Origin of the sequence: Klebsiella sp. 10, assembly GCF_018223925.1 — a bacterium.
GTDB classification, from domain to species: domain Bacteria; phylum Pseudomonadota; class Gammaproteobacteria; order Enterobacterales; family Enterobacteriaceae; genus Klebsiella; species Klebsiella pneumoniae.
This window is the reverse complement of sequence record NZ_JAGRRB010000014.1, coordinates 55,678-156,617: the sequence shown is the minus strand read 5'-3', so window position 1 is coordinate 156,617 and position 100,940 is coordinate 55,678. Positions and strand designations below refer to the sequence as shown.

Here is a 100,940-nt window from a genome sequence, read left to right as displayed (position 1 = left end):
TCAAATCCGGCCCCCGCAACCAATCAAATTTGACAAAGTGAAGCAGTACGGTGACGCGGGGTGGAGCAGCCTGGTAGCTCGTCGGGCTCATAACCCGAAGGTCGTCGGTTCAAATCCGGCCCCCGCAACCAACATTACAAACACCCTCAAGGGTGTTTTTTTGTTTCTGCCGCCGGCAAAACCTCTGCCGAAAACGGGAACGGCCATTGCCGCCCCCATCTCCTGCTTACCCCTTCGGTAACACAATATTGCTTGCCGCCAGCATGCCCATGCGATGGTACATCGCGCAGGCCGCCTCGACGATCGGCATCGCCAGCGCCGCGCCGCTGCCTTCTCCCAGACGCATGCCCATATTGAGATACGGTTCGAGGCCCAGGTGCGCCAACGCGATACGCGCCCCCTTCTCCGCCGAATAGTGGGACGGGATCAGATACGGTTTCACCTCCGGCGCTATCTGACACGCCGCCAGCGCCGCCGCGTAGGAGAGAAAGCCATCCAGCACCACCGGCAGCCCACAGGACGCCGCCCCCAGCATGACACCGGTCATCCCCAGCAGATCGAAACCACCGACTTTGCTCAGCACATCGAGGCCATCATTCGGGTCGGGCTGATTGACGGCGATAGCCCGCCGCACCACCTCCACCTTGTTGCCAACCTTCGCCAGCGGCAGATTGGCGCCAATCCCGACCACCTCCTGCGCATCGCTGCCGGTCAGGACGCTGACGATCGCTGCCGCCGGCGTGGTATTGGCCATCCCCAGTTCGCCGACGCCAAACAGGGTAACGCCCTCCTGGGCCAGCGCGCGGGTGTAGCGCATCACCTCCAGCAACAGCTCCTGCCCCTGCTCACGGCTCATCGCCGGACCGCGGGCAATATTGCCGCAGCCCCGCGCCACCCGCATATTCACCACGCCGGGGAGCGGTTCGCTATCGATACCGACATCAATTACATGCACTTTCGCCCCGGCCTGGGCGGCGAGCACGCAGACGCCGGTGGTGCCGCGGGTCATATTTGCCGCCTGGATGGCGGTGACCGCCTTCGGCGAAATCGCCACCCCTTCGTCCCACACTCCATGGTCGGCGCACATCACCAGCAAGGCCTTTTTCGCCACCTGCGGCTGGCCGCCCAGGCCGGGCATTCCCGCCAGCTGCACCGCCAGCGCCTCCAGACGCCCGAGGCTGCCGGGGGGCTTGAGTAAGCCGTCGATGTGTTGCTGTGCCCGCGCCATGGCGTCGGCGTCCGGCGCGGGGATCGCCCGCAGAACCGTGTTTAAATTTTGCATACAGAATCCCTGCCAGGGCTGGCCCGGTCAGCCAGCGATTGAGTTATTTGATTTTGACGCCGATGCCGGAAACCACCAGCCAGACCGCATCCGCCGCGGCCGCCAGGCGCTGATTGACCCGCCCGGCAATATCGCGAAAATGCCGCGCCAGGCGGTTCTCCGGCACAATACCCATCCCCACCTCGTTGGTCACCAGCACGACGTGCGCCGGACAGCGCTGACAGGCGGCAATCAGCACGCCAATTTCGTCATCAATAGCCCGTTCCATGGCGGCGTAATCCCAGCCGTCGGGGTCGCTGTCGCCGCCGAGCGCGAACAGCAGGTTGGTGACCATGGTGGTGATGCATTCCAGCAAAATCGCCTCCGCTGGGGCGATAGCCGGGGTGATCAGTTCATCAAGCTGCTGCCAGCGCTCGGCGGTGCGCCAGTGGGAGGGCCTGCCGTCGCGATGATGCTGGATCCTTGCGGCCATCTCGTCGTCAAAGATTTGCGAGGTGGCGATATATAACACCTGCGGCGCATCGGCAATCAGCGCCTCGGCATGGCGACTTTTGCCGCTGCGCGCGCCGCCGGTAACCAGAGTCAGCATAGGGGCTCCTGATGTTGGCGCATGATGGCGTAAATTTTATCGATGGCGATATGTTCGCGCATGGCCTCGGCCAGCCGATCAAACTGGCGGGTTTTATAGCGGGCATACTCCAGGGCGCTGTCCAGCGGCGCCAGCCCTTTGCGCTGGCGCAGGCCGTTGAGCAGCGCCCGGGTAAAGGCATCGCTGTCGAACAGGCCATGGAGATAGGTGCCGAACGCCAGGCCGTCGTCGCTTATCGCCCCGTCGTCTACTGCCTGCCCCGCTTTATGCAGTTGCAGCAGGGGCGGGCAGCCTGCCTCGCGGCGCGTCTCGCCCATATGAATTTCGTAGCCACTGACGCGCAGCCCCGCCGCGTCGGCTAACCAATCCGGGAGCGCAGACCCCAGGGTCGCCTGCACCTGGGTGGTGGTTTTGTGCTGGGCGAAGTGGGTCACGGTCTTCAGCACCCCCAGCCCGGGCTGGGCGCCAAGGCCAGACTCCACCTCATCGATAATGGTTTCGCCCAGCATCTGATAGCCGCCGCAGATCCCCAGCAGCGGCACCTTGCGCTGCCGGGCCTGCTCGACCGCGTGCGCCATGCCGCTCTCGCGCAGCCAGCACAGATCGCCGAGGGTATTTTTACTGCCCGGGAGAATGACCAGGTCGGCGTCGGCCAGCGCCTGCGGATCGCGGACATAGCGCACCCGGACGTCTGGCTGCGCCGCCAGGGCGTTAAAGTCGGTAAAATTGGCAATATGCGGCAGGTGAACCACGGCGATGTCGATATCGCGCCGGTCGGTGCGATGGTATTTCCCGGCCTGCAGCGCGACGCCGTCCTCATCCTCGAGATCCACGTCAAGCCATGGCATAACGCCCAGCACCGGCACCCCGGTCAACGCCTCGATTTGCTCTATCCCGGAGCGCAGGAGCGCCACATCGCCGCGGAATTTATTGATGATCACCCCTTTCACCCGCGTCCGCTCCTGAGGCTGCAGCAGCGCCAGCGTGCCGTAAATCGCGGCAAACACCCCGCCGCGGTCGATATCGGCCACCAGGATCACCGGGCATTGCGCCATCTCGGCCATGCCCATATTGACGATATCGCGGTCGCGCAGGTTAATCTCCGCCGGACTGCCGGCGCCTTCCAGCACCAGCGCCTCATACTCTCCGGCCAGGCTCTGGTAGACCGCGAGGATCTGCTCGCGCAGGCGCGGCTTGTACTGGTGATAGCTCACCGCATCCATGCTGGTCGCCACCTGCCCCATCAGCACCACCTGCGCCTGACGGTCGCTGGTGGGCTTGAGCAAAATCGGATTCATGCGGACATCCGGCGCGATCCCGGCCGCTTCGGCCTGGAAAATCTGCGCCCGGCCCATCTCTTTGCCATCCGGCGTAATGCCGGAGTTCAGCGCCATATTCTGTGATTTAAACGGCGCGGTACGCAGCCCATCCTGATGAAAAATGCGGCACAATCCCGCCACCAGCACGCTTTTCCCAACGTCGGAAGCCGTGCCCTGCAACATCACTGCCAGCGTCATGACGCCTCCTTTATCGCGCCTATCGCGTTGTTGTGCATCCGCTGAAAAAACTCCGCCTCGGTTTTACACAGCGGCAGCCCCAGTTCGCTATGAAGTTTCACCAGCCACGGCTGCGTCAATCCCGCCCTGTCCATCGTCTCCGCGCAGGCAAATACCTCGCCGGGATCCCCCGCGGCCAGTACTTCGCCGTGACGCAGCACGTAAACGGCGTCGCTCACCTCATAGATCAGATCGATATCGTGGCTGGAGATCACCACCCGCCGCCCCTGCCCGACAATGCGGCGGATGATGGCGATCATCTGCGCCCGCCCGCGTGGATCGAGGCCCGCGGTGGGCTCGTCAAGCAGCAGGTAGCGCGCCTGCAGCACCAGCGCCCCGGCGATTGCCACCCGTTTTTTCTGCCCATGGCTGAGGCACTGGATCGGCTGCTGGCGAAACCCCTGGGCATCGACGAGGGTCAACGCCTCATCCACCCGGCGGGCGATCTCCTCTTCCGCCACCCCGAGGTTACGCAGACTAAAAGCGATATCGCTGTCGATATCGGTATAGAATATTTGCTGGTCCGGATCCTGAAATACCGTCGCCACCTGCTGGCGCAGCGCCAGCAGACCGCGCTTGCTGTAATTCAGCGCCTCTCCCTGCCACAGCACCGCCCCCTGCTGCGGGCGCAGCAGGCCGCTCAGGTTCATAAACAGCGTCGACTTTCCGCAGCCGTTGGCCCCCACCAGGCCGGTCACCGCATGGCGGGAAAAATCCAGCGTCAGCCCTTTAAGTACCGGCTCATCCTGATAGCGAAACCAGAGATCGGTTGTGGCAAGCATACTTATCCTTAGAGGTGAAAATCACCCTGGTACAATTTGATATCCAGCGCCGTGCTCATCTGCTGATAGCGCAGGAGGACGCGGGTGAACAGCAGTCCCACCAGCATCGCCAGCGAGCGATAGCCCTGCGGCACGCTACCATAGCCAAAACGCAGGGTTTGCGCGCGGTGAATCGCCATCGCCTCGTCCAACAGAATAAAAATGAAGCGCCAGGTCAGCAGGATCTGCTCCGTCAACAGCCGCGGTACGCGACCGCGCTTGAGCAAGATAATCAACTGTGGGAAAGGCAGATTAAGCACCAGCCAGAGCGTGGCCGCCATCGCTGCCAGGCTGCGCCAGAAGGTCTCCCCGGCCACGGCCAGCCCCGGAGCGGAAATCCCTATCGAGAAAGCGCCCAACCGAAAGCTCGCTAACAGCATCTGCGGGTCGCGGCTGACGCTGAACAGAATGGTCAGCACGCCGACCAGCAAAAAGCCAAAGGGTAGCGCCATCCAGCGGCACCAGCGCCAGAATGAGACCCGCAGCAGCCAGCAGGTCAGCGCGGCGGTCAGCGCCAGCGTCAGCGCCTGGCCCCACGCCGGCAGCGTAAAGGCCAGCGCCATCAGCAGTAGCCAGAGCAGAAACTTACGCTCTGGCGCCACCTGCAACCAGCGGCTCTGGTAGCTGAGTCGGTCAAACCCGGTCATCACGGCGCTGTCTGCCCCTCGCATATCCGAGAATGTAAAAAATCACCGCCGCGCCCAGCGAGCCCTGCAGGGTAAACAGCAGGCTCTCAATCTCGCCGCTCGCCGGTTCATATAGCGGCTGGAACCAGGGTTGATAATCCGGCGCCACCACCTGGATCTGGCTCTCCGCTTCGCCGTCCGAGCCGCCAAACTCGCCGCCGTGGTTAATAAAAAATGGCAGGATCATCAGGGCGGCCACCATCGCCAACAGGATCAGGGGTTTTTTCATATTAATGTCCCTCCGCGGCGATCAGCCGCCGTTTGGTTAGCTGATCGTAGATCATCACGGTGAGCAAGCCTTCCGCGATGGCGATCGGGATCTGCGTCAGGCAGAAGATGCCCATAAACTTGGCGATCGATCCACCTGCCCCGGTTGCCGGATCGGGAAAGGCCACCCCGAGCTGGACGGAGGTGACAAAGTAGGTCATCAGATCCGCCAGCATGGCGCAGAGAAAGACCCCGACATCGCGACGGATCCCCGCCCGACAGGCCAGCTTCCACACCAGATAGCCGACCATCGGGCCGATCACCGCCATCGACATCCCGTTGGCGCCAAGGGTGGTCAGGCCGCCATGCGCCAGCAGCAGCGCCTGGAACAGCAGAACGATCGCCCCCAGCACCGCCACCACGCCCGGCCCGAAGAGGATCACCGCCAGACCGACGCCGGTCGGATGCGAGCAGCTGCCGGTCACCGACGGGATCTTCAGCGCCGAAAGAACAAAAATAAACGCCCCGCAGAGGGCCAGCAGCACCTTCTGATTGCTCTCTTCCTGAACGATACGCCGCAGGCGCACCAGGCCGTACCACAGGCAGGGTAAAAACAGCAGCCACCACGCCAGCGCCCACATCGGCGGCAAAAAGCCCTCCATGATATGCATGGCGAACGCCTCCTGCGGGACGATGATCAGCAGAACAGCGGCCGCCAGCCCCCCATACGAAAGCTGCTTCAGCGATTTCACCTGATTCATTACGCCTCCTCCCACTGTTTGTTAACCAGAATGGTCGAGAAATAGGGCAGCGGCTGGTCATCGCTGACCTCGCGCAGACGGCGCCAGCACTGCTCGCCCGGCAGGGTGGCCTCTGACATCATCAGCGCCGCATCCAGCAGCCCCGCCTGCGCCAGCAGCGCCTTAATGCGGGCGAAGCGGCCGTAGACTTTCATCAGCACCAGACTGTCATGCTGGCGCAGCGCCGCGGCAATGTCCGCTTCCGGCGCGGTGCAGGAGATGACCGCCAGCGACTGCTGCTCCATGGCCAGCGGGGTTTTCGCCCGTGCGGCAATGGCGGCGAAGGAGGTAACGCCAGGGACAATCTCCAGCCACTCCGGGCAGCCAATCCGCTGCAGCAGAAAGACCCAGGTGCTGAACAACATGGCGTCGCCGAGGGTGATAAACCCGACCTGCCTGCCCGCCGCCACCTCCTGGGCCAGCGCCGCGGCAACGTCGTTCCACACCGCCTCTTTTTCCGCACTGTCGGCGCTCATCGGAAAATGGCAGCAGCGGACCTCCGTGTGTGCGCCCAGGTACTCGCGTACGATGGAGAGCGCCAGGCTGTCGCCGCCTTTGCGGCCGGCTGGCGCATACAGCACATCCAGCTGGCCGAGGATCCGCGCCGCACGCACGGTGATCAGATCGGCCGCCCCCGGCCCGCTGCTCAGGGCGTATAGTTTGCCGCTCATGCTGCTTTCTCCATCGTGTCGTTCAGCGCCTGCTGCAGATGGGCGACAAACATCGCCCGCACCGCCGGATTCTCCCCTAACCCGTTAAGCCATGGCGTGGCGGGGATACCGGCGGCATTGAAGCGGGTTTTCCACGAATCGTCTTCGTCGGAGGCCATATCATTAATGGCATGATCGCCGGCCACCAGCATCAGCGGCATCAGATGCACGCCGGTCACGCCCTGGCGGGAGAGTTCGTTAATGACGATGTCCACTTCGGGATAGCTTTCCACCGCCCCCACCCGCGCCGGAAAACCCTGCACCGCCATCATATGATCCAGACAGGCGTAGGCCGCGAAGGCGTGGTGGCTGGCGCCGTGCCCCATAAACACCACTCGCTCCGTCGCCGCCAGCGGCGGCATCTGCTGGCGCAGGGCCTGCATCAGCTGCACATAATCGCCATGACCGCTCAACAGCGGCGCGCCCAGCGTCAGACGCTGAAAGCGCGGGCGCATGCTCTGCACTTCGCGAACGATCTTCTCGTACTCGTCGCCGTTGATAATGTGCAGGGACTGGATAGCCACATCCTGGTATCCCTGCTCGGCCAGCTTTTGCAGAGCCTGCAGCGGAGTATCGATATGAATACCATCGCGCTGCTGCAGTTTGCGAATAATCATCCCCGAGGTGAAGGCGCGGAACAGCGTGCGGTCCGGGCAGCTGGCGGCCAGATCGCGCTCGCAGGCGGCGATGTTCTTCTCGCGGGTGTCGTGATAGCTGGTGCCAAAGCTCACCACCAGAAGTGCTTTTTTCATATCCTCTTCCTCAAGTCGCCGACAGCCAGCGCGTCAGCCGCGCAGTGAAATCGGCCTGGCTTTGCAGTAGTTCATCGCCCGTCACCAGCGGCGCCGGACGGGTAATGACGATGCAGGGGATCCCCGCATCAAGACAGGGTTGTACTTTTTCCTGATAGCCTCCTTCCGCCCCCGAGGCTTTCGTCACCACAACATCGGCCCGGCACTGGCGATAAAAGGCGGCGTTAAATTCGGCGCTGAACGGCCCGCAGAGGGCGAAGATCTCCCCGACGCCAAACCCCAGATCGCTACAGTGCTGAACCACCTCCGGCACCGGCAGCACCCGGGCGAGCAGCGTTTTCTCCGCCAGTCCCGCCCGCCAGGCCGCCAGATCTTTGCTGCCGGTGGTCAGCAGGATCCGCTCGCCGAGGCGACGAGCCACCGCGCAGGCCTCGTTCAGATCGCCGACCACGTGAAGTAGCGGATGGCGCAGATCGCTCAGCTGCTCCGGCCTTTGATAGCGGCTGAGCAGAACCCCGACGCTATCGCAGGCGCGCACAATATTCTGGCTGACCACCTCGGCGTAGGGGTGAGAGGCATCGATCACCCAGCGGGTGCGCTGCGCTCTGAGCCACTCCGCCATCTGCTGCCACTCCATACGCCCGCAGCGTATCTGCCCGCGGATATCGCCGGCCAGCCGCTCGCCGGTAGGGGTCGCCACCGACAGGGTGTAGCGCACGTCGGCGGCGTCCAGCTGCTGGCAGATCGCCCGCGCATCGCTGGTGCCCCCGATAACCAGCACGTCGCCGTGATTCACAGCGCGTAGCCTCGCGGGGTGATCATCAGGCCGTTGTCGATGTAAGTCGCTTTGTTGCCAACGATCACCAGACTGGTCATATCCACAGGGGAAAAATCCATCTCCCCGAGGGTGGTCAGCCATTTCTCCTGCTTTTTGCGTCCGGCGGATTTGACTACGCCGACCGGCGTATCTGCGCTTTTACTGGCCGCCAGCAGCGCAAAGGCGCGCGCCAGATGTCCTTCGCGGCCGCGGCTGCGGGGGTTGTAGAAACAGATAACGAAGTCCGCTTCCCCGGCGGCGACTATGCGTTTTTCAATCACCGGCCAGGGCGTCAGCAGATCGCTAAGGCTGATATGGCAGAAATCATGCATCAGCGGCGCGCCGAGCAGCGAGGCGGCGGCGATACTGGCCGTCATCCCTGGGATCAGACGGACCTCAATGTCCAGCTGCTGCTTATTAACCAGCTCCAGCACCAGCCCCGCCATGCCGTAGATGCCGGCGTCGCCGCTGCTGATCAGCGCAACGTTGTGCCCGGCCTGCGCCAGCTCGATGGCCGCCTGGCAGCGCTCAATCTCTTTGCACATGCCGGTTTTGATCACCTGCTTGTCGCCGGTAAAGGCTTTTACCAGGTGGGTGTAGGTCTTGTAGCCCACCACGATCTCTGCCGCCTGCAGGGCCTCCACGGCTTCCATGGTCATCATCGCCTGCGAGCCAGGGCCAATTCCGATTACGCTTAACATCAGTGTGTTACTCCCAAAGTAATGGTCACGCCCTGCTCACGCAGGGTTTCGCCGGACAGGTTTCCCTGACTCAGCAGCCAGGCCACCGGGCCGGAGACGCTGCCGACGCCGACCGTCTCCCGGACAAAAGACGAGGCCGGAAAGCGGTGCTCGTGCTCGCGCAGCGCCTCGGCGCTGAAGGTTTCGAACGGCACCCGGCAGCGGTGAGCCAGCTGGCGCAACCCCGGCTCGTTTGCCTTCAGGCTCACGCTGCCGATCGCTTTCAGCGCCAGCGGGTCAAGACGCTGAGCGGCAAGCTGGCGATCCAGCAACGTACTGAGCAGCGCGCAGGGGGTGTCGCGCCGACAGCCGATCCCCGCCACCACCCGCTGGGGCACCAGCTTCCAGTGAGGCACCGGCAGCGGCGGCAGCGACCGGCGCAGGGTGACGCAGATCAGCGCGTCGAGCGCCGGCAAGCGCGCCAGGTCGCTTACCGGGATAAACCCGCGCCGGTCGCAGCGGCTTAGCGCCCCGGTGAATTCGCCGTCGCACCACAGCCCCACCCGCTTACCGCTCACCAGCATCTGGTTAACGGTTTTCACCGCCGCGCGAAAATCGGTCATCCGGGCGTTCAGCTGGAAGGCCAGCGTGTCGAGGGCGGCCAGCTCGTTGACGTCGGTGGCGGTGGTGATCACCGGGTCGGCGTCGAGCATCCCGGCGAGATAGCGGGTCAGCGCATTGGCCCCCCCGGCATGGCCGGAGAGCAAGCTGATGACGTGCCGGGCGCGCTCATCAATCACCACCACCGCCGGGTCGCTGAGCTTGTCATTCACCAGCGGGGCCAGCACCCGCACGGCAATCCCGGTGGCGCCGATAAAAATCAGCGCCGAGAAGCTGCTGAACGCCTCGCGGGCAGCGCTGGCAAAGCCGCCGTTGAAGGGGATAAACCCCTCTTCCTGCAGCGCTTCGCTGGTGTAACAGGTAAGCGGCAGCATGGCCGCCAGCCGTTTTGCCAGCCGCACGCCGCCGGGCGTCAGGCAAAACAGGGCAATGGATTCAGGCTTTACGGTATTCATGGCTAAAATCCGCTGCGTACAGTTTTGAGTAGTGATACTCATCGCCGAGGAAGGGGCCGACCAGGATCAGCGCCGTTTTGCGGATCCCGGCGTCGCGTACTTTGTCGCCGATGTCCGCGAGGGTACCGCGGACGGTCTGGCTTTCCGGCCAGGTGGCCTTGTAGATCACCGCGACCGGGGTGGTCGCGGGGTAGCCGCCCTCCACCAGCCGCTCCGCCACCCGGTGAATACGTTGCACCGACAGGTAAATCGCCATCGAGGTTTGATGGCTGGCAAAGGCTTCCAGCTGTTCGCGCGCGGGAACCGGCGTGCGCCCTTCCAGACGGGTAATAATCAGACTCTGCGAGACTTCGGGTACCGTGTACTCCACCCCCAGCTCCGCCGCCGCGCCGAGGAAAGCGCTGACGCCCGGCACCACCTGCCAGCGGATCCCGCGGCGGGTCAGCTCTTCGCCCTGCTCGCGCACCGAGCCATATAGCGAGACGTCGCCCGTCTGCAGACGCACCACCGTTTTTCCCGCCTTCACCCCCGCCTCCATCAGGTCGAGGATCTGCTCCAGATGCAGCGCGGCGCTGTCGTGGCACTCCGCCTGTGGCGGACAGTAGGCCAGTAGCTCGGTGTTGATCAGCGACCCGGCGTAGATCACTACCTGCGCCTGCTGTAGCAGACGGTAGCCTTTGAGAGTAATCAGTTCGCGATCGCCTGGACCGGCGCCGACGAACCACACGCAATGGGGATCAAAAGTCTCAGCCATGGTTTTCTTCCTTCTGACAGGCGATGACAAAAACGGGATTATGGGGTTTGAAGTAGTGGCCGCTGCCCAGGGTAGCCAGGGTGGAGACCGCCAGCTGCTGGCAGTCCACCTCGTGGATGCCGCTCTGCCGCAGGTGCGCCAGAGCGCTATGAAGGTTTTCCTGCAAAATAAAAGTCATCACCAGCCGGCCGCCGGGATGCAGCTGCGCCAGCGACCAGTCGATCAGCGCCGTCAGGTGGCCGCCGCTGCCCCCCATAAAGATCGCGTCGGCTTTGTCGGCGACCGCCAGCGGCGCAACGCCCGCCACGATAGCGATGTTGTTGCAGCCAAAGCGCTGCCGGTTCTCCGCCAGCAGGCGCAGCGCGTCGGCCTGACGCTCAATCGCCGTCACCCGCAGCGCCGGGTTCTGTAGAGCAGCCTCAATGCTGACGCTGCCGGTGCCCGCGCCGATATCAATCAGATGGCGCGCCCGGTGCAGCTCCAGCTTCGCCAGCGCCAGCGCGCGCACGGCCTCTTTGGTCATCGGCACCTGGGCGCCGCGCAAAAACAGCTCATCTTTCATCGAGGATCACCACCGCATTCATCTCATATTCGTCCTCCACGGCGCTGACCGGCAGCCAGTGGATCCGCTCGTTTTCCATCGCCAGGTTCTCGCCTATCACCATCCAGCGATGGCCTTTGCCGCGGGCCATCAGCTGGGCGGCTATCTCCCGCGGTCCGCAGCGGCCGTCGGTCACCATGGCGACTTTCCGGTGGGCGGCCAGAGCATCGAAGCTCACCGCCCGGCCATGGCTGCTGGTCAGCCACATATCGTTCATGTCGATGCCCGCCCGGGCGCAGAGGTACTGCACCGCGCTGATGCCGGGGATCACCTGCACTCGTTCCCGGCCAAAATGGGCAATCAGTCGGGTGCCAATGCCATAGAACAGCGGGTCGCCAGAGGCCAGCACCACGACGCGGCGACCGGTACGGGCCTCAATCCACGCCAGCAGCGCCGGCATATCGGCCCCCAGCGCGAAGCGCTCGCCGGCGAAGTCGGGAAACTGCTGGAGATGGCGGCTGCCGCCCACCAGCGCCTCAGCGGCGGCGATTGCCTCGCGCGCGGCCGGGATCAGCCACTGCAGCCCCGCCGGGCCCATTCCCACGACCGTCAACATGTCAGCTCCCGGGCAATTGCCGCCAGCGGACGGCTGCTGCCCAGTACCTGGTTATCAAAAGAAAACAGAACCGCGTCGCAGGTGGGCGGTTGCTGAGTGAAGCGCAGCATCTCAAGAACACGCTGGCAGATTCGCTCAGCCAGATGGTTATAGAGGCGCTGGAATCCCCAGGCGTCGATATGCTCCATTGCCGCTTCGGTAGTGTCGCACTCGCTGACCAGCTTCAGCAGCGGCAGCGGCGCGCCAAGCAGCGCCAGATGAGCGACGAGAGTTTCCATCCGCGCATCGGCGATATGGCTGTGGGTATGAAAGATCCCGGCGGCGATTTTGATCAGTTTGCCGGGATGGCCAATGAGCACAATCTGGCGGAAACCGAGCCGAACCGCCTCTTCAATCATGTAGCCGACGAAGTTGCTCATGGTGACCACCATCTGCGGGTCGATGCCCATCTGCTCGCGGACAAAGCGCTCACCGTGGTTGCCCGGCACCAGCACCACGCGCTCCAGCCCGGCGGCGCGTTTTATCTCCAGCTCGAGGGAGAGCGAGCGCTTCCAGCTCTCTTCCGACATCGGGGTAACGATCCCCGTGGTGCCGATAATCGAGATGCCGCCGAGGATCCCCAGCCGGGCGTTATAGGTTTTTTGCGCGCGAAGCGCGCCTTCCGGGGCAAAAATCTCCACCTGCGCGCCGCGGGTAGGACCTATCGCTTCGCGCACGGCGGTCTCGATGGTGTGCCGCGGAGTGCGGTTTATCGCCGGGCTGCCTGTCGGCAGGCCGATCCCTTTGCGGGTCACCGTGCCGATACCCTCCCCGCCCTGCAGGCTAATCTCTCCGCTGTCATTGAGGGTGACCCGGGCAAAAATCAGCATGCCGTGGGTGGCGTCGACATCATCGCCGCCGTCTTTACGGATCGCGGCGACCGCCTGCTGCCCTTCGACGTGCGGGGACTCAACGTTCAGGCACAGGGTGACGCCGGAGGGGGTGACGATCGAGACCTGATGAATCAGATGCTGGCGCATCACCATCAGCGCCGCCACTTTTGCCGCCGCTGTGGCGCAGGAGCCGGTGGTGTAGCCCTTGCGCAGCGCTTTGCCGTGATGCCACACCGGGGCGTCAAAGGTCTGATCGCTCATTGCGCCTCCCGTAGGTGGTAAAGCAGAGCGTTCACAATCGCTGCCGCCACGTTGCTTCCCCCTTTGCGGCCGAGCGCGGCGATGGCCGGCAGGCCGCTCTCGCTGAGCGCCGCTTTCGACTCCGCCGCGCCGACGAACCCGACCGGCACCCCCACCACGCCGCCGATGGCGGTCTCGCGATGTTCCAGCAGGCGAAACAGCGCGGTTGGCGCATTGCCGAAGACGAACACTTTCTCCCCGGGCTCCTGCACCGCAATATCCACCGCCGCCATCGAGCGGGTCATCCCCCGGCTTTGCGCCTCGCGCACCACCCGCGGGTCGCTGATATAGCAGCGGCATTCGCCGCCAAAGCGGGCCAGCAGGGTTTTGTTGATCCCGGACAGCGCCATGGTGGTATCGGTATACAGCGTGCAGGGCCGGCTCAAGGCCTCACTCAGCGCGATCAGGGCATCCGGAGAAAACCACAGAATATCCAGCCAGTCGAAGTCAGCGGTGGTGTGGATCACCCGCTTGATAATCGCCTCGTGCAGCGGGCTGGCGAAACGGTAGTCCGGTCGCGTTTCGGCGATGATCTCGCTGATGATGTCGAAGCTTTTCGCCTCGATCGCCTGCGGTTGTTGGATGTACTGCATCAGGTTCTCCTCAGGCCGCGCCGACCAGCCAGTAGCGCACGCCGATAAACAGCGCCAGCGCCAGGCTTGACGCCACCCACATTAATCGAATGGTTCGGGAAATATCGTCCACCGCGATGTCGCGGACGGCGTCGCCTATCCAGGGCTTTTCAACGCGCTGGCCGAAGTAATCGTTCGGGCCGCCAAGGCGGATCCCCAGCGCGCCGGCGACGGTCGCTTCCGGCCAGGCGCAGTTAGGACTGCTGTGCTGATAGCGATCGCGCCAGCCCGTACGCAGCGCCCGAGCGCCATCTTCCCGGCATAGCACCGCGGCAAGGCTGAGCAGCAGCCAGCTCAGCCGGGCGGGAAGGAAGTTGGCTACATCATCAAGACGAGCGCTGACCATGCCGATCGCCCGGTATTTTTCGTGTTTATAGCCGACCATGGAATCGAGGGTGTTGACCGCTTTATAGGCCATGGCCAGCGGCGCGCCGCCGAGGAGCAGGAAAAAGAGCGGCGCGATAATGCCATCCACCGTGTTCTCCGCCACGGTCTCCACCACCGCACGGTTGATCTGCGCTGGCTGGAGCTGAGAGGTATCGCGCCCGACAATCCAGGAGAGCTTATGCCGGCTTTCGGCGAGATCTCCGGCCTGCAGCGGCCGGGCCACCGCCATCGCCGACTGTGCCAGACAGCGTCCCGCCAGCGCGGTGAAGATCATCCACACTTCCACCAGCCATCCAAGCCAGGGGTGGATCCCGTGCGCCAGCGCCAGTACGCCCCAGGCCACGCCCCATGTCAGGCCGATAACCACCAGCCACATCACCCCGCCGCCGATGCGCAGCGCCCGGTCGCTATGGCAGATGCGTCGCACTACACGCTGGCTGACGGCGATCAGGCGACCTATCCAGCGCACCGGATGCGGCCAGTGCGGCGGATCGCCAATGACGACATCAAGTATCCAGGCTACACACCAGGCGAGAAGGGTCATAGCGCCCTCCTTGCTGCCCGCAACCAGTGGTTGAGCATGGTGGGACGCTGGGCAAAATGGACATGGAGATAGCTGGCAAAGGCGCTGCCGGACTGCCATCCTCCCTGCCACTGCTGGAGCGTCTTACCGTCTCGCTGTTTACGGCAGGCCAGTACGGCGGGGGTGGCGGGAGAAAAATCGGAGTAATGAAATTCATGGCCGCGCAGCCACTCGCCAGGGGCTGCCAGCAGCGTCTGCTGCTGCGCCTGCGCTTCGCAGTAGCCGAACCGGGTCAGACGCGTCCCCATTCGGCTGTGTCCGGGAATAATATCCGCCATCGTGTAGCGCTCGCCGCTGGTGACTTCCAGGGTCGTGCCCAGGTACATCAGGCCGCCGCACTCGGCGTAGATCGCCACCCCGCGCCGGTGCGCCGCGCGAAGCTGTGTCAGCATCTCGTGGTTAGCGGATAGCCCGGCCGCATGCAGCTCCGGATAGCCGCCGCCGAGCCAGATCATCTGGCAGGCCGGCAGCTGGCGATCGCGTAGTGGGCTAAAGCGCACCATCTTCACGCCGCAGCGCGCCAGCAGCGCCAGGTTATCGGGGTAATAAAAATTGAAGGCCTCATCGTCGGCGAGGGCCAGCGTCAGTCCTTCGCCGGCATCGGCGGCAAGCTGTTCTCCCCACTCGCCGATCGGCATGGCGGCCAGTTCGCTGAGGGCCAGCAGCCGGTCTATGTCGAGAGTGCGCCCCAGCAGGCTGGCAAAATCCCGCCATGCCTGCTGATTGACCACCGACTCGCGGGCGGTCACCAGTCCCAGATGTCGTTCAGGCAGCGCCACGCCTTCCACGCGCGGCACATAGCCGAGCACTGGCACCTGACAGTAGCGCTCAATGGCGCTTTTCAGCAGCTGGAAGTGCGCGTCGCTGTTGACCCGATTGACGATAACGCCAGCGATGTCGAGAGCCGGATCAAAATGTTGAAAACCCATCACCGTGGCGGCGATGGAGGTCGACACCGCTTTGCCATCCACCAGCAAAATCACCGGGCAGCCAAGCTGCTTAGCCATTGCCGCGCTGCTGCAGTAGTTGGGGTCGGTGCCGTAGCCGTCATACAGGCCCATCACCCCTTCGATAACCGCGATATCGGCCTGCTGTAGCTGTTCGGTAAACAGCGCGTTGAGTATCGGGGCGGGAAGCATAAAGCTGTCGAGATTGCGGGAAGCGATGCCGCTGATGGCGGTGTGCCAGGCGGTATCCAGGTAGTCAGGCCCGACTTTACAGGGTTGCACCCGCATACCGCGTTGTTGGAGCAAGCTGAGCAGGCCGAGCGTAACGGTGGTTTTGCCACAACCGCTGCCGGTACCCGCAAGAATGAACGCACGCCTGGTTGCCATACCCTGTCCTGTTCTGGCGGTCAGGGTATAGCTACGCGCATGCCTGGTCCTGCGACCACGCACCGCTAAGCCACCCACTTCCCACCGAAGTTGTTGGTCAGTTACCGGCAGGCAGGTCTTCTGGCTTAGCCTCGTTCTCGCCCGCCCTTCCCAATCTTTCGATCAGTGGTTTTTGCGGGGTCGTCAGCATCACAGCAGCGGGGGCTGCGGGGGATTTACACCCCCTTCCCTGACACCAAACTGGTGTCGAACCTGTCGGTTTGTTTCGCCGATGCGCCCTGCATCGACGGGTATTACTTTATGTTTTCTTTTACCGTTTCATCACTCGTCACAATGACGTCAGTGAAGGAAAGCGGTGTTGTGATAATCAGCTGTCTCGTATTAACGGACACTCTATCTCATCACAAAAATAAAAACTGGTGTAGTTTATCCCTCGAATATCACTATTTTGTTGCGCTATGACAATTTATTGCTCTACTGTCGTTTTTTTCATTTTATATTGATGAAGATACTCGGGGATATCAAAAATCGGCAATAGCAAAATATTGTCATTTAAAAAGACTCAGTTTGTGATCCGGCATTAATTTGCTGACGAAATGCCTGCGGCGTTACCTGATAGGTCTGGCGAAACACTTTGCAAAAATAGCTGGTTTGCGAAAAACCTAAATTCCGCGCGATGCTGGCGATGCTCCAGTCGCTGTGGCATAGCAGCTCTTTTGCGCTCGCCATCCGCTGCTGATTGACCCAGGCGTTAAAACCGATCCCCTGATACTTTTTAAACAGTTTGCTGAAGTAGTACGGGCTGAGATAGACATGCGCCGCCACATCCTCCAGACGCAGCTCATCGGAGAGATGCGCGTCGATATAGCGCAGCGCCTTCTTCATTTTGCCATCGTGCGGCGAGGGCGCCCGGCTGGCCTGCGCCGGGTCGTTCTGCGACGGGTTATCTTTGATAACCACAAAGTTGAGCTGTTTTTTCAGGCAATTCTCGACGATCAGCTTCAGCAGATCCGCCGAAGCGATAACCCGCGAATAGTCCATCTCCGGCACATCGCGAAACGCCTGGACCAGCGCCGGATCGTCCTGCCAGCGGTCATCGACGTTCAAGATATCAACCAGTTCAACATCATTGCTCAGACGCACCTGCCCGCACAGCACGAAACCGACCAGGTGGCCGGCGATCACCAGCGGGATGGAAAAATCGGTTAACCCCGCATGACAGCGGTAGATACACAGCTGGTCTTTTTTCGAGGCTTCCAGCCCGCCGCAGCGGTCGCTCATGCGACAGCGTCCGCTGTGCTCCGGGTGCTGACGCATCAGCTGGCAAAACGGCGTGAAATTAAACAATTCAGAAATCTCATCACCGTGAATATTGACGACCACAACCGCCAGACTGGTGGCTTGCGCAAAATCCTGTGCGATTTTATTGATGAGTTCTGAGTTTAGGGTACTCGCAGAAATCATGATAAAACCCCTCAGTTAATTTTTTGTTATAAATAAAACATATTTTTCATATTTACCTTTTTTAGCATCAGATCCCATCGACGATAAAAAAGTGCATTGACAATAACAAAAGTCTCCCAACCCGGGGAGACTTTTTGAGCGGTTCGTGATATCGGTTCATGAAATTAGCCTGGCTATTTCACAGATACATTCCCCTTATGACGCTAACGCGTATTTTCTTCCTCCACGCAGGTATGACAGGGCAGATTATTGGCGATAAGAAAACGATAAATTGCGGCGCCGAGGCAGGCCCCTAACAACGGTGCGATAATGGGCACGATAAAATAGGGAATATCTCTTCCCCCGGTCATGGCGATATTGCCCCACCCGGCGAACCAGGTGAACAATTTCGGGCCAAAATCGCGTGCCGGATTCATCGCGAAGCCGGTAAGCGGCCCGGTCGAGGCGCCGATCACCGCCACCAGAATGCCAATCAACAGCGGCGCCAGTGGGCCCTTGGGTACGCCGTTGCCATCATCGGTGAGCGCCATGATCATCCCCATCAGCATCGAGGTGATCACCACCTCCACCAGCGCCGCATGCCAGATGCTGAGCTCAGGCGCCGGGTAGGTGCTGAATATACTGGCCAGCTGCAGGCTTTCCAGGCTGCCGCGCACCATATGATGCACCGTTTCAAATTGCGTAAACAGGGTGCTGTAAAGTATCCAGGCCAGCACGGCGCCGCCAAACGCGCCGGCGACCTGAGCCACGATATAGGGCACCACTTTTCTGCCCGGGAAGCAGGCAAACAGCCACAGGGCGACGGTGACCGCGGGGTTCAGATGTCCCCCCGAAATGCCGGCCGTCAGGTACACCGCCAGAGAAATACCTAGTCCCCAGATAATACAGATCTCCCACAGCCCCAGGCTGGCGCCGGTCAGTTTCAGGGCGCTCAGGCAGCAGATACCAAAAAACAGAAACAGCCCGGTGCCTAAAAACTCGGCGATACATTGCGCGCGTAAAGAACCATTCATTGTGACACCTCGTGACGAAGTTCGTGTCCAGGCCAGCCAACCATCCGCTGGCTCGTTGGGTACGGCGAGGCCCACTATAGAAACCGGCAGCGGCAAAGTGTTGGCATCCTGCGGAAATCGGGCGGCGTAAAGTCGCCGAAGAAGAATAATTTATTGCTATTTGTTCGCGAATCCATGCAGCAATGGCGGGCGTTCAGGGGGTATTTTAATTTCCAACTAAATGATAAAAAATTGCGAAAGCGCAGTGCTTATTTTCCAACAAATATCACATCACACAAAATATCGCATAGCAAAAACAATTTAAAAAATCACCTCTTAAAATGTAAATACGGAGCGTGAATTGCAATATAATCACATTTATACAAAAAATAAAATCAAATAAAAACAATGATATAAAATAAAATAAATCTATTTTATACTATATAAAAACCACTATTTTTTCGCTCTCCACCATCAACTCAGCCATTCTTTTTCGCCGCTCCGCCATATAGTTCCCTCACTGGCACATATCCTGCGAGGTCTTTATGCAACAAGAAGCATTAGGAATGGTAGAAACCAAAGGCTTAACCGCAGCCATAGAGGCCGCTGACGCAATGGTTAAGTCGGCCAACGTTTTATTAGTTGGCTATGAAAGGATCGGTTCAGGCCTGGTGACCGTCATCGTGCGTGGCGACGTGGGGGCAGTTAAAGCCGCCACCGACGCCGGTGCCGCCGCAGCCCGCCACGTGGGCGAAGTGAAAGCCGTACACGTCATTCCCCGCCCCCATACCGATGTTGAAAAAATCTTACCGAAGGGGAATAGCCAATGAGCAGCAATGAGCTGGTTGAACAGATCATGGCGCAAGTCATAGCCCGTGTGGCGACGCCAGAGCAGCAGGCGCTTCCCGATACCCCCCATCCCACAGGAGAGACGGCTATGGCAGAGAAAAGCTGCAGCTTAACGGAATTTGTCGGGACCGCCATTGGCGACACCCTCGGGCTGGTCATCGCCAACGTGGATGCCGCGTTGCTGGAGGCGATGAAGCTCGAAAAACGCTATCGCTCTATCGGCATCCTCGGCGCCCGCACCGGCGCCGGGCCGCACATCATGGCCGCCGATGAAGCGGTCAAAGCCACCAACACCGAAGTGGTCAGCATTGAGCTTCCTCGCGACACCAAAGGCGGCGCCGGCCATGGCTCGCTGATTGTGCTGGGCGGGAATGATGTTTCCGACGTCAAACGCGGGATTGAGGTCGCGCTGAAAGAGCTGGACCGTACCTTCGGCGATGTCTACGGCAACGAAGCGGGTCATATTGAGCTGCAGTATACCGCGCGCGCCAGTTATGCCCTGGAAAAAGCGTTCGGCGCCCCACTGGGCCGCGCCTGCGGCATTATCGTCGGCGCCCCGGCGTCCGTTGGCGTGCTGATGGCCGATACCGCGCTGAAATCAGCCAACGTCGAGGTGGTGGCTTACAGCTCACCGGCCCACGGCACCAGTTTCAGCAACGAAGCCATTCTGGTGATTTCCGGCGACTCCGGCGCGGTGCGCCAGGCGGTGATCTCCGCCCGGGAGATCGGCAAAACCGTACTGGCGACGCTGGGCGCCGAACCGAAAAACGATCGCCCCTCCTACATTTAATATCCGCGAGGCTGATTCATGAGATCGAAAAGATTTGAAGCACTGGCGAAACGCCCTGTGAATCAGGATGGTTTCGTTAAGGAGTGGATTGAAGAGGGCTTTATCGCGATGGAAAGTCCTAACGATCCCAAACCTTCTATCCGCATCGTCAACGGCGCGGTGACCGAACTCGACGGTAAACCGGTTGAGCAGTTCGACCTGATTGACCACTTTATCGCGCGCTACGGCATTAATCTCGCCCGGGCCGAAGAAGTGATGGCCATGGATTCGGTTAAGCTCGCCAACATGCTCTGCGACCCGAACGTTAAACGCAGCGACATCGTGCCGCTCACTACCGCGATGACCCCGGCGAAAATCGTGGAAGTGGTGTCGCATATGAACGTGGTCGAGATGATGATGGCGATGCAAAAAATGCGCGCCCGCCGCACGCCGTCCCAGCAGGCGCATGTCACTAATATCAAAGATAATCCGGTACAGATTGCCGCCGACGCCGCTGAAGGCGCATGGCGCGGCTTTGACGAACAGGAGACCACCGTCGCCGTGGCGCGCTACGCGCCGTTCAACGCCATCGCCCTGCTGGTGGGTTCACAGGTTGGCCGCCCCGGCGTCCTCACCCAGTGTTCGCTGGAAGAAGCCACCGAGCTGAAACTGGGCATGCTGGGCCACACCTGCTATGCCGAAACCATTTCGGTATACGGTACGGAACCGGTGTTTACCGATGGCGATGACACCCCGTGGTCGAAAGGCTTCCTCGCCTCCTCCTACGCCTCGCGCGGCCTGAAAATGCGCTTTACCTCCGGTTCCGGTTCTGAAGTACAGATGGGCTATGCCGAAGGCAAATCGATGCTTTATCTCGAAGCGCGCTGCATCTACATCACCAAAGCCGCCGGGGTGCAAGGCCTGCAGAATGGCTCCGTCAGCTGTATCGGCGTACCGTCCGCCGTGCCGTCCGGGATCCGCGCCGTACTGGCGGAAAACCTGATCTGCTCAGCGCTGGATCTGGAGTGCGCCTCCAGCAACGATCAAACCTTTACCCACTCGGATATGCGGCGTACCGCGCGTCTGCTGATGCAGTTCCTGCCAGGCACTGACTTCATCTCCTCCGGTTACTCGGCGGTGCCGAACTACGACAACATGTTCGCCGGTTCCAACGAAGATGCCGAAGACTTCGATGACTACAACGTGATCCAGCGCGACCTGAAGGTCGATGGCGGCCTGCGGCCGGTGCGTGAAGAGGACGTGATCGCCATTCGCAACAAAGCCGCCCGCGCGCTGCAGGCGGTATTTGCCGGCATGGGTTTGCCGCCTATTACGGATGAAGAGGTAGAAGCCGCCACCTACGCCCACGGTTCAAAAGATATGCCTGAGCGCAATATCGTCGAGGACATCAAGTTTGCCCAGGAGATCATCAACAAGAACCGCAACGGCCTGGAGTTGGTGAAAGCCCTGGCGAAAGGCGGCTTCCCCGATGTCGCCCAGGACATGCTTAATATTCAGAAAGCCAAGCTCACCGGCGACTACCTGCATACCTCCGCCATCATTGTTGGCGAGGGCCAGGTGCTCTCGGCCGTGAATGACGTGAACGATTATGCCGGTCCGGCAACAGGCTACCGCCTGCAAGGCGAGCGCTGGGAAGAGATTAAAAATATCCCGGGCGCGCTCGATCCCAATGAACTTGGCTAAGGGGTGAAAAATGGAAATTAACGAAACGCTGCTGCGCCAGATTATCGAAGAGGTGCTGTCGGAGATGAAATCAGGCGCAGATAAGCCGGTCTCCTTTAGCGCGCCTGCGGCTTCTGTCGCCTCTGCCGCGCCGGTCGCCGTTGCGCCTGTGTCCGGCGACAGCTTCCTGACGGAAATCGGCGAAGCCAAACCCGGCACGCAGCAGGATGAAGTCATTATTGCCGTCGGGCCAGCGTTTGGTCTGGCGCAAACCGCCAATATCGTCGGCATTCCGCATAAAAATATTCTGCGCGAAGTGATCGCCGGCATTGAGGAAGAAGGCATCAAAGCCCGGGTGATCCGCTGCTTTAAGTCTTCTGACGTCGCCTTCGTGGCAGTGGAAGGCAACCGCCTGAGCGGCTCCGGCATCTCGATCGGTATTCAGTCGAAAGGCACCACCGTCATCCACCAGCGCGGCCTGCCGCCGCTTTCCAATCTGGAACTCTTCCCGCAGGCGCCGCTGCTAACGCTGGAAACCTACCGTCAGATTGGCAAAAACGCCGCGCGCTACGCCAAACGCGAGTCGCCGCAGCCGGTGCCGACGCTTAACGATCAGATGGCTCGTCCCAAATACCAGGCGAAGTCGGCCATTTTGCACATTAAAGAGACCAAATACGTGGTGACGGGCAAAAACCCGCAGGAACTGCGCGTGGCGCTTTAACAAAGGATATCCCGATGAATACCGACGCAATTGAATCCATGGTACGCGACGTGCTGAGCCGGATGAACAGCCTACAGGACGGGGTAACGCCCGCGCCAGCCGCGCCGACAAACGACACCGTTCGCCAGCCAAAAGTTAGCGACTACCCGTTAGCGACCCGCCATCCGGAGTGGGTCAAAACCGCTACCAATAAAACGCTCGATGACCTGACGCTGGAGAACGTATTAAGCGATCGCGTTACGGCGCAGGACATGCGCATCACTCCGGAAACGCTGCGTATGCAGGCGGCGATCGCCCAGGATGCCGGACGCGATCGGCTGGCGATGAACTTTGAGCGGGCCGCAGAGCTCACCGCGGTTCCCGACGACCGAATCCTTGAGATCTACAACGCCCTGCGCCCATACCGTTCCACCCAGGCGGAGCTACTGGCGATCGCTGATGACCTCGAGCATCGCTACCAGGCACGACTCTGTGCCGCCTTTGTTCGGGAAGCGGCCGGGCTGTACATCGAGCGTAAGAAGCTGAAAGGCGACGATTAACAGGGGGTAAGCATGCGCTATATCGCTGGCATTGATATTGGCAACTCCTCGACAGAAGTCGCCCTGGCGACGGTCGATGACGCAGGTGTGCTGAACATTCGCCACAGCGCGTTGGCTGAAACCACGGGTATAAAAGGCACATTACGAAATGTGTTCGGTATCCAGGAGGCGCTAACGCAGGCGGCAAAAGCGGCCGGCATTCAGCTCAGCGATATTTCGCTTATTCGCATTAACGAAGCCACGCCGGTCATTGGCGATGTGGCGATGGAAACCATCACGGAAACCATCATCACCGAGTCCACCATGATCGGCCATAACCCGAAGACACCCGGCGGCGTCGGACTGGGGGTCGGCATCACCATCACACCAGAGGCGCTGCTGTCCTGCTCCGCGGACACTCCCTATATTCTGGTGGTCTCCTCGGCCTTTGACTTTGCCGATGTCGCCGCGATGGTCAATGCGGCAACGGCAGCGGGCTATCAGATAACCGGCATTATTTTGCAGCAGGATGACGGCGTGCTGGTCAATAACCGGCTACAGCAACCGCTACCGGTGATCGACGAAGTTCAGCATATCGACCGGATTCCACTTGGCATGCTGGCGGCCGTCGAGGTCGCTTTACCCGGTAAGATCATCGAAACGCTCTCCAACCCTTACGGTATTGCGACCGTTTTCGATCTCAACGCCGAGGAGACCAAAAATATCGTGCCAATGGCACGGGCGCTGATTGGCAACCGCTCGGCCGTGGTGGTGAAAACCCCCTCCGGCGACGTCAAGGCCCGCGCTATTCCGGCAGGTAATCTGTTGCTCATCGCTCAGGGGCGCAGCGTACAGGTTGATGTGGCCGCCGGGGCGGAAGCCATCATGAAAGCGGTTGACGGCTGCGGCAAACTGGACAACGTCGCGGGAGAAGCGGGCACCAATATCGGCGGCATGCTAGAGCACGTGCGCCAGACCATGGCGGAGCTTACCAATAAGCCAGCTCAGGAGATCCGCATTCAGGATCTGCTGGCCGTTGATACGGCGGTGCCAGTCAGCGTGACCGGCGGTCTTGCGGGGGAGTTCTCGCTGGAGCAGGCGGTGGGTATCGCCTCGATGGTCAAGTCGGATCGCCTGCAGATGGCCCTCATCGCCCGTGAAATTGAGCACAAACTGCAGATTGCGGTTCAGGTGGGCGGCGCCGAAGCGGAGGCGGCCATTCTTGGGGCGCTCACCACTCCCGGCACCACGCGCCCGCTGGCGATCCTCGATCTGGGCGCCGGGTCGACCGACGCCTCCATTATCAATGCGCAGGGAGAGATCAGCGCCACTCACCTGGCCGGCGCCGGCGATATGGTCACGATGATCATCGCCCGCGAGCTGGGGCTTGAGGACCGCTACCTGGCGGAAGAGATCAAAAAATATCCGCTGGCAAAAGTCGAAAGCCTGTTTCATCTGCGTCATGAAGACGGCAGCGTCCAGTTTTTTCCGTCGGCCTTACCACCGACGGTATTTGCCCGCGTCTGCGTGGTGAAACCGGATGAACTGGTTCCCCTGCCCGGCGATCTGCCGCTGGAGAAAGTGCGCGCCATTCGCCGTAGCGCCAAATCACGCGTCTTTGTCACCAACTCCCTGCGAGCGTTACGCCAGGTGAGCCCTACCGGCAACATTCGCGACATCCCGTTCGTGGTGCTGGTGGGCGGCTCGTCCCTCGATTTCGAGATCCCCCAGCTGGTCACCGACGCGCTGGCGCACTACCGGCTGGTTGCCGGGCGCGGCAACATCCGCGGCTGTGAAGGCCCACGCAATGCGGTCGCCAGCGGATTACTCCTTTCCTGGCAAAAAGGAGGCACACATGGAGAGTAGCGTAGTCGCCCCCGCCATCGTCATTGCCGTCACTGACGAATGCAGCGAACAGTGGCGCGATGTCCTGCTGGGCATTGAAGAGGAAGGCATTCCTTTTGTTCTGCAGCCGCAGACCGGCGGCGATCTTGTTCATCACGCCTGGCAGGCGGCGCAGCGTTCGCCGCTGCAGGTAGGCATCGCCTGCGACCGGGAACGGCTCATCGTGCACTACAAAAATTTACCCGCATCAACTCCGCTGTTTTCGCTGATGTATCACCAGAACAGGCTGGCCCGGCGAAACACTGGCAACAATGCGGCTCGTCTCGTCAAAGGGATCCCATTTCGGGATCGCCATGCTTAATCCACAGGAGAACGCAGTATGAATAACGCACTAGGACTGGTTGAAACGAAAGGCCTGGTTGGCGCCATTGAAGCCGCTGATGCAATGGTGAAATCCGCCAACGTGCAGTTGATTGGTTACGAAAAAATTGGCTCCGGGCTGATTACCGTGATGGTCCGCGGAGACGTCGGCGCGGTCAAAGCCGCCGTTGACGCCGGCAGCGCGGCGGCCAGCGTGGTCGGCGAGGTCAAGTCCAGCCATGTGATCCCGCGCCCGCATAGCGATGTTGAGGCCATTCTGCCGAAATCCGTCTGACCCTCAAAAAAGGAGCACCGCGTGAAGCAATCACTGGGATTACTTGAGGTCAGCGGTCTGGCCCTGGCCATCACCTGCGCCGACGCTATGGCGAAAGCGGCCGCCATCACGCTGCTCGCCCTGGAAAAGACCAACGGTTCCGGCTGGATGGTGGTGAAGATCGCCGGTGATGTGGCCTCTGTCCAGGCGGCGGTGATGACCGGGGCCGAACTCGCCGAACGGCAGCAGGGGCTGGTAGCGCAGAAGGTTATCGCCAGGCCCGGGGAAGGCCTGCTGCCGGCCCGCGTCCAGGCGCCTTCACCAGCGCCTGACGTCGCCGTGACGGAGGAGAACACGGCCCTCACAGACGCCCCCTCCCACTCTACGGAGCGGGTGACCTGCAACCTGTGCCTGGACCCACACTGCCCACGACAAAAAGGCGATCCCCGCTCGCAGTGCCTGCACGCCGGTAAACGAGGTGACGCGTAATGGATAAACAACAGCTGGCTTCGACAGTCAACAAAGTGCTGGATGAGATGCGCCAGCGTCCCATTCCAATCGGTATCTCCAGTCGCCATATCCATTTAGCGGCGGCTGACTATGCCAGGCTTTTTCCCGCGCAGCCCATCCAGCCGAAAAAAGCGCTGCTGCAGCCGGGACAATATGCTGCAGAGCAGACGGTGACCCTGGTTGGCCCCAAAGGGCGATTAAACAACGTGCGCCTGCTCGGCCCTTTGCGCCAGACCAGCCAGGTGGAAATCTCACGCACCGACGCCCGCATCCTCGGTATCGCCGCGCCGCTGCGCATGTCCGGCAATCTGCAGGGCACGCCGGGGATCCGCCTGATAAGCCCCTTTGCCGAACTGGAGTTGAGCGGCGGGACGATTGTTGCCCAGCGACATATTCATATGTCGCCACTTGATGCGTTGATCCTGCGCGTCTCCCATGGCGATAGCGTCGCGGTGGCGATCGAAGGCAGCGACAGGCGGCTTATCTTCGACAACGTGGCGGTCCGCGTTGCCCCGGATATGCGTCTTGAGATGCACATCGATACTGACGAGGCCAATGCGGCAGGCGCTGACGCTGCGCAAGCCTGGGCAACGCTGGTGACGAAGCCATGAACCACGCGATGCTGCAGCGTATCGTCGAAGAGGTCGCCGCCCGTCTGCGCCATCGCGCCCTCAGCACGGCCACGCTCAGCGTGGCCCAACTCGGCGAAGCGGATATCCGCAACCTGCTGTGCCAGCACGCTTCGCTGCGCATCGTGCAGGTGGATTTACCGCTGCTGGAGCAGCTTGCCGGCCAGCGTGCGCTGGCGGCAGCCGGTTGCGCACTGCATGAGGCGATGGCCTGGGGCGTTCGGGTACAGCTAACGCTGCTTCCCGCCCTGCTCCCCGCGCTGGCGGTAAAAAAACTCGCCCGCTTGCCGCTGACGTTCAGCGATCCGCTTGGCCAGCCCGTCAGGCTTCACGCCGCGTCGGTGCTCACCTATGCCGACGTAGCCCGTTTCAGTGGCGGCTATCTGGTGCTGCGCCGCTGCCCCATTATCACCGCCCTCGCCCGCGAAGCGGCCGTCGCGCGGCATGTTCAATTGATTAAGCAGGAGTGAACTATGCATCTGGCACGCGTGACCGGCGCCGTCGTCTCGACGCAAAAATCGCCCTCTCTGAACGGCAAAAAACTGCTGCTGGTGCGCCGGGTAAGCGCGGACGACGATCGTCCGATTCTCCCCACGAGCGGCGATGAAGTGGCGGTAGATTCGGTTGGCGCTGGCGTCGGCGAGCTGGTGCTGCTCTGCAGCGGCTCGAGCGCACGCCACGTTTTCAGCGGCCCGAATGAGGCCATCGATCTTGCCGTCGTGGGCATTGTTGACTCACTTTCACGCTAAGGGGGCGCCTGTGGCTATCTATACCCGAACCGGCGATGCCGGCAGTACATCACTCTTTACCGGCCAGCGGGTCAGCAAGACGCATCCGCGCGTCGAAGCCTACGGCACCCTGGATGAACTGAACGCCATGCTGAGCCTGTGCGTCTGCGCCGTCGCTGAAGAGGAACAGCGCACCCTGCTCGAAGCCCTGCAGCAGCACATTTTTTGGTTCAGCGCGGAGCTCGCCAGCGACAGCGAACAGCCATCACCGGGTAAGCGCTATATCAGCAGCGAAGAGATTGCCCTGCTGGAGCAGACCATCGATCGCGAGATGGCCCGCGTGCCGGCGCTGCACCAGTTTGTATTGCCCGGACGCTGTGAAGCCGCCAGCCGTCTGCACCTGGCCCGCACCGTTGCCAGACGGGCGGAGCGCCGGCTGGTCGAGCTGGCGGCAGAGGTTACTATCCGTCAGATACTGCTGCGTTATCTGAACCGCTTATCTGACTGCCTGTATGCCCTGGCGCGCAGCGAGGATCATGCCGCTCACCAGCGCCGCCTTGTGACGGAGATCGCGGCCCGCTATCTGGCCGCCAGCGGGTCGCCTGCGCCCGACGCGCCCAAAGCCCAGGCCGGGTCGCTCTCCTTTCACGAGCTGCATCAGCTCATCCGTCAGGCCATTGAACACGCCCGCCAGCTGCAGGTGCCGGTGGTGATCAGCATCGTTGACGCACACGGCACCGAAACCGTGACCTGGCGAATGCCCGATGCGCTGCTGGTCAGCAGCGAGCTGGCGCCGAAAAAAGCCTGGACCGCCGTCGCCATGAAAACCGCCACCCACGAGCTCGCGACGACCGTACAGCCAGGCGCTGCGCTGTACGGTCTGGAGAGCCATCTGCAGGGCAAAGTCGTCACCTTTGGCGGCGGATATCCGCTGTGGCGCGATGGCCAGCTAATAGCCGGCCTCGGCATTAGCGGCGGCAGCGTCGAGCAGGATATGGCTATTGCACAGGCTGCCATGGCGGCCATTAACGTGAGAACTCATCAATGAATACAGCAGAACTGGAAACCCTTATCCGCACCATCCTCAGTGAAAAGCTCGCGCCGACGCCCCCTGCCCCTCAGCAAGAGCAGGGCATTTTCTGCGATGTCGGCTGCGCCATCGACGCCGCTCATCAGGCTTTTCTCCGCTATCAGCAGTGTCCGCTAAAAACCCGCAGCGCCATTATCAGCGCCCTGCGGGAGACGCTGGCCCCCGAGCTGGCGACGCTGGCGGAAGAGAGCGCCACGGAAACCGGCATGGGCAACAAAGAAGATAAATATCTGAAAAATAAAGCCGCTCTTGAAAACACGCCGGGCATAGAGGATCTCACTACCAGCGCCCTCACCGGCGATGGCGGGATGGTGCTGTTTGAGTACTCGCCGTTCGGGGTTATTGGCGCCGTGGCGCCCAGCACCAACCCAACGGAAACCATTATCAACAACAGTATCAGCATGCTGGCGGCGGGTAACAGCGTCTATTTCAGCCCCCATCCCGGCGCGAAAAAGGTCTCGTTGAAGCTTATCGCCAGGATCGAAGAGATCGCCTACCGCTGCAGCGGGATCCGTAACCTGGTGGTGACCGTTGCCGAGCCGACCTTTGAAGCCACCCAGCAAATGATGTCCCACCCGCTGATTGCCGTTCTGGCTATCACCGGTGGCCCTGGCATTGTGGCGATGGGCATGAAAAGCGGTAAAAAAGTGATCGGCGCTGGCGCCGGCAATCCGCCGTGCATCGTTGATGAAACCGCCGATCTCGTCAAAGCCGCCGAAGATATCATCAGCGGCGCCGCCTTCGATTACAACCTGCCCTGTATCGCCGAAAAAAGCCTGATCGTCGTCGCCTCCGTCGCTGACCGCCTGATCCAGCAGATGCAGGATTTTGACGCGCTGCTGTTGAGCCGACAGGAGGCCGATACCCTGCGTGCCGTCTGCCTGCCCGACGGCGCGGCGAATAAAAAACTGGTCGGTAAAAGCCCGGCTGCGCTGTTGGCGGCGGCGGGTCTCGCCGTTCCGCCTCGCCCCCCTCGCCTGCTGATAGCCGAGGTGGAGGCGAACGACCCCTGGGTGACCTGCGAGCAGCTGATGCCGGTGCTGCCGATCGTCAGGGTCGCCGACTTTGACAGCGCCCTGGCGCTGGCCCTGCGCGTTGAGGAGGGTCTGCACCACACCGCCATTATGCACTCGCAGAATGTCTCGCGGCTCAATCTGGCGGCACGCACCCTGCAGACCTCCATTTTTGTCAAAAATGGCCCGTCTTACGCGGGAATCGGCGTCGGCGGCGAAGGGTTTACCACCTTCACCATCGCCACGCCAACCGGAGAAGGCACCACCTCCGCGCGGACGTTCGCCCGCCTGCGGCGCTGCGTGTTGACCAACGGTTTTTCCATTCGCTAACCGGGGGCGCCATGCATACCTTTTCTCTGCAAACGCGCCTCTACAGCGGCCCGGGCAGCCTGGCCGCGCTGCAGCGCTTTAGCCATCAGCACATCTGGATCGTCTGCGACGGCTTCCTGGCGCGCTCGCCGCTGCTTGACCGACTGCGCGCCGCGCTGCCCGCCAGCAACCGCGTCAGCGTGTTCAGCGATATTACACCGGATCCGACCATTCACACCGTGGCGAAAGGGATAGCGCAGATGCAGGCCCTGCGTCCGCAGGTGGTGATCGGCTTCGGCGGCGGCTCGGCGATGGATGCCGCCAAGGCTATCGTCTGGTTCAGCCAGCAGGGCGGTCTGCCTGTCGACACCTGCGTGGCGATCCCCACCACCAGCGGTACCGGTTCGGAAGTGACCAGCGCCTGCGTCATCAGCGACCCGGAAAAAGGGATCAAGTACCCGCTGTTCCATGAGGCGCTCTGTCCCGACATGGCGATCATCGACCCGACGCTGGTGGTTAGCGTACCGCCCACCATCACAGCCCATACCGGGCTGGACGCGCTGACCCACGCCCTGGAGGCATGGGTCTCGCCGCAGGCCACCGATTTTACCGATGCGCTGGCGGAAAAGGCCGCCAGGCTGGTGTTTCGCGCCCTGCCCGTTGCGATTCGTCAGGGCGACTGCATTGCGACCCGCAGCAAAATGCACAATGCATCAACCCTCGCCGGTATGGCCTTTAGCCAGGCTGGCCTTGGGCTCAATCATGCGATCGCCCATCAGCTTGGCGGCCAGTTTCACCTCCCCCATGGCCTGGCCAATGCGCTGCTGCTGACCGCGGTGATCCGCTTCAACGCCGGCGAGCCGCGAGCGGCTAAGCGCTATGCACGCCTGGCCAGGGCCTGCCGCTTCTGCCCGCCCGCAGCTGGCGAACAGGAGGCTTTCCAGGCGCTGCTTACCGCGGTGGAAACGCTGAAACAGCAGTGCGCCATTCCCACCCTCAAGGGCGCGCTGCAGGAAAAGTATCCCCTTTTCTTATCGCGAATTCCCGCCATGGTGCCGGCCGCGCTGGCCGACGCCACCCTGCGCACCAACCCGCGTCCGGTCGATGGCGCGGCCATCGCGCAACTGCTGGAGAGCCTGCAATGAGTGAAGCGATAGTGCCACTATCAAGCATTGATGCAGCGGAGATCCGCGAACGCGTTCGGGCCGCTGGCGTCGTAGGAGCCGGTGGCGCAGGCTTTCCGACCCACATCAAACTGCAGGCCCGGGTGGACACCGTGCTGGTGAACGCCGCCGAATGCGAACCGATGCTGAAGGTTGACCAACAGCTGATGGCTCAGCAGGCTGACCGACTGATTCGCGGCCTGGGTTACGCGATGACCGCCACTGGCGCCCGGGAAGGGATCATTGCCCTGAAGGCGAAATATGCTCCGGCGATTGCGGCATTAACCCCACGACTCCCGGAATGGGCCCGGCTGCATATTCTGCCTGACGTCTATCCGGCCGGGGATGAGGTGCTCACTATCTGGCTGGCGACGGGACGCCGCGTACCACCTGCCGCGCTGCCGGTCAGCGTCGGCGTGGTGGTCAATAACGTGCAGACGGTGCTCAATATCGCCAGAGCCGTGGAACAGGGCTATCCGGTAACTCGCCGGACGTTGACCGTCAATGGCGCCGTCGCCCTTCCACTGACGCTGGCCGTACCACTGGGTATATCGCTGCGCGAGGTGCTGGATCTGGCCGGCGGCGCGACGGTTGACGATCCGGGGTTTATCAACGGCGGTCCGATGATGGGCTCGCTTATTACCTCCCTCGAGACACCGGTCACCAAAACCACCGGCGGCCTGCTGGTGCTCCCGGGCAACCATCCTTTGATCCAGCGACGGCGGCAGGATGAACGAACGCTGCTCGCCATCGCCCGCACCGTCTGTGAACAGTGCCGTTTATGCACAGATTTATGCCCCCGGCACCTGATCGGCCATGAGCTTTCCCCTCATCTGCTGGTGCGGGCGGTGAACTATCGCCAGGCGGCCACCCCGTCGCTGCTGCTCAGCGCCCTGACCTGTTCGGAGTGCAACGTTTGCGAGAGCGTCGCCTGCCCGGTGGGTATTTCCCCCATGCGCATCAACCGTCTGCTGAAACGTGAGCTGAGGGCGAAAAACCTGCGCTACGACGGACCGCTGCGTCCGGCGGACGAGATGGCGAAGCACCGCCTGGTGCCGGTCAAGCGGCTCATCAGCAAACTGGGACTTGATCCCTGGTATCAGGAAGCGCCGCTGACGGCGGTGGAACCGGAGGTGGCCTGCGTCACCCTGCCCCTGCGCCAGCATATCGGCATCAGCGCCGTGCCCTGCGTCGCGCCGGGAGAGCGGGTAACGCGCGGCCAGGTGCTGGCGGATATCCCCGCCGACGCCCTCGGCGCGCCGGTGCACGCCAGTATTGACGGCCTGGTCTCCGCCATCACGGAGCAGGCCATTACGCTTGTAAGAGGTTAATCATGACCCAGGCTATCGGAATTTTAGAACTGACCAGCATCGCCAGGGGGATGGAGCTGGGCGACGTCATGCTGAAAAGCGCGAACGTACAGCTCCTGCTCTGCAGAACCCTTTGCCCCGGGAAATTCCTGCTGATGCTCGGCGGCGACGTCGGCGCCGTGCAGCAGGCAATCGCCGCCGGCACCGCGCGCGCCGGGGAGATGCTGGTGGACAGCCTGGTGCTGGCCAACATTCACCCCAGCGTACTACCGGCGATCAGCGGTCTCAACGTGGTCGGGCAGCGGCAGGCGGCGGGGATCGTCGAAACCTGGAGCGTGGCGGCGTGCATCAGCGCCGCCGACCGCGCGGTGAAAGCGGCCAACGTCACCCTGGTGCGGGTCCATATGGCGTTTGGTATCGGCGGCAAATGCTACATGGTGGTGGCGGGTGATATCGCCGATGTCGACAACGCCGTCACGGTGGCCAGCGACAGCGCAGGCGAGAAAGGATTACTGGTTCACCGGGCAGTGATCCCGCGACCGCACGATGCGCTGTGGCAACAGCTGATGGAGGGATAATGGAACCGCAAACCCCTACCGAACGCATGATCCAGGAGTATGTCCCGGGCAAACAGGTTACTCTGGCGCATCTCATTGCCAATCCTGGCAAAGATCTGTTCAAAAAGCTGGGTCTGCCGGACGCGGTCTCCGCCATCGGCATTCTTACCATTACCCCCAGTGAAGCATCGATTATCGCCTGCGACATCGCTACCAAGTCCGGCGCGGTGGAGATCGGTTTTCTCGATCGCTTCACCGGCGCGGTGGTGTTGACCGGCGATGTCTCCGCCGTGGAGTACGCGCTCAGGCAGGTCACCCGCACCCTCGGTGAGCTGATGCGCTTCACCGCCTGCCCAATTACCCGGACCTGAGCCCATGAAACGCCTGATGCTAATCGGACCCAGCCAGTGCGGTAAAACCTCGCTGACCCAGGTATTGCGTGGCGAAACCCTGCGCTATCAGAAAACCCAGGCCATCGTCTGGACGCCGGCCGCCATCGATACCCCCGGGGAATATCTGGAAAACCGCTGCCTGTACAGCGCGCTGTTAACCAGCGCCTGCGAGGCCGATGTCATCGCGCTGGTACTAAATGCCGATGCGCCCTGGTCACCTTTTTCTCCGGGGTTTACCGCCCCGATGAACCGCCCGGTCATCGGGGTGATCACTAAAGCCGATTTGGCCGCCCCGCCCCGTCTGCAACAGGTCCGGACATGGCTCGAGACGGCGGGCGCCGGACATATCTTTATCACCAGCGCGTTAACCGGCGACGGGCTTGATGATCTGTTCGCCTGCCTGAATGCAGAGGAATATCAATGACCTATAAAATCATGGCGATTAACGCCGGCAGCTCTTCCCTGAAGTTTCAGCTGCTTAACATGCCGCAGGGGGCGTTGCTCTGTCAGGGGTTGATCGAACGTATCGGCCTGCCCGAGGCCCGCTTCACGCTGAAAACGTCGGCACAGAAATGGCAGGAGACGCTGCCCATCGCCGATCACCATGAGGCAGTGACCCTGCTGCTGGAGGCGCTGACCGGCCGCGGGATCCTGAGCAGCCTGCAGGAGATCGACGGCGTTGGCCACCGCGTCGCCCACGGCGGCGAACGCTTCAAAGACGCCGCGCTGGTCTGCGACGATACCCTGCGGGAGATCGAGCGCCTGGCGGAGCTGGCGCCGTTGCATAACCCGGTCAATGCGCTGGGCATACGTCTCTTTCGCCAGCTGTTACCCGCGGTACCGGCGGTGGCGGTTTTTGATACCGCCTTTCACCAGACCCTGGCGCCGGAGGCCTGGCTCTATCCCCTCCCCTGGCGCTATTACGCCGAGCTTGGCATTCGCCGCTACGGTTTTCACGGTACCAGCCATCACTATGTCAGCAGCGCGCTGGCGGAAAAGCTGGGCGTACCGCTGAGCGCCCTGCGGGTAGTAAGCTGCCATCTGGGCAATGGCTGTAGCGTCTGCGCCATCAAAGGCGGGCAATCGGTGAATACCTCAATGGGCTTTACCCCGCAGTCCGGGGTGATGATGGGCACCCGCAGCGGCGATATCGACCCGTCGATTCTTCCCTGGCTGGTGGAGAAAGAAGGGAAATCCGCCCAGCAGCTCAGCCAGTTGCTGAATAATGAATCCGGGCTGCTTGGCGTCTCCGGCGTGTCCTCTGATTACCGCGACGTCGAACAGGCAGCTGACGCCGGCAACGAACGGGCGGCTCTGGCGCTGTCGCTGTTTGCCGAACGCATTCGCGCGACTATCGGCAGCTATATCATGCAGATGGGAGGTCTGGACGCGCTGATCTTTACCGGCGGCATAGGCGAGAATTCCGCCCGGGCGCGGGCGACGATCTGCCGCAATTTGCATTTTCTCGGCCTCGCGCTGGACGACGAGAAAAACCAGCGGAGCGCGACCTTTATTCAGGCGGATAATGCGCTGGTCAAAGTGGCGGTGATCAACACCAATGAAGAGCTTATGATTGCCCGCGACGTCATGCGTCTTGCATTGCCGCAGGCGCGCGAGCTGGCGGTGTCGGCATAAACGACGCGCCTCCTCTTGCGGAGAATCATGGTAACCGGCGGGTCGCCATGCCACTATGCGCCCTGGCGAAGGTAAGCGGAAAGGTGAAAACGTGGCTGTTGCACAATGTCCCGCCTCGTGCGGAGAACTTATCCAGGGCTGGATCCTCGGCAGCGAAAAGCTGGTCTCCTGTCCGGTGGACTGGTACAGCACCGTCGAGGTCGAGACCGGGGTACCGCGAAAAGACGAGCGGCCGCTGTCGCGGGCGATGGTCGACCAGCTGCTGGCCCACTGGGGCTACCCCCCAGCGCTGAGCCAGCAGATCCGCATCACCCTGCACTCAACGATCCCGGTGGCCAAAGGGATGGCCAGCAGCACCGCCGATATCGCTGCCACCGCCGTCGCCACCGCCCATCATCTGGGCCATCTACTGGATGAACCGACGCTGGCGCGCCTGTGCGTCGCGCTGGAGCCTACCGACAGCACCCTGTTTCGCCAGCTGACGCTGTTCGACCATAATACCGCCGCCACGCAAATCGCCTGTCCCCCTCCGCCGGCGCTCGACCTGTTAGTGCTGGAGAGCCCGCTGACGCTGCGCACCACCGACTATCACCAGCTGCCGCGCGAGCCGGGCCTGTTGGCAAACGCCTCCCGGCTGCAGCTGGCGTGGGAGAAAGTACAGCAGGCCTGCCACTGCGGCAACCCGCAGCTGCTGGGCGAAGCAGCAACCATCAGCGCCATTGCCAGCCAGCAGCTGTTGCCTAAGCCGGGGTTTGACGCGCTGCTGGACCTGGTGGAAAGCGCAGGGCTCTATGGTCTCAACGTGGCGCACAGCGGCAGCGTCGTCGGCCTGCTGCTGGACCGCCGTCGGCATGACGTCGAATTTCTGCAATGGCGGCTGGCAGACAGCGACATCGCCGCCCACTGGCCGCAGCAGCATCTGTTGGCGATGGTGCCCGGGGGCGTCATCCTGCAGTAGGCCTCAGGCCAGCACCCGGCGCAACGCCACCAGCAGCTGGTCGTTTTCCTCGGCGCTGCGGATCGCCACCCGGAAATAGCGGCTATCCAGCCCCGGGTAGTTGGCGCAGCTGCGGATCAGCACATGCTGGCGCAGCAGGGCATATTGCAGGTCAAAATCGGGTCTGTCGCAGCGCAAGAACAGGTAGTTAGCACGCCCGGGCCATACGGTCAGCCCGGCCATCTCCTGCAGCTGCGCATAGAAACGCGCTCCCTCCTCCTGCAGCCACTGCCAGGTGGCCCGCTGATACGCCCGATCCTGGAGAATAATTTCCCCGGCCAGGGCGGCATAGGCGTTGATGGACCACGGCATTTGTCGCGCGCGCAGTCGGGCCACCGCCTGGGCATCAGCGTTCAGCAGGTAGCCGAGACGCAGCCCCGGAATGGCATAAAATTTGGTCAGCGATCGCAAAACCCAGACGTGCGGATGCTGCGCCAGCAGAGGAATAAACCCCGGCTGGTCGGGGATAAAGTCGAGGAAGGCCTCATCGAGGATCAGGCTGATGTTCAGCGCCCGGCAGCGCTGCGCAATGGCTTCCAGCAGGCCCCGCTCCGGCAGCAGGCCGGTGGGGTTGTTCGGGGTGCAGAGAAACAGGCAGTCCAGCGCCGGAGTCAGGGCATCGAGGATCGCGTCGGTCAGCTGCCAGCCATCGCGCTCCCGCAGGGCATACTCCACCACCTCACAGTCCACCGTCTGCAGCGCCCGCCGGTACTCCGCAAAACCGGGAATGACGATCATCGCCCGCCGCGGCTTAAGGCCGTGGACGAGGGTGAAGATCGATTCAGTTTCGCCGTTGCCGGCGAGGATATGCGCCGCCGGCAACTGATGGTGGGCAGCCAGCGCCTGATGCAGCTGTTGATACTCGACGTCAGGGTAGCGTTCGGCGCAGCCTGGGTTGTCAACGATCGCCTGCCTGAGCGAGGCAGGCATCCCCAGCGGATTGATGTTGGCGCTAAAATCCAGCAGCTCGCCGGGGGCTATGCCCAGCAGGGCGGCGGCCTCGCGGATATTGCCGCCATGGGCGCTTTTCAGTAAGGCCATGTCCCTTTCCTGTGTGGTTATCCGCGGCGGGCCAGCGTCGCGCCGTCGGCGAAGTAGGCTTTAATCCCGGCGAGGATCGACTCGGCCACCTCCTGCTGGAATTTGGCCGTTTTCAGTTTCCGCTCTTCTTCCACGTTACTGATAAACGCCGTCTCCACCAGAATGGAGGGGATATCAGGCGCCTTCAGTACCGCAAAGCCCGCCTGCTCTACCCGATTCTTGTGCAAATTATTGATATTGCCCATTTTCTCCAGCACCGCCTTTCCGAATTTGAGGCTGTCGGCGATGGTGAGGGACTGCACCATATCGAACATGGTGTGGTCGACATAGCGGTCGCCGCTCTTGCTGACCCCACCGATCAGATCCGAGGCGTTCTGCGTCTGGGCGAGATATTTTGCCGCGGTACTGGTGGCCCCCTTGGTGGAGAGGGCAAACACCGAAGAGCCGCTGGGCTGGCGGCTGGTAAAGGCGTCGGCGTGAATCGACACGAACAGGTCGGCGCGCTGCTTCTGCGCCTTGGCGACACGCACTTTCAACGGGATAAACACGTCTTCGTTGCGGGTCATATAGGCCTTCATATTGCCTTCTTTGTCGATCAGCGCCCGCAGGCGACGGGCGATCTGTAGCACCACATCTTTCTCGCGGGTGCGATACTTCCCCACGGCGCCGGAGTCTTCGCCGCCGTGCCCGGGATCGAGCATGATGACAATCGGCCGGTCGCGCCCGGCTTTGCCCGGCTGCGGCCCGCTTTGCGCCGGCGGCACCTGCCGCTCCAGATCGCCTTTGTTGTAATCCTCGAGCAGCGCCAGCAGCGGATCCTGAACATCGGTAGCGTTGGCGGGGTAGAGATCCATCACCAGACGCTCTTTAAAGCCGGCCACCGGCGCGAGGGCAAACAGCTGCGGCTTAACGTTCTGCTTGAGTTCGAAGACCATGCGCACGGTTTGCGGATCAAACTGGCCCACCCGGGCGGACTTAATAAAGGGATCGTCAGCGCGGATCTGGCCGCCCATGCCCTTCAGTACCGAGTTCAGGTTAACCCCCTCCAGATCGACCACTACCCGTTCCGGATTACTGAGGGCAAACTGCCGGTATTTCAGCACATGATTCGATTCCACCGTGACGCGGGTGTAGGTCGATGCTGGCCAGACGCGAACAGCGACCACCCGCGCGGCGGCGGCCAGCCCAACAGGGCTCACGCTCATTAACCACATGGCGCCCGCCCCCTGCAATAAACGGCGACGGCTTAATCCAGAGTTGTTTCCCGACATGCCACTCCCAAGCAATAAAAACGCATTTATACCCAAAACAAACAGATTGACCAGAAACTTTAACGAAAGGCATATAACCTGTCATCTATAAAAGGGTAAACATTCATTGACACCCTGCGCCGGGTCACATGTTTTTCGCGGCTTAGCCTCAAATTGGGGCTTGCGTTTAACGGCAAAACAGAATAAAAATACAATAATTACGAATAATCATGCATTGAGGGTTTGTCATGGTGAAGGAACGTCGCACTGAACTGGTAGAAGGATTCCGCCATTCTGTTCCCTATATTAATGCCCATCGGGGAAAAACGTTTGTCATCATGCTGGGCGGCGAAGCCATTGAGCATGAAAATTTCTCAAATATTGTCAATGACATAGGATTATTGCATAGCCTGGGCATTCGCCTGGTGGTGGTCTATGGCGCCCGCCCGCAGATTGACGCTAACCTCGCCGAGCATCATCACGAGCCGGTCTATCACAAGCAGACGCGAGTGACTGACGCCAAAACGCTGGAGCTGGTTAAGCAGGCGGCGGGGATGCTGCAGCTGGAGATCACCGCCCGTCTGTCGATGAGCCTCAACAACACCCCGCTGCAGGGGGCCCATATCAACGTCGTCAGCGGCAACTTTATCATTGCCCAGCCGCTGGGCGTCGATGACGGCGTCGATTATTGCCACAGCGGACGCATTCGCCGCATTGACGAAGAGGCGATTCATCGTCAGCTCGACAGCGGCGCCATTGTCCTGATGGGGCCGGTCGCGGTGTCGGTCACCGGCGAGAGCTTTAACCTGACTTCGGAAGAGATCGCTACCCAGCTGGCCATCAAGCTGAAGGCGGAGAAAATGATCGGCTTCTGTTCGTCGCAAGGGGTTTACAACCAGGCCGGGGAAATTGTCTCCGAACTGTTCCCTAATGAGGCGCAAGCCCGCGTCGAAGAGCTGGAAGCAGACGAAGACTATAACTCCGGCACCGTGCGCTTCCTGCGCGGGGCGGTGAAGGCCTGCCGCAGCGGCGTACGGCGCTGCCACCTGATCAGCTATCAGGAAAATGGCGCGCTGCTGCAGGAGCTGTTTTCACGCGACGGCATCGGCACCCAGATCGTCATGGAGAGCGCGGAGCAGATCCGTCGGGCGACCATCAATGATATCGGCGGTATTCTTGAGCTGATAAGCCCGCTCGAGCAGCAGGGCATTCTGGTACGCCGTTCCCGCGAACAGCTGGAGATGGAGATCGACAAATTCACCATTATTCAGCGCGATAACACCACCATCGCCTGCGCCGCCCTCTATCCTTTCCCGGAAGAGAAGATCGGCGAAATGGCCTGCGTGGCGGTGCATCCGGATTACCGGAGCTCGTCGCGGGGAGAGGTGCTGCTGGAGCGTATTGCCGCTCAGGCCAGGCAGATGGGACTGAGCAAGCTGTTCGTGTTAACCACCCGCAGCATCCACTGGTTCCAGGAGCGCGGCTTCACGCCGGTGGATATCGACCTGCTGCCGGAGAGTAAAAAGCAGATGTATAACTATCAGCGCCGGTCGAAGGTGCTGATGGCCGACCTCGCTTAAGCCCTTCTCCTCTCTATCTAACGGCCCGGGATAGCGCGACGCTTATCGCTTTATCCCCGGCCGGTCTCCCACCCCTCTTCCCGCCAGCCTGGCGTACGCACGCGGGCGAAATTCCTGGTTTCCGCGCAGGCCATTTTTTTCTCGCTGGCTCACCGATATGCTATTGGCTGTCGACAGGACGTCGACTGGCGCCGCGGCCGCCACCCGCCCTGTAAGGATCGCTTAAAGAATGGAACCCAAACCGAACTGGCTGGTCAGACATATTAATCTCATCACCACCGCGGTCGCCCTCTATCCGTGGTTGCTGATGATACTGCTCCTCTGGGATAACCAGCGCCATCATCAGCATGGCTATGCCGCGCTCGGCGCCGCCATCGCGATATTATTTCTGCTGGCCCTGACGTCCGGCATGAATCTTCTCATCTCCTCGCTGGTGATTTTTTGTGCCCGCTGTTCCACCCCACCGCTGACCGGCGGCGCAGCAGTCCGCTTTTTCGCGATGAACTCGATCTCGGCGCTCTGGCTTTTCCCTCTGTTCTTTAGTTACTGATTTTTCCGCCAGCCCGGGCGACGGCTGCAGCATTTTCCATCGCCCGGACCCGGCGTCTCAGGGGGTTTCGCGCCCGGCGAAAATCTCCGCCAGGCCGCTGCGCCGTTCGGTGCGCGTCACAATGGCCTGGGAGAGCACCTGCTCGTCGGCATAGAGCGACAACCGCCGTTTCGCGCGGGTGATCGCCGTATAGACCAGTTCGCGGGTCACCAGCGGGACGCTGCGCGCCGGCAGGATCAGCGCCGCGTGTTCGAACTCCGAGCCCTGCGATTTATGCACGGTCATCGCCCAGGCGGTATCATGCTCCGGCAGACGGCTCGGCTGCACCGACTTGATGGCGCCGTCGGGCATCAGGAACCACACCCGCAGCTCGCCGTTGCGCTCCAGGGCGATGCCGATATCGCCGTTAAACAGCCCCAGCGCGCTGTCGTTGCGCGATATCATGATCGGTCGGCCATCATACCAGCGAGAGTGGCGCGGCAGGGCGATCGCCCGCTGGCGATTGAGCCGCTGCTCCAGCCGCTCATTGACGCCGCTCACGCCGTACGGCCCCTCGCGCAGCGCGCACAGCAGCTGGAATTCACTGAAAGCGGCCAGCATGGCCTGCGGTTCGGCCCGCTCGCGGCGCAGCTGCAGGTAGCGCTCATAGCCCTGCTGAGCCGCGCCGAGCATGGCTTCGTACTCTTCGGTCGTGCTGAGGGGATGAAGCGCGATATCGTCAAACGGCTGGCGCAGCGTGGCCTTCACCTCCGCGCGCGCGCCAGCGTTCACCGCCCGCGCCAGGCTCCCGATGCCGGAGTGACTGCCGAAGCGATAGCTCTTTTGCAGCAGGCACAAACTGTCTCTCAGCGCGCCCGCGATAGCTCCCTCGCCCGCCGGCACCGGCGAACCGGTCAGCCGGGTCAGCTCCTGCGCCCGCGCGGCGGTATAGCCCGAACTCGCCCAGGCGCAGATATCCCCCAGCACCGCCCCCGCTTCTACGGAGGCCAGCTGGTCGCGATCGCCGAGGAATATCACCCGCCCGTGGGCCGGCAGCGCGTCGATAAGCCGCGACATCATCGGCAGGTCGATCATCGAGGCTTCATCCACCACCAGCACGTCCAGATGCAGCGGGTTGCCGGCGTGATAGCGCATCCGCTGGCTGCCTGGCTGGGCGCCCAGCAGACGATGCAGCGTGCTGGCCTCGGTGGGAATCAACGCTTTCTGCGCGTCGGTCAGCGGCAATTTTCTCAGCGCCGCGCCCAGCGATTCGGTCAGACGCGCCGCCGCTTTCCCGGTTGGCGCCGCCAGGCGAACACGACAGCGCGGGCTGTCTTCGATCTGGATCAGCGCCGCCAGAAGCTTCGCCACGGTGGTGGTCTTCCCGGTCCCGGGACCGCCGGAGATCACTGAGATGCGGCGGGTCAGCGCCACCGCCGCGGCCACTTTTTGCCAGTCGGTTTCGCCGGTGGCAGGGAACAGGGCATTCAGGGTTGACGCCAGCCGGGCCTCATCCATCTCCAGCACCCGGTTGGCTTCATTGAAGAAGCGGGCGACGGTCAGCTCGTTGCGCCACATCCGGTTGAGATAGAGCCGGTCGCCGCACAAAATCATCGGCGCCGGAGCATCGCCGCAGCTCACCGCCGACGAAGCGAGCAGCAGTGGGGGCCAGTCCTCCGGCGCGCCGGCTTCGGCCAGCAGCCGATCGCGGATCTCCCCGGCTTTACCGCTCAGCGCCTCGTCGCCGCTCAACCGCGAGAGCGGCAGACAGACGTGCCCCTCGCCGGCATCCCGGCTCAGCAAGGCCGCCGCCAGCTTGACCGCCGGCGGGTCGTTTTGCGCCACCATCAGGGCAAACTGGACGTCCAGCGGCCGCAGCAGACGCTGCTCCACCGCCGCCAGCAGTAGTTGTTCGAAAGTCATGAGGCCTCCTCCTGAGTTTCTCCGGCAAAAAGCTGATCCAGACCGTCAATCAGCGGTCGCACCGGCCGGGTGGTGAAGATCCCCTGCCCCCCCTCCTGCCCGTCCATGCCGCGCAGGAAAAGATAAATCACGCCGCCGAAATGGCGGTCATAGTCATAATCGGCCAGCCGGTGGCGCAGATAGCGGTGCAGCGCCAGGCTATACAGCTGATACTGTAGATCGTAGCGGTGGGCACGCATCGCCTGCTCCATCGCCGGCCGGGTGTAGGCCTCGCGATCTTCCCCCAGCCAGTTGGATTTGTAATCCAGCAGGTAATAACGGCCTTCGTGACGGAAGACCAGATCGATAAAGCCCTTCAGCATGCCGCGCACCTGGCGGAAATCCAGCGGCGGCGTGTCGGCAGAGAGGGGATCGTACTGGCGGATAAGCGCGTCAAGGCGCTCCGCCGTCAGCAGCTGGGCGATGGGCAGGTAAAATGCCATCTCCACCTGTTTATCCCGCGCCGCAAGCTGATTGAGCGCGATATCCGGCCCCGGCAGGCGGGTCTTCAGCACGCCCCCCAGCCAGTCGGTCAGCACCGGCGCCCACTGCGCGTCAAACCCGCTCAGCTGCAGCTTCTCCGCCATCCACCCTTCCGGCACCGGCTGGGTGAAGTCCAGCTCCTCAAACAGGCTGTGCAGGAAGGTCCCCGGCGCGGCGCCGCGCGGGAACTGGTGCGGAGTCAGCTGCGGCTCTTCCACGACTTCGCCGACGCCGGCGGCATCAACATCCAGACGCGGCAGCAAATCCTGCCCGCCGCTGAAACCATGCTGCTGCAGTCCGGAGTAACTGGTCACCCGCCAGTCGTCGGCGATGCGGCGCTGCAGCTCGCGCGCCGACAATCGCGGGATGGTCGCCGCGGGCGCCTGCCACGGGGTGAGATCCAGTTCGCCCGGAATCTGTAATGCAATATCGCCATGACAGAAGTCTGCCAGCCGCGCAGCCAGCCCGGCGGCGTCCATGGCTTCGCCCGCCTGCAGCAGCCGCCCCAGCGCGCTGAGGTGGAAATCGCTGTTGCCGGATTTCCGGCTGCTGAGCGGCGCCACGCCGAGGCTGCAGTGCCAGACCGCGCGGGTCAGGGCCACGTACAGCAGGCGCAGATCTTCCGCCAGTCGTTCCGCCTCCGCCAGCTCGAGGCTGGCCTCATCCTGGCCCAAATCCAGCACCGCCGCGAACGTCTCGCGATCGTGGTAAAACGCCTGGTCCTGTTTACGAAACCGGGCGATAAACGGCAGCCAGACCAGGGGGTATTCCAGCCCTTTTGACTTGTGAATAGTGACAATTTGCACCAGGTGCTTATCGCTTTCGAGACGCATCTGCTGGCTGGCGGCGTTGCTGTCCGGCTCGGCAATATGCTGCGCCAGCCAGCGCACCAGGGCATGCTCGCTTTCCAGCTGGCTGGCCGCCTCCTGCAGCAGTTCGCTGATGTGCAGAATGTCGGTTAAGCGCCGCTCGCCGCCGCGGGTCGCCAGCAGGTTCTCGGCGATATGCCGGGCCGTCATCAGCGCCCGCAGCATCGGCATCACTCCGCGCTGCCGCCAAATCTGGCGGTATTCGCTAAACTCTTCCACCAGCGCGTCCCACGCCTGCTCATCCTGGTTCAGGTTTTCAATATCCAGCGCGGTCAGGCCAAACATCGACGTCGCCAGCGCGCTGCGCAGGGTATTTTCCCGCTCCGGGGCCAGCACCGCCTGCAATAGCCAGAGCAGCTCCTGGGCCTCCAGCGTCTCAAAAACGCTGTCGCGGTTAGAGAGGTAGACTGAGGGAATGCCCAGCGTCTGCAGCGCTTCACGCACCTGCGCCGCCTCCAGCCGGTTGCGCACCAGCACGGTAATATCCGAAGCCTGTACCGGGCGCGAGGTTTCCCCGCGCCACAGCAGCGCGCGCCCCTGCTGACCGGCGCTCAGCCAGTCGCGGATCTGCGTGGCGCAGAGCTGCGCCATAAAGGTCTGATAATCGCCAGACCCGACAGTGTCGCCGGGCATCAGCCAGACGTTCATCGCCGGTACGTCCGCCGCGTCAACGGTAAAGCGCAGCCCCTTGTTCTTCGCCGCCGCCTTCACCGGCAGGAACGGGATCTCGTGGAACATGAAGGGGTTATCGCTGAGGCTGAACAGCCGATTGACGCTGCCCACCATGCCCGGCGAGGAGCGCCAGTTGGTATCGAGGGTGTAGTGCGCGGCAACGTCGCCGCGCGCTTTCATATAGGTAAAGATATCGGCGCCGCGAAAGGCGTAGATGGCCTGCTTCGGATCGCCGATCAGCAGCAGAGCCGTCTCCGGCTGCCGGCGCCAGATGCGGCGAAAAATCCGGTACTGCTGAGGGTCGGTGTCCTGAAATTCATCGATCATCGCCACCGGAAAACGCTGGCGAATGGCGCTGGCCAGCGTCTCGCCGCTGTCGCCGCGCAGCGCCTCGTCAAGCCGGCTGAGCATATCGTCAAACCCCAGCTCGCCGCGGCGGCGCTTTTCGCGGGCGACCGCATCGCGGATCTCGACCATCGCTCTCGCCAGCACCAGATCGGTGAGCGTCAGCGAGGAGGCCAGCAACGACTCTACGGCGCTAAACAGGGGATGCACCGGCGGTTCGCCACCGGCTTTGGTGCGCTCGAGCAGAAACGACTGGGCAAATTTCTCCAGCGCGTCAGGCAGCTGGTAGCTTAACGTCTCTTCCTGCGCCCAGGCGTTCACTTTCTCCATCCACTTGCCCTGGTTGCCGCGATTAAACTTCCGCCGGTCAAGGCCGGAATTTTCCAGCACGCCTTCGATCTCGCCCACCTGCTCGCGCCACTGCTGCTTGAGCGAGTCAATGCGGGCGATGATCTGCTGATGGCGTTCGGCCAGCGTCTCGTTAGGGGCTGGCGGCGACTTAAGCTGCGGCGCTTCGCCCTGCAGCCAGCGGTCAAGGGACTTCAGCAGATCGCGCGGCCCTTTCCAGACGTCGTGGATCACCGCCGCGATATCGCGGGTCAGGGGATAGCAGTGGCGGCGCCAGAAATCGGCGCAGGCCTGATAGCGCAGGCGGGATTCATCCTCGATCAGCTGTTGCTCGAACAGCATGCCCGACTCGAAGGCGTTAAGGCTCAGCATCCGTTGGCAAAAGCCGTGGATGGTGAATACCGCCGCCTCGTCCATCTGCCGTTCAGCCAGCAGCAGCGTCTTCGCGGCGTCGTCTTTATCGGCGATCTCCGCCAACAACGCGCTGTAGAGCGGATTGTCGGATTCGCCGCGCAGGCAGGCGATGCGCAGTTCGTGGATGTTGCTGCGGATACGGCCGCGCAGCTCTTCGGTCGCCGCCTCGGTAAAGGTCACCACCAGCAGTTCTTCAACGCTGATGGCGCGGGGATAGGCGGCCTCACCGCCCAGCCCCAACAGCAGCCGCAGATACAGCGCGGCGATGGTAAAGGTTTTTCCGGTGCCCGCAGAGGCTTCTATCAGGCGCTCGCCGATCAGGGGCAAGCGCAGGGGATCCAAAGACTCAGCGGTGTCGGTCATTCATTCTCTCGCATCAGGGGTAAGGATTGCTGCAATGCGCTGACGTTTTCCCACACTTTGCCGCCTTTCGGCTGGGCATAGTCCGCTTTGCCATTCTGGCTACCGGAAATCTGGGACAAGATCGTCATGCCCTGCGGATCCACCACCGTCTGATGGAAGAAGTCGGCAAGTTTTTGCGGCGTCAGCAGTTTAATCTGAGCCACTACTTTATCACGTGAATCAAAACGCATATTACCGCGATCGAAATCTTTGCTCAGTTTCGAGGCTTCATCGCCCAGCGTCTGCGGCGCCTGCAGCATCTGGCTTATCACCGCCTGCTGGAGCTGAGCAAACTCTTCCGGCTTCATCGCCCGCAGCTTCGCCTCCGCGGTGGGGAAAAAGGCCTGGAACCGCTGCCAGAGGAAGGCCGGCTGCTTATCGCTACTCTGCAGCAGGAAGCCCATGCCCCACTGGCGCCCCACGTTCATCGGGAAGGCAAAGACCGCGTAGCCGAGCTGCTCTTCAGTACGCAGCTGGTTGTAGAACCACGGCTGAATGATCTGCCCCAGCAGGGTGCTGGCGGCGGTGCTGCTGAACTCATCCACGTTGGGCGGCGCAAACACCGCGGCCAGCGCGGAGTCGGTGCTATTGCCCGCTTTGTTGAAGATCGCCAGCTGCTGCCGGTTCACCACCACGTCTTTATTACGGCACCATTCGTTGCCGTCAGCGCCCAGCTGCTGCTGGATCTGGCGGGCCAGGGTCGTGGCGGCATCGGCGGTCATATTGCCTATCACCATCAGTTCAGGACGCCCCCTGGTTTTCAGGTTGGCGCGGTAGTCGAGCACCTCTTTAAGGGTAATGGAGGGCAGCAGCGCCCGGCGCACTTCGCGCTGGAAGTACGGCACCTGCGAGACCATCTGGATCGGCATTATCGCCTGATCGTAGGCTTTGCCTTTCTCGGCGGAATCCATCATCTGCGCATACCAGGATTTGGCCTGCTCCAGCTGCTCCTCAGTCGGCGTATAGCTGAAGTATCCCTGCAGCAGATCGCTGAACAGCGCCGGAAGATGCTGGGTATAGCCGTTGGCATTGACCATTAATCCGTTATTAGCGCCGGTAGAGAACGAAATGCCGCCGACCGCCGCCTGGTTACTGAGCTGGTCGAGGGCGATGCCGGCGAGATAATCGTTGAGGGCAAACATCACCTGCCGGCGAGCGCTGTCCATCGCCTGGGGATTACGCAGCACCAGGGAGATGTCCGCCTTCGGCTCGCTGGCAAAATACTGGCTCGGGGCATACACCACCCGCAGCGTCGGTTCATCAAGGATCAGCTGCGGATGCGGCCAGGCTTTATCGCTTTTGATAAGGGTGAAGTCATCCGGAATATAGGGGTTGAGCGCCGGCAGCTGCAGCTGGATGGCCTGCGATTTGTGCTGCCAGTCAGCGAACGTCTGCTCGCTAATCTTATCCACCTGATACGGCGCATCGACAAAGTAAGCCGTCTTGTTATGCGGCTCCTGGGGGCTGATATACCAGATGCGGGCGTTCTGCGGGGTCATCATCGCCAGCCGGTCTTTGATCGCCTGCGGGTCGTACTGGTCGGCAATGTTGACTACGTCCAGCGCATGCTCGACCGGCACCCGGATCATGGTGTCCGCCAGCCATTCCACGTAGTCCATGTCGCGGTTGATCGACGGATAGCGGAAATCCAGCGCCAGCACATGCGCCAGTTCGTCGAAATAGCGTTTGTCGATGCCCTGAGTACGCAGGAGGTCGAGGTAGCTGAAAATGGCCGCCGTCACTTCATCGCGGTGCGCCAGGCCTTTGTCGGTGAGGGTGGCTGAGATCGCCAGTACGCCGCTGTTGCCGTTTACCACCGGATCGGAATCGGCGCGGATACCTTCCGCCAGGCCCTGTTTTTGCAACCAGTCAGAGAGCGTGCCCGGGCTGCGGTTGCCGATAAGATAGGTGACCAGCTCATCGGTTTTGCTGCGGAAGCGATCGCTGTTGTTGTCGATGCGAAACTCGACGCGCAGCACTTTACGCGGCATCGCCGGCACATAGTGAATAATGATGCCTTTTTGCGCATCCGTGACCACCGGGACGGTAATTTCCGGCCTGCTGATCTGACGATTCGGCACGCGGCCAAAGGTGTCCGCAGCCATGCGCGCCAGCGCCGGCAACGGCTTGTTGCTGTAGATCACCGCTTTCATCAGATTGGCGGAGTACCAGCTATCGCGGAAGGTGTGCAGCGCATCAAGCACCGGGCTGCCGGGCTTATCGCTGAGCGTCTCGAGGTTGCCACCGGAGAAGTGGGCCGCCGGGTGAGCCGGGTTGATGGTCTCCGCGCTGACCTGGGCCATGCGCATCCCGTCTCGCGTCCGGGCCATCGTCAGCTCGGCGTTGACCGCGTTACGTTCGCGGTCGGCATATTTTTTATCCAGCAGCGGCGCGGCGATGGCGTCGGCCAGGCGATCTACGGCCCCGTCCAGCGCATCATTTTCCACTTCAAGATAAAACGCGGTGCGGTAGGGCGCGGTACTGGCGTTATGGCTGCCGCCGTGCAGCTTAAGAAACTCTGCAAGGCTGTCAGGCTGGGGATATTTTTGCGACCCCATCAGCGTCATATGTTCCAGAAAATGCGCCAGCCCCTGATGATCTGCCGGATCCTGCAGGGATCCCACCGGCACCACCAGCGCCGACAGCGATTTCACCGCCTGCGGATCGGAAACCAGCAGCACGACCATGTCGTTATCAAGGCGGATCGCCTGATACTGACGCGTATCTTTTTCGCTTTTGCGGATCGTCTCCTGAATCGGCTGCCATCCGGTGTCGGCCTGACTAAACGGCGCCCAGAGGGCGGCCAGCACAACAAAAACCTTGAACCATAAACTGCGGGGCATTCACGAACCTCATCATTAACAAACTTGCGCTGCACAGCGTGCAGCCTTTTATGTCCATCAGTCCGTGATACGTTGCGCATATTAAATGAACCGTCATTCACTGCGCAATTTTTATACTATTTAAATTTGTGTGGACCGATGGTAACGATATAGCGGTAACAGATAACGCTGCGTCTGGGCAATGATTTCTTCGTAATGCGCCGGCTCCAGCGAACGCCACAGGCGTTGATACCAGATATCGGCGCCCTCCCCGCTGACCACCATGTTCCCTTCGTAGGTCTGCAGGAATTTGCTCCGCGCTTTCTGCTGCGTCTCTTCGTCCATTAAGATGACATCCTTTTCGGCGTCGTAACAGGCTTTCAGCCAGGCGCCACCGCTTTCCGGCAGCAGCAGCAGCGGCTGCGACATCCCCAGCAAATAGCCATCCACCAGCTCGTTAAGGTACGCCTGCGCCTCGGCGGGCGCCAGCGCCGGAAAGCGCCACTCTCCCTCTTTCCGCACAAACAGCCGGCTCTCGCCGGTGCCGCCGCTGGAGCAGTAGACAAGGTGTTCCAGCCAAAGTTGCATCCCCTGGGAGACGCTCAGCAGCGAAGGCCGCCAGCGCAGCAGACCGTCCGGCTGCACCTGCTGCAGCCAGCCGGTCAGGTTCACGCCGCCGCACTGCAGATCGATCTCCATGCTCTGCGCCTGCTGGCGCTCGGCCATCACCCGCTCGGCCAGCGCCTGCATCTCCAGGCGCTGCGTCTCCCAGACCAGCTCGCCAAAGGCGCCATACGGCAGCTCGCCGGCGGCGCGAAAGCGGCGGAACATAGCCGAGACGTCCTGCTCCTCAATAAGCGTATTGAGCAGTTGCTGATTCAGTTGATAACGGCTCAGCCCTTCAAGAGTGAACGGCTCGTCGTCTGGAATATCGTCCTCTTCGGCGCGGAAATTGACCCGCAAACGCTGCTGAAAGAACGCGCGTACCGGGTGCTGCCAGAAGCGCAGAAGCTGATCGAACGGCAGGCTGTCAATCGGCGGCGCGGTGAGCGGCTGTATAAAATCGCTATGCGCCTCTCCCTGCTGGCCGGCGGCCGCCAGCCATTCACGAGCGTAGCTCTTGTTCTCGTCTTCCTGGAAATTGGCAACGTCGAACGGCATGCGCGTATGCAGATGGGTGATATGGGCTTTAACCCGCGCTTCGCTGGCGTCGCAGTCAAGCTCTTCGTCACCGGCGAGACAGTGGCTCTGGCCGATATAATCCACCAGCTCCTGCACCAGCACCGAAGGAAAACGCTCGCTGTTGTCCTGGATCGAACGGCCGATATAGCTGATATACAGCGTCTGCTCGGCGGACATCAGCGCTTCGAGGAACAGATAGCGGTCATCATCGCGCCGGCTGCGGTCGCCGCGCTGCGGCTTCTGGCTCATTAAATCAAAGCCCAGCGGCGGTAGCGTGCGCGGATAAACCCCGTCATTCATCCCCAGCAGGCACACCACCTTAAAGGGGATCGAACGCATCGGCATCAGGGTACAGATATTGACCGGGCCGGCAAGAAAGCGCTGGCTGATCCGCTGCTGATCGAGGCGCTGGGCCAGCTCATCGCGCAGCAGCGTCAGCGGCACCTGCTCGCCATACTGCGCCTCCAGACCGCTATCAATAACCGCCAGCCACTGCTGCTCAATCAGCGCCAGCGCCGCTTCGGTCTCACTGTCCGGCAGGAAAAAGTCATTCAGCAGATCGCGACAGACCGGCAGCCACTCCGCCAGCGGCCGCTGCTGGGCCAGGCCGCGTCGCCACAGATTAAGCTGCATCAGCAGCGACGCGAGGTTGCCCACCAGCTCGGCGATCAAACCGCTGGATTCGTCATACGGCAGCACCGACTGCCATTCTCCCTCGCGGCTGTCCATCGCGTAGCCCAACAGCATGCGGGTGAGGCCGAACCGCCAGGTATGCTGCCCGGTCGCCGGCAGGTCCAGCTCACGGACGTTGTCGTCATCCATTCCCCAGCGGACGCCGGACTCGTTCACCCACTGGCGCAGGTAGCGCAGCCCTTCTTCCGTGATATTAAAGCGCGCCGCCAGCACCGGGACGTCCAGCAGCGCCAGCACATCTTCACTGGCGAAGCGGCTGTCCGGCAGTGAGAGCAGCGTAATAAACGCCTGCAGCACCGGGTGCGACTCTCGGGCGCGACGGTCGGAGATCGCCCACGGCAGCCAGCGATCGCCGCTGGCGGCGCCAAACACCGCCTGTATATAGGGGCTGTAGCTGTCGATATCCGCCACCATGACGATGATATCCCGCGGCGTGAGCGTCGGATCCGCCTCCAGCATCGCCAGTAGCCTATCGTGCAGAACCTCCACTTCGCGCTGCGGACTGTGGCAGACGTGAATGCTCAGACTGCGGTCATCCAGCGTCAGCGGACGTTTGTCGCGACTGTGGGCGAATGCCTCTGCGCTCTGCCCGGCCACCGCCGCGTTGCGTAGTTCAAGGATATCCGACTGCAGGTTATGCAACAGGTTATCGGGGGCGATGTCGACAAAAGCGTCCAGCTCCTCATAGCGCTCCAGCCCCGCCAACAGGTAGATATAGTCGCGCCCCAGTTTCCCCCAGGAGGCGAGCAACGGGTTGCCGACATCCTGTTCCCCGGCGTCATTAAACAACCCCGGCGCCTGCTCGGTGTCGCGAAACAGGGGGAGCGCGCGCGCCTCGCGGTGATGGCGCCGCTGCCGCGACAGCAGCTTCGCCAGGAACGCCGGATCCTTAATGTCTCCCCAGTAGTAGCGGCAGGGGTTGGTAAACAATACGTAGACATCGACATGCTTACCCAGCGCCTGCAGGGCCTGAAGATAGACCGGCGGCAGCGCGGAAATCCCGCAGATGAAGACGCGCGACGGCAGCCCGGCGGGCGGTTCGTCCGCTTTTTCCAGGGTACTGATAAAGCGCTGGTAGAGATTGGCGCGGTGCCACTGCGGCTGCCCCAGCTCGGCGGTGTAGCTCACCAGCGCCTGCCACAGCGGCGCCTGCCACTGCTGGGCATCGCCGAGACCTTCCACCCGCTGGCCGGCCTCCCAGCGCATCAGCCACTCCGGGCGATAGACGAGGTACTGGTCATAGAGGTCCGCCACCCGGGCGGCCAGCTGAAACAGCTTGCGCTTGTCGCCGTCATCGCTCAGATACTGGCGCAGCAGGATAAAATCGTCTTCCTCCAGGTGCTGCGGCAGGAGGGTCATCAGCTTCCAGCTCATGCTCTGCTTGCTGAAGGCGCTTTCGCCCGGAATATCTTTCAGGACGCGCACGAACATATCCCAGATAAAGCTCGCCGGCAGCGGGAACTCGATATTGGCGGCAATCCCGAAGCGCGCGGCCAGGGTCATCTGCAGCCACTGCGCCATGCCGGTACTCTGCACCAGCACCATTTCGGCCTGAAAAGGGTCATCCAGCCGCTGGCGCTCGACGATAAACTCCATCAACGCCTCGAGAACATCCAGCCGGTTTGAGTGGTATACCCTTAACATAATTGCTCCTGACTACTGGCTGACCGGGCAATGCAGCCGGGTCATCTGCACCCGCTTTGCAACGGGTCTACTGATCGTTACCGTGATGCTGACACATCTTTGCCTCGATGTCTGCATACGGCTTACCTGCCCGCGTGCCGGCGACGGCGGCGCGGAGAGCTGGCTATAGCGCCACGCGTCGCGCCACAGTTGACGGGTCTGGTTCAACTGGACAATTCCTTGCGCCATTCCGCGCTGATAGCCGCCCAGCGCGGTGACCGTCAGCACCATCAGCGCCATCGCCAGCACGGTCTCCGGCAGGCTAAACCCCCGCTGACGCTTCAGGGCATTTGACATAAGCTCGCCTCCCTGAGCGGGCAAAAATCGCTCCAGCCGTGGGCGGAGAAACGCACCTGCCCGCCGCGCACCTCGCCGGACTGCCAGACCTGCACCTCGCCGCTGGCGCTGCTGAGCACCAGTGAACCGTCGCCGAAGATACGCAGACAGGCGCGCCAGCCCTGCGGCGCCTGCTCCCGGCAGGCCAGCGCCACCTGCGCCGACCAGACCTGCTGTTTTCCCCACTGCAGCGCGGAATGGGCTATCGCCGTATCGCGGATCGCTTGCGTTTCGCTGGCGGTTTGCGCCAGCAGCGCCCGCTGCTGCAGGTTAAGCCCCTCGAGTAACAGGCTGCCGAGGGTCAGCAACAGGAGCACCATCAGCAGCGACGACATTCCACGCTGGCGGATCACAGGTTATACCCCGTCACCCGCTGCTCAACCTCGCTCGTCAGGCCCGTCTGTTGCGCGGAGCGCGCCGCCAGCGTCACGCTCAGCTCCGGCGCGAAGCCCGGGGGTGACCTGACGTTGTACCGAGAAGCGCGTCACCACGATGGCGGCCGGGTTGGTGATTTTCTCCCATCCACCGCCGCGGCAGTCGCTGGCCCCGCGCAGGGTCTCCAGCGCGCCGTCGCGCAGGCGAAAGCCGGTGCTCTCCGCCGCTGCCGCGGGGGAGTTTTCCCATCTCCCGTTGCTGTTCGCATCCCAGCGCACAATCAGACACTCGCCGCCAGCGGCTAGCTCCAGCCCGGCTCCGCCGCACGCTCCCCGGCAGTACCCGGCGCGCTGCAGATGTTTTCCCACGGCATGCACGCGCTGCCACAGCTCGTTCTCCAGGGCCAGCTGTTCGCCCTGGCGCAGAATATGACGCTGCAGGGCAGGCAGAAAGCGGCAGGCCCCCATCAGCAGCAGCGAGCCGATGGCCATGGCGATAAGCGCCTCCGCCAGGGAAAATCCGCGGCGGCTCACTGACACCCTCCTGCGCTGTCGCTGCGGCATAAACGAATCCGCCCCCAGTGTGAGATCACAATGCTCCAGCTGCCGGCCGCGCTCTGCAGCCGCAGATTACCCGCCCAGGCGGTGCTGCGCAGACCATAAAACCCCAGACCAGGCGTAACGCCAGCCAGCGTGATCCCCGGCCAGCGCGGGCGCAGCGTGAAGGATGTCCCCGAGGCGCAGTCAGGCCCCTCCCCCTCCGCGCTCAGGCACCAGCCCACTTCGTCCTGGCCGACGCGAAGCACGCGATCCCGGTTGTAGGCGTTGGCGTCATCGCGCAGAAAGAGCAGAAAATCCCGCACCTGGACGGCGGTTTGCCACAGTCGTTGCTGCTGCTGCCAGCGCTGCCAGCCGTACAGGCCGCCGACGCTGAGGATCATCATCAGTGTCAGCGTTACCAGGGTTTCCATCAGGGTGTAGCCATGTTCTCTGTTCATGGCGTCGAGTATGCCGCGGCGATTAGCCCTGGCGCGACGACGGAAAATAGCTTTCCCGGCCAGATACGCAAAAAAGCTTTGCATACTCGACAGAAGGACATTTTTTTGCGAACGTCTACCCAACTTCGCCCACCGCAACCACCTGTGGCCTGGGGGGCAGGTGAAAACAACCTTCTCCCGGTGGTAACGGAAAGCGCTCCCATCGGGTGGTGCGAAGGGCATAAAAAAACCGGCGCCATCGGGCGCCGGTTGGTTATCTCTGCTGGGGATTAAATCGCCACCGGCGCTTTAATGCCCGGGTGCGGATCGTAACCTTCAATCTCGAAGTCTTCAAAGCGGTAGTCGAAGATCGACGCCGGCTTGCGTTTGATGACCAGCTTCGGCAGCGGACGCGGTTCGCGGCTTAGCTGCAGGTTGGTCTGCTCAAGATGGTTGCTGTACAGATGGGTGTCTCCGCCGGTCCAGACGAAATCACCGACCTGCAGATCGCACTGCTGCGCCACCATATGCACCAGCAGCGCATAGCTGGCGATATTGAACGGCAGGCCGAGGAACACATCGCAGGAACGCTGATACAGCTGGCAGGAGAGCTTGCCGTCGGCGACGTAGAACTGGAAGAAGGCGTGGCACGGCGCCAGCGCCATTTTATCCAGCTCGCCGACGTTCCATGCCGAGACGATGATCCGGCGGGAGTCCGGGTCGTTTTTCAGTTGGTTCATCACCGTGCTGATCTGGTCGATATGACGACCGTCCGGCGCAGGCCAGGAACGCCACTGTTTGCCGTAGACCGGCCCCAGGTCGCCATTCTCATCCGCCCACTCGTCCCAGATGGTGACGTTGTTCTCGTGCAGATAGGCGATGTTGGTGTCGCCCTGCAGGAACCACAGCAGTTCATGGATGATGGAGCGTAAATGACAGCGCTTGGTGGTCACCAGCGGGAAGCCTTCCTGCAGGTTAAAACGCATCTGATGGCCGAAAATGGAGATCGTGCCAGTGCCGGTGCGGTCATTTTTTGGCGTGCCCTCGGTGAGCACTTTCTGCATCAAATCAAGATACTGTTTCATGGTTCCTCAAGAATTCTGTGGCTGCGGACGGTGGCGGTAAGCCCAAACCATCATAATGATACCCGCAAGCACCATCGGGATCGAAAGAATCTGCCCCATGCTGATGTACTGCACCCAGCCGCCGGTGAACTGGGCGTCGGGCTGGCGGAAGAATTCCACGATGATGCGGAACAGGCCGTAGCCAATCAGGAACAGACCGGAAACGGAGCCGGTCGGGCGCGGTTTACGGATAAACAGGTTGAGGATCAGGAACAGTACCACGCCTTCCAGCGCCAGCTCGTACAGCTGCGACGCGTGACGCGGCAGCGCGCCGTAGGCATCGAACAGCGATTGCCATTCCGGATGCGTCGGCAGCAGCGCCAGGTCTTCGGCACGGGAGCCCGGGAAAATCATCGTGTAGTGGAAGCTCGGGTCTACGCGGCCCCACAGCTCGCCGTTGATAAAGTTGCCCAGACGCCCGGCGCCAAGACCAAACGGGATCAGCGGCGCGATAAAATCGGAGACCTGGAAGAAGGTGCGTTTGGTGCGTCTGGCGAAGATAATCATCACCAGGATCACGCCGATCAGGCCGCCGTGGAACGACATGCCGCCGTCCCAGACGCGGAACAGATACAGCGGATCGGCAAGAAATACCGGCAGGTTGTAAAACAGCACGTAGCCGATACGGCCGCCCAGGAAGACGCCGAGGAAGCCCGCGTAGAGCAGGTTTTCCACTTCATTTTTCGTCCAGCCGCTGCCCGGACGATTCGCCCGACGGGTGGCCAGCCACATCGCAAAGACAAAGCCCACCAGGTACATCAAACCGTACCAGTGGAGGGAGACCGGGCCTAGAGAAAAAATGACCGGATCGAACTCCGGAAAATGCAGGTAGCCACTATTCATCTGTCACCATAAAGACTTGTTATTCCGCCGAAAGTGGACAGCGGTGATGATCCATGCCCGAACAAAACGGGCACGCCGAAGGAGGCGAATCATAGCATAAGCCACAAGAGCGATCCGCGCCGAACGTGTAAAAGATATGTATACGGATGCTAACAGAATGCCGTTTTCCCGGCGGTACCCTATTTTGCCGGAGGGGGCGAGCAGAGGATCCCCGGGTTACGGCTTACGCCTCACCCGGGCTGGCGCTACCGCCCGCCGCGGATCAGGCCGCCGAGACCGCGACGCTCCATAAAGGCCGCCACCTGATGGCGCACCTCGGCGGTCATCTGCGCATCGAGGCTGCGACGCGACAGCTCCTGCGCCTCTTCGATATCAATGCGGCGCAGCAGATACTTCACCCTCGCCACCGAGCGGCCGTTCATCGACAGATGGCGGTAACCGAGGCCGATAAGGATCGTCACGCACATCGGGTCGCCCGCCATCTCGCCGCACAGGCGCAGATCGATGCCAAAGCGCTCCGCGTCATGGGCGATCATCGCCAGCGCCCGCAATACCGCAGGATGCAGGCTGTCATACATGCTGGCGACCCGGGTATTGTTGCGGTCGACGGCCAGCAGGTACTGGGTCAGGTCGTTCGTCCCTACCGAGATAAAATCGATCCGGCTGGCCAGCTGCGGCAGCATAAAGACCATCGACGGGACCTCCAGCATCACCCCCAGGCGCGGACGTGGGATGGCGTAGCCGATCATCTCTTCCACTTCCCGGCTGGCGCGATCGATCAGCCGACGGGCCTCATCCACTTCCTCCAGACTGGTCACCATCGGCAGCAAAATGCTGAGGTTGCCGGTGGCGGCGTTGGCGCGCAGCATCGCCCGCACCTGGATCAAAAAGATCTCCGGCTGATCGAGGGTGATGCGGATCCCGCGCCAGCCGAGGCACGGGTTCTCTTCGCTGATCGGCATATACGGCAGCTGTTTATCCGCGCCGATGTCCAGGGTACGCAGGGTCACCGGTTTGCTGTTAAACATCTGCAGCATGCCCTGATACTGGGCGACCTGCTCCTCTTCTGAGGGGAAGCCGCTCTGCAGCATAAAGGGAATTTCGGTGCGGTAGAGGCCAATGCCGTCAACAAAGCTGCCGAGCTTCTCTTCGTGCTCCGGGCTTAAGCCGGCGTTGAGCATGACTTTCACCCGCTCGCCGCTTTTCAGCTCCGACGCGCGCTGGAGATCGTCCTCCGCCAGGCGGCTGAGTTCGTTCTCTTCGCTGATAAGGCGCTGATACTCCTGCAACAGGACAGGTTCAGGATCCACCAGCAGTTCACCGCGATAGCCATCGACAATCAGCGTATGGCCATGCAGCAGCGAGGGCTGAATATCGGCGCCCATCACCGTTGGGATGCCGAGGGCCCGCACCATAATAGCGGCATGGGAGTTGGCGGCGCCATCGCGCACCACCACGCCGGCCAGGCGATCCTGCGGCACTTCGGCGAGGGTGGTGGCCGACAGCTCGTCCGCCACGAGGATAATGCGCGCCGGCCAGGTGTTGGGCCCCTGAATACTGTCGTCGAGATGGAACAGCAGACGCTGGCCCAGGGTACGCAGATCGCCGGCCCGCTCTTTCAAATAGCCGTCGCTCAGCGCGGCAAACTGTTCGGCGAACTTCTCAATGATCCTTTTGACGGCCCACTCGGCGACGGCGCCTTTGTCAACTTCGGCAAACAGCTCGCGACGCAGGCGGGCGTCAGAGAGCAGGTGCGAGTAGAGATCGAAGATCGCCGCCGTCTCTTTTTGCGCCCCGGCAGCGTAGCGTTTGCTGTAGCGACGAAACTCGTTGGCCGCCTCTTCCAGCGCACCGGTCAGGCGTTCGCGTTCCGAGGCGGTGTCCAGCGTCGAGGCTTCATACACCTGCTCCATCAGCGGCAGGCTGACGTCCATCCAGCCCTCGGCGATCGCCACCCCGGAAGAGGCCGGCAGAGCGCGAATGCGCGTTTGACGATACTGGCCGAACAGGGCGTTCAGCTGGGACTGGGAGAGGATCGCCGCCATCTGGGTGGCGAGGGTGACGAGGAAAGACTCTTCGCTTTCATCAAACTGACGCAGCTCGCGCTGCTGGACCACCAGCACGCCCAGCAGCTGGCGGCGCTGAATGATCGGCACGCCAAGGAAGGCGCGGAAGCGGTCCTCTTTGACGGCGGGGATATATTTGAAGCTGGGGTGTTTTTGCGCATCGGCGAGGTTGATGGGTTCCGCCAGGCGGCCAACCAGCCCCACCAGGCCTTCATCGAACGCCAGCGCAACGGTGCGCCCGCGAGGTTTTTTTAACCCGCGGGTGGCCATCAGGTAATAGCAGCGTCGGTCATTGTCAGCCAGGTAAACCGAGCAGACTTCCGTCTCCATCGCCTGGCAGACATCCGTCACCAGAATATCCAGCGCCTCGTTTAAACGCGGCGCGCTCGCGACCTTCTCGACTATTTCTCGCAACCGAGTGAGCATAATGTGCGTGGCTTAACCTCTTTTACGTCGATAAGCAGGCGCGTTTTGCGGCTTAGGTGCGCTCTCCGCCAGCGACATGGTCACGCTGGCGAACTCTTTCATCACCCGGCGGTAGACGTCGCGCTTAAACGACACCACCTGGCGAACCGGGTACCAGTAACTCACCCAGCGCCAACCATCAAATTCAGGTGTACTGCTGGTTTGCATATTGATGTCCGCATCATTGCCGATCAACTGCAAAAGAAACCACTTTTGTTTCTGGCCGATACAAACCGGCTTTGTGTCCCAACGCACCAAACGTTTAGGCAACTTGTAACGCAGCCAGTTACGGGTTGAGGCCAGGATCCGCACATCTTTACGGCTTAACCCGACCTCTTCAAACAATTCCCGATACATCGCCTGCTCTGCGGATTCTCCTGGATTAATGCCCCCTTGCGGGAACTGCCACGAGTGCTGACCATAGCGCCGGGCCCACATCACCTGGCCCTGACGATTACAGATTACAATACCGACATTTGGGCGGTAGCCATCGTCATCAATCACCGGACTACCTCAAGATAAGCTTCAATGTGAATGATTGTTTCACACTCGCCGGAAACGGTAAACCACTCTGTTCGCACACTGAGAACGGATAACATTTGAATAACTCACAGTAATTGCCAGAGTTATAAACAATGAAAGCGCGTGACAGCCGATTTTATTCACTTTTTCTGTGGATAGAGTTGTGAAGAAGTACGGAATTAACCCGGAAAAACCCAGAGTAATCCGAACATCGCATCGCTAGCATCTGAAAATAATAGTATCATATTCATAAAGTTAGAATATATTCCTTTCACCCATTACAGCATAACGTGACGATCATCACACATGCGATCCGCCGACTGATGAAAGATCGAGCAATGTCGATTTTATCCACAGATTACGCGCAGGCCACCGGCAGATTTTCTCTAAAAATTCGATTTTCGTCGCACGTCAAGGCTGTAAATCGAACCAGTAGTGAGTCTTTTCCCCAGTTATCCCACTTTTCTGTGGATAACATGGTGTAAGATCCTGTTTATTGTCAGTGACCAGTTCTGGAAAACCCGTTTACACCGTTTTCATAAGCCGCATGATGAGTTTAAAAAGCCATATAAATCATGAGATTGGTATAGTTACTCAGAAAACGGTAAACTCTATCCACAACGCGCAAAATTAGCGCTCACTTTTTAACCAAAGGTATTGCCCTATGCCCGCTATCGCTCCGCTCGCCTCACCGCCGCAAAGTCAGGAACAGCTGCTGGCCCAGGCCCGCCAGCTGGCCGGCTATTCGCTGGGCGAGCTGGCGGCGCTGGCGGGGATCCCCATTCCGCGCGATCTGAAGCGCGATAAAGGCTGGACGGGCATTCTGCTGGAGCTGTGGCTGGGCGCCAGCGCAGGCAGTAAACCCGAGCAGGATTTCGCCGCGCTGGGGGTCGAGCTCAAAACGATCCCCATCGACAGCCGGGGACGCCCGCTGGAGACCACTTTCGTCTGCGTCGCCCCGTTAACCGGCAATAGCGGCGTCACCTGGGAGAGCAGCCATGTACGGCATAAGCTGCAGCGCGTCCTGTGGATCCCGGTGGAGGGTGAACGCACCATCCCGCTGGCGGCGCGGCGCGTCGGCGCACCGCTGCTGTGGAGCCCGGACGAAGACGAGGAGCGCCAGCTGCGCATGGACTGGGAAGAGCTGATGGATCTCATTGTTCTCGGTGAGGTCGAGCGCATTACCGCCCGCCACGGCGAGGTACTGCAGTTAAGACCGAAAGCCGCCAACAGCAAGGCGCTGACCGAAGCCATCGGCGCCCGCGGGGAGACAATCCTCACGCTGCCGCGCGGTTTCTATCTGAAAAAGAATTTTACCGCCGCTCTGCTTGCCCGCCATTTCTTGTTACAACACGATTAATTTTTTGTTCTGCGTTGGGGGTTGCATATAATTGCTGCTTTCTATTTTGCAGGACTTTGAACAATGTTATTTGCATGGATAACCGATCCTAACGCCTGGCTGGCGCTGGGCACATTGACGTTGCTGGAGATCGTGCTCGGGATCGACAATATTATTTTCCTCTCTCTGGTCGTGGCTAAGCTCCCCACCGCCCAGCGCGCCCATGCGCGCCGGATCGGTTTGATGGGCGCGATGGTCATGCGTCTGGCGCTGCTGGCCTCAATCGCCTGGGTCGTTAAGCTTACCAACCCGCTCTTTACCGTTTTCGGTCAGGAGATCTCGTTTCGCGATCTGATCTTGCTGCTCGGCGGGCTGTTCCTTATCTGGAAAGCCAGTAAAGAGATCCATGAATCTATCGAAGGTGAAGAGGAGGGGCTGAAGACCAACGTCCACTCCTTCCTCGGCGCCATCGTGCAGATCATGCTGCTGGATATCATCTTTAGCCTCGATTCAGTGATCACCGCCGTCGGCCTGTCGGATCATCTGTTCATCATGATGGCGGCGGTGGTGATCGCGGTGGGGGTGATGATGTTCGCCGCGCGACCCATCGGCGATTTTGTTGACCGTCATCCTTCGGTGAAAATGCTGGCGCTGTCGTTTCTGATCCTCGTCGGCTTTACCCTGATGCTGGAAAGCTTCGACGTCCATGTGCCGAAGGGATACATCTATTTCGCCATGTTCTTCTCTATCGCGGTGGAGAGCCTTAACCTGCTGCGTAATAAGAAAAACCCGCTGTAAACCACAAAATTGCAGCCTGGTCACAGGCTGCAACCCTTTTTCAGACTTTACTGCTTTTTATGTCTCACAAATCAGGCTATTAATAGACGGGTATGGGGTGCAGCTACTGAAGAGGTGTTGACGATGAAGAAATGGGCAGTATTGATTTCCGCCGTAGGACTGGCGTTCTCGGTTTCCGGTTGCAGCAGCGATTACGTCATGGCGACCAAAGATGGGCGAATGATCCTGACCGACGGTAAACCTACCGTGGATGACGATACCGGTTTAATCAGTTACGAAGATCAGCAGGGTAATAAAATGCAGATCAATCGTGACGACGTTTCGCAAATCATTAAGCGTTAATCTTTCCCTGTCGGCCCCAGCTTCTGTTGACGCTGCGCTTACCGACCACCAGTCTTTTGAGAAGAGTCGGGATATACCAGGACGCCGCGGGTTTCACCCACCGCCCCTCCTCGTCACCCGGCTTTTTTGATTTTTTACTTCCTCTTTTTCTCACCCTCTGCCATGTTGATACTCCTTTGTCGGGGAATGCCTGACCTTATAAATAAAAAGGAAGCTGGCTATGCAGTATCACCGTATCCCACACAGTTCTCTTGAAATCAGCACCCTCGGGCTGGGAACCATGACTTTTGGCGAACAGAATAGCGAGGCCGATGCCCACCAGCAGCTCGATTACGCGGTTGCCAACGGCATCAACCTGATCGATGTCGCTGAAATGTACCCGGTCCCGCCGCGCCCGGAAACCCAGGGGCTGACTGAAACCTACGTCGGCAACTGGCTGGCGAAACGCGGCAATCGCGAAAAGCTGGTGCTCGCCTCGAAAGTCAGCGGGCCCGCGCGCAATAACGACAGCAGCATTCGGCCCAATCACGTCCTGGACCGCAAAAATATCCGCGAGGCGCTGCACGCCAGCCTGAAGCGGCTGCAGACCGATTATCTCGATTTATATCAGGTTCACTGGCCGCAGCGGCCAACCAACTGCTTTGGCAAGCTGGGCTATACCTGGGCCGACGCCGCGCCCGCCGTGACGCTGCTGGATACCCTCGAAGCGCTGACCGAGTTCCAGCGCGCCGGGAAGATCCGCTACATCGGCGTGTCGAACGAAACCGCCTTCGGCGTGATGCGTTATCTGCACCTGGCGGATAAGCACGACCTCCCGCGGATCGTGACGATTCAGAATCCTTACAGCCTGCTGAACCGCAGCTTTGAAGTCGGCCTCGCGGAAGTGAGTCAGTTCGAAGGCGTGGAGCTGCTGGCCTACTCCTGCCTGGCTTTCGGCACACTGACCGGCAAGTATCTCAACGGTGCGAAGCCGGCGGGGGCGCGCAATACGCTGTTCAGCCGCTTTACGCGCTACAGCAGCGAGCAGTCGCAGAAAGCGGTAGCGGCCTATGTGGATATCGCCAAACGCCACGGCCTCGATCCGGCGCAAATGGCGCTGGCCTTTGTGCGTCGGCAGCCGTTTGTCGCCAGCACCCTGCTGGGGGCGACGACCATGACGCAGTTGCAGGCCAACGTGGAAAGTTTGCAGCTTGAGCTGAGCGAAGAGGTATTAGCGGAGATTGAGGCGGTGCATCAGGTTTATACCTACCCGGCGCCGTAAGAAAGCAAAGCCCCGGGTAAGGCGTATACGCCTTACCCGGGCTACCGAAGAGCAGATATTGGCGACCCCATCGCCCAGTCAAGCGCAGCGCAAGCCGGGAGGTTATTTACGCCGCCCCCAGACCCACAGCGCGGCGATGGCCACGGCGAATACCGCGCCAAAGCCTATCCCCACGGCGACCGGTGGAACGCCCACGCTCACCGCCAGGGAATAGAGCCCCAGCATCAGCAGCATCGCCACGTTCTCACCGAGGTTCTGTACTGCAATGGCGTTACCTGCCCCGACCGAATGTTTCCCACGCTCCTGCAGCAGCGCGTTCAGCGGTACGATAAAGAACCCGCCGAACACCCCGAGCAGCAGCAGCAGACCGAACGCCGGCAGCAGCGACTGCTGCACCGCAAAGGCTATCACCGCGATACCGATCAAAATCCCGGCCGGCATACAGCGCGACACCGTCTCCAGGGTCACCAGCTTCGCCGCCGCCCCGGCACCCAGCACAATCCCCACCGCCACCATCGCATTAAGATAGGTGGGCATGGCGTTGCTGGTAATGCCCAGCGCCTCCGGCACCCAGATCACCAGCAGGAAACGCAAGGTCACGCCAGCGCCCCAGAACAGGCTGGTGCCCATCAGCGAAAAGCGGGTTTCGCCGTTGCGCCACAGCGTCCGGCAGGCGCTGAAGAAGCTGTGCGTCATTGGCTTAAAACGCCACGACTGCCCCGGACGCGCCGCCGGCAGCCTGGGTATCCACAGGTTAGCCACTACCGCCCCGCCGTAGACCAGCGCGCAGACGATCAGCGCCGCCAGCACGTACCAGTCGGCGAGGATCCCGCCGGCCATGGAGCCCAGCAGGATCGCCGCGATGGTCGAGGACTCCATCAGTCCGTTAGCCTTCACTAACTTATCGCCGGTGGTGAGTTCGCCGAGAATGCCATACTTGGCCGGCGAATAGGCGGCGGCGCCAATCCCCACCAGCGTATAGCCGATAAACGGATTGACGCCGAAGCAGATGCAGCCGGCGCCGAGCAGTTTCAGGCTGTTGGCCACCATCATCACCCGGCCTTTGGCAAAGCTATCGGCGAACTGGCCGACAAAGGGGGCAAAGAGGATGTAAGCGCCCACAAACAACATCTGCAGGACCGGCTGGCTCCACTCCGGATAATAGAGCTGCTTCATCAGCGCCAGGGTGGCGAAGAGAAGCGCATTGTCGCCGAAGGCCGACAGGAACTGGGCGCAGATCACCGCCACCATCCCTTTCGAGTACAGCGAAGGGTTAGTATGTACTGACTCACTCATGGGTTGTTTCCGCCTCGTCGACCATATTTTTCAGGGTGACATAGTCTGGCTTGCCGCTGCCGAGCACCGGTAGCTGTTTCAGCCAGCGTATATCTCGCGGCACCGCCAGCTCCGGTACGCCGTGCTGGCGAGCGTAGCGCAGCAGGGCTTCACGAGTCAGTTCATTATCGGTGGTAAACAGCACCAGCGCCTCGCCTTTGCTGGCGTCCTGTTTAATCGCCGTGGCGTGCATTTTGTCCGGCGACGCGCCGAGGGCCACCTGCTCCACCATCTCGAGGGAGATCATCTCGCCGGCGATTTTGGCGAAGCGCTTCGCGCGGCCCTGAATGCGGACATAGCCCTGCTCGTCGAAGGTAACGATATCCCCGGTGTCATACCAGCCCGCTTCCATCTCGCCGTGCTGGTTTTCCGCCGCAGGCGCTTCCAGCACGCCGGGGTTTTCCACCCGCAGGTAGCCTTTCATGATGTTCGGCCCTTTCAGCTGCAGCCGCCCCCCTTGATCAATGCCTGGCATCGCCAGCAGGCGGGCGTCCATCCCCGGCAGGATGCGGCCCACGGTGCCGACCTTCGCCGCCATCGGCACGTTAATCGAGACCACCGGCGCGCACTCGGTCACGCCATAGCCTTCGAGAATGCGCAGGCCGAATTTATCCTGCCACAGCTGTTTGGTGCTCTCCTGCAGCTTCTCCGCCCCGGCGACCACGTAGCGCAGGCGGTAGAAATCGTACGGATTGGCGAAACGGGCATAGTTGGCGAGGAAGGTCGAAGTGCCGAACAGCACCGTACAGTTGCGATCGTAGACCAGCTCCGGCACCACGCGATAGTGCAGCGGGCTGGGATAGAGAAACACTTCCGCCCCGGTAAGCAGCGGCGTCAGCAGGCCGACGGTGAGGCCAAAAGAGTGGAACAGCGGCAGCGCCGACATAAAGCGGTCATTGGCGGTAAAATCGGCGATAGTTTTGATCTGCTCGACGTTGGACAGCAGACTCTTATGGCTGTGCACCACCCCTTTCGGATTGCCCTCTGAACCGGAGGTGAAGAGGATCATCGCCGCGTCTTCCGGCTGCTGCTTAACCTGCGCCAGACGCGGCGCCAGCAGATGAGCAAAAATCCACAGTTTGTCAGCGAGGGTGATATCGCCTTTAAGATCTTCCAGGAATACCCAGCGCACCTGGGTCAGTTGCTCCGGCAGGTGCCAGAGTTTGCCTTTATCGAGGAAGGTGCGCGAGGTGAAAATGGTGTTGAGCTCCGCGGCGGCTATCGCGCTGCTGAGCCCTTTCACCCCGGCGGTATAGTTCATCATCGCCGGAATACGCCCGCGGGCGATAGCGCCGAAAATCACCGCCGCGCTGATGCCGGCGTTAGGCAGCATCAGGCCGATCTTCTCGCCCGGCTGGCTGTATTTTTCCAGAATGCGGGCGACAAACAGGGTTTTGGTCAGCAGCTTGCGATAGGTATCCGGCTGGAAGTTGATATCCTCCACGCAGGGTTTGCGCGCGCCGAAGCGGTCCTGCGCCGCCAGCAGCGACTCATACAGGGTTTCCCGCGGGCGCACCGCCATCCGGGCTTCCATCATGATCTGATGCAGCATCTCCCCGGCGATTTTGCGCCGGTCGCGGGCGCGCGGCGCCTCGGGCATCGGCAGATGGGTGGGCGGCAGGAGATGCAGCTGAATACGCGGGAACAGGCGACGTTTCACCAGCCCCTTCAGCCGGCTGAAGGGTGTCAGTTCGGCGCCTTCAATACGCAGCGGCACAATGGTCGCCTGCGATTTGGCGGCGACAAAGGCGGCGCCGTCATAAATTTTCATCAGCGAGCCGCTGACCGAAATTCGCCCTTCCGGGAAAATAACCACCGGCCGCCCCTGCTCAATCAGGCGCACCAGATGTTTGATCGACATCGGCTTGGTCGGGTCCAGCGGCACAAAATCGATAATCGGCGTCAGCGCGCGCATAAACCAGCGCTGGCTGATTGAGGTATAGACCGCAAAAACCGGTCGGACCGGCAAAAACAGCGCCAGCAGAATGCCGTCGAGGAAAGAGACGTGGTTCGGGGTGATTAAGACCTTTTGCTGGTATAAAGCCTGCGTGTCGCCGGTCAGTCTGACCCGGTATAACCCCTTGAACAGCAGTCTGAAAAATCCCAAAAGCATAACAACTCCATGTGACCGGTTGATGAGTCAAAGCAGGTTACACGAGAAGGCATGGGAAAGCAGTGCAGCGGGGGGATTTTCGGAATAAAAAAAACCTGCGCATCCGCGCAGGTCGGTGTAAGACGTTCAGTACGAAGAGCGTACCTGAGAAACTCACCTATCAATACCTCTGGGATCTCGATTGTCACGTTTTTTGGCCGTAACGGGCCAGCGGGAAAACGCAAGGGAGTGAGCCTAAGTGCAACGAGGTATTACGATTTTCGCTATCTGTAACAACGCCGATAGCGGCAAAAAAAAACCTGCGCATCTGCGCAGGCTGGTGTAAGTAAAGTGGTCAACGTGACGTTGACTCCACCTATCAATACCTCTGGGATAGCCAGAATATCAACCGGATCCGCTAACAAACCAGCGAACATTCGCAACAGCGCATCGCAAAGTGTAAGCAAAGGTTTGTATTTCCCTGCGCCGGTTTCAATTACCGATCGCGTCAATGTAAACAGGTCACCGATAAGCCCGCGCTGAATCACATTTGCGCCATTCCTTCGCCGCCGCGCCTTGAATCTGCCGCTCTTTCCCGTAACATAGCAGTATGTAAACGCTTACCCTAGAAAAGGCATGGTATGGCGACTATTAAGGATGTAGCCCGACTCGCAGGAGTCTCCGTCGCTACCGTCTCCCGCGTCATCAACAACTCTCCCAAAGCCAGCGAAGCCTCGCGTCAGTCCGTGGGCGCGGCGATGGAAACCCTGAACTATCACCCCAACGCGAACGCCCGGGCGCTGGCCCAGCAGTCAACGGAAACCGTCGGTCTGGTGGTGGGCGATGTCTCCGACCCCTTCTTCGGCGCGATGGTCAAAGCCGTCGAACAGGTGGCCTACCGCACCGGCAATTTTTTGCTGATTGGCAATGGCTACCACAACGTGCAGAAGGAGCGCCAGGCGATAGAGCAGCTGATCCGCCATCGCTGCGCGGCGTTGGTGGTGCACGCCAAAATGATCCCCGATGAGGAACTCGCCGGGCTGATGAAACAGATCCCGGGTATGGTGCTGATCAACCGCATCCTGCCCGGATATGAAACCCGCTGCGTGGCGCTGGACGACCGCTACGGCGCCTGGCTGGCGACCCGCCATTTGATCCAGCAGGGGCACACGCGTATCGGCTATCTGTGCTCAAACCATGATATCTCCGATGCGGAAGATCGGCTGCAGGGGTACTACGCGGCGCTGGAGGAGAGCGGCCTGCCGTGCAACGACCGGCTGGTCACGTTTGCCGAGCCGGATGAAAGCGGCGGCGAACAGGCGATGACCGAACTGCTTGGCCGCGGCCGCCACTTTAGCGCCGTCGCCTGCTATAACGACTCGATGGCCGCCGGCGCGATGGGGGTGCTGAATGACAATGGCATCGACGTTCCGCGGGAGATTTCGCTGATTGGCTTCGACGATGTCCTGATTTCGCGCTATGTCCGCCCGCGGTTGACTACCGTCCGCTATCCGATCGTCACGATGGCGACCCAGGCGGCCGAGCTGGCTTTAGCCCTGGCGGAGCAGCGGCCGGCGCCGGAGATCACCCATCTGTTCAGCCCGACGCTGGTCCGTCGTCACTCGGTGGTCGCCCCGCAGGAAGGCGATAAGTCATAGCGATAGAGGTGCACGGCGGTGGCCGGGTAATCCAGCCCCTCGCCGATGTAGCGCCAGCCGAAGCGTTCATAGAAATCCCGGCAGGCGGAGTAGAGATAGAGCTCCCGAAAGCCCGCGCGGCGGGCATAATCGATCACATGCCGCTGCAGTTTTCCGGCCAGCCCCTGACCGCGGGCGGCGGGCGCGACGTACAGCGCCGCCAGCCAGGGAAACAGATCCTGGCGGCTGATCAAATCGCAGCGCCAGAGGCCAATCGTGCCGAGCAACTGCTCGCCTTCCACGGCAATAAAGGTCAACGGCAGCGCCTCCGCCGTCTGGCTATGCTGCACGATGCTGGCGAAGAATTGCCGCGGCAGCGTCTCGCCGCCAAAGGCCTGCCACAGCCAGTCGGTCACCTGCGGGGCATACTGCGGCGCAGCGTACAGCGGCAGGATCGTCATACCAGCTTCCCCTGAAAAATCGGCACTGAGTCGAACAGATAGCCGTCAAAGTCGGGGGCGTCCTCATCGGACAGCTCCAGCAGGCTGTTTTTGACGTTTTCCAGATGCTGCCACATCGCCTGCCAGGCGCCCATTACATCGCGACGCCGCAGCGCGGCGAGCAGGGTCTGCCGGTCGCCGAGCCATTTCAGCCGCCAGGCGCGGCTGGCAATATGCACATTGAACTGCTGCCACAGCGGGCTGCTGTCCATCTGCAGCCAGATCCGCTCTACCGTCGCCAACAGCATCTGGTTCTGCGTCGCCCCGGCGAGCACCAGATGGAACAGACGAGCGTTATCCTGCGCGGTGTCGTTGAGAGCGATTGCCCGCTGCTCCTGTTCAATAATCCGCTTCAGATTGTCGATATCGGCGCGGGTGGCCATTTTCGCGGCAAAGGCGGCGATGTTGCTCTCCAGCAGCTGGCGCGCCTGGAGAATTTCAAACGGGCCGACGTCGCTGCTGAGCAGCTGCTCCTCTTCGCTGTCGTTCTCGTGGGGAATGCGCATGACATATACCCCGGATCCCTGACGAATATCCACCGTCCCCTGCAGCTCCAGCATCAGCAGCGCTTCGCGCACGATGGTCCGGCTGACGCCATAGGTTTCGGCAATATGGCGTTCCGGCGGCAAACGCGACCCGACCGGGTAGCGCCCCTGCGCGATCTGGGCGCGCAGGTCATCACCAATCTCCTGATAGGGCTTCTTTTCCGGCGGAACTATCGCTTTTTCCACAAAATCACCTGTGCGTTACATGCCTGCGAGTCAAATACGCCGCTATCTTAGCAAATATTGCCCCCGGCTAGCGGTATTCATCATCGATATCCAGCACCAGTTCACGCCGTTCGCCCAGTTGACGAAACCAGTGCGCCGAGGCTTTGGGTCGCCGGGCGCGATGGTTTTGCAGATCGATTTCGATAAGCCCGTAGCGGTTTTTAAAGGCGTTCATCGGCGATACGTTGTCGGTAAACGCCCACAGCATATAGCCCTGGCAGTTGGCCCCTGCCTCGCGGGCGCGCAGGGTGTGCCACAGATGTTCGCTGATAAAACGAATGCGGTAGCTGTCATCGATGACGCCTTCGCGGTTACGGAACTGGCCTTCGTTTTCCACCCCCATCCCGCTCTCCGCCACGAACCACGGGATGTTGCGATAGTCATTTTTTATCCGCATCGCCATATCAAAGATGATTTGCGGGTAGATTTCCCAGCCGCGAGAGGCGTTCATCCGCCGGCCGGGCAGCTCAAACGGCTCATAATACCAGGCCGGATGGAACGGGGTATGCGGATGCCAGGCCCGCGACGGGGCTTTGACCCGGTGCGGGTAGTAAAGATTAATCCCCAGCTCATCGACGGTGTGCTCGCGGATAACCGCCAGATCCTCCTCGCTGGTCTCCCACGTCACCTGATGCTGCTCAAGCAGCGCGAGAAGCTCCGGCGGCCAGACGCCGTGCACCAGCGGGTCGAGGAACATGCGGTTGTAGAACAGATCGTAGATCTCCGCCGCGCGCAGGTCATGGGGGGCGCGTGAGCGTGGGTAGGTCACCTCCGGATTGAGGATGCAGCCGACGGTCCCGGGATAGCCGAGCTCGCGAAACCGCTTCACGACGCTGGCGGTCGCCAGCACCTTATGATAGTTCCACTGCATCCAGGTGCTGGTGTTCTGCTCATAGGGCCAGCGCAGAGCATCCAGATAGACCCGGGTCTGCACCACAATTGGCTCATTAAAGGTAAACCAGCGCGTCACCTTCGGGTGGTAGCGGGCAAACACCTTCTCCGCGTAGCGCACAAACAGCTCAACCACCGTTTTCGACCCCCAGCCGCCATACTTTTCCAGCAGATAGCCGGGCAATTCATAATGCTCAAGGCAGATCATCGGCGTGATGCCGTTGGCCAGCAGCGCATCGAACAGCTGGTCGTAATAGGCCGCATACTCCTCATCCACCGTGACGTTTTCGTAGTCGGTCAGAAAGCGCGACCAGTTGATTGAGGTGCGGTAGTGGGTCAGCCCGGCCAGCTTCATCAGCTGCACATCTTCCTGAAAGCGGTTGATAAAATCGGTGGCCACCGCCGGGCCATAGCCGTTATGCCAGACGTGGCGATCGTTTTTGTACCAGAGATCGGGCCAGGAGTCCTGCCCTGGTTTTTTCCCGCTCCAGCCTTCGGTCTGCCAGGCGGAAGCCGCCGCGCCAAGGATAAAATCATCGGGAATGGTCATCCGTACGGTAGTCATAGGCTCCTCAGACAGGGTTGGCGGTTTGTTGATTGTCTACCTGACGCTGCGCGGCATCGGCACGGCGGGAGGCGATTTTGACGAAAGGCAGATAGATAAGCACCGCGACGACGATGCAGATAAGCTGGGTCACCACCGCCCCCATCGAGCCGGCGGTGGAGAGCCAGGCGTTGATCAGCGGCGGCGTGGTCCAGGGGACCATCACCACCGCCTTGCCGGCGAAGCCGGTCAGGGTGGCGAAATAGCCGATGCTGCCGGTCACCAGCGGGGTGATGATAAACGGGATGGCGAGGATCGGGTTAAGCATGATCGGCATCCCGAAGATCACCGGCTCGTTAATATTGAACAGCCCCGGGCCTATCGACAGCTTGGCGATCTCTTTCATCTCTTTGCGCCTGGTGGCGATCATCACCGCAATCAGCAGGCCGATGGTCAGCCCCGAGCCGCCGATGCTCATGTAGACATCCCAGAAGGGCATCGTGATGATGTTCGGTACCTCTTTCCCCTGCTCAAAAGCGCTCATATTGACGGTGATCGCTCCCAGCAGCAGCGGCTCGCGGATCGGCTTGATCATCTGGTTGCCGTGAATGCCGATCACCCAGAACAGCTGGGCGACGAACATCAGCAGCAGGATCCCCGGCAGGCTCTGCACCACCCGCTCCAGCGGCTGCTGCACCACCTGGTAGACCGCATCGTAGAGATACATTCCCGTCAGCTGGTGAAAGAGAAAACCAAAGGTGGCGATCGCGGTGGTGGTGATGATCGCCGGGATCAGCGCGGAAAAAGAGGCAGAGACGTTCGGCGGCACGGTATCCGGCATTTTGATCTTCAGTCCCTTGCGCCCCTCCAGCCAGCAGTAAATCTCCACTGACAGAATGGCGATGAACATCCCAAGGAACAGACTGCGGGTATCGGAAAACTGGCGCAGCAGGACATCTTTCACCACGTGCATCTGGCCATCGACCATCATCTCCACCGTGGTCGGCGTGACGCAGATAAAGCAGATCACCGCCAACAGGCCGGGAAACAGGCTTTTGATGCCGTTGATCCGCCCCAGCTCAATACCGATCAGAAACACGGCGCCGATATTGAGGAAGTTGAGCGTAGCGTAGTTTAGCGCGCTGGTGATCGGCTTCAGCGCCGCAAGAAAGGAGAGCGAGGAAAAGCTGGCGAGCCCATTCTTCGGATCCAGCACCATATTGGAGATCAGCACCGAAAAGGCCCCGACGATGATCACCGGCATCAGGGTAATAAACGCCGATTTGATCGCCATAATGTAGCGATAGCTGTTGAATGTCGTCGCGAAACGCCCCAGCGCGCCGATCAGTTTGTCCTGTAATGCCATAAAAGAGTACCTCAGAGTAAAGGGCTTATTGCGGCCAGGTGAACAGCCAGAGACTTTTGGCATACCAAAACATAGTCGCCAGGCAAAAATAGTTCTGTGACAGCGCTCGCAACGCGCACAGTGGTATCCCAAATATCCGATAAAATCGACATTGGCATACCAGAGTCTGTCGGCTCGTCAGTTCCTGCCAAAAGCGTGATCGCGATGGTTTTTCCGCCCCGCCCCGTCGATATGTCCCTTTTCGGTCTGTGATAAACTGCGCTTTACCACGTGAAATCAGGAATCGATGAATGGCTACAATGCTGGATGTCTCAATTCGCGCAGGCGTCTCGAAAGCGACGGTTTCCCGCGTGTTGAACGGCACAGGTCAGGTGAAAGAGAGCACCCGCCAACAGGTCTTTAAAGCGATGGAAGAGCTGGGCTACCGGCCCAATTTCCTTGCCCGCTCGCTGGCCAATCAGACCAGCAATAGTATCGGGCTGGTCGTCTCCACCTTTGACGGCTTCTACTTTGGCCGTCTGCTGCAGCAGGCGTCACGCCAGACCGAAGCCTGGGGAAAGCAGCTTATCGTCACCGACGGCCATGATACGCCGGAGCGCGAAGAGGAAGCGGTGCAGATGCTCGCCGACCGGCAGTGCGATGCGATCATCCTCTATACCCGGCACATGAGCGAGAAGGCGATCATGTCGCTGATTAACTCGATCGCCATGCCGCTGGTGGTGATTAACCGCGATGTGGCGCAGGCCCGCGAACGCTGCGTGTTCTTCGAACAGCAGGAAGCCGCCTTCCAGGCCGTGGAGTATCTGATTACCCAGGGCCACCGCGATATCGCCTGCATCACCGTCCCGATGCATACCCCTACCGGCCAGGCTCGCCTGCAGGGCTACCGCAACGCGCTGATAAAACATGGTATTGAGTGGGATCCGAGCCGGGTGAAGTATGGGGACTCGACGATGACTCGCGGCTACGAACTGTGCCGGGAACTGCTGGACGAGAAAGCCCGCTTCAGCGCGCTGTTTTCCTGTAACGATGATATGGCGCTGGGGGCGTCAAAGGCGCTGCATCAGGCGGGGCTGCGTATTCCACAGGATGTGTCGCTGTTTGGCTTCGACGATGCGCCAAGCGCGAAATGGCTGGAGCCGGGGCTGTCGACGGTTTATCTGCCGATCGACAACATGATCACTACGGCTATCGACCAGGCGATCAAGCTTGCCAATCAGCAGCCGATAGAAACGATCCCGCCGTTTACCGGCACGCTGGTGCTTCGCGAGTCGGTGACGACGGGACCTTTTTTTAAATAAGCTCTAAGGCCAGCAGCTCCTGGATGGTCTGGCGACGGCGGATCAGCCGCGCCTTACCGCCATCAAACAGCACCTCCGGCAGCAGCGGACGGCTGTTATAGTTGGACGACATCGAAGCCCCGTAGGCGCCGGTGTCATGGAGCACCAGATAATCCCCAGGCGCCACCGCCGGCAGCAGGCGGGTCTCGACTTTGCCCCCCTCCTGCTGGGTAAAGACATCCCCGGATTCGCACAGCGGCCCGGCCACCACGGTTTCGACCTGCGGCGCGGCGCTGAGATCCCGGCCATCCCCCGCCAGAGCGGTGATATGGTGATAGCTACCGTACATTGCCGGGCGCATCAGGTCGTTAAAGCCGGCGTCAATCAGCACGAAGTGACGGCTGCCCATCTCTTTCACACTGCGCACCTGCGACACCAGCACGCCGGACTCGGCCACCAGGAAGCGTCCTGGCTCAATCTCCAGTTTCACCGGGTGCCCCAGATGGGCCGCGATCTGCTCCCGGGCGCGGTTCCACAGGCCATAATAGTGGGCGGTGTCGATGGCCTCTTCACCTTCGCGGTAAGGAATCGACAGACCGCCGCCGGCGGAGATGGCCTGCAGATCCTGGCCAAAGTCGACGACCTGGCGCACCATCGCGCCGCACACCTGCTCCAGGTGACCATAGTCAACGCCAGAGCCGATATGCATATGGATCCCGACCAGCTGCAGCTGATAGCGACGCATCACTTCCAGCGCCGCCGGCAGGTGGCTGTACCAGATGCCATGCTTGCTATTCTCACCGCCGGTATTGGTTTTCTGGCTGTGGCCGTGGCCAAAGCCCGGGTTGACGCGCAGCCAGACGCGATGGCCCGGCGACACCTCGCCCAGCTGGCTCAGCATGTCGATCGAGCCGGCGTTCACCGGGATCTGTAACGCCTTCACCCGATCGAGGGTGGCGTCGTCGATCAGATCGGCGGTAAAGACGATATCCTCTGGATTCTGCTGCGGATCGTAGCCTGCCGCCAGCGCCCGCTCGATCTCCCCCAGCGACACCGAGTCCACCTTCACCCCCTGCTCACGCATCAGACGCAGAATATGAATGTTAGAGCAGGCTTTTTGCGCAAAACGCACCACGTCGAACTGGCTGAGCTGGGCAATCTGGCGGCGAATAATCTGCGCATCATAGACCCAGACCGGACAGCCAAATTCCGCGGGCAGGCGCAGCAGGTTGTCTGCGGTCAGGTCAGTATCGGTGGCGTAAAGCGAGTGTGGCATAAGAACTCCGGTGCAGTGCGTGTGTTGGTCGCTGTTTTTTTTCGATTACGCCACAGTGGCGGACGAATAAAAAATATCGTTTTATCGCGACTCTATGCAAAAATGATATGGTTCCAGCCGAGCCTCACGGAGACCGCATGCCAGCCGTCAATTTGCGTCATATCGAAATCTTTCACGCGGTGATGACCACCGGCAACCTGACCGAAGCGGCGCGGATGCTGCACACCTCGCAACCCACCGTCAGTCGCGAGCTGGCGCGCTTTGAGAAGGTGCTCGGCCTGCAGCTGTTTGAGCGGACCCGTGGTCGCCTGCAGCCGACGGTGCAGGGCCTGCGTTTGTTTGAGGAGGTTCAGCGCTCCTGGTATGGCCTGGACCGTATCGTCAGCGCCGCCGAGAGCCTGCGCGAGTTCCGCCAGGGCGAGCTGTCGATCGCCTGTCTGCCGGTGTTTTCCCAGTCCTTTCTGCCGCTGCTGTTGCCGCCGTTTCTCGCTCGCTACCCGGAGGTCAGCCTGCAGATCGTCCCCCAGGAGTCGCCGCTGCTGGAGGAGTGGCTCTCCGCCCAGCGCCATGACCTTGGCCTGACGGAGACCCTGCATACCCCCGCGGGCACCGAACGCACCCCGCTGCTGACGCTGAATGAAGTCTGCGTGCTGCCCGCCGGCCATCCGCTGGCGGCGCAGGCGACGCTGACCCCCGCCGATTTTCAGGGCGAAAACTACATCAGCCTGTCGCGCACCGACAGCTATCGCCAGCTGCTCGACGCCCTGTTCCTTGAGCATCAGGTTAAACGGCGGATGGTGGTCGAAACCCACAGCGCGGCCTCGATCTGCGCCATGGTGCGCGCCGGCGCCGGGATCTCGGTGGTGAATCCGTTAACCGCCCTGGACTATGCCGATAGCGGCGTGGTGGTGCGCCGCTTCAGCGTCGAGGTGCCGTTTACCGTCAGCCTGATCCGCCCTCTCCACCGCCCGCGCTCGGCGCTGGTCGACGCCTTTGTTGCCCACCTGCAGCAGAGTCTGCCGCAGATCCTCACGCCGCTGGCGTCGGTCCTGCAGAGAGCATAAAGTTGACCGCGTCTTCCGCGTGGATCGCCGCGGTGTCAAAGACCGGCAGCGGGCTGAGCTCGGCAGGCACCAGCAGGCCAATCTCCGTACAGCCGAAAATAACCCCTTCCGCCCCCTGCTCCGCCAGGGCGGCGATTGTCTGCAGATAATAATCCCGCGACGCCTCGCTGAAAGTGCCGAGACAAAGTTCGTCGAAGATGATCTGATTGATCTGCGCCCGATCGTCAGCCTCAGGGATCAGCGTCTCGATGGCAAACTGCTCCTGCAGACGACCGCGGTAAAAGGTCTGCTCCATGGTATAGCGGGTGCCCAGCAGCGCGACCCGGCGCTGACCTTTGGCGGCAATCGCCCGTCCGGTGGCATCGGCAATATGCAGGAAGGGAACCTGGCAGCGGGCGGCGATGGCATCTGCGACTTTATGCATGGTGTTGGTGCACAGGACAATGCCTTCGGCCCCCGCCTGCTGCAGCCCGACCGCGGCCTCAGCAAGGATCTCCCCGGCGCGATCCCAGTCGCCGGCGGACTGGCAGGCTTCGATGTCGTGAAAATCGACGCTGTGCAGCACCAGGCTGGCAGAGTGCAGGCCGCCCAGTCGCGCCTTAACGCCCTCATTGATCAACCGATAATAGGGGATCGTGGACTCCCAGCTCATGCCGCCTAACAGGCCAATGGTTTTCATCTTCTGCTCCTTATGTCGTTTCTGCCAGTGAAGCAAACTTGTGATCAACTTTCCACTTCTCTGGCCGCGTATTTCTTTTTCATGAAGAGTGGGATAAGTTAAATGAAACAATGTTTCACTTTAACAACAGGATCGCCAGATGTTTATTTTTCATAAAGACACCATCCTTGAAGACCTCGGCAATGGCGTAACCCGCCGCATTCTGGCCCACGACGGCAAAATGATGGCCGTGGAGGTGAATTTTGCCGCCGGCGCCGTCGGCCCGATGCATAACCATCCTCACGAACAGCTCACCTATGTGCTTTCCGGCGAGTTCGAGTTCACCATCGGCGAGGAGACGCGCGTCGTCAGCGCCGGCGATACGTTGTATAAGCGGCCGGGGATTATGCACGGCTGCGTCTGCCTGCAGCCCGGCACGCTGCTCGATACCTTTACTCCCATTCGCGAAGATTTTCTTGAAGGCTAATCCATAACGGGGGCGATCGCCGTCCCCGGTTACTGCCCGGCGCCCTTCAATAAAAACATGCGGCCACAATCATTATCCTGGTAATTATATTTCCCGCTCAGTTAAGCCTAATTTTTCATTCCTTTCAGGCGCCCTTTACGGCCAAAATGCTTACCACCTCACCTTTTTGAAACATCGTTTCGACTTTGATCACATTTCCATCCTGATCTGCATGACGCAGAAACAAATCGCAATAAAATGAAATTAAAACGGTGTTTTATAAAAAAAGTTCAGCATAAAAAAAGGGGCTGACAGCCCTTACCTGCTAGACCAGTTAAAGAATAACCCATTAATTAACAAGGACATGTTAAGCAGAGGAAGCGTTCAGACATTTTTGCGTTGTCAGGCGTAAAAGGCCGACAGCGCGGCGTCACCGGATCCGTATTACAACTCGTAAGCCAGGTAGGTATGTATGAATGAAAACAAGCTGCTGGGATTGGCATGGATATCGCCCTATATCATCGGGCTGATCGTCTTTACCGCTTTTCCCTTTGTTTCATCTTTCTTTCTCAGTTTTACCGAGTACGACTTGATGAGCCCGCCGGTATTTAACGGCATCGAAAACTATCGTTATATGTTGACCGAGGATAGCCTGTTCTGGAAATCGATGGGGGTGACCTTTGCCTACGTCTTTTTAACCATCCCCTTAAAACTGGCTTTCGCCCTCGGCATTGCTTTTGTGCTCAATTTCAAACTGCGCGGCATCGGCTTTTTCCGCACCGCCTACTACATTCCGTCGATCCTCGGCAGCTCGGTGGCGATTGCCGTGCTGTGGCGCGCCCTGTTCGCCATTGACGGCCTGCTGAACAGTTTTCTCGCCGTCTTTGGCATCGATGCCATCAACTGGCTGGGGGAACCCTCCCTGGCGCTGATGTCGGTCACCCTGCTGCGCGTCTGGCAGTTTGGCTCCGCGATGGTCATCTTCCTCGCCGCGCTGCAGAACGTTCCGCAGTCGCAGTATGAGGCGGCAATGATTGACGGCGCCTCAAAGTGGCAGATGTTCATGAAGGTCACCGTGCCGCTGATCACCCCGGTGATTTTCTTCAACTTTATTATGCAGACCACCCAGGCGTTCCAGGAGTTTACCGGCCCGTACGTGATAACCGGCGGCGGTCCGACCTATTACACCTACCTGTTCTCACTCTATATCTACGATACCGCCTTTAAGTACTTCGACATGGGCTATGGCGCCGCGCTGGCATGGGTGCTGTTCCTCGTCGTGGCGGTCTTTGCGTCGATCGCCTTTAAGTCATCGAAATACTGGGTCTTCTACTCCGCCGATAAGGGAGGCAAAAATGGCTGATATTCAACAGATGGCGCCGGTGATGAGCGACGCCGATCGTGAGGTCGCCCGTACGCTGCGCCGGGAAAAGGTGAGCCGGGTGGTGCGCTACGTCGTGCTGATATTCGTCGGCCTGCTGATGCTCTACCCGCTGGCGTGGATGTTCTCCGCCTCGTTCAAGCCGAACCATGAGATCTTCACCACCCTCGGGCTGTGGCCTGCCCACGCCACCTGGGACGGGTTTATCAACGGCTGGAAGACCGGCACCGAATACCATTTCGGCCACTATATGCTGAACACCTTTAAGTATGTGATCCCGAAAGTGGTGTTAACGATCATTTCCTCCACCATCGTGGCGTACGGCTTCGCACGCTTTGAGATCCCGTGGAAGAAGTTCTGGTTCGCAACGCTTATCACCACCATGTTGCTGCCGAGCACCGTCCTGCTGATCCCGCAGTACCTGATGTTCCGCGAAATGGGGATGCTGAACAGCTATCTGCCGCTGTACTTGCCGCTGGCCTTCGCCACCCAGGGATTCTTCGTCTTCATGCTGATCCAGTTTCTGCGCGGCGTGCCGCGCGATATGGAAGAGGCGGCGCAGATCGACGGCTGCAACTCCATCCAGGTGCTGTGGTATGTGGTGGTGCCGATCCTCAAGCCGGCCATTATCTCGGTGGCGCTGTTCCAGTTTATGTGGTCGATGAACGACTTTATCGGTCCGCTGATCTACGTCTACAGCGTCGATAAGTATCCCATCGCGCTGGCGCTAAAAATGTCTATCGACGTCACGGAAGGCGCGCCGTGGAACGAAATTCTGGCAATGGCGAGCATCTCCATTCTGCCGTCCATCATTGTCTTCTTCCTGGCTCAACGCTACTTCGTGCAGGGCGTGACCAGCAGCGGAATCAAAGGTTAAGAGGGAAATATCATGGCTGAAGTGATTTTCAACAAACTGGAAAAAGTCTACTCCAACGGGTTTAAAGCGGTGCATGGTATCGACCTGAAGATTGCCGATGGCGAATTTATGGTGATCGTCGGCCCCTCCGGCTGCGCCAAATCGACCACCCTGCGCATGCTGGCGGGCCTGGAGACCATCAGCGGCGGCGAGGTGCGGATTGGGGACAAAATCGTCAACAACCTGGCGCCTAAATCCCGTGGCATCGCGATGGTGTTCCAGAACTACGCCCTCTATCCGCATATGACGGTGCGCGAAAACCTCGCCTTTGGCCTCAAACTAAGCAAGCTGCCGAAGGCGCAAATCGACAGACAGGTGGAAGAAGCGGCGAAAATTCTCGAACTGGAAGAACTGCTCGATCGCCTGCCGCGCCAGCTCTCCGGCGGCCAGGCGCAGCGCGTGGCGGTGGGCCGGGCGATCGTCAAAAAACCGGACGTCTTCCTGTTCGACGAACCGCTCTCCAACCTTGACGCCAAGCTGCGCGCCTCGATGCGGATTCGCATTTCCGATCTGCATAAGCAGTTGAAAAAATCTGGCAAACCGGCGACCACCGTCTACGTCACCCACGATCAGACGGAAGCGATGACCATGGGCGACCGCATCTGCGTGATGAAGCTCGGCCACATTATGCAGGTTGATACCCCGGACAATCTCTACCACCAGCCGAAAAATATGTTTGTCGCCGGGTTTATCGGCGCGCCGGAGATGAATATTCGTCCCAGCCAGCTGGTTGAGCACGGTGGTCGCCTGCATTTGACGCTGGGCGATCAGCGGCTGCCGCTCAACGATCGGCTGCAAAGCAAAGTTGAAACCCATAAGAATCAGCAGGTGTTCTTTGGCGTGCGCCCGGAGTTTGTCTCTCTCTCCGATGAACCGTTTGCCGAAGGTTCCTGCGCGGGTGAAATGGTACGCGTAGAAAACATGGGACATGAATTCTTTGTTTATCTCAGGGTTGCTGATTATGAGCTGACCGCCCGCGTACCGTCGGACGATGCGAAGCCGATGATTGCCAAGGGACTGAATCGAAAAGTCTATTTCACCTTTGATCTCAACAAGTGTCACATCTTTGACGCCAAAACCGAACAGAACCTCTCTCTGTGAACCCTGGAGCATAACAATGAAAAACGTGCTGATAAGCGCCACCCTCTCCGCCACCCTGGGCCTTAGCGCCTTCTCTTCGCTAGCGCAGGATGTCGACCTGCGTATGTCCTGGTGGGGGGGCAACGGCCGCCATCAGGTCACCCTCAAGGCGCTGGAGGAATTCCACAAACAAAACCCAGACATCAACGTCAAAGCAGAATACACCGGCTGGGACGGCCATCTTTCACGCCTGACCACCCAGATTGCCGGCGGTACCGAGCCTGACGTGATGCAGACCAACTGGAACTGGCTGCCGATCTTTTCGAAAAATGGCGATGGCTTTTACGATCTGAATACCCTGAAAGACGAGATCGACCTCAGCCAGTTCGACGCCAAAGAACTGCAGTCCACCACGGTCAACGGCAAGCTTAACGGTATTCCAATTTCCGTCACCGCCCGCGTCTTCTACTTTAACGACGAAGCATGGAAAAAGGCGGGCATCCCCTTCCCGAAAACCTGGGATGAACTCATGGCGGCGGGAAAAACTTTCGAAAGCAAGCTCGGGAAACAGTACTACCCGGTGGTGCTCGAACACCAGGACGTGCTGGCCCTGCTCAACTCTTATATGGTGCAAAAATACAATCAGCCGGCCATCGATGAGAAAGGGCGAAAATTCTCCTACAGCAAAGCGCAGTGGGCGGATTTCTTCGGTATGTATAAGAAGCTTATCGACAGCCATGTGATGCCGGACACCCGCTACTATGCCTCCTTCGGCAAGAGCAACATGTACGAAATGAAGCCGTGGATCCAGGGCGAATGGGGCGGGACCTACATGTGGAACTCCACCATCAACAAATATTCCGATAACCTGAAGCCGCCGGCGAAGCTGGTGCTGGGGGAATACCCGATGCTGCCGGGCGCCACCGATGCCGGACTGTTCTTCAAGCCCGCGCAAATGTTATCGATTGGCAAATCGACGAAAAACCCGCAGGCGGCGGCGAAAGTGATTAACTTCCTGCTGAACAGCAAAGAAGGGGTGGATATTCTTGGACTGGAGCGCGGCGTGCCGCTGAGTAAAGCGGCGGTCACCTACCTGACCGAGGATGGGGTAATCAAAGCCGACGATCCGGCGGTGTCCGGCCTGAAGCTGGCGCAATCCCTGCCCACCGCTCTGCCGGTCTCCCCGTACTTCGACGATCCGCAGATCGTCGCCCAGTTCGGCACCACCCTGCAGTACATCGACTACGGTAAAAAGTCGGTGGAAGAAGCGGCCGAGGACTTCCAGCGCCAGACCGACCGCATTCTGCGCCGCGCGATGCGCTAACCTGCCCGTCGGAAACCTCCCGCGGCGCAAGCCGCGGGAGGGTCTGCCAGACGGCCCTGTCAGAAGAAATATTTAAAGCGCACCCGGGCGCCGTAGCGTTCATCGGGATTCCCGCTCTTCGCTGCCGTGGAATCGAGCCACGAGGCATAGGCGCCAAGGTAAATATTGAAGTTCGGCATCGCCATGATATTCGGCAACTGCCAGGAGGTGTGCAGGGTATGGATGTCATAGCGCCCCGGCGCCAGGATAGCGCAATCGCCATCGCATTCGCTGGTCACCCCGGCCATATTGAACTGGTCGATTTTATTGTGCGCATAGATATAGCCCAGCTCCACGCGATGCCAAAGGGCGTTGATCCCGGCGCTGAAGTCGGTTTCGTCCGCCGCGTCCAGCAGGGCGGTACTCAGATTGACCACCGCCCCATCCTGCGGATCGCTTTTCAGGGTGTTCCAGCTCATGGTCAGCCCGTAGCCGGTGCGGTTTGACTGGTCGACCCAGCGTCCGCTCTGGCTCTGATAGCCGTAAGCATTGTTGACGAGATTGCTCTCTATCGCCGCGGCCGCCGACCAGGCGCCGGACTGCCATGCCGCCACCGGCCGCACGTACACCACATTTTTGCGGTTTTCCAGCGCGTTACCATGATAGTTCTGATCGACAAACAGCGAACTGCCGTCCTCCACCAGGGTGTTAACTTCGAAATACCAGTTATCCACCGTTTTGCTAAACAGAAGGTTACCGCCGCTGCTGCTGCGCCCGCGCCCCTCTTTCATCATGTAAATATAGCCATAGCCATCGGAATAGAGATCGTTGGCGGTATTACCTGAATATTCAATAAAAGTATCCTGATTCAGCGGGAACATATCCCATGCTTCAAAGCGGCCTATTTTTATTTTCCAGTCATCCTGCTGGCCGAAGAAAAATACCGCATCATCAAGATTCATTTTGCCATCCATATCCGCCAGAGGCTGCACGCTGAATCCGGCATATTGCCCGTCGGCGCCATTCCGTCTGCCATCGAAACCCAGCAGAATACGACCGTTAATATCCCAGCGCTCTTTATCGCCGGGCGCCCAGCTTTTATTCGCGCTAGTTTTGACCGACGTCAGGCTGCCGGTGCGACTGGCGCCATCGAGGTTAAATTCGACGTCGCCATAAAATTTTAATTCGCCATTGTCATTTAGCTGCAAACGCGGCGAAGCAGGCGCCGCGCGGGCGACCGTCGCGGCCTGCTGCTGGCCTTTCAGCGTCTTAATTTCCGCCTCTGCGCTGGCGGCGCGCGCCTCCGTCGCCTTTAGCCGCTGCTCCATTTGCGCCAGTCGCTCCTCCAGCGATAACGGCGCCTGCGCCATAACGGATGGCAGATACAGAGACGTCAGAAAACACCCGACCCAGATTTTATTCATCGGTAAACCCTTTTATTATGGAATGAACTGAATTTTTTATTAATGGGTAACGCACGACGATGCAGGCAATAATAACCCGCCCATCGTCAAAGACGGGTTATTAACGACAACAGCCTTATTATTATTCGAGCTGCCAGGCGCCGGCTTCGGTTAATGCCGCCGCGCCGCTCCAGGCAAATAACGCTAATTCACGGCGGGGAGCCTGCGGATAGATACGGCTGCTCAGGCAGGCTTCGCCGTCATTGACAAAAACCTCCACCGAAGAGCTATCGAAAAATATTCGCAGGTTGAGATCCGCCCCGGCGGTCAACGGCACGCTGCGCGTCCCGCACAGGCCATACTGCGGATAATGCCGCTCCAGCACCAGACGCTGCTGTTGGGCATCCACGTAGATGCGTAGGCCATCGCCAAAGCGCAGACCATACTGCTCGGCGCTGCTGCGGGCGCAGTCCCAGCGCAGATTCACCTCCATCGCCTCGCAGTTGTCGACCATCGTCGTCTGCTGGTTGTTCAGGGTGCTGACCGGCCACGGGAACCAGGCGCCGCGCAGGCTCTCCACTTCTTTCGCCGGGCGCATCTGCAGGCGGTCATCCGCACTCAGGCTCAGCTCGCGCGGCAGGGAGAGCATGCCCGCCCAGCCGTCCTGCTGCTCCGGCAGCGGCGATTCCCACATATCCAGCCAGCCAATTACGATCCGCCGGCCATCGGGGGTGGCGAAGCTTTGCGGGGCATAGAAATCGTGGCCGTTATCCATCTCCCGGAATTCGCCATGGCGAATAAAACGCTGGCCTGGCTGCCACTCGCCGATCAGATAGCCGCTCTGGAACAGATTACGGTTGCTGAACCCCGCGGCCTGCATCCCCTGTGGGGAAAACATCAGAACGCGTTTGCCGTTGAGGGTGAAGAAGTCCGGGCACTCCCACATATAGCCCATGGTGCTTTCCGCTTCATCCAGCACCCCCGCGTCCTGCCACTGGCGCAGATCGGCTGAACGGTACAGCCGCACCTGGCCGGTATCGCCTTCGCGCGCGCCGACGATCATGTACCAGCTATCTCCCTCACGCCAGACCTTCGGGTCACGGAAGTGGTGCATACCCGGCGGGGTGTCGACCACCATCCCCTGGCGCTCAAAGTGGATCCCGTCGCGGCTGGTGGCCAGACACTGCACCTGATACAGATTGGCTTCGTCGCCAGGATCGCCGTGGAACTTATGCCCGGTGTAAATCAGCGCCAGGGTATCGCCATCGACCACCGCCGAGCCGGAGAAGCAGCCGTCTTTATCCTCCGGGCCCTCCGGCGCCAGGGCTACCGGCAAATGCTCCCAGTGCACCAGATCCTTACTGCGCGCGTGCCCCCAGTGCATCGGTCCCCACTGGGTGGAGTACGGGTGATGTTGATAAAAGGCATGGTACCAGCCGTCGAACCACACCAGACCGTTTGGGTCGTTGATCCACCCGGCGCGGGCCGCCAGGTGATAGTGCGGATACCAGCGCAGATTCAGCGCCTGGCGTTGTGTCTGGAGTACCTGTTCAGCCCGGGAGATTGTGTAAGTCATCATTTTCACTCTTTTTGATTCAGATAGCGGTAGGTTGCGACACCAGCGGATCGGCGGAGGATTTGCCGGAGCGCAACAAGAAGATGGAAATAAAGGTGGTGCAGAACACCAGCAGGCCCATGATCAGGTAGGACTGGGCGAAGCCATATTTTTCATAGCTGTAGCCCGCCAGCGGCGACAATACGCTGGCGATAATCGAGCTGGTGCAGGCGAAGCCCACCAGATAGAGGGTGGAGGAGAGACGTTTATCGAAGTTGAGGCTGTTGTACTTAAAGATAGCCACCAGCAGTATCGGCAACTCCACCGCGTGCAGCAGTTTGGTGATGGAGATCAGCAGCGGCCCCTCCACCAGACCGGAGGCCACCATGCGCATCGCCATCACCATGCCGGCGAAAATCAGACCGTTTTTGGCGCCGATGCGGTTCACCAGCCACGGCGCGCAGAACATGCCGGCCGCCTCGAGGAACACCTGGAAGGAGTTGAGGTAGCCATACATCTCATTGCCTTCCTGCAGGGTCGCGAACTGCGATGAGAAATAGACCGGGAACTGCTGGTCATAGACGCCGTAAATGCAGGTGCCGATGACGAAGAAGACCAGCGCCCAAAAGCGCGGCAGCGTCAGCAGGCGCAGCGCATCTTCGAGGGTCACCTTACCGCCCGATACCGCCTCCTGCATCGCATGCGGCGCCGAGGAGACCCGCAGCCGCGCCAACAGGATAAAGAACACCAGCCCGGAACAGCTGGCGACGAGGAAGTTTAGCTGCGGATTGATGTTAAACAGCAGGCCGGCGAAGAAGGTGGCCACCGCCCAGCCCAGCGAGCCCCACATCCGCGCCCTGCCGAATTCAAACTGGCTCTGACGCGCCACCCTCTCGGTGTAAGATTCCAGCACGCCGATGCCGCCGTTAAAGGTCAAACCGATATAGATCCCGCCAAAAATGCTGCCCAACAGGACGTTGATTTTCAGCAGGTGGCCGAACAGCAGATACGCCGGACCAGAGAGGATCAGCAGCGCGGTGATATACCAGAGCAGATGTTTGCGCAGCCCCAGCTTGTCCTGGATAAATCCATAGCAAACTTGCGCAAACAGCGCGGAAACCGACAGTACGGCATAGATAATACCGGTATCGCCTGCCTTCAGCCCAACCTCCTGGTGAAGCCAGATAGAGAGCAAGGAGCCGGATGACGACCAGGTCACGAAAAAGAAAAACAGTAAGGCACTGAGCAACGGGTAGCTGTGTGAGTGAGGCGCTTTCATCATGACATTCTCGTGTTAGAGGAATGCAATTATGGTAACGTTAACAAAAAACAAAACGCAGGTGGATTCGCTGCGATATATGATGTTAATCACAAAAGTTAACGTTAACATAATGAAGATGCGATCGCGATCAAAAATCAACCGCAACATAGCTCACGACGGCGATAGCAGAAAATCGTTTCACTCTTTTACATCAGCGACTTAGTTGTATAGCCTGTACTCTGCGGCAATGGCGGAGGAAAAAATGGCGTCCCTGAAAGATGTAGCAAAACTGGCGAATGTATCTCTGATGACCGTCTCACGGGCGCTGAACACCCCGGAGCGGCTGAAGCCTGAGACACTGGCCCGCGTGCAGGCCGCCATCGCCGAAACCAACTACGTCCCCGACCTGTCGGCGAAGAAGATCCGCGGGGCGCGCGCAACCCCCAGCACCATCGGCGTGCTGGCGCTGGATACCGTCACCACGCCCTTTTCGGTGGAGATCACCTTATCGATCGAAGAGACGGCCCGCGCCCACGGCTGGAATAGCTTTGTGGTCAATATGTTTTCTGACGATCGTCCGGAAGCGGTGGTCGACCTGCTCCTCTCCCACCGTCCGGACGGCATTATCTTTACCACCATGGGCCTGCGCCAGGTACCGCTGCCGGAGAAACTGCTGACTCTGCCCTGCGTGCTGGCCAACTGCGAAAGCCTCAGCCAGCCGGTGGCCAGCTATATCCCGGACGATGAACAGGGGCAGTACGACGCGGTGAAAGCCCTGCTTGCCGCTGGCTATCGTCGTCCGCTGTGCCTGCACTTACCCGCCAGCCAGCCGGCGACGATCCGCCGCCGCCGGGGGCTGGAGCGCGCCTGCCGGGAGGCCGGTATCGAACCGGACCATCTGAGCCATTCGTATATGGGCCAGGGCGATGAGCATTACCACGATATCCCGGCGGTGGTGCTGGCGCATATCCGCGAGGGTAAACCTGGCTTTGACTCAGTGATCTGCGGCAACGATCGCATCGCGTTTATGGTCTATCAGACGCTGCTGGGCCAGGGGTTACGCATTCCACAGGACGTGGCGGTAGTGGGATACGATAACATGGTGGGCATTGGCGATCTGTTTCTACCGCCGCTCTCCACAGTGCAACTGCCGCATTATGACATCGGGCGCCTGAGCGCCCTGCATATCATTCACGGCGACAACCATCGGGAGACGCGCAAAGTCGCCAGCCCGTGGTTGCCGCGCGCCTCACATTAACGATTACCGATGTTGCGCAGCCTCTCGCCCGCCATCAGGTTGCGCTCAATGTGCTCGAGGGTGACATTCTTGGTTTCCGGGATCAGCCAGAAGGTGATGCCGATAAAGGCCACGTTGAGCGCCGTGTAGAGCCAGAAGGTGCCGGCGGCGCCAATTGCGTCAAGCAGCGTCAGGAAAGTGGCGCCGATGATCATATTCGACACCCAGTTGGTGGTGGTCGAGCAGGTGATACCGAAGTCGCGGCATTTTAGCGGCTGGATCTCGGAGCAGAGGATCCAAACCACCGGCGCCGCGCTCATCGCATACCCGGCAATACACATCATGGTCATGCCGACGGAGAGCCAGGAGAGGCCGCTGGATGCGGTGCCATTGTCGAACTGCATCAGGCAGTAGCCCAGCACCAGAGTGCCCAGCGCCATCACGCTAAAGCCGATTTTCAGCGCTGGCTTGCGGCCCGCTTTATCCACTGTGAACACCGCAATAAAGGTGGCAAACATAAAGGTCAGGCCCACCACCAGGGTGGCGATCATCTGCTGTTCAGTAGTGGTAAAGCCCGCCATTTTAAAGATACGCGGCGCATAGTACATGATGATGTTCATGCCGGTGAACTGCTGCATCGCCTGCAGCAGCATGCCCAGGAACACCGCCCGGCGCACGTTACGATTGACCTTAAACAACGCCCAACCGCCCTGCTTCAGCTTGAGGCTCTCACGGATCTCGTTAAGCTCGTCGCGCGCCTTTTCCGAGGTATCGCGCAGCATCCGCAGCACTTCTTCCGCTTCGATATGGCGTCCCTTCTCCGCCAGCCAGCGCGGGCTGTTCGGCAAAAAGACGACCAGAATGATCAGGATCACCGCCGGCAGCGCCAGCACGCCCAGCATGGCGCGCCAGTTACCGCTGTAGCTAAAGGCGGTATCGGAAAGAAACGCCAGCACAATGCCAAGGGTGACCATCAGCTGATACATACTGATCATTTTCCCGCGCACGTTCTCGCTGGCCATCTCGGAGAGGTACAGCGGCGCGGTATAAGAGGCAATCCCGACTGCCACGCCCAGCACCACGCGGGCCACCAGCAGCACCTCCACGCTGGCGGCAAAAGCGGATCCGATAGAGCCGGCCACAAAGAGTACGGCCCCCGCCATCAGGCTGTATTTACGGCCAAGGCGGAAAGACAGCCAGCCGTTAAACAGCGCGCCTATCGCCGCCCCCAACATCATGCTGCTAACCACCCACTCCTGAAGCTGGCTGGATAAGGTGAAATGGTCGGTTATAAAGGGCAACGCTCCGGATATCACGCCGATATCCAGGCCAAAGAGCAAGCCAGCCACCGCCGCGGCGATGGAAACAAACCAGTTCATCCGCCGAGTATCACGTTGCGTCCGCGGCGATAATGTAGAGTCGTTACTGATTGAAGTCATTTTTTTCCTGCCACACAGAGTAAGACATAAGACGAAAGTACGTGACTGGTGGATGAATGGGTCAGGCAGGATAAGCCAAAGATATGGACTATATTGCTGGCAGGATGGGTTTTGTGATGGACATTAAACTTTCAAAGTAACAAAAAATGCGTTTCCAATAGTTAATAACCCTGTTTATACAGAGCGGTAACATTATAACCGTGTTCCGGAGTATGGACGATCCGCACTTTTGCATATGGACAATAATTGCTCAGATGGCCGGAGCGATACGACAGACCCCGGCCATCGCGGACGGTTAGCGCGCCAGCCAGCCGCCGTCCACCGCCACCGTGTAGCCATTGATGTAATCGGAGGCTGAGGAGGCAAGGAACACGACTGGCCCCATCAGATCGGCCGGTAGCCCCCAGCGCCCGGCGGGAATGCGATCGAGGATTTCGCTGCTACGCTGCTCGTCGGCGCGCAGCTGCTGGGTGTTGTTGGTCGCCATATACCCCGGGGCGATGGCGTTGACGTTGATGTTGTGTTTGGCCCACTCGTTGGCCAGCAGGCGGGTGACGCCCATCACCGCGCTTTTGGATGCGGTATACGACGGCACGCGGATCCCCCCCTGGAACGACAGCATGGAGGCGATGTTAATGATCTTCCCGCCGCTGCCCTGGGCGATAAAGTGTTTCGCCGCCGCCTGGGACATAAAAAATACGCTCTTGATGTTGAGGTTCATCACGTCGTCCCAGTCTTTTTCGCTGAACGCCAGCGCGTCCTCTCGGCGAATCAGGCCGGCATTGTTGACCAGAATATCAATATGGCCGAACTCCGCCACCGCCCGCTCCAGAAGCTGAGGAATACCGTCGATCTGGCGCAGGTCGGCGGTCAGGCTGAGAAAACGGCGTCCCAGCGCGGTTACCCGCTCGATAGTCTCCACCGGTTCGACGATATTGATACCGACAATATCGCAGCCCGCTTCCGCCAGCCCGAGGGCCATCCCCTGACCTAAACCGGTATCGCATCCGCTCACGACGGCCACTTTTCCCTGCAGGGAGAATGCATCAAGAATCATATTATGTTCCTTAGTCGTTCAGAGCCTGCTGTTTGCAGGCAAGGTTCTCTCGGCCCGGTCCGCGCCGGCGGCGCGACTGAGCGTGGGGCGAACTCTCGGGCATAGCCCACCATAATGAAAATAAAACAGAGTTCCGTTTTGCTGATGGGTGCCATCTTAGCCCCGCCCCCAGCCATTTTCAATATTATTTAAAACGATGTTTCATTTTTTATGATGGCGATTACAAAAAAAGAAAAAGCGAAGGAGCCTCCCGGCACGCGCCAGGCCGGAAAAGGTTTTGAAAAGATGAAGATTCTACCGATTGTCTGCAGAGGTGCCGAAGCGAAGCCAGCAGCCCGCTGAAAACGCGGGAATTACGCTGAACTGCGTGAGCCATCACAAATAATGAAACAATGTTTTGATAAATTAATACCTGTCTTTTAAAACATATCACTCAGCGACACGCCTCTGGTCCAGCGGCATCGCAGGAAAGAAAGGAGCACTACATGGCTAAAGGCATGCGGGTCAAACTGAATTATCACGTCAGCCACGATCCGGATACCGGGGCGGAAGTCACCCGCTTAACCCCCCCGGAGGTCACCTGTCATCGCAACTACTTCTATCAGAAGTGCTTTTTTAACGATGGCAGCCATTTACTGTTCGCCGGCGAGTTTGACGGCCACTGGAACTACTATCTGCTGAATATCGCCAGCGCCGAGGCCGTCCAGCTAACCGAAGGCGCCGGGGATAACACCTTCGGCGGCTTCCTCTCCCCGGACGATAAGTCGCTTTATTACGTGAAAAATGACCGTATCCTGCTGGAAGTCAACCTGACCACCCTCGCCGAGCGCGAAGTTTATCGCGTTAGCGATGACTGGGTAGGGTATGGCACCTGGGTGGCAAACAGCGATTGCAGCAAACTGGTGGGCATTGAGATTGCCAAAAGCGACTGGACGCCACTCAACGACTGGCAGATTTTCCATGATTTCTTCCATAAAGGACCGCACTGCCGCCTGCTGCGCGTCGACCTGCGCAGCGGTGCGAGCCAGGTGATCCATGAGGAAAAAATCTGGCTGGGACACCCGATCTATCGCCCCTTCGACGACCATACCGTCGCCTTCTGCCATGAAGGGCCGCACGATCTGGTGGACGCCCGCATGTGGCTGGTCAACGAGGATGGCAGCCATGTTCGCAAAGTCAAAGCGCATGCTCCAGGCGAAAGCTGTACTCATGAATTTTGGGTGCCGGACGGTTCGGCGCTGATCTACGTCTCCTATCTGAAAGGCCAGCAGGGGCGGACGATCTATCGCTTTGATCCCGAAAGCGGCGTCAACGAGGCCCTGATGACGATGCCGGCCTGCTCGCATCTGATGAGCAATTTCGATGGCACGCTGCTGGTAGGCGATGGCTCAGGTACACCGGTGGATGTCAAGGATACCGGCGGCTACTCCATTGATAACGATCCCTGGCTGTATGTCTTTAACGTGGCGGAAAAGCGCTACTTCCGCGTCGCGCGCCATGATACCTCGTGGGCGACGGTGGCCAACAGCCGCCAGGTAACGCACCCGCACCCCTCATTTACCCCGGACGATAGCGCCATTCTGTTCAGCTCCGATAAAGACGGTAAACCGGCCATCTATATCGCGAAATTACCCGCGCACCCGTCAATGCTGAGCGCCTGATCCACGCCACACTTCTTTCTGTAACTGGCCTTGCCCTCCTTCATGGAGGGCTTTTTTTGTCCCTTCTCTTTCCCCCATAAAAAAACCCCGGCTGACGGCGCCGGGGAAAACAAACGATGAGGGATGAATGGTCGGTCAGAACGAGTAGGCCACCCCAACGCGGAAGCGGGTCTGGCGATCGCTGCGGTCATTGACCCCGACGTTGCCAATTTCGCCATACGGCGACCAGTTATTATCCAGCTTATAGGCCACCTTCACGTTATATTCCTGCGAGTAGGGTTTATTGTCGTTGCGGCTGACCCCTTCCGAGCTGCGGGCATAGACATAGTTCAGCTCTGTACGCCAGTCGCCGAGGACAAATCCGGCCCACGCGTCGCCGCGGTTAACTTTGTCATCATCTTTGCCGGCGTTGTTCGGATAGCGGGTGTATTCATAGCGATAGCGAGCGGCGACATAGAAGCCGTTGTCGAAACTGTACTGCGCGTGCAGGTGCGGCTTGTAGATGGAGCGGCTGTCGTTGCTCTCAATGGTAAACCCGGGGGTGAGGAACAAGTTCGACGTCGCTTTCCAGCGCCAGCTGATGGTGTCTTCATGACCATTGCCCACCACGTCCGAATAGGGTTGCGAACCGTTGTCGCCGCCTGAGCGCCATTTGGCCTCGACGGTAAAGCCTAAGCCGTTGGCAAAGCGGTGAGAAACGGAGACGCGGTCAGCATTACTTTTATCACTCTTTCCGCCATCAATAAATTCATGACGTAAATCTATCGTTACCGCGGTTGCTGCAAAAGACATACCGCAGAGGGCGGCGAGAACCAGAGAGCGTTTTAACATAGGGTACCCTTACAATAAATAAAATGACATTTCGTTTTTATGAAACATCATTTTATTTTTTAGGCACCATAGTTTTAGTGACCAGGATCGTAGTTATTTGTTTCAAAAAAGGTGGCACAACAAGACGTGACGAAGCTCAATAATTTCGCCGGGGAGAGTGAAAGAGGGAGGGGAAAAAATAAGGGTTCGGCAAAGCACGGCGCATAAAAAAGGCCTCCCGCAGGAGGCCATGGAAATCGAGGTATAGCGCTATGCGCGTTCTACCGCCAGCGCCACGCCCTGACCGCCGCCAATGCACAGCGTCGCCAGACCTTTGCGGGCATCGCGCTTGATCATTTCATGCACCAGCGACACCAGAATCCGGCAGCCGGAGGCGCCGATGGGGTGGCCGAGGGCGATCGCGCCGCCGTTGACGTTGACCCGGCGCTCATCCCACTCCAGTACCCGGCCAACCGAGATCGCCTGAGCGGCAAAGGCCTCATTGGCTTCGATCAGATCGACGTCGTCCAGCCGCCAGCCGGCCCGCTCCAGACAGCGACGGGTGGCATGCACCGGGGCAATGCCCATCAGCGCCGGATCGACGCCGACGCTGGCGAAGGCGCGGATCCGCGCAAGGATCGGCAGCCCCAGCTCCAGCGCTTTAGCCTCGCTCATCATCATTACCGCCGCCGCGCCGTCATTGATGCTTGAGGCGTTGCCGGCGGTCACCGATCCAAGGCGATCGAAGGTGGGCTGCAGGCTGGCCAGCCCTTCCGCGCTGGCATCCACCCGCGGTTGTTCATCGGTATCCACGGTGCGCGCCGCGCCGTTATGCTCGGTGACAACCGGGACGATCTCATCGCGAAAGCGACCGGAATCAATCGCCTTGCGCGCCTTATGCTGTGAGCTGAGCGCCCAGGCGTCCTGCAGCTCGCGACTGATGCCAAATTCCCGGGCCAGGTTTTCCGCCGTGACGCCCATATGATAATCGTTGAAAGCATCCCACAGCCCATCATGCACCAGACTGTCAATCAGCTGGCTGTTGCCCAGCTGGGCGCCGGTGCGGCTGTCGGTAAGCACATGCGGAGCGCGGCTCATATTCTCCTGGCCGCCAGCGATCACCACGTCCGCTTCCCCGCACTGGATCGCCTGGGTAGCGAGGTGCAGAGCCTTCAGGCCGGAACCGCAGACATCGTTAATGGTGATAGCCGATACGGTGTTAGGCAGCCCACCGCGAATAGCGGACTGACGCGCCGGATTTTGTCCGGTCCCCGCGGTCAGCACCTGGCCGAGGATCACCTCATCCACGCTGTGCGGATCGATTCCCGTTTTCTCCACCAGCGCCTTCACCACCACGCTCCCCAGCTCGACGGCTGAATGGCGCGATAATGCGCCCTGAAAGCAGCCAATCGGCGTTCGCAGCGCGCCGACGATCACGACATCCTTCATCCTCTACCCCTGCCCATGCATTTGCGCAAAGAAACAGCGATATACTAGATAATTGTTATCAAAAAACTTTGTAATTGTTTAAAAAAAGTGAAGCCAATCACAAAGAAACAGCTATTCGTTAACGTTCACGCCGCTGCAGATGCTGACGCAGCCAGCTGCCGGCCGCTCCCGGCGGCGCTTTCTTATTCCACAGCAGATCGACTGAAATCGCCCGCGGCCAGCCGGGGATATCGAGCGCCACCAGCCCGCCCTGCGGCGCAAACTCCGCCACCAGCGCGCTGGGCAGAATGCACCAGCCGAACCCCTGCGCCGCCATGCTGAGCAGCAGCAGGTAGTTTGGCGCCGACCAGACCTGGCCTGCGGCAGGTTCGGTGGCGCTGGCCAGAAAGGTGCTCAAACGCAGCTCGCGCCAGCTGCGCAGCTCATCCCAGGCGACCTTACCCTGCGCCGCCAGCGGATGGCCAGGGGCTACATAAATGCCCATCGCCGTCTGCAGCGGCAGGCGGGTGCTGCCGATATCGGTGGGGTAGCGCTCCCTCGCCTCAATCAGCCCCACCTGGGCGCGGGATTTTTGCAGGAGATCGATCACATCCTCGTCTTCGCCAATCAAACACTCAAACTCGGTATGAGGAAAGCGGCGGTCAAACTGCACCAGCAGATCTTCCAGCACGTCCGGGTGCAGAGTATCGGAGAGCACGAAGGTCAGCCGCGGCTCCGTCTCGCCGGACAGCGACACAGCCAGTTCGTCCAACCGCTCGCTGGCGGCGAGAATCGCTTTGACATAGCTCAGCACCTGCTCCCCCTGCGGGGTCAGCGTCGGTTGCCGCGTTGCCCTGTCAAAGAGGGTTACGCCGAGATCGGCCTCCAGATTGGCGATGGCGGTACTGATCGTCGACTGACTTTTCCGCAGGCGGCGGGCGGCGGCGGAGAACGATCCGCTGTCGACCGCCTCGACAAAGGCGGTTAAGGCTTCCGGTGAATAACGCATGATGTATCTACAATATCGATGGGTCTTATCTTTTGTTTATCATATTTTTCCATAAACTGCCGGGTAATTTCCTGTTCAGGCTAAAACTGGAGGTAGCTCGCCATGCAACAGACCCCACATCAGCGCAAGACGCTCACCGAACGCGTTATCCACGCCATCACCTTCGAAGGACTGGCGACGCTGATCCTCGCCCCTACCGCCGCCTGGCTGATGCAGCGCTCGGTAGTGGAGATGGGCGGACTGAGCATTCTGCTCGCCACCCTGGCGATGGTATGGAACATTATCTATAACGCGGCGTTCGATCGCCTGTGGCCGGTCTCCCGCTTCCCCCGCCAGCTGAAAGTACGCGCCCTGCACGCGCTCGGTTTCGAAACCGGATTCGTCATCATTGGCGTCACCATGGTGGCGATCGTGCTGGGCGTCTCGCTGCTGCAGGCGTTTATGCTGGAGATCGGTTTTATGCTTTTCTTCCTGCCCTACACCATGGCCTTTAACTGGGTATGGGACACCCTGCGCGAGCGCGTTATTCGTCACCGCCGCCCGCGCCAGACGGCGCGCGGTTAATCCCGGCGCGGATCTTCGACGATCCGCCGCGACTTTATCACCAAAAACTATCGCAACAGACGAACCATAAATATGGTAAATTGCACTCCTTTTTTTTGGTTTGACGGTTGATAAAGTCGCATAATGTCTAAAATTTGGTCTAAAGAAGAAACTCTATGGAGTTTTGCCTTATATGGCACTGCAGTAGGCGCTGGGACGCTATTTCTACCGATCCAGCTGGGTTCGGCTGGCGCCATTGTGCTGTTCATCACCGCGCTGGTCGCCTGGCCGCTCACTTACTGGCCCCACAAAGCGCTGAGCCAGTTTATTCTCTCGGCCAATATCGCGCCGGGAACCGGGATCACCGGCGCAGTTAATCACTACTATGGTAAGAAAATTGGCAACCTGATCACCGGCCTCTATTTCCTTGCCTTCTTTGTGGTGGTGCTCATCTACGCCGTGGCCATCACCAACTCGCTGGCCGAACAGGTGGCGCATCGCACGCCGATGACCCCAGGGCTGCGTGCGCTGCTGAGTCTGGGGGTCGTGCTGGTCCTCAACCTGATCTTTCTCATGGGACGGCAGGTCACCATCAAGGTGATGGGCTTTCTGGTCTTCCCGCTTATCGCCTGTTTCCTGTTTCTCTCCCTCTATTTAATCCGCGACTGGCATCCGGAGCATCTCACCAGCCAGATGCAGTTCAGCCCGCAGACGCTCCACCAGGTCTGGATCTCTATTCCCGTGATGGTTTTCGCTTTTAGCCATACGCCGATCATCTCGACTTTTGCTATCGATCAGCAGGAGAAACACGGCGACCTGGCCATGGGTAAATGCAAAAAAATCATGAAGGTGGCCTACACCATCATCTGCGCCAGCGTGCTGTTTTTTGTCTTCAGTTGTCTGCTGGCGATCCCGGCAACCTATATAGAGACCGCCCGCGATCAGGGGGTGACTATCCTCTCCGCCCTGTCGATGGTGCCAGGCGCGCCGGGATGGCTGGCGGTGACCGGCATCATCGTCGCCGTCGTCGCTATGTCGAAATCGTTTCTCGGAACCTACTTCGGAGTGATTGAAGGCGCCAGCGAAATCGTCAAAAGCTCGCTGGGCCTGCTGGGCGTGCGTAAGAGCCGCGCTTTCAACCGCGCGATGTCGATCCTGCTGGTCTCCGCCTTCACTTTTGCGGTGTGCTTTATCAACCCGAATGCGATCTCAATGATCTACGCTATCAGCGGACCGCTTATCGCCATGATCCTGTTTATTATGCCCACGCTGTCGACATGGCTCATTCCGGCGCTGAAGCCGTACCGCTCGGTGGGTAACGCCATTACGCTGGTGGTTGGTCTGCTCTGCGTGTCGGTGATGTTCTTCGGCTAATCCCCTCTGGCGACAGCGGCTGCCTGAGCTGCTGTCGCACATTCTGACAATATTCTCCCCCTTGCCTTCCTTGTGAGCGGATTACACTTACGGCTTAGCCACCGTGAGGAGAGTTCTTATGTCCAGTGTCACCTTATCCGGTCGCGGCACGCTCGGCGATCGCCAGGTCTATCGCTTAGGTTACGGCGCGATGCAGCTGGCCGGCCCCGGTGTTTTCGGCCCGCCCAAAGATCCTGAAGAAGCGGTGCGCGTACTACAGGCCGCCGTCGAGGCCGGGATAAACCATATCGATACCTCTGATTTCTACGGTCCACATGTCACCAATCAGTTGATCCGCAAAGCGCTCCACCCCTACCCTGACGATCTGTGCATTGTCACCAAGGTCAGCGCCCGCCGTGACGAGAAAGGCAACTGGCTACCGGCCATGTCGCCCGCCGAACTGACCCAGGCCGTTGAAGACAATTTGCGTCACCTGGGGCTCGAGGTACTGGAAGTGGTTAATCTGCGCAGTATGCTGAGCCCGCACGGCCCGGTGGAGGGTTCGCTGGAGGCGCCACTCGCCACCCTGCTGGAACTGAAAGAGCGAGGATTAATCCGCCATATCGGCCTCAGCAACGTGACGGCAAAGCAGGTCGCGGATGCGCAGAAAATGACGCCCATCGTCTGCGTGCAAAACCTTTATAACGTTGCCCATCGCGCCGACGACGCGCTGGTGGATGCGCTGGCCGCCCAGCACATCGCCTGGGTGCCCTTTTTCCCGCTGGGCGGTTTTACGCCGTTGCAGGCGCAGGAGTTGAACGAGGTCGCGGCTTCGCTTGAGGCGACGCCGATGCAGGTCGCCCTCGCCTGGCTGCTCCAGCGAGCGCCAAATATTCTGCTGATCCCCGGCACCTCCTCCCGCACGCACCTCGCGGAAAATATTGCCGCTGCCGAGCTGGTCCTGCCCGCGGAAGCGCTGCGCACCCTCGATAATATCGCCACCGCCGCGCGCCGCTGACCTGCCAGACAAAATGGAGGGAACCCTATCCCTCCTCAATATTTGCCTGGAAAAACCTCACCGCTACTGGCACTATAGATCCTACAAATGGGGCGTGATCGACGATCGTTCTCTCATTATCCCCGTTAATTAAACTTAAGTTTTTATCCTTCGACCGGTCTCCAGCTTGGAGGCCGTTGTCGTTTTTGTCATGACCAAAATTCGAAACTCTTGATTACAGGAAATACAATATCAAATTCCAAGTTTATACATATCAATCTGGCTGCAAAGATAGTCAATAACATCAAACGCTCATAAAAACATCTGATTAACCCAATCAGAATGTTGCTATTGCTATAAGAAAAATCAAACGCCTCACGACAACTATTTACAAGGGATGCATATGACAGAGGGAACGATAAAGACCAGTAAGTATGAAATTATTGCTATTTTCAGAGAGGAGTTGCGCAAACGTACTGAAATTGAAATATTTTTTAACAACACCAGTATCATAACCCAACTGACGCGCGTGGACTTTGCCGAGTTTCATATTCAGACCCATCGCAAAATCCCGTCCGGGCATAAAATTCGCTTTCTCCTGCATAGCGATTCAGGGAAAATAGAGTTTAATGCGGCCCTGACAAAACATGACAATAGCGGTGTCGATAAAGGTATCCGCTACGCTTTTTCATTGCCTGAATGCCTGCAGGTAGTGCAGCGTCGCCGCGATCCCCGCTTTCGTTTACGCCATGAGCATGACTTTTATTGCCGCGGCCGCCATAAAAACGGCGAAAACTATCTTTTCGATATCAAAGACATTTCAGATGGCGGTTGCGCATTGATGACCAAAACGCCGAATCTTAAATTCCTCAGCCACAACGCCTTACTGAAAAACGCCGTACTTATGCTTGCAGAATATGGTGAGATCACCATCGACCTGGTGGTCAAAAATGTCATTGTTATCACCCTGGATAACGCTAATGAAGAGAGTGAGAGCTACTATCAGATATCCTGCCAGTTTAAGTTCCGCCATCTCGATGACCAGCGCAGAATAGAGAAGATACTGCTGGACCTGATCTTAGAAGCCAAGCGCAAAAAGAGAATCTGACAACCTTGGACAGTATATTGCTGTACACCAATGACAATCTCATTGGTCACTCAATCTATCACTACCTTATTGATAGCCATGAAAATGCCACCCGTCTGAGTTATGCCGATGTCATCCATGAGAAACATCTGCCACTGGCCCAGACGATTATTTTCAATTTAATTAATAAGGATATTTCTGCCATCAGAATCGTCGATCTGCTGAATGCGCTCCGCCTTTCCCTGCTGCGCTGCCAGCAGCCGGTGCTAATGGTGAAAAGCGACATTGTCGGGCTGTGCAGAGAGTTGATAAACTTTGACAACGCTATGATTATTACTGAGAAATCTCCGCTAACTCTTTTTTCATCTATCGTCCAGCGCGCCAAAGGCGTCAGCGAACTGCCGCCGCGAGGATTGCGCAAACAGCTTTCACCACGGGAGTGTCAGATCCTCGAACTGCTCATTGCCAACAATAATAATAAGCGTATTGCCGCCCTGCTCGGCATTGCTCATAAAACGGTTCATAGCCACCGCATCCATATCATGCAAAAACTGGGTATAGATAATTCCCGCACTATGAATCAGCGTATTGCCGCTCTCCATCAATGCTAAATGTTCTCCCGGTAAATCAGTAGCGGATAAAGCGTACTTATTCGCTGTTGATTTACATTTCCCGCCATTCCCATTAATCATCAGGTAGCCTATAATTAATGTATCCTCTGCCTATTGTCTGACTAACCTCGTGAAGAGGGATAATGAACACTAAAATATTCGAAGACAACATTTTATCTCGTAATGATATCGCTGTACGCTACGTCTTTCAGAAAATGTTTTCCCCACAAGGTACTCTGGTCGCGGTGGAATGCTTAAGCCGCTTTGATAATCTTTCTATTTCCCCCGAAGATTTTTTCCGCCATGCTACCGCCGCCGTTCGTGAACGTATTTTTCTCGAACAACTGGCACTGATTGAAAAGCATAAAGCCTGGTTTTTACGTAACCATATTTCCGCAACAATTAACGTTGATGACCATATCCTGAACCTGTTGCGCCAGAAGGATATAAAAGCCAAAGTCGCCGCCCTGACCTGCGTCCATTTCGAGGTAACCGAAAACGCCGAGAATCTGCTGCATAATTCTCTTGCCGCCTGGCAGAGCCCACAGGATACCTCACTGTGGCTCGACGACTTCGGCTCCGGCTACGCGGGAATTAACGCTATTCGCGGTTATCACTTTGACTATGTGAAAATTGATAAGGATTTTTTCTGGCACCTGATGCGCAAAGAGTCCGGCCGCCAGCTGATGGATGCGCTGGTGACCTTTTTATCGCGCAACCATCATAATGTGATTATTGAAGGTGTGGAAAGCGAAGCCCATAAAGAATGGCTGCAGGGAATGGAGTGGTTTGCTATCCAGGGACATTACTGGCGGGAAGTCAGTATTGAACAACTGGTCGCCGATGATATTGCCATGTAAAAAAAGCCGGGAATTCCCGGCTTTTTAACGTCACTTAATTATAAACTAATTCCCACGTTGCCCAGCTGGTAATCGGCCCGCTGGTGGCGCTTTTCGGCGTTGGCGAAACATAGCCAACGTAATAGGTGAACAGGCCGCCGCTGACCGCGCTTTCCTGCAAACGCACCTGATTTTGCTGCGGGTCCGCCGGGACAATTTTATTACTCTTATCCAGAGTATTATTATCGTTAGTCGATAGCGCCAGATAAATATTCTGCGCTCCATCCGGCAAGGTATTGGCCAGATACCCGGCGTTTTCGTTACCGACCGCCGTCAGTAAAAAACCATCGACCCAGCGCACGCTGACCCGACGCACCTCATCCTGCGAGGCTGCCCCACCATCATGGCGCAGCTGGCAGTTTGACAGTGCCAGGGTAAACGGCTGCGGTTTCATAAACGCCCCGGCACCACGATCGTGGACTTCCGCCAGGCTGACCGGCGCCAGCCAGACATTACCGCTGCCGGCATGCTGGCCGCCGTTTAGCGCGACGCTACAGGAAATATCCGTCACCCGCCCGGCAAAATCGACCCGTCCGCGATCGTAATTGGTCTCAAAACCCCACGCCGAGGGGGCGGCGAGGCTGCCGCAAAATAGCAGCCACGCGATAGTGTTTTTCGGCAATCCCTTCATTCCCCCTCCCGTATTAATCGTACGTCAGGTTAAAGATCATATGCGACTCCACCTCGCCGGTGCTGGTCGTCGGGCCATACTGATAAAAACGCGCGTGCAGCGGTATGGTGATGTAGCGGGTCTCCTGATTATTCAAGCGGCCGACGGTGTATTTCTTATTAAACTGCAGCGGGGAGCCATCCTTCAGCACCTGGATGCCAATGCCTTTCGCCATCCCGCTGCCGGCTTTTTCATTCAGCAAGGCGCCCATGGTAGCGGTAGTGCTGGTGGCCAGGGTACCGGAGAACGAGGTGCTAATGTTGGCATATCCCGTTTCACTCAGGCCGCCGCTGCACTGCAGGTCGATATTAAAATCCTTCCCGCCGGCGGTGGTGCCGACCCCTTTCAGGTCGGTGCGCCGGATGGAACCCACATCGACATTCATATTTTTCCCGCTCAGCACCGAACAGGAGGGCGAGACCACGGTGATGGCGTTGGCGCTCAGATAGGTTTCGAGGATCGGGTTACCGCCGCTCTCCCAGTCGTAGGAGGTGTACTTACCCGCCGCCAGGGTGCCGCTGCCGGTGGTAGCCGCAGTTTTGATAATCTGCAGCGTAAAGCGCGACCCTTCGAGGGAATAGTTGGTGGTGTTATATACCCGGGACGAAAAGACGTCGGGATAGACGATATTTACCGTTGCGCCGCCGCGGCTGAAACGCATGCCGATTCCCGGCACGTTGGTGGAGTAGATTTTATTTCCAAGGTCCGTGGCCCCTGGCGACACGATCTTCGCCGCAAAGCGGTTGGTGCCGGAAGTACAGCGATAGCTTGCCCCGCCGGGAGCGCTCATCGTCCAGTCGCGGGTAAGGATCACCGAGCCCACCGGCAGATCCGGG

97 protein-coding genes, 1 tRNA gene, 1 pseudogene and 1 riboswitch (1 of these 100 running past the window's edge) are annotated in these 100,940 nt (G+C 59.9%); of the genes and pseudogenes, 45 read left to right on the top strand and 54 right to left on the bottom strand.

All coding sequences use genetic code 11. The features are described from left to right. Nucleotides 1-54: 54 nt before the first annotated feature. A tRNA-Met gene (locus KHQ26_RS16575) sits at nt 55-131 on the top strand. Between the two features lie 95 nt (nt 132-226). On the opposite strand, the gene cobT is transcribed toward KHQ26_RS16575, so the two are convergent. The 21 genes from cobT to pduF all read right to left on the bottom strand — a co-directional run bounded on the left by cobT (nt 227) and on the right by pduF (nt 18,472). Next, on the bottom strand, nt 227-1,282 hold the full coding sequence (cobT, locus tag KHQ26_RS16570) for a nicotinate-nucleotide--dimethylbenzimidazole phosphoribosyltransferase (protein ID WP_004143920.1): 1,056 nt from the start codon (nt 1,280-1,282) through the stop codon (nt 227-229). Nucleotides 1,283-1,325: 43 nt separating this feature from the next. Further along, the gene (gene cobU / locus KHQ26_RS16565) at nt 1,326-1,871 is read right to left on the bottom strand and encodes a bifunctional adenosylcobinamide kinase/adenosylcobinamide-phosphate guanylyltransferase (RefSeq protein WP_020804168.1); all 546 of its coding nucleotides are present in this window, start codon (nt 1,869-1,871) and stop codon (nt 1,326-1,328) included. Beyond that, nucleotides 1,865-3,388: a cobyric acid synthase gene (locus KHQ26_RS16560; protein WP_020804164.1), complete on the bottom strand. Its 1,524-nt coding sequence runs from the start codon at nt 3,386-3,388 to the stop codon at nt 1,865-1,867. The genes cobU and KHQ26_RS16560 overlap by 7 nt, the downstream gene beginning before the upstream one ends. Next, nucleotides 3,385-4,209: an energy-coupling factor ABC transporter ATP-binding protein gene (locus KHQ26_RS16555; RefSeq protein ID WP_002915614.1), complete on the bottom strand. Its 825-nt coding sequence runs from the start codon at nt 4,207-4,209 to the stop codon at nt 3,385-3,387. Before KHQ26_RS16555 ends, KHQ26_RS16560 begins: the two co-directional genes overlap by 4 nt. 8 nt (nt 4,210-4,217) lie before the next feature. Further along, the gene (locus KHQ26_RS16550; protein WP_009308551.1) at nt 4,218-4,895 is read right to left on the bottom strand and encodes an energy-coupling factor ABC transporter transmembrane protein; all 678 of its coding nucleotides are present in this window, start codon (nt 4,893-4,895) and stop codon (nt 4,218-4,220) included. Next, nucleotides 4,882-5,163, bottom strand: coding sequence for an energy-coupling factor ABC transporter substrate-binding protein (locus KHQ26_RS16545; RefSeq protein ID WP_020802373.1), 282 nt, complete (start codon nt 5,161-5,163; stop codon nt 4,882-4,884). The genes KHQ26_RS16550 and KHQ26_RS16545 overlap by 14 nt, the downstream gene beginning before the upstream one ends. A 1-nt stretch (nt 5,164) precedes the next feature. Further along, nucleotides 5,165-5,902: a cobalt ECF transporter S component CbiM gene (gene cbiM / locus KHQ26_RS16540; protein ID WP_004143926.1), complete on the bottom strand. Its 738-nt coding sequence runs from the start codon at nt 5,900-5,902 to the stop codon at nt 5,165-5,167. After that, entirely contained in the window at nt 5,902-6,612 is a 711-nt protein-coding gene (locus KHQ26_RS16535; protein ID WP_002915624.1) for a cobalt-factor II C(20)-methyltransferase, read from the bottom strand. The genes cbiM and KHQ26_RS16535 overlap by 1 nt, the downstream gene beginning before the upstream one ends. Continuing rightward, the gene (cbiK, locus tag KHQ26_RS16530) at nt 6,609-7,403 is read right to left on the bottom strand and encodes a sirohydrochlorin cobaltochelatase (RefSeq protein WP_004174588.1); all 795 of its coding nucleotides are present in this window, start codon (nt 7,401-7,403) and stop codon (nt 6,609-6,611) included. Before cbiK ends, KHQ26_RS16535 begins: the two co-directional genes overlap by 4 nt. A 10-nt stretch (nt 7,404-7,413) precedes the next feature. Then, on the bottom strand, nt 7,414-8,199 hold the full coding sequence (locus KHQ26_RS16525; RefSeq protein WP_020804166.1) for a cobalt-precorrin-6A reductase: 786 nt from the start codon (nt 8,197-8,199) through the stop codon (nt 7,414-7,416). Beyond that, nucleotides 8,196-8,921 carry a precorrin-3B C(17)-methyltransferase gene (locus KHQ26_RS16520; protein ID WP_020804190.1) on the bottom strand — a complete coding sequence of 242 codons (726 nt, stop codon included), beginning with the start codon at nt 8,919-8,921 and terminating at the stop codon, nt 8,196-8,198. The genes KHQ26_RS16525 and KHQ26_RS16520 overlap by 4 nt, the downstream gene beginning before the upstream one ends. After that, nucleotides 8,921-9,976, bottom strand: a complete 1,056-nt coding sequence (gene cbiG / locus KHQ26_RS16515) for a cobalt-precorrin 5A hydrolase (RefSeq protein ID WP_004174586.1) — start codon at nt 9,974-9,976, stop codon at nt 8,921-8,923. Before cbiG ends, KHQ26_RS16520 begins: the two co-directional genes overlap by 1 nt. Next, nucleotides 9,957-10,730, bottom strand: a complete 774-nt coding sequence (locus KHQ26_RS16510) for a cobalt-precorrin-4 methyltransferase (RefSeq protein ID WP_004149602.1) — start codon at nt 10,728-10,730, stop codon at nt 9,957-9,959. Before KHQ26_RS16510 ends, cbiG begins: the two co-directional genes overlap by 20 nt. After that, on the bottom strand, nt 10,723-11,292 hold the full coding sequence (locus tag KHQ26_RS16505; protein ID WP_020804170.1) for a decarboxylating cobalt-precorrin-6B (C(15))-methyltransferase: 570 nt from the start codon (nt 11,290-11,292) through the stop codon (nt 10,723-10,725). The genes KHQ26_RS16510 and KHQ26_RS16505 overlap by 8 nt, the downstream gene beginning before the upstream one ends. Continuing rightward, on the bottom strand, nt 11,282-11,887 hold the full coding sequence (locus KHQ26_RS16500) for a cobalt-precorrin-7 (C(5))-methyltransferase (protein ID WP_004174583.1): 606 nt from the start codon (nt 11,885-11,887) through the stop codon (nt 11,282-11,284). The genes KHQ26_RS16505 and KHQ26_RS16500 overlap by 11 nt, the downstream gene beginning before the upstream one ends. Then, entirely contained in the window at nt 11,881-13,020 is a 1,140-nt protein-coding gene (gene cbiD, locus KHQ26_RS16495; protein WP_020804162.1) for a cobalt-precorrin-5B (C(1))-methyltransferase CbiD, read from the bottom strand. Before cbiD ends, KHQ26_RS16500 begins: the two co-directional genes overlap by 7 nt. Then, nucleotides 13,017-13,652 (bottom strand): cobalt-precorrin-8 methylmutase, encoded by a 636-nt coding sequence (locus KHQ26_RS16490; RefSeq protein ID WP_002915711.1) that lies wholly within the window; start codon nt 13,650-13,652, stop codon nt 13,017-13,019. The genes cbiD and KHQ26_RS16490 overlap by 4 nt, the downstream gene beginning before the upstream one ends. Before the next feature lie 10 nt (nt 13,653-13,662). Beyond that, nucleotides 13,663-14,622, bottom strand: coding sequence for an adenosylcobinamide-phosphate synthase CbiB (gene cbiB, locus KHQ26_RS16485; protein WP_014906992.1), 960 nt, complete (start codon nt 14,620-14,622; stop codon nt 13,663-13,665). Next, a complete protein-coding gene (locus KHQ26_RS16480; protein ID WP_019704766.1) occupies nt 14,619-15,995 on the bottom strand; it encodes a cobyrinate a,c-diamide synthase in 1,377 nt (458 codons plus the stop codon). Before KHQ26_RS16480 ends, cbiB begins: the two co-directional genes overlap by 4 nt. A gap of 92 nt (nt 15,996-16,087) precedes the next feature. Next, a riboswitch (cobalamin riboswitch) is annotated at nt 16,088-16,266 on the bottom strand. A gap of 281 nt (nt 16,267-16,547) precedes the next feature. Continuing rightward, nucleotides 16,548-17,459, bottom strand: coding sequence for a transcriptional regulator PocR (pocR, locus tag KHQ26_RS16475; protein ID WP_004181164.1), 912 nt, complete (start codon nt 17,457-17,459; stop codon nt 16,548-16,550). A 203-nt stretch (nt 17,460-17,662) separates the two neighbouring features. Further along, nucleotides 17,663-18,472, bottom strand: coding sequence for a propanediol diffusion facilitator PduF (gene pduF, locus KHQ26_RS16470; RefSeq protein WP_002915732.1), 810 nt, complete (start codon nt 18,470-18,472; stop codon nt 17,663-17,665). A 524-nt stretch (nt 18,473-18,996) separates the two neighbouring features. Between pduF and pduA the strand changes: the two genes are divergently transcribed. The 21 genes from pduA (at nt 18,997) to KHQ26_RS16365 (ending at nt 35,764) form a co-directional block, all read left to right on the top strand. After that, entirely contained in the window at nt 18,997-19,281 is a 285-nt protein-coding gene (pduA, locus tag KHQ26_RS16465) for a propanediol utilization microcompartment protein PduA (protein WP_002915737.1), read from the top strand. Then, the gene (gene pduB / locus KHQ26_RS16460) at nt 19,278-20,090 is read left to right on the top strand and encodes a propanediol utilization microcompartment protein PduB (RefSeq protein ID WP_002915739.1); all 813 of its coding nucleotides are present in this window, start codon (nt 19,278-19,280) and stop codon (nt 20,088-20,090) included. The genes pduA and pduB overlap by 4 nt, the downstream gene beginning before the upstream one ends. 18 nt (nt 20,091-20,108) lie before the next feature. Continuing rightward, on the top strand, nt 20,109-21,773 hold the full coding sequence (pduC, locus tag KHQ26_RS16455) for a propanediol dehydratase large subunit PduC (protein ID WP_020804187.1): 1,665 nt from the start codon (nt 20,109-20,111) through the stop codon (nt 21,771-21,773). A gap of 10 nt (nt 21,774-21,783) precedes the next feature. Next, nucleotides 21,784-22,473: a propanediol dehydratase medium subunit PduD gene (gene pduD, locus KHQ26_RS16450; protein WP_008806302.1), complete on the top strand. Its 690-nt coding sequence runs from the start codon at nt 21,784-21,786 to the stop codon at nt 22,471-22,473. 14 nt (nt 22,474-22,487) lie between these two features. After that, nucleotides 22,488-23,012: a propanediol dehydratase small subunit PduE gene (pduE, locus tag KHQ26_RS16445; RefSeq protein WP_020804181.1), complete on the top strand. Its 525-nt coding sequence runs from the start codon at nt 22,488-22,490 to the stop codon at nt 23,010-23,012. Between the two features lie 12 nt (nt 23,013-23,024). Continuing rightward, nucleotides 23,025-24,857, top strand: coding sequence for a diol dehydratase reactivase subunit alpha (locus tag KHQ26_RS16440; protein WP_032410521.1), 1,833 nt, complete (start codon nt 23,025-23,027; stop codon nt 24,855-24,857). Then, nucleotides 24,847-25,197: a glycerol dehydratase reactivase beta/small subunit family protein gene (locus tag KHQ26_RS16435; RefSeq protein ID WP_004900279.1), complete on the top strand. Its 351-nt coding sequence runs from the start codon at nt 24,847-24,849 to the stop codon at nt 25,195-25,197. The genes KHQ26_RS16440 and KHQ26_RS16435 overlap by 11 nt, the downstream gene beginning before the upstream one ends. A gap of 18 nt (nt 25,198-25,215) precedes the next feature. Next, entirely contained in the window at nt 25,216-25,491 is a 276-nt protein-coding gene (gene pduJ / locus KHQ26_RS16430; protein WP_002915806.1) for a propanediol utilization microcompartment protein PduJ, read from the top strand. A gap of 21 nt (nt 25,492-25,512) precedes the next feature. After that, nucleotides 25,513-25,959: a BMC domain-containing protein gene (locus KHQ26_RS16425; RefSeq protein ID WP_002915808.1), complete on the top strand. Its 447-nt coding sequence runs from the start codon at nt 25,513-25,515 to the stop codon at nt 25,957-25,959. Beyond that, entirely contained in the window at nt 25,959-26,591 is a 633-nt protein-coding gene (locus tag KHQ26_RS16420; RefSeq protein WP_002915810.1) for a phosphate propanoyltransferase, read from the top strand. The genes KHQ26_RS16425 and KHQ26_RS16420 overlap by 1 nt, the downstream gene beginning before the upstream one ends. Next, nucleotides 26,588-27,079 carry a microcompartment protein PduM gene (gene pduM, locus KHQ26_RS16415; RefSeq protein ID WP_020804175.1) on the top strand — a complete coding sequence of 164 codons (492 nt, stop codon included), beginning with the start codon at nt 26,588-26,590 and terminating at the stop codon, nt 27,077-27,079. Before KHQ26_RS16420 ends, pduM begins: the two co-directional genes overlap by 4 nt. Before the next feature lie 3 nt (nt 27,080-27,082). After that, a complete protein-coding gene (locus tag KHQ26_RS16410; RefSeq protein WP_002915814.1) occupies nt 27,083-27,358 on the top strand; it encodes a EutN/CcmL family microcompartment protein in 276 nt (91 codons plus the stop codon). 10 nt (nt 27,359-27,368) lie between these two features. After that, nucleotides 27,369-28,385: a two-domain cob(I)yrinic acid a,c-diamide adenosyltransferase PduO gene (pduO, locus tag KHQ26_RS16405; RefSeq protein ID WP_015958921.1), complete on the top strand. Its 1,017-nt coding sequence runs from the start codon at nt 27,369-27,371 to the stop codon at nt 28,383-28,385. Then, nucleotides 28,382-29,770 (top strand): CoA-acylating propionaldehyde dehydrogenase PduP, encoded by a 1,389-nt coding sequence (gene pduP, locus KHQ26_RS16400; protein WP_016946081.1) that lies wholly within the window; start codon nt 28,382-28,384, stop codon nt 29,768-29,770. The genes pduO and pduP overlap by 4 nt, the downstream gene beginning before the upstream one ends. An 11-nt stretch (nt 29,771-29,781) precedes the next feature. After that, nucleotides 29,782-30,894: a 1-propanol dehydrogenase PduQ gene (gene pduQ, locus KHQ26_RS16395; protein WP_020804163.1), complete on the top strand. Its 1,113-nt coding sequence runs from the start codon at nt 29,782-29,784 to the stop codon at nt 30,892-30,894. Then, nucleotides 30,891-32,243: a 4Fe-4S dicluster domain-containing protein gene (locus tag KHQ26_RS16390; RefSeq protein WP_020804183.1), complete on the top strand. Its 1,353-nt coding sequence runs from the start codon at nt 30,891-30,893 to the stop codon at nt 32,241-32,243. Before pduQ ends, KHQ26_RS16390 begins: the two co-directional genes overlap by 4 nt. Nucleotides 32,244-32,245: 2 nt before the next feature. Further along, nucleotides 32,246-32,800, top strand: coding sequence for a propanediol utilization microcompartment protein PduT (gene pduT / locus KHQ26_RS16385; protein WP_004151971.1), 555 nt, complete (start codon nt 32,246-32,248; stop codon nt 32,798-32,800). Then, nucleotides 32,800-33,150 (top strand): propanediol utilization microcompartment protein PduU, encoded by a 351-nt coding sequence (gene pduU, locus KHQ26_RS16380; protein WP_002915850.1) that lies wholly within the window; start codon nt 32,800-32,802, stop codon nt 33,148-33,150. The genes pduT and pduU overlap by 1 nt, the downstream gene beginning before the upstream one ends. Before the next feature lie 4 nt (nt 33,151-33,154). Next, nucleotides 33,155-33,595 (top strand): propanediol utilization protein PduV, encoded by a 441-nt coding sequence (gene pduV / locus KHQ26_RS16375; RefSeq protein ID WP_002915858.1) that lies wholly within the window; start codon nt 33,155-33,157, stop codon nt 33,593-33,595. Beyond that, nucleotides 33,592-34,806, top strand: coding sequence for an acetate/propionate family kinase (locus tag KHQ26_RS16370; protein WP_004185484.1), 1,215 nt, complete (start codon nt 33,592-33,594; stop codon nt 34,804-34,806). The genes pduV and KHQ26_RS16370 overlap by 4 nt, the downstream gene beginning before the upstream one ends. Nucleotides 34,807-34,897: 91 nt before the next feature. Then, nucleotides 34,898-35,764, top strand: coding sequence for an L-threonine kinase (locus tag KHQ26_RS16365; RefSeq protein ID WP_004193729.1), 867 nt, complete (start codon nt 34,898-34,900; stop codon nt 35,762-35,764). A gap of 3 nt (nt 35,765-35,767) precedes the next feature. On the opposite strand, the gene cobD is transcribed toward KHQ26_RS16365, so the two are convergent. Together cobD and amiC are read right to left on the bottom strand one after the other, a co-directional pair. After that, on the bottom strand, nt 35,768-36,844 hold the full coding sequence (cobD, locus tag KHQ26_RS16360; protein ID WP_020804192.1) for a threonine-phosphate decarboxylase CobD: 1,077 nt from the start codon (nt 36,842-36,844) through the stop codon (nt 35,768-35,770). A gap of 17 nt (nt 36,845-36,861) precedes the next feature. Next, nucleotides 36,862-38,115 (bottom strand): N-acetylmuramoyl-L-alanine amidase AmiC, encoded by a 1,254-nt coding sequence (amiC, locus tag KHQ26_RS16355; RefSeq protein ID WP_004174538.1) that lies wholly within the window; start codon nt 38,113-38,115, stop codon nt 36,862-36,864. A gap of 227 nt (nt 38,116-38,342) precedes the next feature. Here amiC and argA point away from each other — a divergent pair, with 227 nt between their 5' ends. Together argA and KHQ26_RS16345 are read left to right on the top strand one after the other, a co-directional pair. Continuing rightward, on the top strand, nt 38,343-39,674 hold the full coding sequence (argA, locus tag KHQ26_RS16350) for an amino-acid N-acetyltransferase (protein WP_004149616.1): 1,332 nt from the start codon (nt 38,343-38,345) through the stop codon (nt 39,672-39,674). Between the two features lie 229 nt (nt 39,675-39,903). After that, nucleotides 39,904-40,224: a hypothetical protein gene (locus KHQ26_RS16345; RefSeq protein WP_020804188.1), complete on the top strand. Its 321-nt coding sequence runs from the start codon at nt 39,904-39,906 to the stop codon at nt 40,222-40,224. Between the two features lie 57 nt (nt 40,225-40,281). Here KHQ26_RS16345 and recD read toward each other — a convergent pair whose 3' ends face one another. From recD to rppH, 12 genes and pseudogenes are all read right to left on the bottom strand, one after another. Next, nucleotides 40,282-42,126, bottom strand: a complete 1,845-nt coding sequence (recD, locus tag KHQ26_RS16340) for an exodeoxyribonuclease V subunit alpha (protein ID WP_211777926.1) — start codon at nt 42,124-42,126, stop codon at nt 40,282-40,284. Further along, complete coding sequence (gene recB, locus KHQ26_RS16335) at nt 42,123-45,659, bottom strand: exodeoxyribonuclease V subunit beta (RefSeq protein ID WP_015875135.1); 3,537 nt, start codon at nt 45,657-45,659, stop codon at nt 42,123-42,125. The genes recD and recB overlap by 4 nt, the downstream gene beginning before the upstream one ends. After that, nucleotides 45,656-48,541: a pitrilysin gene (ptrA, locus tag KHQ26_RS16330; protein WP_004181181.1), complete on the bottom strand. Its 2,886-nt coding sequence runs from the start codon at nt 48,539-48,541 to the stop codon at nt 45,656-45,658. Before ptrA ends, recB begins: the two co-directional genes overlap by 4 nt. 120 nt (nt 48,542-48,661) lie before the next feature. Beyond that, nucleotides 48,662-52,039: an exodeoxyribonuclease V subunit gamma gene (gene recC, locus KHQ26_RS16325; protein WP_004151966.1), complete on the bottom strand. Its 3,378-nt coding sequence runs from the start codon at nt 52,037-52,039 to the stop codon at nt 48,662-48,664. Nucleotides 52,040-52,051: 12 nt separating this feature from the next. Beyond that, entirely contained in the window at nt 52,052-52,375 is a 324-nt protein-coding gene (locus KHQ26_RS16320; RefSeq protein WP_002915888.1) for a prepilin-type N-terminal cleavage/methylation domain-containing protein, read from the bottom strand. Continuing rightward, nucleotides 52,360-52,767 (bottom strand): DUF2509 family protein, encoded by a 408-nt coding sequence (locus tag KHQ26_RS16315; protein WP_004181182.1) that lies wholly within the window; start codon nt 52,765-52,767, stop codon nt 52,360-52,362. Before KHQ26_RS16315 ends, KHQ26_RS16320 begins: the two co-directional genes overlap by 16 nt. After that, nucleotides 52,764-53,322, bottom strand: a pseudogene (locus KHQ26_RS16310) (prepilin peptidase-dependent protein). Before KHQ26_RS16310 ends, KHQ26_RS16315 begins: the two are co-directional and overlap by 4 nt. After that, nucleotides 53,319-53,870 carry a prepilin peptidase-dependent protein gene (locus KHQ26_RS16305; RefSeq protein WP_002915932.1) on the bottom strand — a complete coding sequence of 184 codons (552 nt, stop codon included), beginning with the start codon at nt 53,868-53,870 and terminating at the stop codon, nt 53,319-53,321. The pseudogene KHQ26_RS16310 and the gene KHQ26_RS16305 overlap by 4 nt, the downstream one beginning before the upstream one ends. 185 nt (nt 53,871-54,055) lie before the next feature. Continuing rightward, nucleotides 54,056-54,850, bottom strand: coding sequence for a thymidylate synthase (gene thyA, locus KHQ26_RS16300; protein ID WP_002915933.1), 795 nt, complete (start codon nt 54,848-54,850; stop codon nt 54,056-54,058). A 6-nt stretch (nt 54,851-54,856) separates the two neighbouring features. Next, entirely contained in the window at nt 54,857-55,732 is an 876-nt protein-coding gene (lgt, locus tag KHQ26_RS16295; RefSeq protein ID WP_020804182.1) for a prolipoprotein diacylglyceryl transferase, read from the bottom strand. Between the two features lie 245 nt (nt 55,733-55,977). Further along, nucleotides 55,978-58,224, bottom strand: coding sequence for a phosphoenolpyruvate--protein phosphotransferase (gene ptsP / locus KHQ26_RS16290; RefSeq protein ID WP_032410524.1), 2,247 nt, complete (start codon nt 58,222-58,224; stop codon nt 55,978-55,980). A gap of 12 nt (nt 58,225-58,236) precedes the next feature. Next, nucleotides 58,237-58,767: an RNA pyrophosphohydrolase gene (rppH, locus tag KHQ26_RS16285; RefSeq protein ID WP_002915936.1), complete on the bottom strand. Its 531-nt coding sequence runs from the start codon at nt 58,765-58,767 to the stop codon at nt 58,237-58,239. Between the two features lie 453 nt (nt 58,768-59,220). Between rppH and KHQ26_RS16280 the strand changes: the two genes are divergently transcribed. The 5 genes from KHQ26_RS16280 to KHQ26_RS16260 all read left to right on the top strand — a co-directional run bounded on the left by KHQ26_RS16280 (nt 59,221) and on the right by KHQ26_RS16260 (nt 62,525). Continuing rightward, on the top strand, nt 59,221-59,364 hold the full coding sequence (locus KHQ26_RS16280; RefSeq protein ID WP_004218186.1) for a hypothetical protein: 144 nt from the start codon (nt 59,221-59,223) through the stop codon (nt 59,362-59,364). Between the two features lie 85 nt (nt 59,365-59,449). Further along, nucleotides 59,450-60,145: a DNA mismatch repair endonuclease MutH gene (mutH, locus tag KHQ26_RS16275; protein ID WP_004143967.1), complete on the top strand. Its 696-nt coding sequence runs from the start codon at nt 59,450-59,452 to the stop codon at nt 60,143-60,145. Nucleotides 60,146-60,208: 63 nt separating this feature from the next. Beyond that, complete coding sequence (locus tag KHQ26_RS16270; RefSeq protein ID WP_002915973.1) at nt 60,209-60,922, top strand: TerC family protein; 714 nt, start codon at nt 60,209-60,211, stop codon at nt 60,920-60,922. A 123-nt stretch (nt 60,923-61,045) separates the two neighbouring features. Beyond that, on the top strand, nt 61,046-61,264 hold the full coding sequence (locus KHQ26_RS16265; protein WP_002915974.1) for a YgdI/YgdR family lipoprotein: 219 nt from the start codon (nt 61,046-61,048) through the stop codon (nt 61,262-61,264). Nucleotides 61,265-61,484: 220 nt separating this feature from the next. After that, nucleotides 61,485-62,525 carry an NADP(H)-dependent aldo-keto reductase gene (locus KHQ26_RS16260; protein WP_002915975.1) on the top strand — a complete coding sequence of 347 codons (1,041 nt, stop codon included), beginning with the start codon at nt 61,485-61,487 and terminating at the stop codon, nt 62,523-62,525. A gap of 102 nt (nt 62,526-62,627) precedes the next feature. On the opposite strand, the gene lplT is transcribed toward KHQ26_RS16260, so the two are convergent. Beyond that, a complete protein-coding gene (gene lplT, locus KHQ26_RS16255; protein ID WP_211777925.1) occupies nt 62,628-63,821 on the bottom strand; it encodes a lysophospholipid transporter LplT in 1,194 nt (397 codons plus the stop codon). Next, on the bottom strand, nt 63,814-65,973 hold the full coding sequence (gene aas, locus KHQ26_RS16250; protein WP_002915977.1) for a bifunctional acyl-ACP--phospholipid O-acyltransferase/long-chain-fatty-acid--ACP ligase: 2,160 nt from the start codon (nt 65,971-65,973) through the stop codon (nt 63,814-63,816). The genes lplT and aas overlap by 8 nt, the downstream gene beginning before the upstream one ends. A gap of 620 nt (nt 65,974-66,593) precedes the next feature. Here aas and galR point away from each other — a divergent pair. After that, nucleotides 66,594-67,610 carry an HTH-type transcriptional regulator GalR gene (gene galR, locus KHQ26_RS16240; RefSeq protein ID WP_002915981.1) on the top strand — a complete coding sequence of 339 codons (1,017 nt, stop codon included), beginning with the start codon at nt 66,594-66,596 and terminating at the stop codon, nt 67,608-67,610. Here the strand turns inward: galR and KHQ26_RS16235 are convergent. The 4 genes from KHQ26_RS16235 to KHQ26_RS16220 form a co-directional block, all read right to left on the bottom strand. Continuing rightward, a complete protein-coding gene (locus KHQ26_RS16235; protein ID WP_002915983.1) occupies nt 67,571-68,050 on the bottom strand; it encodes a GNAT family N-acetyltransferase in 480 nt (159 codons plus the stop codon). The genes galR and KHQ26_RS16235 overlap by 40 nt on opposite strands. Further along, on the bottom strand, nt 68,047-68,820 hold the full coding sequence (locus KHQ26_RS16230; RefSeq protein ID WP_002915985.1) for a GntR family transcriptional regulator: 774 nt from the start codon (nt 68,818-68,820) through the stop codon (nt 68,047-68,049). The genes KHQ26_RS16235 and KHQ26_RS16230 overlap by 4 nt, the downstream gene beginning before the upstream one ends. 67 nt (nt 68,821-68,887) lie before the next feature. Further along, entirely contained in the window at nt 68,888-70,315 is a 1,428-nt protein-coding gene (locus KHQ26_RS16225; RefSeq protein WP_004174521.1) for a glycoside hydrolase family 1 protein, read from the bottom strand. A gap of 7 nt (nt 70,316-70,322) precedes the next feature. After that, the gene (locus KHQ26_RS16220; RefSeq protein WP_020804177.1) at nt 70,323-71,660 is read right to left on the bottom strand and encodes a PTS sugar transporter subunit IIC; all 1,338 of its coding nucleotides are present in this window, start codon (nt 71,658-71,660) and stop codon (nt 70,323-70,325) included. A 299-nt stretch (nt 71,661-71,959) separates the two neighbouring features. Here KHQ26_RS16220 and KHQ26_RS16215 point away from each other — a divergent pair, with 299 nt between their 5' ends. Then, nucleotides 71,960-72,961 carry a LacI family DNA-binding transcriptional regulator gene (locus KHQ26_RS16215; protein WP_004229436.1) on the top strand — a complete coding sequence of 334 codons (1,002 nt, stop codon included), beginning with the start codon at nt 71,960-71,962 and terminating at the stop codon, nt 72,959-72,961. Here KHQ26_RS16215 and lysA read toward each other — a convergent pair. Beyond that, on the bottom strand, nt 72,954-74,216 hold the full coding sequence (gene lysA, locus KHQ26_RS16210; protein WP_002915990.1) for a diaminopimelate decarboxylase: 1,263 nt from the start codon (nt 74,214-74,216) through the stop codon (nt 72,954-72,956). The two genes, KHQ26_RS16215 and lysA, sit on opposite strands and share 8 nt — an antisense overlap. A gap of 137 nt (nt 74,217-74,353) precedes the next feature. Here lysA and KHQ26_RS16205 point away from each other — a divergent pair, with 137 nt between their 5' ends. Further along, nucleotides 74,354-75,280, top strand: a complete 927-nt coding sequence (locus tag KHQ26_RS16205) for a LysR family transcriptional regulator (RefSeq protein ID WP_002915991.1) — start codon at nt 74,354-74,356, stop codon at nt 75,278-75,280. Here the strand turns inward: KHQ26_RS16205 and KHQ26_RS16200 are convergent. Further along, nucleotides 75,246-75,959 carry an aspartate/glutamate racemase gene (locus KHQ26_RS16200; RefSeq protein ID WP_002915992.1) on the bottom strand — a complete coding sequence of 238 codons (714 nt, stop codon included), beginning with the start codon at nt 75,957-75,959 and terminating at the stop codon, nt 75,246-75,248. The genes KHQ26_RS16205 and KHQ26_RS16200 overlap by 35 nt on opposite strands. Before the next feature lie 139 nt (nt 75,960-76,098). Between KHQ26_RS16200 and KHQ26_RS16195 the strand changes: the two genes are divergently transcribed. The 5 genes from KHQ26_RS16195 (at nt 76,099) to KHQ26_RS16175 (ending at nt 81,105) form a co-directional block, all read left to right on the top strand. After that, nucleotides 76,099-76,425 (top strand): cupin domain-containing protein, encoded by a 327-nt coding sequence (locus KHQ26_RS16195; protein WP_020804165.1) that lies wholly within the window; start codon nt 76,099-76,101, stop codon nt 76,423-76,425. Nucleotides 76,426-76,876: 451 nt separating this feature from the next. Beyond that, entirely contained in the window at nt 76,877-77,767 is an 891-nt protein-coding gene (locus KHQ26_RS16190) for a carbohydrate ABC transporter permease (protein WP_002915995.1), read from the top strand. Next, entirely contained in the window at nt 77,760-78,662 is a 903-nt protein-coding gene (locus tag KHQ26_RS16185; RefSeq protein ID WP_002915996.1) for a carbohydrate ABC transporter permease, read from the top strand. Before KHQ26_RS16190 ends, KHQ26_RS16185 begins: the two co-directional genes overlap by 8 nt. Nucleotides 78,663-78,674: 12 nt before the next feature. After that, nucleotides 78,675-79,802: an ABC transporter ATP-binding protein gene (locus tag KHQ26_RS16180; protein WP_004149643.1), complete on the top strand. Its 1,128-nt coding sequence runs from the start codon at nt 78,675-78,677 to the stop codon at nt 79,800-79,802. Between the two features lie 16 nt (nt 79,803-79,818). Continuing rightward, the gene (locus KHQ26_RS16175; RefSeq protein ID WP_002915998.1) at nt 79,819-81,105 is read left to right on the top strand and encodes an ABC transporter substrate-binding protein; all 1,287 of its coding nucleotides are present in this window, start codon (nt 79,819-79,821) and stop codon (nt 81,103-81,105) included. 59 nt (nt 81,106-81,164) lie between these two features. On the opposite strand, the gene KHQ26_RS16170 is transcribed toward KHQ26_RS16175, so the two are convergent. From KHQ26_RS16170 to KHQ26_RS16155, 4 genes are all read right to left on the bottom strand, one after another. After that, on the bottom strand, nt 81,165-82,508 hold the full coding sequence (locus tag KHQ26_RS16170) for a carbohydrate porin (RefSeq protein ID WP_004149644.1): 1,344 nt from the start codon (nt 82,506-82,508) through the stop codon (nt 81,165-81,167). A gap of 121 nt (nt 82,509-82,629) precedes the next feature. Further along, complete coding sequence (locus KHQ26_RS16165; protein ID WP_029497016.1) at nt 82,630-84,063, bottom strand: glycoside hydrolase family 32 protein; 1,434 nt, start codon at nt 84,061-84,063, stop codon at nt 82,630-82,632. Between the two features lie 19 nt (nt 84,064-84,082). Next, entirely contained in the window at nt 84,083-85,324 is a 1,242-nt protein-coding gene (locus tag KHQ26_RS16160) for an MFS transporter (protein WP_002916000.1), read from the bottom strand. A 12-nt stretch (nt 85,325-85,336) separates the two neighbouring features. Continuing rightward, the gene (locus KHQ26_RS16155; RefSeq protein ID WP_004143987.1) at nt 85,337-85,471 is read right to left on the bottom strand and encodes a hypothetical protein; all 135 of its coding nucleotides are present in this window, start codon (nt 85,469-85,471) and stop codon (nt 85,337-85,339) included. A gap of 94 nt (nt 85,472-85,565) precedes the next feature. Here KHQ26_RS16155 and KHQ26_RS16150 point away from each other — a divergent pair, with 94 nt between their 5' ends. Continuing rightward, entirely contained in the window at nt 85,566-86,561 is a 996-nt protein-coding gene (locus KHQ26_RS16150; RefSeq protein ID WP_004149647.1) for a LacI family DNA-binding transcriptional regulator, read from the top strand. Here the strand turns inward: KHQ26_RS16150 and KHQ26_RS16145 are convergent. Both KHQ26_RS16145 and kduD read right to left on the bottom strand, forming a co-directional pair. Beyond that, entirely contained in the window at nt 86,558-87,979 is a 1,422-nt protein-coding gene (locus KHQ26_RS16145) for a sugar porter family MFS transporter (RefSeq protein WP_023278748.1), read from the bottom strand. The genes KHQ26_RS16150 and KHQ26_RS16145 overlap by 4 nt on opposite strands. Nucleotides 87,980-88,274: 295 nt before the next feature. Next, nucleotides 88,275-89,036 carry a 2-dehydro-3-deoxy-D-gluconate 5-dehydrogenase KduD gene (gene kduD, locus KHQ26_RS16140; protein ID WP_002916003.1) on the bottom strand — a complete coding sequence of 254 codons (762 nt, stop codon included), beginning with the start codon at nt 89,034-89,036 and terminating at the stop codon, nt 88,275-88,277. A 485-nt stretch (nt 89,037-89,521) separates the two neighbouring features. Between kduD and KHQ26_RS16135 the strand changes: the two genes are divergently transcribed. Continuing rightward, nucleotides 89,522-90,697 carry an oligogalacturonate lyase family protein gene (locus tag KHQ26_RS16135; protein ID WP_015958932.1) on the top strand — a complete coding sequence of 392 codons (1,176 nt, stop codon included), beginning with the start codon at nt 89,522-89,524 and terminating at the stop codon, nt 90,695-90,697. Between the two features lie 135 nt (nt 90,698-90,832). On the opposite strand, the gene ompK26 is transcribed toward KHQ26_RS16135, so the two are convergent. From ompK26 to KHQ26_RS16120, 3 genes are all read right to left on the bottom strand, one after another. Continuing rightward, entirely contained in the window at nt 90,833-91,528 is a 696-nt protein-coding gene (ompK26, locus tag KHQ26_RS16130) for a KdgM family porin OmpK26 (protein ID WP_004143995.1), read from the bottom strand. A gap of 249 nt (nt 91,529-91,777) precedes the next feature. Then, nucleotides 91,778-92,956, bottom strand: coding sequence for an acetyl-CoA C-acetyltransferase (locus tag KHQ26_RS16125; RefSeq protein ID WP_002916052.1), 1,179 nt, complete (start codon nt 92,954-92,956; stop codon nt 91,778-91,780). Nucleotides 92,957-93,074: 118 nt separating this feature from the next. Continuing rightward, nucleotides 93,075-93,944, bottom strand: coding sequence for a LysR family transcriptional regulator (locus KHQ26_RS16120; RefSeq protein WP_004185510.1), 870 nt, complete (start codon nt 93,942-93,944; stop codon nt 93,075-93,077). A 102-nt stretch (nt 93,945-94,046) separates the two neighbouring features. Here KHQ26_RS16120 and KHQ26_RS16115 point away from each other — a divergent pair, with 102 nt between their 5' ends. The 6 genes from KHQ26_RS16115 to mkrJ all read left to right on the top strand — a co-directional run bounded on the left by KHQ26_RS16115 (nt 94,047) and on the right by mkrJ (nt 99,395). Then, nucleotides 94,047-94,508 carry a multidrug/biocide efflux PACE transporter gene (locus KHQ26_RS16115; protein WP_002916056.1) on the top strand — a complete coding sequence of 154 codons (462 nt, stop codon included), beginning with the start codon at nt 94,047-94,049 and terminating at the stop codon, nt 94,506-94,508. Between the two features lie 123 nt (nt 94,509-94,631). Then, nucleotides 94,632-95,861, top strand: coding sequence for an amino acid permease (locus KHQ26_RS16110; protein WP_002916058.1), 1,230 nt, complete (start codon nt 94,632-94,634; stop codon nt 95,859-95,861). 118 nt (nt 95,862-95,979) lie between these two features. Next, nucleotides 95,980-96,858 (top strand): aldo/keto reductase family oxidoreductase, encoded by an 879-nt coding sequence (locus tag KHQ26_RS16105; RefSeq protein WP_002916061.1) that lies wholly within the window; start codon nt 95,980-95,982, stop codon nt 96,856-96,858. A gap of 382 nt (nt 96,859-97,240) precedes the next feature. Further along, complete coding sequence (gene mrkH / locus KHQ26_RS16100; protein WP_004152886.1) at nt 97,241-97,945, top strand: transcriptional activator MrkH; 705 nt, start codon at nt 97,241-97,243, stop codon at nt 97,943-97,945. A gap of 17 nt (nt 97,946-97,962) precedes the next feature. Then, nucleotides 97,963-98,535 carry a transcriptional regulator MrkI gene (mrkI, locus tag KHQ26_RS16095; protein WP_074183006.1) on the top strand — a complete coding sequence of 191 codons (573 nt, stop codon included), beginning with the start codon at nt 97,963-97,965 and terminating at the stop codon, nt 98,533-98,535. A gap of 143 nt (nt 98,536-98,678) precedes the next feature. Further along, nucleotides 98,679-99,395: a phosphodiesterase MrkJ gene (gene mkrJ / locus KHQ26_RS16090; RefSeq protein WP_004144002.1), complete on the top strand. Its 717-nt coding sequence runs from the start codon at nt 98,679-98,681 to the stop codon at nt 99,393-99,395. Nucleotides 99,396-99,429: 34 nt separating this feature from the next. Here the strand turns inward: mkrJ and mrkF are convergent, their stop codons facing one another. Together mrkF and mrkD are read right to left on the bottom strand one after the other, a co-directional pair. Further along, the gene (gene mrkF / locus KHQ26_RS16085) at nt 99,430-100,065 is read right to left on the bottom strand and encodes a type 3 fimbria minor subunit MrkF (RefSeq protein WP_002916122.1); all 636 of its coding nucleotides are present in this window, start codon (nt 100,063-100,065) and stop codon (nt 99,430-99,432) included. Between the two features lie 13 nt (nt 100,066-100,078). Beyond that, nucleotides 100,079-100,940 carry the 3' portion of a type 3 fimbria adhesin subunit MrkD gene (gene mrkD / locus KHQ26_RS16080; protein ID WP_002916123.1) on the bottom strand. Its footprint extends 134 nt past the window's final position, so 862 of the gene's 996 nt are visible here — the last part of the coding sequence; its start codon lies off the right edge, out of view; it ends in the stop codon at nt 100,079-100,081.

What these genes read in the sequence shown, in the direction of transcription:
- cobT (WP_004143920.1), bottom strand. Translation starts at nt 1,282, where the DNA reads ATGCAAAATTTAAACACGGTTCTGCGGGCGATCCCCGCGCCGGACGCC.
- cobU (WP_020804168.1), bottom strand. Translation starts at nt 1,871, where the DNA reads ATGCTGACTCTGGTTACCGGCGGCGCGCGCAGCGGCAAAAGTCGCCAT.
- KHQ26_RS16560 (WP_020804164.1), bottom strand. Translation starts at nt 3,388, where the DNA reads ATGACGCTGGCAGTGATGTTGCAGGGCACGGCTTCCGACGTTGGGAAA.
- KHQ26_RS16555 (WP_002915614.1), bottom strand. Translation starts at nt 4,209, where the DNA reads ATGCTTGCCACAACCGATCTCTGGTTTCGCTATCAGGATGAGCCGGTA.
- KHQ26_RS16550 (WP_009308551.1), bottom strand. Translation starts at nt 4,895, where the DNA reads ATGACCGGGTTTGACCGACTCAGCTACCAGAGCCGCTGGTTGCAGGTG.
- KHQ26_RS16545 (WP_020802373.1), bottom strand. Translation starts at nt 5,163, where the DNA reads ATGAAAAAACCCCTGATCCTGTTGGCGATGGTGGCCGCCCTGATGATC.
- cbiM (WP_004143926.1), bottom strand. Translation starts at nt 5,902, where the DNA reads ATGAATCAGGTGAAATCGCTGAAGCAGCTTTCGTATGGGGGGCTGGCG.
- KHQ26_RS16535 (WP_002915624.1), bottom strand. Translation starts at nt 6,612, where the DNA reads ATGAGCGGCAAACTATACGCCCTGAGCAGCGGGCCGGGGGCGGCCGAT.
- cbiK (WP_004174588.1), bottom strand. Translation starts at nt 7,403, where the DNA reads ATGAAAAAAGCACTTCTGGTGGTGAGCTTTGGCACCAGCTATCACGAC.
- KHQ26_RS16520 (WP_020804190.1), bottom strand. Translation starts at nt 8,921, where the DNA reads ATGTTAAGCGTAATCGGAATTGGCCCTGGCTCGCAGGCGATGATGACC.
- cbiG (WP_004174586.1), bottom strand. Translation starts at nt 9,976, where the DNA reads ATGAATACCGTAAAGCCTGAATCCATTGCCCTGTTTTGCCTGACGCCC.
- KHQ26_RS16510 (WP_004149602.1), bottom strand. Translation starts at nt 10,730, where the DNA reads ATGGCTGAGACTTTTGATCCCCATTGCGTGTGGTTCGTCGGCGCCGGT.
- KHQ26_RS16505 (WP_020804170.1), bottom strand. Translation starts at nt 11,292, where the DNA reads ATGAAAGATGAGCTGTTTTTGCGCGGCGCCCAGGTGCCGATGACCAAA.
- KHQ26_RS16500 (WP_004174583.1), bottom strand. Translation starts at nt 11,887, where the DNA reads ATGTTGACGGTCGTGGGAATGGGCCCGGCGGGGCTGCAGTGGCTGATC.
- cbiD (WP_020804162.1), bottom strand. Translation starts at nt 13,020, where the DNA reads ATGAGCGATCAGACCTTTGACGCCCCGGTGTGGCATCACGGCAAAGCG.
- KHQ26_RS16490 (WP_002915711.1), bottom strand. Translation starts at nt 13,652, where the DNA reads ATGCAGTACATCCAACAACCGCAGGCGATCGAGGCGAAAAGCTTCGAC.
- cbiB (WP_014906992.1), bottom strand. Translation starts at nt 14,622, where the DNA reads ATGACCCTTCTCGCCTGGTGTGTAGCCTGGATACTTGATGTCGTCATT.
- KHQ26_RS16480 (WP_019704766.1), bottom strand. Translation starts at nt 15,995, where the DNA reads ATGGCAACCAGGCGTGCGTTCATTCTTGCGGGTACCGGCAGCGGTTGT.
- pocR (WP_004181164.1), bottom strand. Translation starts at nt 17,459, where the DNA reads ATGATTTCTGCGAGTACCCTAAACTCAGAACTCATCAATAAAATCGCA.
- pduF (WP_002915732.1), bottom strand. Translation starts at nt 18,472, where the DNA reads ATGAATGGTTCTTTACGCGCGCAATGTATCGCCGAGTTTTTAGGCACC.
- pduA (WP_002915737.1), top strand. Translation starts at nt 18,997, where the DNA reads ATGCAACAAGAAGCATTAGGAATGGTAGAAACCAAAGGCTTAACCGCA.
- pduB (WP_002915739.1), top strand. Translation starts at nt 19,278, where the DNA reads ATGAGCAGCAATGAGCTGGTTGAACAGATCATGGCGCAAGTCATAGCC.
- pduC (WP_020804187.1), top strand. Translation starts at nt 20,109, where the DNA reads ATGAGATCGAAAAGATTTGAAGCACTGGCGAAACGCCCTGTGAATCAG.
- pduD (WP_008806302.1), top strand. Translation starts at nt 21,784, where the DNA reads ATGGAAATTAACGAAACGCTGCTGCGCCAGATTATCGAAGAGGTGCTG.
- pduE (WP_020804181.1), top strand. Translation starts at nt 22,488, where the DNA reads ATGAATACCGACGCAATTGAATCCATGGTACGCGACGTGCTGAGCCGG.
- KHQ26_RS16440 (WP_032410521.1), top strand. Translation starts at nt 23,025, where the DNA reads ATGCGCTATATCGCTGGCATTGATATTGGCAACTCCTCGACAGAAGTC.
- KHQ26_RS16435 (WP_004900279.1), top strand. Translation starts at nt 24,847, where the DNA reads ATGGAGAGTAGCGTAGTCGCCCCCGCCATCGTCATTGCCGTCACTGAC.
- pduJ (WP_002915806.1), top strand. Translation starts at nt 25,216, where the DNA reads ATGAATAACGCACTAGGACTGGTTGAAACGAAAGGCCTGGTTGGCGCC.
- KHQ26_RS16420 (WP_002915810.1), top strand. Translation starts at nt 25,959, where the DNA reads ATGGATAAACAACAGCTGGCTTCGACAGTCAACAAAGTGCTGGATGAG.
- pduM (WP_020804175.1), top strand. Translation starts at nt 26,588, where the DNA reads ATGAACCACGCGATGCTGCAGCGTATCGTCGAAGAGGTCGCCGCCCGT.
- KHQ26_RS16410 (WP_002915814.1), top strand. Translation starts at nt 27,083, where the DNA reads ATGCATCTGGCACGCGTGACCGGCGCCGTCGTCTCGACGCAAAAATCG.
- pduP (WP_016946081.1), top strand. Translation starts at nt 28,382, where the DNA reads ATGAATACAGCAGAACTGGAAACCCTTATCCGCACCATCCTCAGTGAA.
- pduQ (WP_020804163.1), top strand. Translation starts at nt 29,782, where the DNA reads ATGCATACCTTTTCTCTGCAAACGCGCCTCTACAGCGGCCCGGGCAGC.
- KHQ26_RS16390 (WP_020804183.1), top strand. Translation starts at nt 30,891, where the DNA reads ATGAGTGAAGCGATAGTGCCACTATCAAGCATTGATGCAGCGGAGATC.
- pduT (WP_004151971.1), top strand. Translation starts at nt 32,246, where the DNA reads ATGACCCAGGCTATCGGAATTTTAGAACTGACCAGCATCGCCAGGGGG.
- pduU (WP_002915850.1), top strand. Translation starts at nt 32,800, where the DNA reads ATGGAACCGCAAACCCCTACCGAACGCATGATCCAGGAGTATGTCCCG.
- pduV (WP_002915858.1), top strand. Translation starts at nt 33,155, where the DNA reads ATGAAACGCCTGATGCTAATCGGACCCAGCCAGTGCGGTAAAACCTCG.
- KHQ26_RS16370 (WP_004185484.1), top strand. Translation starts at nt 33,592, where the DNA reads ATGACCTATAAAATCATGGCGATTAACGCCGGCAGCTCTTCCCTGAAG.
- cobD (WP_020804192.1), bottom strand. Translation starts at nt 36,844, where the DNA reads ATGGCCTTACTGAAAAGCGCCCATGGCGGCAATATCCGCGAGGCCGCC.
- amiC (WP_004174538.1), bottom strand. Translation starts at nt 38,115, where the DNA reads ATGTCGGGAAACAACTCTGGATTAAGCCGTCGCCGTTTATTGCAGGGG.
- argA (WP_004149616.1), top strand. Translation starts at nt 38,343, where the DNA reads ATGGTGAAGGAACGTCGCACTGAACTGGTAGAAGGATTCCGCCATTCT.
- KHQ26_RS16345 (WP_020804188.1), top strand. Translation starts at nt 39,904, where the DNA reads ATGGAACCCAAACCGAACTGGCTGGTCAGACATATTAATCTCATCACC.
- recD (WP_211777926.1), bottom strand. Translation starts at nt 42,126, where the DNA reads ATGACTTTCGAACAACTACTGCTGGCGGCGGTGGAGCAGCGTCTGCTG.
- recB (WP_015875135.1), bottom strand. Translation starts at nt 45,659, where the DNA reads ATGACCGACACCGCTGAGTCTTTGGATCCCCTGCGCTTGCCCCTGATC.
- ptrA (WP_004181181.1), bottom strand. Translation starts at nt 48,541, where the DNA reads ATGCCCCGCAGTTTATGGTTCAAGGTTTTTGTTGTGCTGGCCGCCCTC.
- recC (WP_004151966.1), bottom strand. Translation starts at nt 52,039, where the DNA reads ATGTTAAGGGTATACCACTCAAACCGGCTGGATGTTCTCGAGGCGTTG.
- KHQ26_RS16320 (WP_002915888.1), bottom strand. Translation starts at nt 52,375, where the DNA reads ATGTCAAATGCCCTGAAGCGTCAGCGGGGGTTTAGCCTGCCGGAGACC.
- KHQ26_RS16305 (WP_002915932.1), bottom strand. Translation starts at nt 53,870, where the DNA reads ATGCAAAGCTTTTTTGCGTATCTGGCCGGGAAAGCTATTTTCCGTCGT.
- thyA (WP_002915933.1), bottom strand. Translation starts at nt 54,850, where the DNA reads ATGAAACAGTATCTTGATTTGATGCAGAAAGTGCTCACCGAGGGCACG.
- lgt (WP_020804182.1), bottom strand. Translation starts at nt 55,732, where the DNA reads ATGAATAGTGGCTACCTGCATTTTCCGGAGTTCGATCCGGTCATTTTT.
- ptsP (WP_032410524.1), bottom strand. Translation starts at nt 58,224, where the DNA reads ATGCTCACTCGGTTGCGAGAAATAGTCGAGAAGGTCGCGAGCGCGCCG.
- mutH (WP_004143967.1), top strand. Translation starts at nt 59,450, where the DNA reads ATGCCCGCTATCGCTCCGCTCGCCTCACCGCCGCAAAGTCAGGAACAG.
- KHQ26_RS16270 (WP_002915973.1), top strand. Translation starts at nt 60,209, where the DNA reads ATGTTATTTGCATGGATAACCGATCCTAACGCCTGGCTGGCGCTGGGC.
- KHQ26_RS16265 (WP_002915974.1), top strand. Translation starts at nt 61,046, where the DNA reads ATGAAGAAATGGGCAGTATTGATTTCCGCCGTAGGACTGGCGTTCTCG.
- KHQ26_RS16260 (WP_002915975.1), top strand. Translation starts at nt 61,485, where the DNA reads ATGCAGTATCACCGTATCCCACACAGTTCTCTTGAAATCAGCACCCTC.
- lplT (WP_211777925.1), bottom strand. Translation starts at nt 63,821, where the DNA reads ATGAGTGAGTCAGTACATACTAACCCTTCGCTGTACTCGAAAGGGATG.
- aas (WP_002915977.1), bottom strand. Translation starts at nt 65,973, where the DNA reads ATGCTTTTGGGATTTTTCAGACTGCTGTTCAAGGGGTTATACCGGGTC.
- galR (WP_002915981.1), top strand. Translation starts at nt 66,594, where the DNA reads ATGGCGACTATTAAGGATGTAGCCCGACTCGCAGGAGTCTCCGTCGCT.
- KHQ26_RS16235 (WP_002915983.1), bottom strand. Translation starts at nt 68,050, where the DNA reads ATGACGATCCTGCCGCTGTACGCTGCGCCGCAGTATGCCCCGCAGGTG.
- KHQ26_RS16225 (WP_004174521.1), bottom strand. Translation starts at nt 70,315, where the DNA reads ATGACTACCGTACGGATGACCATTCCCGATGATTTTATCCTTGGCGCG.
- KHQ26_RS16220 (WP_020804177.1), bottom strand. Translation starts at nt 71,660, where the DNA reads ATGGCATTACAGGACAAACTGATCGGCGCGCTGGGGCGTTTCGCGACG.
- KHQ26_RS16215 (WP_004229436.1), top strand. Translation starts at nt 71,960, where the DNA reads ATGCTGGATGTCTCAATTCGCGCAGGCGTCTCGAAAGCGACGGTTTCC.
- lysA (WP_002915990.1), bottom strand. Translation starts at nt 74,216, where the DNA reads ATGCCACACTCGCTTTACGCCACCGATACTGACCTGACCGCAGACAAC.
- KHQ26_RS16205 (WP_002915991.1), top strand. Translation starts at nt 74,354, where the DNA reads ATGCCAGCCGTCAATTTGCGTCATATCGAAATCTTTCACGCGGTGATG.
- KHQ26_RS16200 (WP_002915992.1), bottom strand. Translation starts at nt 75,959, where the DNA reads ATGAAAACCATTGGCCTGTTAGGCGGCATGAGCTGGGAGTCCACGATC.
- KHQ26_RS16195 (WP_020804165.1), top strand. Translation starts at nt 76,099, where the DNA reads ATGTTTATTTTTCATAAAGACACCATCCTTGAAGACCTCGGCAATGGC.
- KHQ26_RS16190 (WP_002915995.1), top strand. Translation starts at nt 76,877, where the DNA reads ATGAATGAAAACAAGCTGCTGGGATTGGCATGGATATCGCCCTATATC.
- KHQ26_RS16185 (WP_002915996.1), top strand. Translation starts at nt 77,760, where the DNA reads ATGGCTGATATTCAACAGATGGCGCCGGTGATGAGCGACGCCGATCGT.
- KHQ26_RS16180 (WP_004149643.1), top strand. Translation starts at nt 78,675, where the DNA reads ATGGCTGAAGTGATTTTCAACAAACTGGAAAAAGTCTACTCCAACGGG.
- KHQ26_RS16175 (WP_002915998.1), top strand. Translation starts at nt 79,819, where the DNA reads ATGAAAAACGTGCTGATAAGCGCCACCCTCTCCGCCACCCTGGGCCTT.
- KHQ26_RS16170 (WP_004149644.1), bottom strand. Translation starts at nt 82,508, where the DNA reads ATGAATAAAATCTGGGTCGGGTGTTTTCTGACGTCTCTGTATCTGCCA.
- KHQ26_RS16165 (WP_029497016.1), bottom strand. Translation starts at nt 84,063, where the DNA reads ATGACTTACACAATCTCCCGGGCTGAACAGGTACTCCAGACACAACGC.
- KHQ26_RS16160 (WP_002916000.1), bottom strand. Translation starts at nt 85,324, where the DNA reads ATGATGAAAGCGCCTCACTCACACAGCTACCCGTTGCTCAGTGCCTTA.
- KHQ26_RS16155 (WP_004143987.1), bottom strand. Translation starts at nt 85,471, where the DNA reads ATGTTGCGGTTGATTTTTGATCGCGATCGCATCTTCATTATGTTAACG.
- KHQ26_RS16150 (WP_004149647.1), top strand. Translation starts at nt 85,566, where the DNA reads ATGGCGTCCCTGAAAGATGTAGCAAAACTGGCGAATGTATCTCTGATG.
- KHQ26_RS16145 (WP_023278748.1), bottom strand. Translation starts at nt 87,979, where the DNA reads ATGACTTCAATCAGTAACGACTCTACATTATCGCCGCGGACGCAACGT.
- kduD (WP_002916003.1), bottom strand. Translation starts at nt 89,036, where the DNA reads ATGATTCTTGATGCATTCTCCCTGCAGGGAAAAGTGGCCGTCGTGAGC.
- KHQ26_RS16135 (WP_015958932.1), top strand. Translation starts at nt 89,522, where the DNA reads ATGGCTAAAGGCATGCGGGTCAAACTGAATTATCACGTCAGCCACGAT.
- ompK26 (WP_004143995.1), bottom strand. Translation starts at nt 91,528, where the DNA reads ATGTTAAAACGCTCTCTGGTTCTCGCCGCCCTCTGCGGTATGTCTTTT.
- KHQ26_RS16125 (WP_002916052.1), bottom strand. Translation starts at nt 92,956, where the DNA reads ATGAAGGATGTCGTGATCGTCGGCGCGCTGCGAACGCCGATTGGCTGC.
- KHQ26_RS16120 (WP_004185510.1), bottom strand. Translation starts at nt 93,944, where the DNA reads ATGCGTTATTCACCGGAAGCCTTAACCGCCTTTGTCGAGGCGGTCGAC.
- KHQ26_RS16115 (WP_002916056.1), top strand. Translation starts at nt 94,047, where the DNA reads ATGCAACAGACCCCACATCAGCGCAAGACGCTCACCGAACGCGTTATC.
- KHQ26_RS16110 (WP_002916058.1), top strand. Translation starts at nt 94,632, where the DNA reads ATGTCTAAAATTTGGTCTAAAGAAGAAACTCTATGGAGTTTTGCCTTA.
- KHQ26_RS16105 (WP_002916061.1), top strand. Translation starts at nt 95,980, where the DNA reads ATGTCCAGTGTCACCTTATCCGGTCGCGGCACGCTCGGCGATCGCCAG.
- mrkH (WP_004152886.1), top strand. Translation starts at nt 97,241, where the DNA reads ATGACAGAGGGAACGATAAAGACCAGTAAGTATGAAATTATTGCTATT.
- mkrJ (WP_004144002.1), top strand. Translation starts at nt 98,679, where the DNA reads ATGAACACTAAAATATTCGAAGACAACATTTTATCTCGTAATGATATC.
- mrkF (WP_002916122.1), bottom strand. Translation starts at nt 100,065, where the DNA reads ATGAAGGGATTGCCGAAAAACACTATCGCGTGGCTGCTATTTTGCGGC.